Below are 115,343 nucleotides of genomic sequence, written 5' to 3'. Positions count from 1 at the left end.
CCTGATTTTTGGGTACTTCTATAGTAAATGTCTGAGAGCCACCCGGCACTATTGGTCCTGTTTCATTACTTAAGGCTACTGGAATACCAAAATCCTTTAAATAATTGTAAGCTACTGATCTATCTCCATCTTCGGCTATTTCTTCTAAACCATTGGATACTTGCGTTGCTTCTCCTTGATTAAACCAAGGATCACTATCCGTATTAAAGGCATAGATAAAAGCTGGTGAGAAAGGCGTTAGAGATGATGATAAACGTAACGGAGTTCCCTGAGATCCTTCTTCTGTAAACCAACTGTATAAAGCTCCCGGCATACCATCTTCTGCAATTCCTTCTAATCCCACTCCTCTGTCTTCTTCTCCAATAGTAAATAATGGTTCACCTTGCGCATGAAGTACTATAATACCAGGAGTAATTACAAATCCATTATCTGAACTCGGTGCCATATTAGCATTGGGAGTGTTTATTGCTGTAATAGTTAGTGTAAATGTTCCAGCGGAATTTCCATCTCCATTAGCATAATCTAATACAGCAGTCATATAAATATCTCCAGTACCTCTACCATCTACTAAACGAACTAATGGATTTGCGTCTGCAGGACCAACATTAGCGCCAGCTGGTGGAAAAGTAGCCGGATCTTTATCTGCTTCTGTTCCAAGATCATATAATGAAAGTTGACTTGCAATATCTATACCATTTAAAGCTTGACCATTAGGAAACAAATCAATTCCATCAAGATCTGTAGGTGCTAAAAACCAGTCATTACTATTCCCCATCATAGTAACTGGAGTAAATTTAGTACCAGGAACTGCTTTAAAAGAAACTTGATATTGAGCACCATCTGTTGTTAATGGTCCTGGACTTGTAGCTCCAACTGGAGTAGTAAATGTATGTACATTTAAATAATTAATAGTATTAGTAATTGTAATCGAAAAAGTTGTTGTCTCAATAGGCGTGGCATTTCCTAGTCCGAAAGTTGGGTTTATGGTTTCGTTCCAATCAGTTGCAGCATCTCCTTCTCCATCATATGCTATACTGTAGCTAGGTAATCTTACCTCTGGCACAAAATCTCCAGTGGTCCAAATTCCTGCTGCTACTGCTACATTCTCTCTAGCACTTCCTGCAGATCCCCATTGTACAAAGTCCATAATTGCATCAGCACTTGTAAATGAATTGTTTGCATATAATCCCAATCCTTCACTATTAGTTAGTTCATCCCAATTTACAACTACAAATTCTCCTGGATCTAAATTAGCATCTCCGCTAGTAATTGTTGCGTTTTGCATCTGAACATACTGCCCAGGTCCTAAACATAACCAATATGTAGAAATATCTACTGCAACTGTTCCATTGTTCCATAGTTCAATTAGTTTATCTTCCCCATAATTCACTTCATTAATAACTATTGAACGTACACCATTATCTGGCATTGTTAATACGTTTTCTGATCCAAAAGTCACAGTAGTTGTTTCAGCCCAATTTGCTGCTCCGTTTCCTTCTCCATCGAATACAATACTATTATCTGGATTAGTTATCGTAGGTACGAACTCTCCTGCAGTCCATATACCTGCGGCAACGGCAATATTCTCTCTAGCACTTTCTCCTGCTCCATATTGAACAAAATCTACAATAGCATCTGCATCTGTAAAAGCATTAGAAGAATATAACCCTAGACCCCCTGAATTGTCTGGTAAATCATACGATAATACCAAAAATCCTCCTGCAGGAGTCACAATACTTCCACTCTCTGGTGTTAGATCACCTATTCTTTCATATGTTCCTGGTCCTAGGCATAACCAGTAATCACTTAAATCCGCTTCTTGATTTCCTTTGTTGAAGATCTCTATCAAATCCGTTCCTTGATATCTGACTTCATTAAAGACTACCTGATTAATTACTTCATCAGTTTCTCCATCTGGTTGTATTACAATATCATCATCCTCACTACATGAGATAAAAGTAAACAGTCCAATAATTAAATAAATAAAATTGTTTTTCATGATTTATACATTTTTTTTGTTCATCAATATGATGCAAATATATAAGCTCAAAAAGGTGAAAAACGGTGATAAAAGTCACTGTGAAAAGTTAAAAAAATGTTATTTAAATATCTGTAAAACAGTTGATTATATATAAATTTTAAAAAAAAAGAGCAGCAAAGAAACATCGCATATTTGCGATGTTTCTTTGCTGCTCTTTTTTTAATAAAAGCGTGTTAGTTCTGACAATAAACTCCTCTTGTTTTTGTCAGCTCTATATGTCGTTTATGCTGAACTAATATATTTGAAGCTTGTAATTTTTTAGTTATTCTGGAAACAACTTCTCTAGATGTACCTAGATCCGATGCTATTTCTTTATGAGACATCTGGATCATATTACAATTCTGAAGCTTTGCTTTTTCATCCAGATAATTTACGAGTCTTTCCTCTATTTTATAACATACAACTTGTTTCGTTGTATTTAATAAATCTTCATAATTACGTTGAAAATCTTTTAAAATAATTTGTGTAAACGAAGGGTACTTTACAAACCACTCTTTTACTTTGTTTATGGGTAAACACAATACTGTTGTGTCTTCTTCGGTTTTAGCTGAGAAGCGCACCGCTTTCTGATTAAATAAATGATTAAAACTGAGAATACAACAATGATTGGGATGTATGTAATACAATAGAAACTCCACTTCATCTTCTTCTGCATACATTTTTATCAAACCATCCAAAATGATTGGCAAAAAGGTCAAGTAACTCCCTTGTTTTACAACATATTCGCCTTTAGCTATATTTTTAAAATCTCCAAAAGACATCATTTCATCTTTCAGCTCATTTTCAATAAATGGGAAACATTGGGATAAGTCTATTTTTTCCATGGACACTATTAGTTACTTTTATACTAATAGTAAAGTCGATAATTAAGCTTGTCCTTACACCAATGCCATAATAAAAACTTATATAACTATAAGTTATTTACTTTTTATTAAAATTCTTTAATCCCATTTTTAACCATTTTAGATATTCATTTTCATTAGGAGTGTATGCAGTAGTTTTATTTAAAAGCTTCATTTTAGAATCAACTAATACGTAATATGGTTGAGAGTTATTTTCAAAATTTAGTGTTTGAAAAGTAGCCCATTTGTCACCAACAGTTTTAATTGATTTTATAGTACCGGAAGACTTTAGAAATTTAAACTGATCCTCTTCTTTAAGTTTTTCTCGATCATCCACATAAAGTGAGATCAATATATACTCATTTTTAAGAATTTTAGTAATTTCCGGATTACTCCAAACCTGCTCTTCCATCTTTCTACAATTGACACAAGCCCAACCTGTAAAATCGATCATTATTGGTTTACTCTGTTTCTTTGCTGCTTCTACGCCTTTTTCAAAATCAGTATACGCATTTAGGCCTAATGGACCATGTGTTTCCTTCTCATATATACTATAAAATAGCGGCGGTGGAAAACCACTCAACAACTTTAGATTAGCATATACCGTATTGGTAAGACCGGGAATTAAATAGATTACAAAAGCAAGTGTCAGAACTCCTGTTGTGATTCTTACTTTACCTAATTTTTTAATTGGACTATCATGTGGGAAACGAATTTTCCCAAAGAGATACAGCGTTAATCCTATTCCTATAACAATCCAAATTCCAATAAATATTTCACGTTTCAGAATTCCCCAATGCTCCACTAAATCTGCATTAGATAAGAATTTAAACGCCAACGCTAGTTCTATAAATCCTAAAACTACTTTTACCGCGTTAAGCCATCCGCCACTTTTAGGCAAGTTATTCAACCAATTAGGAAATAAAGCGAAAAGCCCGAAAGGTAGTGCAAGTGCTAAACCAAATCCTCCCATTCCAAAACTTAATTGCATTGCTCCTCCATCACTACTTAGCGAACCTCCTAATAAAGAACCTAAAATCGGACCAGTACAAGAAAATGAAACTAGGGCCAAAGTCAATGCCATAAAGAATACTCCTAAAATCCCTCCTACACTTGTCGCCTTACTATCCATTTTATTACTCCAGGATGCTGGCAGGGTAATTTCAAAATATCCAAAAAAGGATATTGCAAATACTATAAACACAACAAAAAAGATTATGTTGAGTGTTACATTAGTCGATATATTGTTAAGAATTTCTGGGTCGAGAGAGTCCAAAAGATGAAATGGAAGACTTAATAATACATAAATAGCGAATATAAATACCCCATAAAGTATAGCATTCATCATTCCTTTTTTACGATCCTTGGCACCTTTTGTAAAAAAAGATACTGTAAGCGGAATCATTGGGAATACACAAGGTGTTAACAACGCTATTAAACCACCTAAAAAGCCAAGTACAAATATTTTTAGATAGCTTTGACTCTGCACATCTTCTTTAGGAAATTCATCCCAACCTTTGATTCCCGCATCCAAAGCTTTAGATTTATTAATATCTTCTGAAGTAATCCCTGAATCAGCTGTTTCATTTACATCCTCTCCAGATAATTTCAAATTGAACTCAACGATATCTGGTGCCAGGCATTTTTCGTCATCACAAACTCCAAAGAACACTTCTGCTTTAATAGTTTCCAAAGAAGTATTCAATCGCTTTACTTTTTGAATAAATACAACATTGTTTTCAAAATATTTAATATCCATTTCGAAAACTTTGTCAAACTTCTGGATACCTTCTGGTTCTTCTGTTTCTCCTATTAGTTCATACGCTTTATCTTCATTATAAAAAGTGAATTCTGTGGCAGTAGGTGCTATTTCATCCGTTTCCACTACTTGCTGAGAATATATATGCCAACCTTTTTCTAAGGTTGCTTCAAAATATAGTGTATACAAATTTTCTGATTCTTCCTTAACACTACTTTTCCATTTTATCGGTTCAAATATTTGTGAAAACAAGGTAGTGGAAAATAACAGTGTTGTTGCTAGTACTAGAATATTCCTCATTAGGTTATCGTTACTTTTAGTAATTGTTTTGTTTTGGGGCTTATTTTAAATCTGTTATCTGCTCTGTAATTTATGATCCAAACAATATCGTCTTCAGAACATAATAACCAGACTCTTTCCTTAGCCAGCAAAGATAGTTTTTCATCTTTAAAATACTTACTCAACTTCTTTTTGCCTTTCATTCCTAAGGGATAAAAATAGTCGCCTTCTTTCCATTTTCTTACAATTAATGGATACTTTAACTTTTCTTTATCTACGTAAATCGTCCTCAGATCAGTGTTTGATAGTTCGGAAACCTCTTTAAGCTTTATCATTCCCGAAGGGATGATAATCATATTTTCTTCTTCAGGAATTTTGTAAACACGATCAGAAACCTCCTCGACTATTGGACAAAGTAATAAATACCATCTATTTTTCACTAACCTATGCGTGGGAGAAAAAACTTGTTTACCAGATTGCGCAGTTAGCATTCGTGCGATATCATCCCAAGCAGTGAATCCATATTCTTTTAATAGAAAATATAAATACGTTTTTGGTTCATTATGTTCCTGTAGCTTATGAATTGGTATTTTTATGGTATCAAGTTCCGAATATTCAAACACATCTTTTTTGACCCTTTTTACTTGATTTTTGACAAATGTTCTGGTCTGTTTTAGATGATCTAAAGTAGTTTCAAAGTTTTGTAAAAATTGAGGATTTATTGCTAAAAGCTCGGGAATCACATCATGTCGCAGTTTATTTCTAACATATTTTGTACTGCTATTACTGCTATCTTCTCTCCAGCTAATAGTATTCTTTTGTGCAAATTCTAAAATTTGATTTCGAGAAAATGGTAATAATGGTCGTACATAAACATCATTTATTTCCGGAATACCTGTAAGTCCATCAATTCCAGTGCCTCGAGAAAGGTTAATTAAAAAAGTTTCTAAATTGTCATCTTTATGATGAGCTGTCAGAACGTAATCATATTGATATTCTAAGATTAGCTCCCGAAACCAATTATACCTCAACTCTCTAGCCGCCATCTGGATAGAGAGCTTATGTTTTTTTGCATATTGTTCTGTTTCGAAGTTTGTAACGTAAAAAGGAACTTTCATCTTATTCGCTACTTCCGAAACAAATTCTTCATCGCCTTCACTTTCTGCTCCTCGTAACTTAAAATTACAATGTGCGATCCCAAAATCTAAACCAAGTAAATGACACATATAAGTTAACACCATACTATCCAATCCTCCACTGCAGGCAATAAGTAATTTCTTTTCTTTAAGAAAAGATAACTTGTCTTCGATATGAGCTTTAAACTTACCTATCAATGCTTTCAAATATTTGTGTTTGCTGGTTTCAAATATACGATTTTGTAGAAGTAGGGCAACCTTTCTATTAGCAGTCTTTATGATTTGATTTTCAGGTTTTTAACATAAAAATCAAATCATTTTTGTTATTTTTAAGCAACTCTTAAAAATTTTGATATTATGAATGTGATAGATGAAAAGCCAAAACACCAAGAAGATGATCATAAAAAAGAGTTTAGCAAAAAACTATTATCCGTAGTTCCTCATCTACACCCTTATGTCAAACATAGAATATATATTGCAGAAAGCACTGGTATTTTACCTAGAAATATGTATTGTTCTAATGGTATTATCGATGATGCTATTGTACAGTTATATAATGAAGATCATCTGGATATAGATATGGACAAGCTATCTCTAGAGTTAAAACTTTTTAGAATTGCTGATCATCTAATTGATGAATTATACATCAATGAAGGTTGGCATCAGCGATGTATAAGCACCAATTATTTCTTAAGTGAAGAGTTAAATAAATTGGAAGAAAACTATACTTCTGAGGCCGATAACGAATTGATTATGAATGAAGAACTAAATGACATATCCTATCATCAAAACTCGGAGAAAAAACAATTATTCATTTATGATGATGCCGATTCGGCTATTCTTAAGGTTATCGAATCCGAAGAATCTTCGGAAAATAAAAAACAAAAACTTTTAGGTAAGTTTTATAGCTGGTTGCCTCTAGAAACTTCTAAAATTATAGACCTCTTTGTTTTTGGAAAATTAAATTTTGAAGAAATAGCAAGAATCAAAGATATCACTCCACAAGAGGTAAAAGCAACTATTATTGACGTTAGAAAGAGTTTTAGAAAGAATCTTATATAAAGTAGTGAAAATTAGCTCTAAGAAAAAGCAAGTAATCATCTTCTATAATTGTTACTTTTAGTGAGGTTATATGTTTTATACCTATTACTTCGGATCTAACATCTACAATCCTTCTAATACCTCTCTCATTGCCTTTGCTTTAATTAAACATTCTTCATATTCCTTATCAGGATCAGATTTAGCAGTGATTGCTCCACCTACTGTATAAGAAATATATTGCTTTCTCTCATTATACAAAATACTTCTGATCACTACGTTAAAATCAAAATCTCCTTCTGGAGTAAAATATCCTACTGCTCCACTATATAGCCCTCTTTTAGATTCCTCTAAATCTTCTATAATTTGCATAGCAGAAATTTTGGGAGCACCAGTCATACTCCCCATGGGAAATGTGGTTCTGATTACATCCACCGGTGAAGTCACTGGATCAATCTCCGAAACTACCGTAGATATCATCTGATGTACCTGTCTAAATGTATATACCTTACATAATTCTTCGACAGTAACAGTACCTTTTAATGCAGTTCTGGAAAGATCATTTCTAACCAAATCAACAATCATTACATTTTCTGATTGTTCTTTTGGGTCTTGTTCCAGATCAGAAACGAGTTTTTTATCATCCTCAATTATAGTTGATCGTTTTGCAGTTCCCTTTATAGGTTGAGAAATAATTTTGCTTCCTTCTTTTCTTAAATATCTTTCGGGAGATGCCGATAACATATACTGATCATTCATTCTAAAAAATGCAGCAAACGGCGGTTTCGAAATTTGATTAAGATGGTGATACGTCTCTAAGGGAGCAATACAGCTATCCTCTGCAAAAAACTCTTGGCAAAAATTTGCTTCATAAATATCTCCTCGATGTATATGAGCAAGTATTTGTTGGATTTTTTCTTTGTATACATCTTTGGTTATTCGCAAACTTATCTTCACCTTACCGCAAGGGGAATCTTCATTAGAAACGGCTATTGAAGATGGAAAAGTTTCAATTAACCGCTGATCTTCGTCCATTTCATCATCTACCATTCTCAAATACTGAACTTCTAGTTTGTCATCCTTAAGAAGAAATATTTTTTTTGGTTGAAAAAAATACAAATCCGGAAAATCAAGGTTATCCTGGTTTTTAGAAACCAATTTTTCTACATCATTTTTAAGATCATAAGAGAGATATCCAAAAATCCAATCGGCAGTTTGTTCCTGATATTCCTTTAATTTATCGAAAGAAGAATAATAGTCTGTCTTTATGGAAGTAAACGCATCAACTGCTAAAATTACATCATAACTGGAATACTTCTGAGAATATGTATTGGAATCAAGCCACAGGATGTCATCAAATTGTTGTGCCCATTGCAATAATCTGATTTTAAATTCTGAAGAATTATCTAAAGTGTATATTTTGGTACTTCGCACGAGCTATTTAATCTGATGGGCAAAAGTACTTAGAACTTCCTTCAATCCCAACAAAAGTGTCTCATCGGTAACTGCTTTATCTTCCGAAGAAAAATTTGAATGAAACGAAGGAAAACTAAAACTTTCTATAATCTCTCCTCCAAATCTTGGTAATACATTTTTTGCAAATTCTAAAGAACTTACTCCTCCTCGCTGACCAGGAGAAGTGCTCATTAACAATATCTTTTTACCTTCCAAAAAATTACGATCCAATCGAGATAACCAATCAATTACATTTTTAAAAAAAGCACTCCAGCTACCATTATGTTCATTAACCGAAATAATCAAAGCATCTGCTTCTGATATTTCTTGTTTTAGACCTAACGTCATCCCTGGAAAACCATTCTCCTTTTCGACATCTTCACTATACATTGGCATTTGATAATTCGCCAATTTCAGAACTTTAATTTTATGATCCTTTATTTCTGAAGCAACATATTCTACAAGTTTATGATTAATTGAAGTACTACTATTAGAACCAGCAAAGGCTAGAATGTTTTTCATTATGAATAATTTTACCCTCAAAAGTAACTAAAATATTCTTCGTAAATAATTTCAAGTCTTACAAACCTTTACCTAACCTACTATTCCCTTAGTTATACTATATCAATAGCATCATAGTGGTTTATAATGGTATCCACCCCTTGTTTTCAACCAAAATATATTCTTAAATAAACATACCTAGATATTGGCATATGAATTGATTTCGATAAAACTTAAAATAATCAAAAATGAAATTGTTTAAAATATATGCGTTCTGCTGCTTTGTAAGCATAACATCTTGCTGTACAATTAATCCTTGCTATTGTGAAAATGATGATTTTTTCTATGATGACTGTGATGATGCTTTTTATGATGATTATGATGATGTTTCAGAAATTTATTTTAATCCTCCAAATTGGATTATCGGAACTTGGAAAAACAAAAACCCCAATCAAAAAATAAAAGCGTTTACCTTTACTCACGATAATATCTTATTAACGGATAATGAAAATAATACGCTATCCCTAAATATAAATGTACGTAGTATTATTGAAGATCATAATGATTATAATTTGTATAAAATTACCTTCTATAGTATTCAAGATATAGATCCTTTCACATATAAGTTCGTGAAGATTTCTAGTTCGATAATGGAATATTCTGATAGTAGTGGTACTTTGTTTAAGTTTTCAAAAGACTAAAATTTGATTTCTTCAAACAATAATTTTAAAACCTAATCGTCACGAGTTAATTTGTCTAAACCTGTAGCTTTTTTCAATTGTTCTATTTGTTTTTTAGTATACCAATCTTTTTCTGTTAAGCTTATCCAATTTGGTGTTTTATTCTTTTGAAACTTTTTTCAACTGAATTTATAGATGTTCCTTTTTAATTGATGCGATCTTTAGTATTGATTGATCAGTCTTTGTGATTTTCACCAAGAGAAATTCCTAAAGCACAGTGAGATTAACTTAGGTAAAAGTGATTCCAAAAACGAACCTTTTTTTAGATTTCTTATAAGTTCGAGAAGTGGTTTTACCTCTTTTTTTGATATCAATCCATATTTCATCAGCAAGTTAATTATCCGTTGACGATAAGCTATAATCCTTTAACTCTTTTCTTCGTTTATTCAAATTATATCGAAGTTACTACTTTTCAAACAAGGTATTTCTGACTTCATCAATTTTGATAGTTCAAGACAAAAGAAAATACTTTGGAGAATCTATTAAGAGTCTTCAAAAAATTATGTCTCAAAACGATTATCAGTGCTTAATAATAACTAAACGTATCACAGTCTACCTTTTTGAATATCAAAAGTGAGTAACTTGTTTAGTGCTATTTTATTTTCTAGAAATAAATTCAAAATAAGACTTAATATACTTTGTCTAGTTTTTGTACAGTTATTTTCTAAGACTATATACTATCAATTTATTACATTTAGAAATCTAAATCTATTAAGTCTTTAACTTAATAAAGAACATCAAAATAAAGAACTATTTATGCTGCAATACCATTTACCCAAAAAAAAATACTTAAGGTTTATATTCTTAATAATCCCTATTCTAGTTCAAGCACAATTGGACCAAACTTATTTTCAGAGATTAAAAACAGAAAGAGTGCCTTCTGAAAATGATATTGAATGGAAACAATTTGGACCAGGTAATGCTGGATTTTCTGATTTCTTAAGATATCATCCTACGCAACCTGATGTAATAGTGATGGGGCCAGACTTATTCGTAGTATGGCAATCTGAAAATAATGGTCAAAGTTGGTTTAATATAAAAGACAAAGATGGTAATGGAGAGTTTTCGAGATTGCGTGATTTATATTATTCAGGTACTAATGAAAGTTTTGGGCTTGCTATAGAAAGTTCACAACTATGGAAAACCATTGATATGGGCAGAAATTGGACTATTGTACAGAATGCCCCATGGTATAATGCTGATACAGATGGGTCTGATGGATTAGGTTTCATTTCAAAAGTATCTTCAATAGCAATAGATCCTAATGATGACAATACTTGGTACGTAGGTACAGGTGGGCATATTAGAGGAGAATCACGTTTTACAACACAGAGCAATGTGAATGCTGCTAATCCAAGAGGTAGAGAAAATATATCTTTTCAAGGGGTTGCTTTTCAAGGTAGTATATACAAAACTATGAACGGAGGAACTAGTTGGACGGAATTAACAAATGGAATTGATTCAAAAGCTCAGTTTTGTAGAATTATTGTAAACCCTTCAAACAATCAAGAAGTCTACGCTGCTTCAATCGATGGACTATATAAATCAGAAAATGGAGGTACTACTTGGACTAATATTGGAGAAGGTAAATTACCTAATAATACCATCGTAGATATGGATTTTTATTATGATGTTACTTCTGATAGATTTGTACTATATTTAATAGATCAAATACGTTATTTTCCATCTGGAAATACAACAACAAATACTGGTGGGATATTTAAAACAGAAGATAATGGAGTTACATTTACGGATATCACCGGAGATCTTTATATAGATGTAAACCAATTAACAGGAGGTGTACCTCAAAATTATGATCAATATATTGCAAATTGGTTTGGTATTAGCGTTGCTGCGGCTCAATCAACCTATCCAGTTAGACCAACTAATGTATTACAATATTTTAATTCTTTAAATGTAGATCCTAGTAGACCTGATGCACTCTATGTTGGGTTCGCAGATGCCCAAATACAAAACTCTATCGTACCAGGACGACTTTGGGGTACAAGTAATGGAGGTCAGAAATGGACAAATTTGGCTAGAGATTTTGGTCCTGCCTGGGAAAATGATAGAACCTATTGGGAATCCAGAGGAAATCCATTTAATGATAATATGGTTATGGGACATGAGCCATTTATTCAACAGTTTGGTCAAAATTATCCTTTGAGATCTTTACGATATTGCTCAGTAAACAGCCGAGGAGATGTTATGATTATAGCAGGACATAACACCTTATTAAGTACTGATAATGGAGTAACCTTTAATCAGGTAGACGAGGATAATACAGCTACCGGTTTAGTAGGAAGAGGTAATAGTAATTTACCAGGAGAAAGTATACATCAAGATAAACGATTAGGACCAGACAGACCATTAATGGGGTCTGGAGAACATAGATTATGGCTTCTTACCGATGATGGAACAAACGATAGACAAGGTGTAAGACAAATAAAAAACTCTAGAGAAACTATAAGTACTTTAGTAACACACCCATTAAATAAAGATATTATTTTCACAACTTCTTATAGACAAGCTGGTAAGGAAAGGATTGAGCGTTCTACAGATGGAGGAGAATCCTTTTCTGATTGGGGACTAGCCACGCCTGCCGAATCCCAAATGCGGACGCAATCTTTAGGGGTCGACCCAAAAAACCCGGATATCATGTTTTTTGGGATTACAGATAAAGAAATTAACGATGTTGATAAAGAAGGTGGCTTTTATTATTCTGATGATGGAGGCAGAACATTTACACCAAGAAATACGGGACTTCCTACAAATGTTCGAATAAGTGATATAAAAATAGATCCTAGAGATCAAACAAATGCCTCTTACTTTGCAGCAGCTCAAAGACTGTCTTTTAGTCAAGGGAGCGGTTCGTCTCCTTTAGCTCAAGGCGGATTATATTTCACAAATAATAGAGGATTGAATTGGACGAGAATTGATATTGCTCCAGGAGTGACTGGTGTTAATAGAATTGAGTTTGATACTACAAATAGAATGTACGTTACCAGCGGACATCGAGGTACTTTTAATGAAAATATAACGGGTGGGGTTTGGTATACAGATGACTTCGGAGTTACTTGGACTCGTATTTTTGATAATGACAGAACTTTTTCAATAGATGTTTCTCCATTTGATAATAACATTCTGGTGGCAACTATTGGTTTTTTACAATTAAATCCAGGTATCTATCTGAGTGAAGATCGTGGATTGACCTGGAAAAAAAATAATATCGATGGTTTGAATACAGAAATCAGAAATGTAGAATTTGATCTTCATGATGCTACGACGTTATGGGCTGTATCTTTGGGTAATGGTTTTAATCGCGGAGCATATTCTAATGGAACTCAAGCAAGAGTATTAAGTGTTTCTCCTTTTGAGGTTGATATGCAATCAGGAGAAACAGAAACAATACAAGCTACAATCCTACGTGGAGGGTTTAATCAATCAGATATCACTTGGAGTTCCAGTAATCCATCAATAGCAACTGTAGATCAAAATGGTAACGTCACAGCCGTCTCTATGGGGCAAGCAAAAATAACAGCTTTAATAGCTAGCAGATACAGTGATTTTGCTATAATTACTGTAGATGCTCCAGAACCTCCTGCTCCATTACTTGCAGATGGAGAATATTTCATAGAATCTCCTGTTAATCAGCAAAGGCTTGTGGCATTAAGTTCTGAAAACTTTAATGCTAGAATGGATAATGGTACCTCTAATGATTTAGACACTTGGACACTTATACATTTAGGAAACGATGTTTATACATTCCAGAATAAGGCAACTTCCCGTTATTTAGAAGTAACTAATGGTAGCTGTGGAAATCAAACAAATGTAACTACTGGGATTGACAATACAGAAACCTACCAAATGTTTAAGATTGAAGAAAATGGAGAAAACTATAGCATCAAACCTCAACATTGTCTTGTACAAGGTGTGGATAGAGATTTTGGAGCAGTGGATGCTAATATTCATACATTCTTCTTTAATCCTACGAATGTAAATCAGCAATGGAATATTACACCTACAGATCCATTAAACATAGCATCTTTTAAATTTGAAAGCGTCCGGTTTGCTCCAAATCCAGCAAATGAACAAATTACATTTACAGGGGTTACAGGTAATATACGAATTAAGATATCAGATCTTAGCGGAAAACTATTAATGACCAAAACATTAAATCCCGGAACAACCATTGTTGATATTTCTGAACTTAGCCGTGGTTTATATATAATTTCATCACAAGATAATAGCTGGAGTAAGAAGTTAATAAAATAACAGGTTAAAATAATTTAAAAGTTATGCTTATTATAAACAAATGAATAAGCATCTTAACATAGAACAACATAAAATCTTGCGGCCCCTTCATCATTTTGAAAGCGTTGTAAGGTTATATGTTTTGTTTATTAATAGTAAATCACTAACTATCTTCTCTGTTTATTTAGATTTTTTTACTCCTTTGGCCACGTGAAATTTTTTCATGTATGAACTAAAACGCATAATTGATTGTTCATCACTGTTATTATACATATGGGATAATCCCCAATCGAAAATTTTTGTTGGATTATTATCCGGCACTTCAATCGTTCTATTTAAACCAATAGCGTGAGGTGGTGTCGTATAAGTCTGTACAGCAGCTCTTATTTCAAAATTAATACCATCGGGAGCCCATTGAATTGTATTTCTTTCCGGTCCATCTGTGGTGATTAATGAAGCTATCCCACCTTGAGTAGGCCATACGCATATTTCATGACCTGAATTAGATATTGGATTGTATTTTGATTTTACGTAAGGACCTTTAGGATTATCCGCAATGGCTACACCATGTCTAATTTGTCTTCCTCCAAATAAAATTTCTTCACCCATTTGCTCTCCTTTATAATAGAGATAGAACTTTCCTTTAAAAGGAAGTATACACGGATCATGTACTTTGTGGGAATCAAAATCTCCTTTTTTGTTTACTAAAAATCTATTCTGCTCCTTACCTTTCCATATCCCATTATCTGCAGGTTTAAGAATAGGTTCCTTACTTTTTTCCCAAGGACCATCTGGAGAACTTGACCAGGCTAAACCTACTTGATTTTTTACTCTTACATTGTATGGTGATTTTACTGTTTGATAGCACAAGTAATACATCGTATCATGCTTCATAATTTCTACCGTAAATACGGAACGATCATCATAAGCTCCTTTTTCCCCTCTTGGTACAGCGATGCCTTCTTCTTTCCAGGTCCATCCATCATCAGAAGTTGCATACCATATATCACAACGATCCCATGGAAAAACCTTATCCTTTTCTATATCTCCCCCAAAACCTTGAGATTTCCCTACACTTTTACTGTACCACACGTAATATTTACCGTTTTCTTTAATGATCGCTGAAGGATCTCTTCTAACTACACCTTTTTCATAAGCTAAATCTCCTTTTAATGGTTGTAATTTATTAAAGAGTCGAAACCAATCATTCTCTACATATGGCCATTGTAGCGCTCTTTTAGAAGCTGCACTTAAGTATTCTTTATTTGTGATTCCAAATCGATCTAACTTTTCTTGCGAAAGATCCAGCAAAGGTTGACAAGGAAATTCTTTTTCCACAGAAAGTTCTTCTTTTCTTATCGTTTCTCCACAAGAAGCTATAATTCCAATTAAGAAGAAGAGTACTATTTTTTTAAATTCTAGTTTCATTGAGTATTATTTTATCTGAATTTCTAATGTGTTACTATGTATTTTTTCTGTTGTAGCAATTATCTTTACTTCTGTTTCTTTTCTTTTGGATTGAATCACAAGCAAGCACCTTCCATTGTTTGTTTTTACTGAGTTTGTTTTATAATCTTGTACACTATAAGCGGATCCATTATCCACACCTAATAGCTTTACATCGCCTTCTATAGAAAAGGTAACTTCTTTGTTTACATTCTTAATTGGATTTCCCTTAATATCTTTTAATTGTGCTATAATATGTGCTACACTATAGCTATCCGGGTTTATTAAAGTTTTATCGACAGAAAGAGATATTTGAGCTACCTGCCCTGTAGTAGGGAGAGTTTTTATTTCTTTTACTTCACCATTTTTCTTACCTATCAGTTTTAATTCTCCTTCTTTAAATGGAACTATCCATTTATAAATTCGATCTTCGAAACTTTCTAGCTTTTTTGTTTGGAAAGATGCTCCGTTTAAATATAGCTCTAACTCAGGATAGTTAGCATATACCTCCACTACTATTGTATCATTTTTGTTATAGTTCCAATGCTCGTTTACATCATGCCATACCCAAAGTGCTTTTTTCCATTTTCCTTTTTTCTTTTCTACAACTTTGCCTGTTTTTTCGTCTTCTTTAAATATTGATTTATCAATGGTTTGTGTGGCAATGTATATATGAGGTTCTTCATTCCAAAGGGTTTTCATCATATGATATGATGGTTTTTCAAAACCAGCAATATCTAACATTCCACTTTCTGTAGCTTTTCTTGGCCATTGTCCATTTGATTCGCCCATATAATCAATCCCTGTCCACAAAAAAGTACCTGAAATAAAAGGTCTCTCTTCAACTGCTTTCCATTCGTGCCATTGTACAAGGTTTTCAGAACCCATTATCGGTTTGTTTGGATAGTTTTTATGTCCATAGTCATACAACACCCTTCGGTAACTATACCCAACAACATCCAATACTTCTGTATATCCAGAAAGATGGCTAGCAGAGGGTAATATACAATTAGCAGTAATATACCTTGTGGTGTCTAGTTCTCTAGTCCAATTCGTTAGCTTTTTAGCAGTTTGCCCTATCGTGTATTTTCCTTTAGGTAGTGTCTTTAATTTTTCTTTTATCTGCTCAATTGTATGTGGTGGCTCTTCCCAGAAATAATTACCACTCCAATTCATATTATTAAAAAAACCCGTCGCATCTGCATTTCTTGGATATGTCCATTCGATTTCGTTCCCAATACTCCATTGAAAAATCGCTGGATGATTCCTATGCGCTAGAACTGTATTTTTAAGATCTTTCTCTGCCCAATCCTGAAAATAACGCGTATACCCTCTGGTTATAGAATCTACTCTTTTTTCATTCATATTAAATCTTTTATCTTTTGGATGATCCCACTCATCAAAAAATTCATCCTGTACCAAAAAACCCATTTCATCGCATAGATCTAAAAAATCTTCTGATCCAGGGTTATGGGATATTCTGATAGCATTACAACCTGCATTTTTAAGTTTTTGTAATCTCCTTCTCCAAACATCTTTTGGTACTGCTGCTCCCACCAAACCTGCATCATGATGAAGACAAACACCCTTTATTGGTGTATTCTTATCGTTAAGAAAAAAACCTTTGTTAGGATCAAATTCAATTTTTCTCGCCCCAAATTTCACTATATTTTTGTCTATTACACAATCACCTTTTAACAATGTAATAATAGCTCTATACAATCTTGGTGAATTAACATCCCATATATAAGGTTTTAGAATTGTAAGCCTATTTTCTAAAATGATTTCTTGATTACTTTTTACTAAGTATTCTTTTTTAGCATCTGATACTAGCTTGTTTCTATCATCATAAATTTCAATACATAATTCAAAACTCTCTTTATGAATATTATTATTTTTGATAGTAGTTTTTATATTAGTTACAACCCATTCCTTTGTAATATTGGGAGTGGTAATAAAGATCCCCCATACAGGTACATGAAGATTATTTTTACGAATCAGTTTTACATTTCTATATATTCCAGAACCCGTATACCATCTACTATCTGCATATCTGCTATGATCTACTTCTACTTTTAAGCTATTAAAAGTGTTATCATCCTTTAAGTAATTACTTATATCAAAATAAAAAGGTGAATATCCATATGGATGAAAACCTACTAACTGATTATTTAAATACACTGTACTATTATTGTAGACACCATCGAATAAAATATATGTAGTATGGCTGTTTCTATTTAATAAAAAATTCTTTTTATAAAATCCAATACCTCCAGGCAGGTATCCTGTAGCTCCTTCTCCCTGTATAGAATCATAAGAAAAATGAACACTCCAATCATGTGGTAATTGTATTGCAGTCCAATTTTTGTATTCTGATTTATCTAAATTCCAAGTATTTCCTTGAAGTTTAAACTCCCAGTCGAAGTTAAAATCGTGCGTACCTATTTCTGAATAATCTTGAGCATTGACAGTTATAAAATTAAAAACTAAAAAAAATTTAAGAAACGTTTTTAATAACATATTAGAAATTTAATTGATAGACTTACACAAATATCAAAACTTCTACACGATCTTATATTGGATACAACTAGACATAAACTGAACATATTTCATGATCTATTAATGGTTGGTATACAAAAAGATTATTTTCACTAATTCCTGTGAAATAAATAGTTTTTCTTTTTTTATTTAGCATTCCTTTATATTAATTTAGAAATTCTGAAAATTACCTCGATATAAGAATTAATGATAAAAACACTATCGCTATTGTTATGGATAATAATCACTGTAATACCATTCAGTGGTAATTTCACATTTTCTCAACAACATTATAAAACCAACCAATATCTTAAGAAAGCAAGAAAGAATAAATTTCTAAATTCCGAAATATCAATTAAAAACTATAAAAAAAGTATTGAATATTTTACCCATAAAAGGGATACGTTTAATTTAATTAATAGTATCAATGAACTATCCGATGTATATGGTCACAATCTAAATTACAGTAAGGCTTATGACGGATACTGGGAAGCGTTACTTTTAGCAGAAAAAAGTAATGACGAATTTTCTAAATCTAGGGTTTACCAATCTCTAGGCTGGTTGTACAGTTTTTATAACCGTAATACAGAAGCCCTTGAGAATTTTAGCAAAGCTTTGGAACTAAGTAAAAAACTTTCTACTCAAAATCGAAGCAAAATAAATAATGTTATAAGTGATTATTATTCTATCGTTGCTTTCTATAGAGATAATAACGATCTTGAAAATGCAAGAATTTACTTGGATAGTTGCTATTCATATTTCACACCCACAAGCAAAGGCGTAAAAAATTATTTCTTAGAATCTGAAAAAGGTTTTTTATTAGCCGCGGATGGTAAATTTGATAGTGCCGAAATGATTCTCGTAAAATCGTATGATCACTTTAAAGAAAACAATGAGTCATATCTAGTTATTATACATTTCTTTTTGGCTAAGTTATACCACAAGAAAAACGAAGTAGAAAAAAGTAAATTTCACTATAATAGATCTTTAGAATTATCCGGCATTTATAACAGTCATAAAAATTATCAAATTATCAACCACAAAGAACTCTCTCAATTATACTATGACTCTAAAGAATATCAAAATGCTTTTTTTCATATAAGACAAGCAATTGATTTAGAAAATAAAATATTTGGTATTAATAGTGATAACAACAAATATCTCTTCGAAATAAAAGATAAGTATAGAATTCAAAAAGAAAAGCAAGAACAGCTATTTAAAGAACAAAAACTACTCGAGTTAGAACAAAAAGAAAAAATATCATTTCTAAGATCAATATTACTTTTTATAACCACATTGTTTATATTAATAATGAGCATTATAGTTTTTAAAAAATTAAAACAAAAACACATAAAAGAAAAAGCCCAGTTAAAAAAGAAACAGCGATTGAAACTAATAGAAAGCAAAGAAGTTATAGAACTTAAGAATAGAGAACTTACAGCATCTGCTCTGCAATTAATTGAAAAAGATGAATTTATTTTAGGATTAAAAAGTACACTCAATGATCAGAAGGAAAATCCGAATCAGAATTCTCTCAATAAAATTATTAAATCTATTAAATCTGATGTTGGAAATAACTGGAAAGAATTCGAAATCAGATTTATAGATATTAATCCGAATTTTTACAAAAACATAAAAACTGATTTTTCTTCGTTAACACAGACAGATCTCAAAATTTGTGCGCTGGTTAAGTTAAATTTTTCTAGTAAGGACATGGCCTCTTTATTAGGTATATCTATAGAAAGCGTGCACACATCAAGATATCGATTACGAAAGAAATTACAATTAGATAGGAATGATAATCTTGTAGAATTTATTTCAAGATATTGAACTGATTCTCGAACTGATGGAAATAATTTGACTGTTTCTCACAAAACCAAGTTTTTTAAACTCTTGTAACTAAAAAATCCAACCACATAATGTGATTGGATTCTTTTTGTCGGGGTGGCAGGATTCGAACCTGCGACCTCCGCGTCCCAAACGCGGCGCGATAACCGGGCTACGCTACACCCCGAAATAGTTATCCTTTTTGCGGGTGCAAATATAAGTAAACTCTTTTGTTAAAACCTATTATTTATTTAAAGATTTTATTTCAATATTCGTTTTAATTGAAGTTCTAATAAATACCCCAACTTATCATAGCATTCTCTTATTCTTTCTATATCTCCAAATTCTCCGTAAGCGTAATTCCCAATTACTTTAGGCGTCTGGGTACTATATACATATGAATCTGGCTGAGCTGTCTTTACAAATTTTAGTGTTGTCTCAAGTTTACCTTCTTCTCTACCCACACTCGCACTACCTCCATATCCTGTATATATCCAATCTGCTTCGATGATCAATGTATAATTCGTTTCTTCTTCTGCAAATACGAATTTTAAATCGCTATAGGCATCTAATTTTTTGCTTACTCCTTGAATAAAAGCATTACGCCAGGTTTCTTTTTTAGCTTTTTCATAAGTCTCCAACCACTTTTCGCCTTTATTCTTATCTATCTTTCCATACTTACTCTTCATATTCTCTATAAATTCCTTTTCAGGGTGAAGACTAAAAAAGATAACATCTTCAGGAAAAGTAAGCTTTACAGCAATCTTTGTTTCATTCTTCAAAAACTCAAGTTTTTTCTTATCGATTTTAATTCTTTGTGCAAAAGAAACTGTACTGGTGGAAACCAGAAAAAGGAAAACTATTTTTCTAAACATTGGATGACAGATATTATTGATTACGATTTTTGATCTGATTACAATTATAAGTTATTTTTAAGAATCGATACATAATTAGTTTACGATATTTGAGCAAAATTTCGCCTTTTGAAAAAAAAAATAATACTCCTCTTCTTTTTTCTCAGTTATGTAACAAATGCACAGTTTAACATTTCTGGATTAGTTATTGACAATACCACGCTAATCCCTATAAAAAATGCAACGATAATAGATGTAAAGACGGGAAATAAAACACTTTCTGATAACAACGGTACTTTTAAACTTGTTAGTAATGGAATTATTGAAATTTCTTTTGCAGGATATGAAACCAAAAAGATCACCGTAACTAATGATCAAAGCATTACCATATCGCTTATCCCAAATATAAATCTATTACAAGAGGTATTTATAAATAGCCAATCCATTCCCCTACAAGAGAAATATGCAACCGACGCAATTGCTATTGTAAGTAAGCAAGAAATCAACCGTGGTAATACTATTGAATTACACCCAATTCTAAATAAAGTTCCGGGAGTTTTTATGCAAAACGGTACGCTCAACACCAATAGGATTACCATAAGAGGAATTGGTGCTCGAAATTTATTTGGTACAGCAAATATTAGAACATATTTCGGAGATATTCCTCTAACGGATGGTAACGGAGAATCATCTATTGAAGATCTTGAACTAGCTTCAATTTCTAGAATTGACATTCATAAAGGACCTTCGTCTAGTAGCTATGGTGTTGGCTTAGGAGGAACTATCTTGTTAAGACCAGAATTTATAGATTACCAAACTACAGAGGCTTTCTTTTCTAGCTCCTTAGGGAGTTACGGATTGAGTAGAAATATTGCAAAAATTGCTATTGGAGGAAAAAAATCAAATCTTAATATCGTTTATAGTAATAATCATTCTAGTGGATACCGAGATAATAACAGCTATAATAGAAATACAGTTACGGTTACTTCTTCTATATACTCTGGAGAGAAAAATAGTTTTTCCATTATTGCAAGTTATGTTGATTTAAAAGCCGGGATACCCAGTTCTTTGGATCAGGAAGATTTTGACAACAATCCAAGACAAGCTGCTTTCACTTGGGGACGATCTCAAGCTTTTGAAGATGTTAGGCATGGAATTCTGGGACTGACCTGGAAACACAACTATAACCCATTATTTTCTCACCATACTAGTATATTTACTTCTTTCAGAAATAATTATGAACCAAGACCATTTAATATATTAAAAGAAGAATCTAATACGATAGGTATAAGAAGTAGAATCATTGGTATTTCTAACCTATTTAATAAAAAGTGGAACTGGACGGCGGGTGGTGAACTTTTTTTAGACTTTTATAATAGTAAAACGTTTGATAATCTCTATGAAGATTTTCCTCCCGGTACTGGCAGTATTTTAGGCGACCAGCTTTCGGATCTTGATGAAAAAAGGAATTATTACAATCTTTTTGCCGAGACTAATTTCAAAGCAAATGATAAACTTCAATTTAATTTTGGGATTCATCTAAATCAAACATTTTTTGATATTGATGATGAGTTTTTAGTTGATAATGATGATAGTTCTGGAAGTTTTGATTTTGATCCAATTTTCTCTCCAAAAGCTGGAGTAAATTACCTATTAAACAATAATTTTATTTTTTTCGGAAACGTAGCTCACGGTTTCTCTACTCCTACTACTTCAGAAACTTTATTACCGGATGGTGAATTCAATCCGGATATAAAACCAGAAATCGGATGGAACTATGAAATTGGTACTCGTTATAATTTTTTCAAAAGCAAATTATATGGTTCTCTTTCTTTATACTCTCTGCGAATTAAAGATTTATTAGTAGCTAGAAGAACTGAAGAAGATAATTTCTTTGCCATTAATGCCGGAAAAACAATTCATAACGGAATAGAAGGAACGATAAATTACAACCTACTTAAGTTTAATCAAAAACAACTCAATTTATTTGCTAACGCATCTATCAATGATTATAAATTTAATGATTTTGTAGATCTTGATTCGGATTTTTCGGGTAATGATGTTACTGGGGTTCCTTCTCATGTTATTAATCTAGGGGTTGACCTAATCTCTAAAAAAGGAATTTACGGAAATCTTAATTTTCAGATAGTTGGTGAAATTCCAGCTAATGATCAAAACACAGTGTTCAATGATCAATATGAATTATTAAATGGTAAAATAGGATATAAAAACAATATTATAAAGCACCTCTCTTACGATCTCTTTTTAGGCGCCAATAACATTTTAGACATAAAATACGCTTCGCAACTACAGATTAATGCCAGCGGTTTTGGAGGTAATGCTCCTAGGTATTTTTATCCAGGGATACCTTTTAATATATATGGAGGCATTAACATAAAATATAGATTATAAATAATTTTTATTTGTAATTTTCAGGAGTAAACTCAATGATTGAAATGAAGAATTTTGTATTTCTAAAAATAGTACTATTAAGTACCCTCTTTTCCTGTGCCCAAGAAAAGAAAAATGATGTCCAGATAGTCGCTGATCCAAAAAACTATACTACAGAAATTGTCGTTCCTGATTTACAAATTCCTTGGGGGATGGTTTGGTTACCAGACGGTAGTATGCTTATTACGGAAAAAAGTGGCGAACTAATTCATTATAAAGGCGGAACCAAGACTCAAATCGGCAATGTCCCTGAAGTATACAACCGTAATCAGGGAGGGTTATTAGACATTGAGCTTCATCCTAAATACAGTGAGAATGGATGGCTATATATCACACATTCCTCCAAAGAAGGGTCAGAAAAAGGAGGACATACTGCATTGATCAGAGCTAAACTCCAAAATAACCAATTAACGTCTATAGAAAAATTATATAAAGGAACTCCTAATACTACTCGCGGACACCATTTTGGATCTAGAATAGAATTTGATAATGAAGGGTATCTTTATTTCAGTATTGGAGATAGAGGAAATAGAGATGAAAACCCACAAGATATAACTAGGGATGGTGGAAAAGTTTATAGACTTAATGATGATGGAAGCATTCCCGATGACAATCCTTTCGTAAATGAAAATGGTGCAAAAAAAGCAATCTTCTCATACGGACATAGAAACCCTCAAGGTATGGCACTAAATCCTTTAGACGGAAAAATATGGGTTCACGAACACGGTCCAAGAGGAGGCGATGAAATTAATATTGTCAAAAAAGAAGTAAACTATGGATGGCCAATCATTACATATGGAATTAATTATAGTGGATCTTCTATCACAGATATAACCAACAAAGAAGGTATGGAACAACCTATATATTACTGGACTCCTTCTATCGCTCCAAGCGGAATGGATTTTGTAACTAGTGACAAATATCCTGACTGGAAAAATGATCTATTAGTAGGCTCTCTAAAATTTCAATATCTGGAATTAGTAGAACTAGATAAGGACCAAGTTATTGGTAGAAAAAAAATAGCCGAAGATATTGGTCGAGTACGCAATGTGCGCCAAGGTCCAGATGGTTATATTTATGTTGCCGTAGAAAATAAAGGAATTATAAAAATCTTACCAAAATCATAGTCGATGTTTGTTAAATTAAAAATAAGAAAACGTTTAAAGCAAATACTAATTCTAGAAGTTATTTCTATTATATTCTGTATCTCTGTATTAGCTAGACAAGGAAATCCAAATACCGAATATGTTGCTAACCATAGATTAGATTCTCAAGAAACTGAACTTTCTAAAAGTATTCTTAGAGGAGAAGAAATTTATACTGATTTCTGTATGCAATGTCATTTACACGACGGCAAAGGAACACCTAAGGTTTTTCCTCCATTAGCGGGATCGGATTGGTTAGTAAACAAACGTGAAGAGAGTATTCATTCTATAAAATACGGATTAAATGGCCCTATCAAAGTTAATGGAGAGTCATATAACAGTGCTATGACTTCATTGGGACTAGAAGATGAAGAAATTGCAGATGTCATGAATTACATTATGAATAGCTGGGGTAATAAACAAAAAAAGATGGTTACACCAGAAGAAGTGACCGCAGTTAAGAAATAAAAATAATTGTCATCTATTTTGAAAATATTTGCTTGAAAAATATTTCATTAAGAAAAACATAACAATCACTATATAATTTACGTTAACATTTTTTATAGCATTTATAAAACATATTCGGAAAGTCTGTAGAAACCAAGATTTATGAAATCCCTTTTATTTTTTGTTACACTTTTCATAAGCCTACATGCTTATAACCAAGAATTAGAAGATATTTCACCCAACAGATATAGATTTAAGTACCGATCCATAGTATACAAAGGGTCAAGAATGGATATAACGGACCAACTTAGAAAAATAAAAAACAGCCCTAAATTTTCCGGAATTCCAGAAGAGATTCAAACTGAACTTAATAAACTTTTTATAGATGCTAAAAAGCAAGCATTTCCTAGAGTATATCGAAAAAAAGCGATCTTATTTCTTGATGCCTTATACAATTATGAAGAGTTTGTGATCATGTATAACGGAGCTCTTTATGATGTTGTGGAAAAGTTAAAAAGAGACATGAAACGTATTGATTTCAAGCTTGAAAGACAATACATCAAAGCAAAAACGATAGTAGACCGTTTAAAAAAGAAAGACCCCACAAATACAAAGGAGATAGATTCTTTAAATCAAGAAAGACAAAAAAGCCTAATCAGATTAGCTAGTCATCGCTGGATGAAGAAAAAATTTGACGGATATAAAGGCATCAATGTTGTAGAAAATCCAGATGAACTTATTACAGAATTCAAAAAAGCAGAAGCTGCATATATATATTCCTTATTCGGAAAAAAAAGTGTCGATGAGATTAAGACATATCTGGAAAATGAGATCATCGATTTTTACTATAAAAAAGCGATAGTAGAAATTGACCCAGAAAAACTTGACCTTCAATACATCAATAAATATAACTAGGTAAAAAGAATATTGTTAAAAATATTTTACTAGTTTGCATTCGTAAATGTCAATTCCTCCTAAAATATATAAAGTAATAGGATTAATGTCCGGAACCTCATTAGATGGTTTGGATATTGCCTATTGTGAAATAGAAAAACAGCAAGATTCCTGGACTTTTTCGATTACTAAAACTAAAGACGTAGATTACAATCCAGAACTTAAAAATAGTTTAAAGAACGCAGTACATCTTGATCCCGTTAGCTTACTTGCCTTTCATAACCAATACGGATTATGGTTAGGCGCCCAAGTGAAACAATTTATTGAAGAAAACAACCTGAAAATAGATTTTGTTTCAAGTCATGGTCACACAGTTTATCATCAACCAGAAATCGGATTAACTTATCAGATTGGTTCTGGTCAACATATTGCTAATTCTTGTAATCAAAAAGTGATTTGTGACTTTAGAACTAATGATGTGGCTCTTGGTGGTCAAGGGGCTCCCTTAGTTCCTATTGGAGATCGATTCCTATTTAGTGATTATGATTTTTGTCTCAACCTAGGTGGTATCAGTAATATTTCTTTTGAACTTAATGACAAAAGAATTGCTTATGATATTTCTCCAGCTAATATGTTATTGAATCTTATTTGCTCTAAAATAAATCTTGAATATGACGATAGAGGAAAACTTGCCAAAACCGGAACATTAAATAAAAAGATATCGGAAGCTTTAAATGAATTGGCGTATTATAAAGAGCCCTATCCCAAATCGCTAGGATACGAATGGTTTTTGGAGAAAGTCGTTCCAATTATCGAAAACGCAAATGATTCGGTCGAAAATTTACTACATACAGCCGTTCATCATATCGCATTACAAATCTCTAACGCTATAAAAGTAACCCATAAAAAAAATTCATCACTTCTGATCACTGGTGGCGGTGCCAAAAATGATTTTTTGATAGAAATTTTACAATATAAACTTCAAAAATTCTCTACAGTTATTATACCCAGTAAAAATATCATTGATTATAAAGAAGCTTTAATTTTTGCATTTATGGGAGTGTTAAGAGATAGAAATGAAACAAATTGTCTGCAGTCTGTTACTGGTGCAAAAAGAGATTCTTCATCAGGAGTTATCTACTATCCCCAATAATATTTCAATTTCTTCTAACCTTTTGTAAAAAACTCTATCGATCAAAAACTCGATAACTCAATAACTATTTCTAAATTTGTCAAAAAATAATTGGGAATGCTTATTATTGGTATAGCTGGAGGAACAGGTTGTGGAAAAACGACTGTCGTAAATCAAATTGTAAACGAATTACCTGAAAATGAAGTATGTGTTATTTCACAGGATTCATATTACAAAGACACTAGTCACCTTAGATACGAGGAAAGAACTAAAATAAACTTTGATCATCCACAATCCATAGATTTTGAACTATTAGGTGAACATCTGAACGCTTTAAGAAAGGGAGAAACTATTGAGCAACCTGTATATTCATTTGTCGAACACAATCGTACTAAGGAAACCATAAAGACCAAACCCAGTAAGGTAATTATTGTAGAAGGAATTTTAATTCTTACGAATCCAAAGATTCGGGATATGTTCGATATCAAAATATATGTCCACACAGATAGTGACGAGCGCTTAATTAGACGATTAAAACGCGATATCGCAGAAAGAGGTCGCGATATGGAAGAAGTTTTACACCGCTACCAGAACACTCTAAAACCGATGCATCAGCAGTTTATTGACCCTACAAAGGAGTTTGCTGATTTGATTATTCCTAATAATAATTACAATAATGTTGCCATTGATATTGTTCGTACCATTGTAAAAGAACGCTTGAATTAACTTTTGTACCTTTATAAACTAAAAATTATTTGATCTAAGTTGAAGCTAAAACGTTATTTCGAAAAGCTAAGGAACACTCCTGCTCTGATACCGGTTTTTGCCATATTTTTTAATAAATATGTGTTGATAATTTTGGTGTTCGTAATATGGATCCTGTTTTTGGATACAAATTCATGGCTTATACATAGAGAATTAGATCAGGAAATCAAAGAATTAAAGAATAACAAAGAATATTATAAAAAGGAAATTGTAAAGGATCAAAAGGATATAAAAATTCTAAAAGATAGCAGTGAACTAGAAAAGTTTGCCAGAGAAGAATATTTTATGAAGAGAGATAATGAAGAAATCTACATTATTGAATACGAAGACAGTATCCCTAAAAAAGAAAAAGATGACTAAAACTTTGTTTGATAGTTTTGATGAAATTTCTGCAAAAGAATGGAAGCAAAAAATTCAGTTCGATTTAAAAGGAGCTGATTATAATGAAGCTCTAATCTATAAATCGTATGAAGGAATTGACGTAAAACCTTTCTATAATGCTGAAGATATTATTGATGTAGATCTTAATACCTCTCACCCTTCTGCTTGGAAAAACTCTTTAAAAATTGAAGTTGAGGATGCTACTACTGGAAATAGCGCTGCCTTAAATGCTATTAAAAAAGGAGCAGAAAGTATTTATTTTATTGTTACCACTGAAAATATAGAACCGGATACACTTTTATCCGATATCTCCCCGGAGATACCTGTTTATATTGAAACTTTATTTTTGTCTTCAGCTTATATCCAAAAGATAAACACCTATGCTGATAAATCGAAGATTTCTATTCATTTACTCACCGATATCATTGGGAATCTGGCAAAAACCGGAAATTGGTTTAAGAATCTAAAAGAAGATCATCAGATAGTAGAAAACATAGTAAAAGAAGGCACTAACATAGACAATATTATTAGTGTAGACCTTGGTATACTTCAAAATGCGGGAGCTACTATGATCCAGCAATTAGCGTATGGATTAGCTCACGCTAATGAATACCTTAATCATTTCGAAAATCAAGAAAACAATCCTTTCCGGGAAAAACCAATAATTTTCAAAGTTGCTATTGGGGGAAATTACTTCTTCGAAATTGCTAAACTAAGAGCTTTAAGGATATTATGGGATTCTTTGGCAGAAGAATATAAAATGTTAAAAAAATGTTATATATTCGCGCATCCTTCACACAGAAACAAAACCATTTTAGATTATAATGTAAATATGCTTCGTACCACCACTGAGTGCATGAGTGCTATACTAGGTGGAGCAGATACGATTCATAATTTGAGATATGATGATGTATATAATCTAGAAAACGATTTCGGAACAAGAATAGCAATCAATCAATTGTTAATTCTAAAAAACGAGAGTGCTTTTGATGTTGTAAACAATCCTGCATCTGGATCTTATTATATCGAAAGCTTAACAAATCAGCTAGCTGAAAAAGCGTTGTCTTTATTTAAAAACATTGAAGAAGGCGGAGGCTATTTAAAACAATTAAAATCTGGAACCATCCAGAAAAAAATAAAAGAAAGTTCAGAGAAAGAACAGGAGCTTTTTGACAAAGAGGCAATTATTTTAACAGGAGCTAATACCTACAGAAATCCTGAAGAAGTATTACCTCCGATGGAGAAAAATCCCTTTCTTGAAAAAAATGTAAGAAAAACTTTAATTAGTCCAATTATCAAAAAAAGATTGTGTGAAAAAATTGAGAAAATTAGTATATAACGGAAATAATTCATAATTTATTGTTAACTTTCCAAAAAAATTAACATTTAACACCAAATAATTAACAAAACTAAATCTTAATCGATGCCCCAAATGATTAGATCTAGAATCGTCATAATAACTTTACTACTTTTAACATCAATATGTTACTCCCAAAACGGTATTAATTGCCTCAGCGTTGATAGCAGTGGACTCTACAGTAAAGCATTCAATTCTTTCGAAAAAGACTTATTCGAATACTACAAATTTGGAAACGATTCCATAAAAACATATCGCACGTTCTTAGCAGAAGTAGCTAGTTTATCATTGGATTTAAGAAAATTACCATCGGACAATTCTATCCAATTAGCGCGACTTTTTAAAAAGAAATCTAATGATCCTAATTCTATTTGGGTAAAACTAAGTGAATACGAGAATCAAGAAGCAAGCAAAAAACCATCACCTTATACTCATCCTAGTAAAAAGGGAGAGGAAGAGATTCTGATTTTTAATTATAGAGGAGGACTTATCCAGTGTTTAAAAAACAATAGTGATAGTGATGACTTCCAAAACATCATTACTACCTTAGAGCAAGATGGAAATGTAAGTACGTCGCTAATCGCACAAAGAATTTATTATATTCCGGACAAGAAATTTCGTTCTTCCGAAATAAAAAAGTTTATCGCTTTTGATATTTATTTCTCTATTCTTATGGTTATCGAAAAAGCATTTGGTTAATTGTTATTGCAATATTCTTATTAACTAGCTAACATAATCTATATTTTCTAAAATAGATCACTAATAAAACCGTAATTTTACATTTTTATTAATGTTTTCTTCAATGAGAATAAGACTATATCTTCTTATTGGTTCTTTGCTGATTTTAATTTCGTGTAATACTGTTTTACAGGAAACCCAAAATTGGATAGAAAAATCAAATGATAACACCATCCAGATATTAGAAGGTAATTACTTCCATCTAGAGAATGGATTGATCAAAACGTTTCTACCTAAAGGATTTAAACAACTTACATTAGAAACTTATAGATCCATACTAGACTCCTCTCTCACAAGATCCCAGTTAACTAATGAAATGAGAAGACTAGAAAGTATGAGAGACATGGAAGGAGATTTTTATTTGTTCTTTGACTCTTATACTAGATCAACCTATACCTTAAACACTCTTCCTTATATGAATTTTAGTAAGCAAGATGCTGCTATGTTGCTGTCCATTATCAAGCAAAAAAACAATCAAGTAAGCCTTGTTACTGACCTCAACTTTAAAAAACTTACCGCTGCTTACGCAAAAAATAAGGATTTCACCATGTTTAGATCTATATTCCAGGTCGATAATGTAGAGGAAGACATTCGAATATTTAGTAATTTTTATATAATTACGGCAGATAAGCAAACATTTATGATCAATCTTACAACTCCGTTTGAAGTAAATTTTGATGGATATATTGAAAAAATGAAATTTTAAAAATGACCAGAAAAAATATTCAACATATTACGTTACGTCCAGAGAGTAAAGCTTCCGATTCATCTTCTGAAAAGGAGATCTTTACTACTTCGGAAGGAATTGAAATAAAATCTGAATATAGCAAAGAAGATATAAAAAATCTTCCCCATCTTAATTTCGTAGCTGGAATACCTCCTTATTTGCGTGGCCCCTACTCTACTATGTATGTAAGAAGACCTTGGACTATTAGACAATATGCCGGATTCTCTACTGCAGAAGAAAGTAATGCTTTTTATCGTAGAAATCTTGCAGCAGGTCAAAAAGGACTCTCTGTGGCTTTTGATCTTGCTACACATCGCGGATATGACAGTGATCATGAGAGAGTATTTGGAGATGTAGGAATGGCTGGAGTAGCCATCGACACAGTAGAAGATATGAAAGTACTCTTCGATCAGATACCACTAGATAAGATGTCTGTCTCTATGACAATGAATGGAGCGGTTTTACCAATAATGGCTTTTTATATTGTAGCAGCAGAAGAACAAGGAGTCGATCAAAAATTGTTATCAGGAACTATTCAGAATGATATCCTGAAGGAATTTATGGTACGTAACACCTATATTTATCCACCTACTCCATCCATGAGGATCATCAGCGATATTTTTAAATATTGCTCTAAAAACATGCCTAAATTTAATCCAATAAGTATTTCCGGATACCATATGCAAGAAGCGGGAGCAACTTGTGATATTGAATTAGCATATACATTAGCGGATGGATTAGAATATATCAGAAAAGGGATTGATGCTGGTTTAGATGTTGATTCTTTCGCTCCTCGTCTATCATTTTTCTGGGCAATAGGAATGAATCATTTCATGGAAATTGCAAAAATGAGAGCAGCACGTATGCTTTGGGCTAAACTGATTAAACAATTCAATCCTAAAAATCCAAAATCCTTAATGCTCAGAACACATTGTCAGACCAGCGGATGGAGTTTAACCGCACAAGATCCCTTTAACAATGTAGCCAGGACCTGTATAGAAGCTAGCGCAGCGGCTTTTGGAGGCACGCAAAGTTTGCATACCAATGCATTAGATGAAGCTATAGCATTACCTACTGATTTTTCTGCCAGAATAGCTAGAAATACACAAATATACCTTCAGGAAGAAACTCAAATAACACGTACTGTTGATCCTTGGGCCGGAAGCTACTATGTAGAATCTTTAACAAATGATATAGCAGAAAAAGCCTGGAAACTTATAGAAGAAGTTAAGGAATTAGGGGGAATGACTAAAGCGATAGAAGCTGGAATTCCTAAAATGCGCATAGAAGAAGCGGCAGCTCGTAAGCAAGCTAGAATCGATAGTCAACAAGATTTAATTATCGGAGTTAATAAATTTCAACTAGAAGAAGAAGAACATATCGCTACCCTGAAAGTAGATAATAATGCTGTAAGAAAACAACAAATTGATGGTCTAAATAAAGTAAAAAACTCTAGAGACGAAAAAGCGGTACAACAAGCACTGCTTAATCTAACAAAAGCGGCTAAAGATGATGAGAAAAACTTATTAGCTTTAGCTGTGGATGCTGCGCGATTAAGAGCTACCTTAGGGGAAATTAGTGATGCTCTCGAAAAAGAATTTGGAAGATATAAAGCAGAAATAAAATCATTTACAGGAGTGTACGCTAAAGAAATAAAAGACGATAAATCATTTAATAAAGCAAGAGAATTAGCTAACAAATATTCAGATCTCGAGGGTCGAAGACCTAGAATAATGATTGCAAAAATGGGACAAGATGGTCATGACCGTGGAGCTAAAGTTGTTGCTACTAGTTATGCTGATGTAGGTTTTGATGTAGATATAGGTCCTTTATTTCAAACTCCGGAGGAAGCCGCAAAACAAGCTGTGGAGAATGATGTACATATTGTAGGTGTTTCCTCATTAGCTGGAGGACACAAAACTTTAGTCCCTCAAATTATTGCCGAATTAAAGAAATATGAAAGAGAAGACATTATGGTTATTGTAGGTGGAGTAATTCCTCCTGATGATTATGAATTTCTATTTCAGGAAGGAGCTGTTGCTATATTTGGTCCTGGAACCAAAATAAGCGATGCGGCGATTACCATTTTGGAAATTTTAATTTCGACCTTAGAATAATTTTAAAATACTATGCGTGCATAGTATTTTAAAATTAAATTGTAACTTTCACAAAAATAACGAACGATATTAATACAAAACATATGAGCTATACTGATAAAATGCTTCGTGATGGGGCCTTGGAAGGAAAAAACATTGTAGTTACCGGTGGTGGTAGCGGATTAGGTAAATCAATGACCAAGTATTTTATGGAACTTGGTGCCAAAGTAGCTATTACCTCACGTAATCTCGAAAAACTACAAGGTACTGTAAAAGAACTTGAAGAAGAAACAGGAGGAACTTGTATACCTGTACAATGTGATGTAAGGCATTATGATCAAGTAGAAGCTATGAGAGATCAGGTTTTAGAAGCATTCGGAACCGTAGATATACTATTAAATAACGCGGCAGGAAATTTTATCTCTCCTACAGAACGTTTATCCGCTAATGCTTTTGATACCATTATTGATATTGTACTAAAAGGAACTAAAAACTGTACTCTTGCTTTTGGAAAACACTGGATTGATACAAAATATCAAAATACTAATGTTTTAAACATAGTGACTACTTATGCTTGGACCGGTTCTGCGTACGTAGTACCAAGTGCAACTGCTAAAGCGGGAGTATTAGCTATGACACGATCACTTGCGGTAGAATGGGCCAAATATGGAATGCGATTTAATGCAATTGCTCCAGGGCCTTTTCCAACTAAAGGTGCTTGGGATAGATTATTACCTGGAGATATGAAGGATAAGTTTGATCTTTCTAAAAAAGTACCACTACAGCGTTTAGGAGAACATCAAGAATTAGCAAACTTAGCAGCATACCTTGTTTCTGATTTTTCTGCATATGTTAATGGTGAAGTAATCACATTAGATGGAGGAGAATGGCTGAAAGGAGCTGGACAATTCAACTTATTGGATCAAGTTCCTGAGCAAATGTGGGATATGCTAGAAGCTGCAATTCGAGCTAAAAAGAGTAAATAAAACACATCATATAAATTGAACATTACTGAATATCGGATTTTTTTCTGGTATTCAGTTTTTTTTTTAAAATACATATGGAGTCTAACAGAAACAAACTAAAGAACACGTATTAGCAAATAATGGTTTATTAAAGTAATATTCAAGAGAATTTTAAAAAGGTTAAATAAAAAATTAATTAGTCACCCCCTATCTCTTACAATATTCTTTAAATCGATTTTTTAACTATTTTAGGCTTCTAGTAAATTCTAGAACGAGTTTATACTAATAATTCATCAATGAAGAGGAAAAAAATTTCTATAGCGCTTATCGGAGCATTTTTATGTAGCATCCCACTTACTATAATTGCACAAACAACTAATAAAGAATCGGGAGTATCTAATAGTATAGAAAATGAGGCAAAAATCCCGGTAGACCCTAATGTAAAAATAGGAAAATTAGATAATGGCCTCACCTATTACATCCGAAACAATGGAAAACCAGAAGATAAAGTAGAACTAAGGCTAGTTGTAAATGCAGGATCCATTTTAGAAAATGAAAATCAATTAGGACTTGCTCATTTTATGGAGCACATGAACTTCAATGGCACGAAGAATTTCAAAAAGAATGATCTGATTGACTACTTACAAACTATTGGAGTAAAATTTGGCGCAGATTTGAATGCATATACCAGCTTTGACCAAACAGTGTATATATTGCCTATCCCTAGTGATGATCCCGAAAAGTTAGAAAAAGGTTTCCAAATAATTGAAGATTGGGCGCACAATGCGGAGCTAACAGAAGAAGGGATTGATGGAGAAAGAGGTGTTGTCCTAGAAGAGTATCGCATAGGTAAAGGTGCTAATGAAAGAATGCTTCAAAAATACTTACCCATAATTGCCTATAATTCTAAATATTCTGAACGTTTGCCTATAGGTACAAAAGAAAATCTCGAAAACTTTAAATATGAAGATGTAAGAAGCTATTATAAAGATTGGTACAGACCTGATTTAATGTCAGTAGTTGCTGTTGGAGATCTCGATGTTACAATTTTAGAACAAAAGATAAAAGATCATTTCAGCGGTATCCAAATGCCAGAGAATCCTAAAAAAAGAGAAACTTATGGCACGCCAAATCACAAGGAAACTCTTATCGCGGTAGTTTCAGACAAAGAAGCATCTAACTCTATTGTAAGACTAATGTATAAGGATAGAGAGATTTCAGAACCAATGACTACGGTAAGTGATTACAGAAAGAATATTGTAGAGGGGGTTTTTACTCAAATGATGAATAACCGTCTTAACGAACTAAGAAACAAACCCAATCCACCTTTCGTATTTGCAGGGAGTAGCCACAGTGGCATTTTCGCAAGAAATAAGAAAGCATATCAGTCGTTCGCTTTGACTTCTGAAACTGGACAACTTAATGCTTTGAAAGTAATTCTACAGGAGAACAAAAGAGTACAACAATACGGATTCAAAAAAGGAGAACTGGATAGAGCAAAAAAAGATATTTCGGCAAGATGGGAAAAATCGTTCAAGGATAAAGATAAAAGAGAATCTAATAGAATCATAGGAGAATATATTAATAACTACCTTGAACAGGAACCTATTCCTGGAATCGAATGGGAATATGAATATACAATATCACAATTACCAACCATTACTCTAGAAGAAGTAAATGAGTTAATTAAGAATTTTTTACACGATGATAACCGTGTCGTAGTAATGACTGGACCAGAAAAAGAAGGACTAAAGCAGGTTACAAAAGAAGAAATCATTTCCTTATTAAATGCAGTAGAGACTTCTGAAATCGAAGATTATAAGGACGAAGAAGTTCGTGAAAACCTGATCGAAAATATGCCGGTTCCTGGAAAAATCGTTTCTTCTAAAACTAATGAAAAATTAGGTTATACAGTTCTAGAATTAAGCAACGGAGCAAGAATCACCTATAAAAAAACTGATTTTAAAAACGATGAAATTTTATTTTCTGCATTTAGTTATGGAGGAAACTCTTTATATACTGATGAAGAATATCTGCAAATTACTTTTGGAAGTGGTAGTGTATCACAAACCGGTTTAGGTGGACTATCACGTAATGACATCAGGAAAGTGATGTCTGGAAAAATTGTCGCATTAAGCCCCTATATAGGTAGCATCTCTGAAGGTTTCAATGGTTTTACAACTCCTAAAGATATGGAAACACTATTCCAACAACTGTATTTATACTTTACGGATGTAAATAAAGATGAGAAAGCATTTAGAACAGAACTAGAAAAACAAAAAGGATTTTTAACAAATTATCTTTCTAATCCACAAAATTATTTTAGTGAAGCGTTTAATAAATTTCAATATGGGGAAAGCCCAAGATATACTGGTTTTCCTACTTCAGAAAAATTAGATGCCGTTAATTATGAACTTGCGTACCAAAAATATAAAGAGAGATTTGCAGGTGTTGGCGGGTTCAATTTCTACCTAGTAGGAAGTATTGAGGAAGTTAAACTGAAAGAATATGTAGAAAAGTATATTGCTAGTTTACCAGACACTGGCAAAGATGAAACCTATAACGTTTCCGATTTTAGGCCAATATCTGGAGCTCATGAAAAAATAGTATACAAAGGTAAAGACCCCAAAAGCTCTGTAAATATAATTTGGAGAGGTGAAACAGAATATAATAAATCCGAAGATTTAGCCATAAAAGTTCTGGGAGAAGTCCTTTCTATTAAGTTAATTGAAAAACTGAGAGAAGAAGAAAGTGGTGTTTATGGTGTCGGTGCTAGAGGAAGACTTAACAAACTACCCTATGGAAGTTATAACTTTAGCATAAGTTTTCCTTGCGGTCCGGAAAACGTAAAAAAATTAACTGATGCCGCTATTGCCGAGTTACAAAAAATCGTAAAAGAAGGACCAACTGATAAGGATCTTTCTAAAATTAAAGAATCTAGATTATTAGACTATAAAGAAAAAAGTAAACAAAACTCATTTTGGCTGAGCAATCTTCAGAATGCGGATTATAATCAAACACCAATAGTGATTGGAGAAACCTATGCTGAAACTATCATAAAGTTATCTAAACAAGATATTCAGAATGTAGCTAAAAAATATGTAGATGCTGGATATATTTTAGGTATACTAATGCCAGAAAAAGAATAATTTAAACTTATTATTCATCCCGAAGGCCATCAGTTTCAGCTGATGGCCTTTTTTATTAAACACTGTTAATATTTTTCATTTTTATAATGTATAATTAATTGTATTTTTATCGCTTAAATCCAAATCTCCCCACATGGGTAAAATAATAGCGATTGCCAATCAAAAAGGTGGTGTTGGTAAAACAACCACTTCTGTAAATTTAGCAGCTTCTCTAGGAGTATTAGAGAAAAAAGTATTACTAATAGATGCAGACCCTCAAGCCAATGCGACTTCGGGACTGGGACTAGACGTGGAAAGTATTGAAAAAGGAACCTATCAGATTCTGGAACATACTATTAAACCTGAAGAGGCAATATTAGAGACTAATTCTCCTAATGTAGATATTATACCAGCGCATATTGATCTGGTGGCTATAGAGATTGAACTAGTAGATAAGGACGAACGAGAATATATGCTAAAAAAGGCTATTGAACATCTTAAATCAGCATATGATTATATTTTGATAGACTGCGCTCCATCACTTGGTTTGTTAACACTTAATGCACTTACAGCATCGGATTCGGTAATTATTCCTATTCAATGTGAATATTTTGCGCTTGAAGGTTTAGGAAAATTACTAAATACAATAAAAAGTGTTCAGAAAATCCACAATCAACATCTGGATATCGAAGGGTTATTGTTAACCATGTATGACTCTAGGTTGCGATTATCTAATCAAGTAGTCGAAGAAGTACAAAAACATTTTAATGAAATGGTTTTTAAAACAATCATTCAGAGAAATATCCGTTTAAGCGAAGCACCTAGTTATGGCGAAAGCATAATAAATTACGATGCTTCTAGTAAAGGTGCCAGCAATTACTTAAGTTTGGCGCACGAGATTATAAAGAAAAATAGTTAAGGATTCATGGCGAAGGCAAAGAAAAAACAAGCTTTAGGCAGAGGGTTATCAGCTTTACTGAAAGACCCGGAAAATGATATCAAATCGGCAGAAGATAAAAATGCCGATAAAGTGGTTGGAAATATTATAGAATTGGATCTCACTAGTATTGAAGTAAATCCTTTTCAGCCGCGTACAAGTTTTAATGATGAAACACTACAAGAACTTGCTACTTCTATAAAAGAAATAGGTGTAATCCAGCCGATTACAGTTCGTAAGTTAGATTTTGACAAGTATCAACTAGTAAGTGGAGAAAGACGTTTTAGAGCGTCTAAATTGGTTGGATTAAAAACCATTCCCGCCTATATTCGTATTGCAGATGACCAAGAGTCATTGACAATGGCACTGGTAGAAAATATTCAACGTCAGGATTTAGACCCTATCGAGATTTCATTATCCTATCAAAGATTAATCGATGAGATTAAACTAACCCAAGAACAATTAAGTGATCGTGTAGGTAAAAAAAGATCTACGATTGCTAATTACTTAAGATTATTAAAATTAGATCCTATTGTACAAACTGGTATTCGAGATGGATTTATCTCTATGGGTCATGGAAGAGCATTGATTAATATCCAAGATCAGCAACAACAGCTTGATATTTATGAAAAAATTATTGGAGATTCATTATCTGTTCGTAACACTGAAAAATTAGTTAGGTCTTTAAATAACAAAGAAGAAAAACCTACTACTGAAAAAACGGAAAGTAAAGCTCCCCAATATATCCTAAAAGGAATCAAAGATTTCTCAGAGTATTTTGGAGCAAAGATTGACGTGAAGGTTTCCAGTAACGGACGTGGGAAATTAATTATCCCGTTTTCTTCAGAAGAAGATTTTAAACGCCTAAAGAAACTCATTGATAGTGAAAACTAAGTCCTTTTATATTATCCTATTCCTGTTTTTTTGTGTTCATTCTATTTTTTCTCAAGAAGAGAATGAAAACGAAGAACTAAAAGTGGTTACTGAAGAAGTAGCCGTAAAAAAGAAGAAGAAAAAGAATCAAAAATTAAGACCTTATGAACCCTTAGCTCCTGCTCGGGCGGCTTTTTATTCAGCTATCTTACCAGGACTCGGACAAGCTCATACCGGAAAGTATTGGAAAATACCGATTGTTTATGGTGCGCTGGGAGCCGGAATATATTATTATAAATTTAATAATGATTTGTATACCGAAGCTCGTGATTTTTATAAAAGTAGATTAGCAGGTGTCCCAGATGATCCGACCAATAGATTATCTGTTCTTACTAATGAACAATTAATAGATCGACAACGACGCTTTAGAAAGGATCAGGAATTATCAATAATGATTACAGTAGGTTTATATGTACTAAATATCATTGATGCCAATGTAACTGCTCATTTACAGCAATTTAATGTTTCTAAAGACCTATCCTTTAAACCAAAAGTAAATTTTAATGAATTAGGTGGTAAACCCAATTATGGTATGTCACTAAATTACAGTTTCTAAATTTTATAACCACCATCACTAAAAATATGAATATTGCGCTACTAGGATATGGCAGAATGGGTAAAACCATAGAAAAAATTGCTACAGAAAGAGGTCATACTATTGTACTCACCGTAGATAAGGATGATAAAGAATATGATGTATCTGTTGCTGATGTAGCTATTGATTTTAGCATTCCATCCGCTGCAGTAAATAACATTACGAACTGCTTTAACGCTGGGGTACCTATTGTTTCAGGAACCACAGGTTGGCTGGATCATTATGATCATATCGTATCTCTTTGTAAGGAAAAAAGAGGTGGTTTTATTTACGCTTCAAATTACAGCTTAGGGGTTAACCTATTTTTTGAATTAAACAAAAAATTAGCTAACATGATGAATCCAATAGATGGATATGACATCCATATGGAAGAAATTCATCATACTCAGAAATTGGATGCTCCTAGCGGAACGGCAATTACATTAGCAGAAGGGATTATAGAAAACACTGATAAGGATGCTTGGCAATTAGACAAGGGAGACGATAACACAATTCCTATTGTAGCAAAAAGAATTGAAAACGTTCCTGGTACACATACGGTTACCTATACATCAGCAGTAGATGATATAGAAATCAAACATACTGCACATAATCGTCAGGGATTCGCACTTGGTGCCGTTGTAGCTGCAGAATGGTTATCTGGTAAAACAGGAGTTTTCGGGATGAAAGACGTTTTAGGTCTATAACTAAAAAAAGAAAAAGTGTAACACTTTTGATGTTACTTACACTTATACTAAAAACATATATAGAATGACACTATCAGAATGGTTTATATTTTTCCTGGCGGTACAAGTAATACATTTCTTAGGAACTTGGAAATTATACGTTAAAGCAGGAAGAAAAGCTTGGGAAGCAGGAGTACCAGTATACAATGCAGTAGTATTAATGAAAATAATTAATCGTCCGTGGTGGTGGGTTATATTATTGTTTATCCCTGTGATCAATGTAATCATGCTTCCTGTAATATGGGTAGAAACCATTAGAAGTTTTGGGAAAAACGCCACAACAGATACTATACTTGTAATCGTAACATTAGGATTCTATATCTACTATGTAAACTATATGCTAGATGTTAAACACATAGAAGATAGAGATCTAAAACCGAAAACTAGTACTGGAGAATGGATAAGCTCTATTCTTTTTGCAGTAGTTGCAGCGACACTAGTGCATACATACTTTATGCAGCCTTATACCATACCTACTGGATCTTTAGAAAGAACACTATTGGTAGGAGACTTCTTGTTTGTGAGTAAGTTTCATTATGGTGCTAGAACACCTATGACATCGGTTTCTTTTCCTATGGTACATGACACTATTCCAGTAATAAAGACTAAATCATATAATAGCGATATACAATATCCATATTTCAGATTACCAGGTTTTCAGAAAATTAAACGCAATGATATTGTTGTATTTAGCTGGCCAGTCGATACGGTACGTTTTTTTAGAGATCCATCTGGGATTCATGTCTATAAACCTATTGATAAAAAGTCTAATTACGTAAAACGGTGTGTAGGTGTCCCTGGTGATTCCTTATCGGTTGTTGATGGATATGTCTATATCAATGGGAAACAAACTGAGTTACCTGATAGAGCTCAACTACAGTTTTCCTACACGGGGACTACGAAAGGTAATCGTTTTAATACCCAAAATCTGTACAATCGTTATGGGATTAAACCAAACGAGTTTGGTTATAATAATGAAATATTTCAATCAGGAGGACTAACAGAAGAAGCTGCTACTAAGTTTAAAAATCATCCTAATGTAACTAGCATAAAAAGAACAATCACTCCTCCTGGAAAGAAAGAGTTTGGTATTTTTCCTAATAGTGGCAAAGTAAACTGGAACCGAGATAATTTTGGTGCCATTTATATCCCGGAAGCTGGAAAAACAGTAAAAATGGACCTTAAAAGTTTTTCTTTATATCGAAGAATCATAGAAGTCTATGAAGGATCTGAAATGGGAATTGACAATAAATTATCTGTTAATAAAACTCAGGTATTATTAAACGGAAATCCTATCGACACATATACTTTTAAACAAGATTATTACTGGATGATGGGTGACAATCGTCATAATAGTGAGGATAGTCGGGCTTGGGGGTATGTACCAGCAAATCATATTGTAGGGAAACCTGTTTTTATCTGGATGAGCTGGGATACCAATGCCAAAGGACTTTTTAATAAAATACGATGGGAGCGTCTATTTACCACAGTAGGTGGTAACGGAAAGCCTGTATCTTATTTCTATTACTTCTTGATCGCGCTGATTGGTTATATAGTTTTTAGCAAGTATCGAAAAAGAAAGAAAGCAGCGTAAGATTATTTCCTAGGTATCGAAAAACAATTCTAACTATTGAAAGCTACCCTACTTCATCCTATGTATTTTGGATCTGTTGAGCAATATGTCGCAATAGCACAATCGGATACAATTGTTTTTGAGCATCAGGACAATTACCAAAAGCAAACGTATCGAAATAGGAGCTATATCTATGGAGCAAATGGGAAACTCTTATTGACCATACCCATAAAACACATAGGTAATGGAACTAAACAATTGTATAAGAATGTACGCGTAGAAAATGAGTTTCCGTGGCAATCCATACATTGGAAATCTATCCAATCCGCTTACAGAACCTCTCCTTTTTTTGAGTATTACGAAGATGAAATGGTTCATCTTTTCGAAAAAAGAAAAGATTTTTTATTAGATTTCAATTACGAATGTATGGAGGTTATTTTTGATTGCCTACAATTAAGCTCTTCATACACCAAAACTAAAGATTATAAAAAAGATCCAGAAGATCTGAATGATATGAGAATCTTAGTGAATTCTAAAAAACAAGAAACGCATAAACTAGAAACATACATTCAGGTATTTTCGGACAAACACGGTTTCATTCCCAATCTTTCTATTTTAGACCTATTGTTTAATGAAGGAACAAATGCGCTTACCTACCTAGAGAATCAATCAATTTTTTGATGTTTCGACTAATTATACATTACGGATTTCATTTTGTAATACCGTTAGCTATTGCTTTACTTTTCTTTCCTAAACAATGGAAAAAAGTATATCTCATTTTTCTCGGAACCATGTTGATTGATATTGATCACTTATTGGCAGATCCAATTTTTGATCCAAATCGATGTAGTATTGGATTTCACATTTTGCACAGTATATACGCTATAATCATATATACTATTTTATTATTTCCTAAAAAAACAAGAGTTGTGGCTATAGGGTTACTCTGGCACATTATAACGGATCAATTAGACTGTTGGATGATGTAAATGCGCTTATTTAGAAAATATTCTTTACATTTAATACAAAACTAGTTGTACATATTTCTTTTTAACCCTGTTTTCCTATGAATAGATTTCTACTTTTTACCGTTTTAATAACCTTTTTCTCTTGCGGAAAACAAACTAAAGAATCAAAGGAAGATTCTAAAAGTCAAATAGAAAACATTGAAGTGTTGCCCATACAAAAACACGCTACCATACCCATGGACACAACACTGGCTAGAAAACTTTCCAAAAAAGAGATGAATACTATTTTCTCTAATAGGAGACAGATTCAATTAGGTATTTCTAACCCATTATACCAAGCATATAATTATAAAGACAAATCAGGTGAATATTATTTGTTACTAACTGACCATAAAAATGTCGTAAACGAAGAAAAAGATACCTTATACGATAATATATATGGGTTAAACTTAAGAGTTGAAAAAAATCAATTTAAGAAAAGATCAACAATTAAAGGTGAGATAGATCAAGAATGGGAAACTTCAATCGGTTTCTGGAATCAATACTCACAATTATCAGATCTTGATGGTGACGGTGAAGTAGACCCTATAATAGTATATGGCACCACTACGCATAGTATGTATGAAGATGGTAGAGTAAAAATTATAGCTTATTATAAAAAAAGCAGAGTAACTATTAAACATCAGAACAGTGAAATTTCTGATGGAAGAATTACTAAAATTAGCAAGAAACTCTATAATTTTCCAATACAAATACAAGAAGCTGTAATAGAAAAAATGAAACTAATGACAAAAAATGGCCACGCTATTTTTGCCGATGATTGGGAGAAAAGTATAAAAAATAAAGCTACTCGTTTAGAAAATAAATAAAGCTTTAAGATCAAGTGTGCTTGCTAATCCCCGTTATATGTTTAAAGCAATCTTTATATTTTATAAGCTATAGTTTGATTCTTGAAAATATAGGATAGTGATCAGAAAGTTCTATATCAAAACTTTTAAAATCTACTACTTCAGTATCTTCTGGAACTAAAATAAAATCGATCCTGGCCGGAAACAGCTCAAAATTAAAGGTTTTCCCGAACCCTTTACCTGCTTCCTTAAAAGTATCCTGAAGGTTTTCCGATTTTATCTTGTCATATATATACGAATATGCTGTATTATTAAAATCACCCATTACGATATTCTTATATGGTGATGATTTCATATGCTCGATAAGCTGTTCTGCTTGGCTTTGTTGTTTTTTGAAGGAAACTTGTATCCGTTTGAACAACTTCTGAGAATCCGCCTTCGCTAAATCATGAGTTTTAGTACTAATTCCGTGAGATTGTAAATGGACATTGTACACTCTAATAGTATCAGACGGCGTCGCAATATCGGCAAAAATCACATTATTGGCAGTCTTCTTAAAACTTAGCGAGCCTTTATTTATAAACGGATATTTAGAAAAAATAACTAATGCCAATTCTTGACTACCGTGATGAAAGTATTCATACTTATGATCGTATTGCTTAAAATCTATATCTGGATTATTATAAAACTCTTGTGCACAAAAAATATCAGGGTTCTCATCTCTTACCAATTTAGAAATATCCTTTGGTATGATGTCCGAATCAATCCATTTAAACCGATTAAAAGCGTGGACATTAAAACTGAACAATGAAAGTGTACTTTCACTAATTTCATCAGATGATTTTCCTCTTAATTTATATAAAGAAGATACATGAGAAATTCCAAGAATTAGCACTATTAATGACAATAACATCTTACGTTTTAAGAGTATTGCCCAATACAACAGAAAAAGAACGTTAATAACAATTAAAATGGGTACAGTAAGACTCAATACAGATAATAACGGAAATGTTTGCGGAGAAATATATGGCAATAAATATGACATCAATAATGCAAAAGCCACTACCGAATTGATAAAAAATATAATCTTATTAACCAGTTTTCTCATGATTAATCTTTGCCCGCTTTAAACAAAAAGTCTTTTTCTTGTTTGGTTAAGCTATCGTAACCACTTTTACTAATTTTATCAAGTATTGCGTCTATCTGAGCTTGATTGGGGTTTTTAGTAGTTGAGGAAGTTGTTGTTTTAGTAGTGTTTCTTGGTTTCTTAGCTTTATGCACTGTTTTTAAAGGACTTTTATTTCTTGGCTTAAAAAGACTTACCACTCCATCCATTAACTTCTCAAACCAACTTCCTATATCATTGCCTTTCTTTAACTGACTAGCATACAAATAACCAAATAATGCTCCTCCGAGATGAGCGATATGACCACCTGCATTGCTAGCAGGTATTTGGATAAGATCCATTATAACAAAAAAAGCCGCTATCCACCAGAACTTAATACTACCTATAAACATTAATCTAATGCTCATGTTAGGTATATACGTTGCTATGGCTATCAATATTGCCATAACCGAAGCAGAAGCTCCTAACAATACTGAATCACCTACTTCCGAAAAAGCCGGAAATAAATTATAAGATAGCATGTAAAGTACTGCTCCAAAAATTGCTCCCAGAAAATAAACAGTTAACACTCTCTTTCCTGTAAGATAAGAGACAAAATATCTTCCTGAAAAATAAAGGATAATCATATTGGATGCAATATGCCAAAGACCACTATGTAAAAAAGCATACGTTATAATGGACCAAGGTTGTGTCAAAAAGCTACTAAACTCTTTTGGAAAGACAAACCAATCCATCAAAAAGCCACTAGAAGCATTAAACAAGAAAGCAAACGTATTTAACAGGTAAAAAGATACGAATACAACAATATTGATTACTATCAATTTCTCAATAATAGTAAATCTCTTAAACTTCAATTTTAAATCGTCTATCTGCGACATTAGTTCCAACGATTTTGATTAAACGAATTCTTTTTCCAGTACCAAACCATCATAAATCCAAACAGAGCTCCTCCTAAGTGAGCTAAATAAGCCGTATTTGATGGGCTAAAAATGGAATATCCTGACAGCATAGAAAATAGATCTAATAAGAGTATAGCAGGAATAAAATATTTTGCTTTTATAGGTATAGGAAGAAATATCAACATTAACGGTGTCTCTGGAAACAAAACACCAAAAGCGACCAGTACTCCCATTAAAGCTCCAGAAGCACCTACCAAAGTACCCATGAAATTTCTTCCAAGACTTTGAAATCCATCATCACCTAGAACTAATGCCCATTTATCATATTCTGGATGAGTCATATGTCCCTCGTTAAGTATCCCCAAAACTGATTCCTTATCAAAACCAGCATTTACTAAGGAAGTAAGTTCTGACTGAAACTGAAAATAATCCCATCCAGCGTGTATTAATAAAGCTCCCAAACCTGCGGAAATATAAAAAAACACAAACTTCTTTGTTCCTAAAAACTTCTCAACTGGCGTTCCAAACATCCAAAGACCGAACATATTAAATAATATATGCTGAAAATAAATTGTCTCTCCACCTCCTGGAGTTGGAACATATCCTGCATGCATAAACATATGCGTAAAAACCTGCCAAGGCTTAAACAAATCACTCATAACAAAATGGTAGGCAAAAAGGTTCTCAAATAAAACTCCTCTTCCTAAAGATATTGTTCCTATCCAAAAAATTACATTAATAATTAATATGTGCTTTACAGCTGGTGAAATTCCCCTCATTTACTTTTAAAATTTTTTATCTATATCATCTACTGTTAACGTGATGAAAGTTGGCTTATTATCTGGTGTTACTGTTGGTTCTGTGCAAGCAAAAAGACTATTTACTATATGCTGTTGTTGCTCTTTGGCTAGATCCACTCCTGTTCTCACAGCTATGCTCCCTGAAATAGATCTTGCCAATAAATCAGTTAAAGAAAATCCACTATCAGGTACTTCCTGTTCTATATCACTAACTAACTTCTCTAAGAGTACAGAAACTTCACTTTCGGTAGTTACGGTAGGTATACCAGAAATAGATATTTCTTCTCCTGCAATATCTCCAAAAACAAAGCCAGTATTTTCTAAATGTTCGCGCACAGACTTTAACAACGCTATTTCTTGTTTAGAAAAAGATAACTTTAGAGGAAATAGTAACTGCTGGCTTACAGCACTAGCCATTGTAATATTGCGCAACACCTCTTCATACAATATCCTCTGATGTGCTCTGTGTTGATTAATAATCACCATACCACTTTTAATAGTAGTCACAATATATTTTCGTCTTAGCTGATATGTCGTATTATGCTCCAATGCGGCTTCCTGATCACTATTAAATAAAGAACCGGTTACCTCAGAACTTTCAAACTGTATGGAAGAAAATTCACTTTCAGTAGGTTTAGACGGTATTTCTGTAGTATCCAGACCAGCATATAAATTTTCCCAACTACCTGTAGATTCTTTCTTAAAACTAGAATAACTTTTGGCAGAAGAAAATGATGAATCTTCTTTCTTTTCCTCTTTAAAAGGATTAAAATTTCGATCAACTTCTATGGTTGGCGTTTTCACCATTTTACTTTTATACTCATACGGAGTATCCATAGATGCATCTCTATTAAAATCTAATATAGGCGCAACATTAAATTGTCCTAAACTATGTTTTATCGTAGATCGCAACATTGCATACAACGCATGTTCATCATCAAACTTAATTTCAGTTTTTGTAGGGTGAATATTAATATCTATTGATATTGGATCTACTGTTAGATAAATAAAATAACTAGGATGTGTTTTCTCTTTCAGTAATCCTTCGAATGCAGAATTCACTCCATGATTCAGGTAAGCACTTTTAATAAACCTATTGTTTACAAAAAAGAACTGCTCTCCTCGAGTACGTTTTGCATACTCAGGCTTGCACACAAATCCTGTAATACTTACTAAATCGGTTTCTTCATCAACCGGAACTAGTTTCTCATTAGTTTTCCCTCCAAAAATATGGACAATTCGTTGTCTGCAATTAGAAATTGGTAAACTAAAAACCTCACTTCCGTTGTGATACATGTCAAATTTAATATCAGCATGTACCATCGCTACTCTATGAAATTCATCAATAATGTGACGTAGCTCTACTGCATTTGATTTCAGAAAATTACGGCGTGCAGGAATGTTATAAAATAAATTCTTAACACTAATAGAAGTTCCTTTTGGTGTAACGCAAACTTCTTGAGAAACGACTTCACTACCTTCTATTTTAATCTCTGTTCCGACCTCATCATCTTCCTGTTTGGTCTTTAACTCCACATGAGCAATCGCTGCAATAGATGCAAGTGCTTCTCCTCTAAACCCTTTGGTATTGAGTTGAAAAAGATCTTCTGCTGTTTTTATTTTGGAAGTTGCGTGTCGTTCGAAACTGAGTCGAGCATCTGTGACACTCATACCTAAACCATCATCAATCACTTGGATAAGTGTTTTTCCAGCTTCTTTAACAATCAATTTTATATGAGTAGCTCTGGCATCAATCGCATTTTCTAATAGTTCTTTAACTACGGAAGCCGGTCTCTGCACCACCTCTCCGGCAGCTATTTGATTGGCTACGTGATCCGGTAATAGTTGGATGATATCTGACATTTATTGTCGGGCAGTAAATATGGATAAATCAAAATCAATTAAATATAAAAAGATAAAGATTAGTACAAATGCAACATAAATAACTCTTCGATTTATTTCTCGATTGCCTCTATTTCTGCTAGCTTTTCGATCTTCACTCCATTGAGATCCGAAGTCAATTGCATTTCTAGTTTCACGATATTTAGTAATTCTATTTTCGAAATCATAAATATTTCCTTTACTCTTTCCTTCGTAATACCTTGGAGTATAGTTATATCTTCGATTTGTTTTTCTCTTAGGGATACTTAATTTCACGTGATGCTCCTTTCTTTTTATATTATCCAAATATACTTAAAATGCATAGTAATCTAAAGCTTTTAGCATTACAATAACATTGAAAATATCAACATCAAGTATAATGCCATTTTTAGGATTCATAAAAAGTTAAGGTAGTATAGAAAGCGTGTAATATCCCTTCCTAGAACTTAGCATCTTTTCGTAATTGTGCCATTTTTATCGCAGCGATAGCAGCCTCTGTACCTTTATTACCGTGTTTACCACCTGATCGATCAATCGATTGCTGCATATTATTATCAGTAAGAACACAAAAGATTACAGGAATATCACTCTGGATATTTAAATCCTTAATTCCCTGAGTGACTCCGTCGCATACAAAATCAAAATGCTTTGTTTCTCCCTGAATAACACTACCAATAGCTATTACCGCATCAAGCATATCGTAGGATTCCTGCATTTTTTTACAACCATAGATTAACTCAAAACTTCCTGGTACATTCCACCTTACAATATTCTCCTTGATAGCTCCGCAGTCTATTAAAGCATCAAAAGCCCCTTGAAAAAGACCTTCAGTAATTGTGTCATTCCATTCTGAAACAACAATCCCAAACCGAAAATTTTTCGAGTTTGGGATTGTTGTTTTATCGTATTGAGATAAATTTTTATTTTCTGTAGCCATATTTGGTTGACCGTTTATTGTTAGTAGTTGATAGTTTCTATGACTTTGTTTTAAAAACTAAGAACTAAAAACCAACAACTGTAAACTACTTAAGCATTCCTTGAGCTCTTCCTAAGTGTACATCAGCTTGATTAGCTTCTACACTTTTAGAAAACTCTTCTTTTATTCTTTCTAGGTATGTAACTGCTATTTCTGGTTTCCCTAATGAAATTGCAGTGATCGCCGCCTTTAATAAAAACTTAGGAGTTGTAAATTCATTGTTCTTAGCTTTTGCCGCTTTTTCATAATAAGATAAAGCTTCACCCATTTGATCTAACTGAGCAAATGCATCACCGATTCCTCCTAATGCCAAAGGACCAAGCATTTCGTCATCACTCTTAAACTTATCAAGATAATCAATAGCTTCTTGATACTTGTTCATATTTAGGTATGAAAACCCTGCATAATAATTGGCCAAGTTAGATGCCTTAGTACCACTATAGTTTTCTATGATTTCTAAAAACCCGTATTTACCTTCTCCTCCATTAAGAGCTAATGTATATAAAGAATCGCTAAGAGTAGTATTACCATTTACTGCATTATCAAAATATTGCTGTGCTTTGAACATCTCATTAGATGCTTCTAATTCTTTTGGCTCCTGAATATATTTCTGATATCCAAGATATCCTAAAACTACAACAGCGATAGCACCAACAATGATAAATATATATTTTTGATTAGCAGCAACCCATTCTTCAGTTCGGGAAGCACCTTCATCTAAAGTATTAAATACCTCAGCAGTTGTAGAATTGTCTTCTAATTGTTCTACCTCTTCTGCTTTATTTTTTGGTTTGTATCCTCGTTTCTTATAAGTTGCCATAAATTATATTTAATGAACGGCAAAAATAAAATTTTTATTCATAATTAAAAGCGAAAATATTTGTTATTTTTCAATATTTTGCACTTCTTATTTGAGAATTTCAAAAAAGTCACTACTCACTGATGATCAGTAATTTATGATTCTAAAATCACTTTCCTTAATCAATTATAAAAATTTTGAATCCGTTAATTTCGAATTTGATGATAAGATTAATTGCCTTGTTGGACACAATGGAGTAGGAAAAACTAATATCCTTGATGCTATTTATCATTTATCTTTTGGGAAAAGCTATTTCAACCCAATTACAGGTCAAAACATAAAACATGACGCTGATTTTTTTGTAGTTGAGGGATTGTATGAAAAATCAGATCGAGAAGAAAAAGTAATTGTTAGTGCAAAAAGGGGACAAAAAAAGGTAATAAAACGAAATGGCAAAGCCTATGACACTTTTAGTGAACATATCGGTTTTCTTCCACTAGTTATTATTTCTCCTGCGGACAGAGACCTTATTACAGATGGAAGTGACACCCGTCGTAAATTTATAGATGGTGTAATCTCTCAGAGTGATACTGCATATCTTTCTACCTTATTAAAATACGCTAAAGTTGTTTCTCAACGTAATTCTCTATTAAAGTATTTTGCTGCTAACAACACATTTGATGCAACTACTTTAGAAATTTACAATCAACAAATGAATGAGCTTGGTAGTATCATTCATGAGAAGAGAACTACTTTCCTAGAAACATTTATACCTATTTTCATAAATCGTTATGAAGCTATTAGCTCTGGCAAAGAATCTGTTGCACTAAGTTATCAAAGTAAATTATCAGAAAATGATTTACTAACGCTTTTGGAACAAAACTTAGCAAAAGATAGGATGTTACAATATACAAGCGTAGGAGTGCATAAGGATGATTTATCTTTTGAAATAGAAGGGCATCCAATAAAAAAGTTCGGAAGTCAAGGACAACAAAAATCATTTTTGATAGCATTAAAGCTTGCCCAATTCGATTTTATCAAAAAACAAAGTAAGGTAAATCCACTACTCCTTTTAGATGACATTTTTGACAAACTTGATGAAAAAAGGGTAGAACATATAATACAGCTTGTGGATGATCAGAATTTTGGTCAACTTTTTATTAGTGATACTCATGCAGATCGTACAGAAAATGTGGTAAAAAAAATATCTCAATCTTATAAGATTATTAAGCTGGGATTAGATTAAAAAATCGAATTTATGTCAAAATATATCGTATATACAATAGCATTACTATTAGTTTCATGTTCAAAACCAAATCCAGAAACATTTATTAAACATATTGACGGGTATTGGGAAATTGAAAAAGTAATTACTTCTGACGGCTTGGAAAAACAATACAATTTTAATCAAAGCATTGACTTCTTTGAAGTAACTAATATGACAGGAATTCGCAAAAAAGTACAACCACGATTAAACGGTAATTTTATCGCGACCAGAGATAGTGAAACATTTACCTTAGTTATCGAAAACGACAGCCTAAGAATGCATTATAAAACTCCATTATCGATCTGGAAAGAAACATTAATTTCTGCAAAAGAAAACCAGATGATCATAAGGAATGATGCAGGAAATCTTTACTTTTACAAACCATATACAAAGATTGAATTATAAATGGCAAGGCGACAAAATGATCTTCAAAGCATAAACAACGTTCTCAAAGATTTTGTGAGCGAAAACAAACTTCAGAAAGGCCTGGACAAGGTAGAGGTACGCGATGTTTGGGAACAAATTATGGGTCCTGCTATTAATAAATACACCAGAAACATTAAACTAGACAGAGAAACCTTATATATAGAACTTACTTCTTCAGTTCTTAGAGAAGAACTAAGCTATGGAAAAGAAAAAATCATTACCAATCTTAATGAAAGCCTCGGAAGAGAGCTGATTAAGAAATTAGTTTTGCGCTAACCTATCCCTTACGAATTCAATTTTAGTTTTACCATGTGGTGCAGGTTTTCCATTCTCATCCAGATTAACCATAGTAATTTTTTCTACTTTAATAATTGCTTTTCGAGTTAGTTTATTTCTAACCTCACAAGTTAAAATTAAAGAGGATCTTCCAAACTTTACTACGTCCATTCCTATTTCTACAATGTCACCCTGAACAGCAGAACTTACAAAATTTATTTCCGACATAAATTTTGTTACAACTCTTTTGCTTTCTAACTGAATAACTGCATAGAGTGCAGCCTCTTCATCAATCCATTCTAACAATCTACCTCCAAATAACGTTTCATTTGGATTTAGATCACCCGGTTTTACAATCTTTCTTGTATGATATCTCATTTCCCTTTACTTTGCTACAAAATTACACAAATAAAGATCTGAACACAGTTCTTTAACACACTACAAAGAAGAATTATCTTTTTCTGAATTTAGGAAGAATGATACTAATAGATCTCAAATTTTAGTCTAATAATTTTATAGCTTTAATAAGACAACACTATTGAATTATTAACTCTTCACAAAATTGCGTTCCTTCAGGACAAGTAGGAGTTTCTGCTCTAATACAAATTTCATAGGTTCCTGGGTCAAATTGGAAAAACAACATATTATCCCCTCCTTGACCACCATCCTGTTCTATAACATCTCCATTTATTTCCCATTCATAGATTATGGTATCGATATTTTCAAAATTTGCTGTAAAATTATAACCTGTTGTATTTCCTTCTTGCTCTATTATAAAGGATAAATCTGGACAGATCGGTTCCACGACAATTTCTTTACAAAACTCCCTTCCATCCGGACAAGAAGGTGTTGTTGTTTTTATACAAACAGTATGAACTCCTGGTGAAAATTCAGAGAAAAACATATTATCGCCATTAACACCTCCATCTTCCTCTATAAGCTCGTTATCAATAAGCCATTGATAGGTTAACTCATCTATTCCTTCAAAATTAGCAACAAAAGAATAGTTCAATGTTCCTGGTTCTTGTTCAGATTCGAAAAACAATTCTGGACAAACGGTTGCTACCTCGATCGTTTCACAAAATTCTATGCCTTCAGGACAGCTATCCGTTTCTGCTTTTATACAAACAATATAAGTACCAGGTGCTTCAAAATCACGTATTAATATATTATCCCCTTGATTATTTGGTCCATCACTCTCAATAAATTGATCATCTACAAACCAATCATAAGTACCTAAAACTATTAAATCAGGAAAATCAGCTGTAAATTGATACCCTAGGTTAAAGCGATCTTCTATTTCAAAAGTAAAATTTAATTCAGGACAACGACGCTCACAAGATTCCGTAATTCTGAAAAAACCAAAATAAGTATCTATAGAGGTACTCTCAAAATTTGGAGCTACTAATACATTTACCGGAAATTTAAATTCAGGTTGATACGTTAGACCTTGATTTTGATAAAAAATCGCAAATTCTTCATCTGAAGTTATATTTGTTTCATTTCCATCTATATTTAATAAAACTACTGGATAATCCAACTTAAAACAGTTGTTAAAAAAGCGATCAAATTCGTCTCTTACAGTGTCAAACTCACATTCTCTCAATATGTTAAGCAAAGCAGCTTCATTAGTTATAGAAACTTCAACATCCGTATTTCTAAAAACAATCTGAACCGGAAATTGTAATCCGGTAACATTAAAATTAACTCCTTGACTAGAAATCACATCTGCCAACCCCTCGTAACTATCAATCCTGATAGTTGAATTCGTATTATATCCCAAGGTAATTGGATATACAAATTTAAAACACTGTTCATTTTCGGAAGGAAAATTAGTAGCATCACCAAAATTATTAAGAACCGTTACTAAGGCGGCACTTGATATCACATTATCTGTATTTTCTTCTGGAAAGAACGAGTCATCATTGACACAACTGCTAAAGAGTATCGAAAAGAGTAATATTGATAATTGTATATATGTATTGAAATTCTTCAAAATAACTTGTCTTTATATAAGTAAAACGTCTGAAAACCAGCCTACCCCACCCCCAGAATAAAATAAATTATCCATCTATTTTAGATCACAATCTAACATATCTTATTGGTAAAACAAAATTCCCTGGAAGAATGGCAATGCTCCCAGGGAATTAACCTAATTAATCTAACCTAACTAAACCTTTTTATTCGATCACTAATGTTTTACAAAATGTAGTTCCATTAGGACAATTCGGTGTTTCTGCAATGATACAGATTTCGTATGTACCTGATCCGAACTGGTAGTATAAATAATCATCTCTATCGTTACTACCTATAATTTCAGAGTTCACAACTTCTCCATTGATTGTCCATTCATATGAAATATCATTCATTCCCTCGAATTCTGCCCAGAAATTATATCCGGGAGTATCTCCTTCTTGTTCAATCTGGAAGTTCAGATTTGGGCAATCCGAAGTTGTTTCTTCAATTTCTATTACTTTACAGAATGTAGTACCATTTGGACATTCCGGAGTTTCAACAGAAAGACACACTTCATAACTTCCTGAATTAAATTGATAGTAAAAAGGATCATCGTGTCCAGAACTAGTTCCTACATATTCTCCATTTATAGACCATTCTAATACTACATCATTGATGCCATCAAAAGCGTTTGGATAAAAATAGTATGCAGGATTGTTACCATCTTGTTCTGCCTCAAAGAATAATTCTGGGCAAACACTAGGGTCACCTTCAATCTCAATAATTTTGCAATATGAAGTTCCTTGTGGACACTCTGGAGTTTCAGTTTTTAAACATACTTCATATCTTCCTGGCTCGAATTGATAGTAGAATCTGTTATTGTCTCCGTTATTAGAATCCTCTACAAACTCTCCATTAATAAACCATCCTAACCACTCGAATTGATCTGCACCTTCAAACTCTACCTGGAAGTAATATGCCGGGTTATCACCATCTTGTTCTGCAATAAAAAACAATTCTGGACAATCTTCTTCTGTATCTCCTTCTTCTACTTCAATCACCTTACAATACGAAGTTCCATTAGGACATTCAGGAGTTTCAGACATAATACATACTTCATAGCTACCAGGCTCATTAAATTCCCAAAACAGATAGTTATCATCATTCTGATTATCATTACTTACTACTTCTCCATTGATAAACCACTCATAACGAGTTTCTTCAATTCCTGGGAAATCTGCAATAAACTTATATTTATTTGGTCTTTCATATTGTCTTGCTTCAAAGAATAAGTCTGGACAAGGATCTGTTTCATCAATGTCTACTTCAATCTCTTTACATACTTCTATAGGACAAGAATCGCTTGCTACTTTTACACAAACAGTATATGTCCCTTCTTCGAATTGATATTCGAAAATTTGATTTGCTATATCATCTAGATTACCGGTATCTATTTCTTCACCATCAATAGACCAAGTAAGTCTTACATCTTCGATACCATCAAATTGAGCAGCAAATCTATATACCGCACTACCAGAAACATTGTCTACATTAATAGTAACATCTGGACAGTTTTCTAATTCTTCAATCTCTTCACAAGAAATAAATCCTAACAGTAATGCAAAGATCATTACATACCAAATACTAAGTTTTTTCATCGTTATAATTTTTAGGGGTTGTCAATAATTAATTGTCCGAACCTTTTTATCGGCTCTACAATAATGAAACGCGGTTAAAAAAGAATACCCCACCCCTTCCTTCAAAAAAAATGTTAAAAAGTAATTTTTGGAATAAATTACCTCGATATGAGTATACGAGATATTCAATAAAAAATAGTTTTTAAAATTCCCAAGCAAGCTTTGCGGTATTGGACCTGAGATCTCTCTGAAATACGAGATTAGTTCAATTAGTAATTTTGAATGCACTGCTATATAATTTTCATTCACCTAGACCGATCACTAATAAAAAAAATGAGGTTGTAATAGGATACAACCTCATCATTCTAAAATTATGATTTACTGAAAATTATTTTTCTATATCCCCTGAAAGTCAACTTGTATACACTCTTGTAAACTTCCACATTCAGAAGATTCTGCTTTGTAACAAATCTCATATCTTCCAGTTTGTGTAAGGTGGTCTTGTAGAATTAAAAAATGTCCAGTTGCTGTTGTTGGCGTAACTTGATTTCCATCGATTTCCCAAACTACAGAATTATTATCTAAACCAAATAGAATTACACCATTCGCGTTTACGAATTCTGCAGTATTAGTTTCAAAATACTCTAGTTTAAAGACAGAGCAATCTACTGGCTCTGGTTCTGGAATTACTATATCTCTACAGAATTCTGTTCCATTTGGACACTCATTAGTCTCTGCTTTGATACAAACAGTATAAGTTCCTGGATTATATGAAGACAAATCTAACTTATCATCTCTATCTTGACTCTGTAAACTTTCTGTTTCTACTAACGTCCCATTAACAAACCATTCATATACATCCAATTGATCAATTCCAGAAAAATTTGCGAACATTAATGTTCCTTCTTCGATAAATGATAAGTCTGGACAAGAACCATTGTTAGTATCTCCAACTTCTATTTCTTTACAGAAAGGTTCTGCTTGGGTACAAGTTGGACTTTCTGAGATAAGACAAACTGTATATTTTCCTGCCTCTAGTGTACTCAGTAGAAATTTATTATCACCTTGAAAATCTAACCCTTCATTCTCTATTAAAGTTTCATTACCTAATACCTCGCCAGTAATCTTCCAAGCATAAAATCCTAAATCCGCTATACCTTCAAAATCCGCTATCAAATATTCTCCTTCTCTTGTAAAAGCTAGATCAGGGCAAGAATCCTGTCCATTACGATCGATAGAAATCTCTTCACAATATTCTGTACTAGTACAAGTTGGACTTTCTGAAATTAAACAAATAGTATACGTTCCTTCTTCTAAATTAACAAGAGAAAACTTGTTATCTCCTTGATTATCGGTTCCCTCGTTCTCTATAATAACTTCATTATCAAGAGTCTCTCCAGTAACTTGCCAAGCATAAAATTCTAGTGTATCAATACCCTCAAAATCAGCTATTAGATAATCCCCATCTCTTGTAAACTTTAATTCTGGGCAACCTTCCATATCTTCTCCTACAACTATTTCCTTACAAAACTCTACACCTGCTGGACAATCAGGGGTTTCTGCTTTGATACAAACAGTATAAGTTCCAGGATTATATTCAGAAATATCTAAGGTATTATCGCGTTGATCCTCTAATCTTTCGGTTTCTATCAATTCATCATTTACAAACCACTCGTAAACATCTAAACTATTTATTTCTTCAAAATTTGCAATTAATTTCCCACCATCTCTTTCAAAAGATAATTCAGGGCATTCTGTTGTTGGATCGGTATCATCGTTTTCTTCACAAGAAGTAAATATTACCATAAGCCCTAATATGAGTAGGCTAAGTATTCTAAGATTTTTCATTTTAATTTTTTAATTAAAGATTAAGTAAAACTCAATTGAGATATTTTGTGTGTTATAACACATATAAAACGCCAAGGAATACAACTACCCCACCCCTTACTTTCATATTTTTTTTGATTTATTTTTTTTCGTATCAGAAAAAAATCTAGTTTTGACAACAAATCAATCCCCAAATGTCTGACAGTAAAAACTCTACTTGTGATGAACAAGCCTTTGACCAATTTTTCAAAAGTCATGCAAAGCTTTTGAGAAGTTACCTATACTATAAATTCGGGGATCTTGATCAAGCAGAAGATATTGTACAAGACTCTTTTATTAAATTATGGAATAATTGTGCAAAGGTTCCTTTAGATAAAGCAAAAAGCTATGTCTATACCATAGCTACTAATCTTGGAATTAGTATCGCACGTCACCAGCAAGTAAAGTTTAAACATCAAAATTACATTACGCAACGAAAAAGTGATGTTACCAATGAATCTCCAGAATTCGTTATGCTCGAAAAAGAATATATGGAGAAACTAAAAAATGCTATAGCTGATTTACCTGATAGACAAAGAGAAGTTTTTCTTTTGAGCAGAATTGATAAAAAAACATATAGAGAAATTGCGGAGTTATCTAATGTATCAGTAAAAGCAATCGAGAAATTAATGCATAAAGCACTAGTAACATTAAGAAAAAAAATTGGAAATATTTAAAACGGAGGTAGGGTAATACCAAACTTAAACGTTTTTATTATATATAAGCAGATTATGTTTGACGATAAAAAAGATGATATATTCTTGTCCAGATGGATAAATGGAGAACTTTCTCCAGAGGAACTTAAGGAGTTCCAATCCCATCCGGAGTACACTCATTACAACAAGATTATGGCTGGTGCTGATGCTTTGGATCTAACAACGTATGATGTAGATAAAGCTTTAAACACTGTAAAATCAAAAAGAAATACTCATTCTCAGAAAGACACAAAACCTGTTATTAAACTTTGGCCATATTTCGCTGCAGCGGCTTCCATTGTAATTATATTTGGATTATTCTTATTCAATTCTAATGATTCCTTTACAACTTCTTTTGGAGAACAATTAACGGTTACGCTTCCTGATGGTTCGGAAATGATACTTAATGCTAAATCTGAAGCCAGTTTTGACAAAAACAATTGGGATACTAACCGAACTGTATCTTTAGACGGGGAAGCTTATTTTAAAGTAAAAAAGGGAAGTACCTTTACGGTAGCAACAATTAATGGAGATGTTTCTGTATTAGGAACTGAGTTTAATGTACAATCACAAGCTTCGTTTTTTGAAGCAGTTTGTTATGAAGGAAGAGTTAGTGTTACAAGTGGACAAGACAATACAGTTCTTACAGCAGGAAAAGGATATAGAAAAATTGCCCGTACCGCTTCAGAGAATTGGACTTTTGACGCACTAGAACCTTCCTGGATTTCTAATACAAGTTCGTTTAGAAGTGTTCCGCTACACTATGTTTTTAAAGAGTTAGAGGATCAGTACAATATCGCTATCGACACAAAAAATATAGATACTGATATAATTTACACCGGAACTTTTCCTAATAATGATATAGATGTTGCCCTTAAAACAGTTTTTAGTACCTTAGGTTTGCAATACCAACTATTGCAAAACGGTAAGACCGTGGTAGTAGAAAATTAAGAGCATGACGAGATTTTTATGTGTATGCATACTTTTGTGGAATATATCTGTTTTTTCGCAAGAAAAAACAAACATCATTGATGCTCAAAATAAACCACTATCTCAAATAATTCCTTCTTTAGAAAAACAATTCGATGTAAAGTTCTCATACATTGATGCAACTATCATTAATAAACTAGTATCTCTACAGACTAATACGGAAACTAACTTAGAAGAGGTTATTGATAGTCTAGAACAACAATCAAAATTAAAGTTTGAAGTCACAGGAGAAAACTTTATAACTATTAGAAAATACGCTAAAAAGGATACTGTTAGTGTCTGCGGTTATATTTATAATGAGAATTCGGAACCCTTAGAAAAAATCAGAGTCTTCTTCAAGGCCTCCAGAATCAATATTAATACAAACGAAAAAGGGTATTTTGAAAATTTAGAAGTTCCTTTTAATTCTGCAATTTTAATCAGCGCACCAGGATTTAGGCAGAAAGTTTTAAATGCTTCAGAATTTGTTAATAAAAACGATTGTATAAAGATTTATCTTATCAATACTATAGAAACACTAGATGAAGTCGTTATCCAAGAATATCTTACTAAAGGAATTACTCTAAATAAAAAAGTGGTAAATATTGATTTGAAGGATATTGAGATATTACCTGGACTTACAGAGCCAGATATTTTGCAAAGTATCCAATTGACCCCAGGTGTTAATAGTCCATTCGAAACTGCATCTGGATTATATGTACGTGGTAGTGCTCCTAATCAAAATTTAGTCCTTTGGAATGGAATCAAAACCTATCATCAAGGACACTTTTTTGGTATGCTATCCGCTTTTAATCCTTATGTAGTAAAAGAAGTTGATTTTTCGAAAAGTGGAGTAAGTGCTAAATATGGAGATAGAATATCTGGAGTAATTGATATCAAAACTGAAAATGAGGTTGCAGAACGTTTTACGGGAGGAGCCGGTTTTAATATGATCAATGCGGATGCTGTTGTTCACGCTCCAATTATAAAAAATAAATTATCATTACAAGTATCCGGAAGACGTTCTTATTCAGATGTTTTGGAAACATTTACCTATAAACAATTTGCGGATCGTGTTTTTCAGAACACAACTATCGCAGAAACTAACCCTCTTAATGAAGCTAAAAATGATTTTTTCTACGCTGACTACAACGCTAATTTAATTGCCAAACTTTCTGATTTCGATAAAATTGAAGCGAATATGCTTTATAGCAAAAATGATCTTGATTTTAAGCGAAGTGATGATCTTATGTCTTTTAATGATAACCTAATAACTGAGAACGAAGGATACAACATAAGCTGGAAACACATTTGGAATAATAAATTAAGTATTAAAAGTAGTGGATATTATACAAGATATCTGCTAAACTATCAATTCATAACCGAAGAATCAGGAACCACAACCGAAATCGAAAGCAAAAAGAATAGTGTAAAGGATTTTGGTGCAGCTTTAGATCTCAATTACTCATTATCTGATAGCCAAAAGATTCTTGGTGGGTACCAATTTTCTAACAATGCGATTAAGTATGCATTTGTAACGACTACTCCACAATATGAACTAATTCTGGATCAAGATGATCGTTTTCTGAATACACATGCAGTCTATGGAGAGTATACATATGAAACCCCTAAAAACTTTTATTTTTCTGCTGGGTTGCGTTTGAACCACTATGCGGAATTGGACAAATCATTTATCGAACCTCGTGTTTTCATACAGAAAAACTTATCTAAATATTGGGAAGTTAATGCCACTGGAGAATATCGTAGTCAAGCTGTTAGTCAGATCAGAGAATCTGTGGTCAGCGATCTATCTTTGGAGAATCAGGTTTGGACATTAGCCAACAAAGAACAGTTCCCTATAATCACCAGTTATCAATTCACTTTAGGAAGCAGCTTTAAGAAAAACAAATGGTACTTTGATATAGACACCTACTATAAGCAAATAGATGATATTACATCACTTACGGCTGGTTTTATCAATCCAATAGATAACACTTACCATACTGGCGAAAGTAGGGTTTATGGAATTGATTTTTTTCTAAAGAAACGTTTTAAAAACTATAAAACTTGGGTTAGTTATTCATACATTAATACCCAAAATAAGTTTGAAGATATCAACAATAACGAATCTTTTCCTGGCAACTGGAATATAGAGCATACTATAAAATGGTCACACTTCTATAAGATCAATAACTTTCAGTTTTCTCTTGGCTGGTTATGGCATACCGGTAAAGCTTTTACTAATGTTTCTGGAATTGATGAAAGCGGAAATCTGGTGCTATTAGACTTTGGAGAAATCAACGGAAATAATCTGCCAGTATATCACAGACTTGATTTTTCTGCTATTTATGATTTCGACATAAGATCTACTCCTAATGTTAGATACCGATTGGGACTGTCTGTATTAAATTTATATGATCGAGAAAACTTACTGAATAGAGAATTTAGAACTACTAATTCTTTAGACAACAGGTTTGTTAATTCGGATATTTTTGCTTTGGGTATTACTCCTAATCTAAGTTTTAGAGTGTTTTGGTAGTATTGAAAAGTATTCCAAACTCCATACTTGATTTAGACTATACTATATAATTTCCTTCCTAGTTTCTTGGACGAGTACACTTAACTTTCATCTAAAAAGGAAACTTTTTCTATTTATTACTGTGCAAAAAAGTATTATTGCACCCGATTTATAAAAATCACGGTAATCTCAAACTTATACATTGCCTTAATTTTTACATTTTTTTTTCGTAAAAAGAAAAAAAAGTAAACTTAGATGGTAACAAATATGGGATTCAAGACACTTAAAATAAACCACAATTCCTTTTTTAATTAAAAACTTATGAAAAATACATTTATAGTATTTGTTTTATCTTTCCTTTTTTTATCCTGCAGTTCTGACGATGATCAAGGTTTTGATCCTGGAGAACCTATCAATTTAGAATATACTCAAGAAGAAAAGGATGCAGAATTGCAATGGATAGAGAACTATCTATTAGAAAACAACCTTTCTGCATTAGCTACTGATTCAGGATTACACTACATCGTTATTAATCAAGGTGACGGATTAATTCCGGTGGACGAAGATACCGTTATATTTCATTTCAAAACCAGTATCGCAGAAACCGGTGAAGTTGTTGGAGAATCCAACAGAGAAAATAATGATTATGGAATTGCCTCCCCAATGAGAGCTCTCTTAGAAGGAGTTAGAGAAGGTTTTAAACAAGTCAATGAAGGCTCTAAAGTTATGATGATCGTACCTTCTTACTTAGCTTATGGAAAACGAGGAAGTTTTGATGGATCCATACCTCCAGAAACTATTATGATGTATGATATGGAACTGAATATTGTACTAAAAAATTAATGCATCAAGAAGATGTGTACTTTAAAATAAAAAAACCATCCGATTTCAAGCGGATGGTTTTGAACACTACTATATTATTTTCTTAAAACTGCTCTCTTCCTGAGAAATGAAAAGCACCTTCAATAGCAGCATTATCATCACTATCACTTCCGTGAACAGCATTTTCGCTGATCGAAGTAGCAAACTTCTTACGGATAGTTCCTTCTGCAGCTTCTTCAGGATTAGTAGCACCAATTAAGGTTCTAAAATCTTCAACAGCATTTTCTTTTTCAAGAATTGCAGCCACGATTGGACCACTAGTCATATACTCTACTAATTCTCCATAAAAAGGACGCTCACTATGCACTGCGTAAAACGCTTTAGCATCATCAGTAGTTAATTGCGTTAATTTCATTGCTACAATTCTAAAACCTGAAGCAGTGATTTGTTCAAGGATCGCACCGATGTAGCCTTTTCTTACCGCATCTGGTTTAAGCATTGTAAAAGTTCTATTTGTTGCCATTTTTAAAATTTAGTTTTTATCTTATTTCCATTTTAAAAGAAAACCTATTCTTTTAAAATTTCTTTTGGCCATTTTGGCCAAATGCAAAATTTTGTGCAAAAGTATAGATAAAAGCGTCAAAAACAAGAAATATCCTCAGAAAGTACTGTCTTCTCCAAAATCAAATCGAAAAATGCTAATTTTTAGGATACTATTCAATTATTTCCTTGAATATGATATTATTTTCGCTAGTAAAAACATCTAGATTTTTTTTGAATCTCTTTTTAAAAAAGACAGAAGATTACCTTTTTATTATAACTTCAAAAGGCAATAATAAAATCAGAAGTTTCGTTTTGTGATACTATTTGACAAAAGGAATAATCGATTGTAAAAAGAATATAAAAATATACTGTTTTAAGTTTTCATTTTTAGAATGTAGTGGCAAAGCATAAAATTAAGAATTCCTTTATTATCATATTATTTATTAATAGTATATTCGCTGATCTATGAATACTAGTGAGATTAAAGAAATAAAGGTGCTTTTGAGCACTCCAAAAAAGATTGTTATTATTCCTCATAAAAACCCAGATGGAGATGCTATTGGTTCTACGCTAGCATTACATCATTATCTGTCTGGATTAGGTCATCATTCTACTGTTATTACACCTAATGATTACCCGAAATTTTTAAAATGGATTCCTGGAGAGAATTCTATTGTAAAGTATGATAATGATAATGATCTTGCAGTATCTAAAATTAAAGAAGCAGATATTATTTTCACCTTAGATTTCAATCATTTCTCTAGAACTGGAAACATGGAAAATGTTTTGATTCAAACTGATACGACATTTATTATGATTGATCATCACCAACAACCAGACGATTACGCTACATACACCTATAGTGATGTTGGTATGAGTTCTACTTGCCAAATGATCTATCATTTTATAGAAAAATTAGGTGATCTTGATAAAATAAATGCCGATATCGCTACTTGTATTTATGTTGGTATTATGACAGATACGGGTTCATTTCGATTTAGATCCACAACCAGTACCACACATAGAGTAATTTCAGATTTAATTGATCGGGGCGCCGATAATACTAGAATTCACGAAAATATTTACGACACCAATTCGTACTCCAGATTGCAATTGCAAGGAGTAGCATTAAAAAACCTAAAAGTACTTCCGGAATATAAAACCGCTTATATCACGTTATCACAAAAAGAATTAGATGATCATAATTTTAAGAAAGGTGATACAGAAGGATTTGTTAATATGGGACTATCTTTAGAGGGAATAATTTTTGCCTTAATTTTTATTGAAAATAAAGGCGAGAATATTATAAAAATTTCTCTCCGTTCTAAGGGTGATTTTTCCGTAAATGAGTTCTCTCGAAATCATTTCGAAGGAGGAGGTCATCACAACGCTGCTGGCGGGAAAAGCAATCTTTCTATTAAGGAAACTGTTGAGAAATTTATTAGTATATTACCTTCTTATAAAAATGCCCTAAATTCATGAGACATTTCCTCCTATTCTTAAGTGTTTTTACACTGTTTTTTTCTTGTAAAGCGCCAGAAGCAAGAAAACCAATTAGTATTTCATCAGGGTCATTCATTAATGAATCTATAAATAGAAGTAAAGAGCTTACTGCTAGAGAAGAAGCGCGAATTCAAAAAATTATTAAAAAGGATTCATTAAATAATTATATTTCATCGGATGGCGGTTTCTGGTATTATTACGAGAAAAAAGATACCATTTCTTCTATTACACCAAAGTTTGGTGATATTGTAAATTTCAATTATGATGTAAAAAATCTAAATGGCAATGTCATTTATAATCAAAAAGAGATAGATACTGTAACCTATTCTATTGACCAAGAAGATCTCTTTTTTGGACTAAGAGAAGGCTTAAAACTAATGAAAGAAGGAGAAATAGTAACATTTTTATTCCCATCTTATCAGGCTTACGGTTATTATGGAGATGATCATAAGATTGGGACAAATATTCCGTTAATATCAAGAGTAACACTTAATAAAATCACAAAACAATCAACAAAAGAAAATTAAACCTTAACAAAAAAATGAAAAAATTAAGTCTTTTATTTTTAGCACTTATCGCATTAACTTTTACTAATTGCGAAGAAAAATACCCTGAACTTGGAGATGGAATCTATGCAGAAATTATTACCAATAAAGGAACTGCTATTGCAAAATTACACCACGATGCAACACCATTGACCGTAGCTAATTTTGTTTCTCTGGCAGAAGGAACCAATACTTTAGTAGACAGTTTATACAAAGGAAAAAAATATTATAATGGGATCATATTTCATAGAGTTATAAAAGATTTTATGATTCAGACCGGAGACCCTCTAGGGACCGGAACTGGAGATCCAGGATATAAATTCCCAGATGAAATTGTAGACTCATTAACTCATAAGTCTAAAGGTATCTTATCCATGGCTAATTCTGGTCCAGCAACAAATGGAAGTCAATTTTTTATCACTCTTAAAGAAACTCCTTGGTTAAATGGTAAGCATACCGTTTTCGGTGAAATCGTTTCTGGACAAGATGTAGTAGATAGTATTGGAGTTATAGAAACAAAGAAACCCGGTGATAAACCAGTTTCTGAAGTAAAAATGCAACAAGTAAATATTATTAGAAAAGGAAAGGACGCTAAAGCATTTGACGCTAATGCAATTTTTGAAAGTAAACTAAAAGCTTTAGAAGAAGAGAAACTAGAAAAAGAAAGAATTTTAAAAGAACAAAATGCTAAAACAGCTGCTAGATTCACTGAATTAAAAGAGAAAGCTACAAAATTAGAAAGTGGTTTAGAAATATATTTCATCAACAAAGGAGATGGAGTACAGCCGAAACAAGGACAAATGGTGAATCTTTACTATCAAGGATATTTCTCTGACGGAAAAATATTTGATACAAATATCGAAGAAGTAGCAAAAGAAAAGGGAACTTGGGATCAACGTAGAGCAAGCGATCCAAGAGGATATGCTCCTATGCAAATGCCTTATTCTCCAGAAGCTCAAATGATTGCTGGCTTTAAAGAAGGGGTTCAACAAATGAAAGTGGGAGATAAAGCTATTTTATTTATTCCTTCTCATTTGGGATATGGAGAAAGAGGTAGAAGACCTATTCCTCCTAATGCAGATTTAGTTTTCGAGCTTGACCTAATTGGTATTCAGGGAGAAAAATAGAATTATATAACTAACTTATAAAAATGCATCTCAATCGGATTGAGATGCATTTTTTTTATAATGTCAACTACCTTGGGGCAAGCCTCGGAGTATTAAACCCTTTGGCGGTGCCAATAAAATCCAGAATTTTATTTCGAAGGAATATTTTGTAAAATTTCTTTTACAAAACCCCAATACTTTTGAGCAGAAGAAATACTAGCGCGCTCATCGGGAGAATGGGCACCTAAAATAGTAGGTCCAAAAGATATCATATCCATATCAGGATAATTTTGACCTAAGATACCACACTCCAATCCTGCATGACAAGCAGCAACATGAGCTTTTTCTCCATTTATTTTTTGATATAATTCATCTAGTACCTTCAATATTGCAGAATTCATATTTGGTGCCCAACCAGGATAATCTCCATCCATTGTAACCTCACATCCTATTAATTCGAAAGTTGCCCTTAGCTTATTAACCAGATCTAATTTTGTAGATTCTACACTACTTCTAGTCAAACATTCGATCTTGACATTACCTCCACCAATAGTCACTTTAGCTATATTATTAGAAGTTTCTACCAAATCAGGAATAGACAAACTCATTGCATACACTCCATTATGGGCTGCATACAAAGATTTCAGAACACCTTCCTGAACTCCTAATTCCATGACTTTATTTGGAGAATCAACGCGATTCAATTCAATTGATAAGTTTGGATCAACTAAAGAGAGTTCCTTCTTTATAGTAGAAATTAATTCTCCAGTTTCAAATTTAAAAGCTTCAGAATGTATGGTATCAACTACTACCGTCGCAAAACTTTCTCTCGGAATCGCATTTCGCAAACTACCTCCTTTAATTTCATGAATTCTAAGTCCAAAATTCTCAAAACCATCAAACAATAATCTATTCATAATTTTATTAGCATTACCTAATCCTTTATGAATATCCATCCCAGAGTGTCCTCCATTTAGACCAGTTACTGATATAGTATACGCCGTTTTCCCGTCTTCAATATCTTCTTCTTTATATGTTCGCTCGGCAGTTACATCCACGCCTCCTGCACAACCTATACCAATTTCATCATCTTCTTCTGTATCTAAATTTAAAAGAATGTCTCCTTGTAACCAGTTTGGTTTTAACCCCATTGCTCCGGTCATTCCAGTTTCTTCGTCAATTGTAAACAAAGCTTCAATAGCTGGGTGAACAATATTGTTGGATTCGAGAATAGCCATAATCGTTGCTACACCCAATCCGTTATCAGCTCCTAAAGTAGTTCCTCTGGCTCTTACCCAATCACCATCGACATACATTTCTATTCCTTGTGTATCAAAATTAAAAACGGTATCTGCATTTTTTTGATGCACCATATCCAGATGAGACTGCATTACCACAGTTTTTCGATCTTCCATTCCAGATGTGGCAGGTTTTTTAATCAAAACATTACCTACGTCATCTACTTCTACCGGTAATCCCAAAGAGTTCCCGAAGTCCTTCATAAAAGCAATTACGCGTTCTTCTTTTTTAGAAGGTCTAGGAACGGCATTAAGATCTGCAAATTTATTCCAGAGTTCTTTAGGCTCCAGATTTCTTATTTCTGAATTCATATGTGTATTGTATTTTAGCAAATGTACATTATGAAAATCTTAATTCAAATGATATATTAATTGTTGTAGCTTTACGTCATATTATATTTCATTATATGCAATCCAAAACAAAACTATACCTAACACTCCTTTTACCCGTACAGTTTATAATCGTTAAAATTCTTTCTTTCTTTCCAGAATTTGTAGATCGTTTTTATAGTAATGGAATTTTTATTTATATATCTAAAGCGTTACGATACACTTTTGGATGGATTCCTTTTTCTTTTGGGGATATAGGATATAGTATTTTGATTATTCTTTTGATCCGTTTTTTATTTAAAAAAGTCTTCAGAAAAAAAGCAGAATGGAAAAACATAGTATTAGATGTCGGCGCTACTTTATCTATAGTATATGCAGCTTTTCATTTGTTATGGGGAATGAACTACTATAGATTACCAATGCACGAAATATTAAAAATCGAAGATCAATATAGTGAGGCAGATCTTTTAATGGTCTCTGAAAAACTTATTAAACGTGCTAATTCTATACACAAAAGCTTAGAACCCGATGACTCTCTATCAATTGTGATGCCTTATGATAAAGAAGAAATATTCGAAAAAACAATCCCCGCTTACGATCAAATTAATGAAGTAATTCCTAACCTTCAATATTCTCCAAAAAGTATTAAGAAATCTTTACTTAGTATTCCCTTAACGTATATGGGGTTTAGTGGATATTTAAATCCTATTACTAATGAAGCACAGGTAAATGGGTTAATTCTTAATTATAAAACTCCAACCACTAGTTGTCATGAAGAAGCACACCAATTAGGATTTGCAAAAGAAAATGAAGCTAATTTTATCGCTGCTTTAACGACTATGAATTTTGATGATCCTTATTTCAATTATAGTGGAACAACTTTTGCCCTTAAATTCTGTCTTAATGACCTCTATCTTAGAGATGAACAAAAAGCATTTTGTTTGATAGAAAAACTAAGACCTGGAATACGAAAAAATTATAAAGAAGTAAATGATTTTTGGATAAGTTATCAAAACCCATTAGAGCCCATCTTTAAAAGTACCTATGACTCCTATCTGAAGGCTAACAATCAGCCAAAAGGTATGGACACGTATAGCTACGTAGTTGCATTATTAGTAAACTATTATAAGGATAAGTTATAATCTATCTATAATTGTAGAATTCTAAATTTCCTGTTCCTTGTTAAAAAATTACTAATTTGTAAGGTCTTTCTGTAGCAAAAGTTATCTTTAAAACCAATTCATCTTTACACTAACTCTTATGAAAAAACTATTATTATCACTCTTAGTGATATTTATGGGATTCAATTTCTATGCTCAAGAATATTTCCCAAAAAATGATGGCGTAAAAACGTCAAATTCCAATTATACCGTTTTTACGAATGCAATAATTCATACATCACCCGAAACGGAGATCAAGAATGGTATATTAATAATCCAAAAAGGAAAAATCACAAAAGTCGGTACTGGGTTATCTATCCCTAAGAATAGTATTGTAATCGATCTTCAAGGAAAACATATATATGCATCCTTTATTGACCCTTTTACTAGCTTCGGAATAAAAAAACCTGAGAGAAAAGGGGGTTCTTTTAGAAGTAATCCTCAATATGATGCTTCTAGAGAAGGTTATTATTGGAATGATCATATTCGTCCAGAAACAAATTCATTAGATGATTTCACTTATGATAAGAAGAAAGCCGATGAATTTATTAAAGCAGGATTTGGAACTTTAAACACCCATATGCCTGATGGAATTATAAGAGGAACTGGTTTACTGGTGGCTCTTAATAACGATGGTACCAAAGGTGATCGATTATTAAGTGATGTATCCTCGCAATTACTTTCTTTTTCTAAAAGTAATAAAAGTAAACAAATGTACCCTACATCACTAATGGGATCTATGGCACTACTAAGACAAGTATATTTGGATGCTAAATGGTATACCACTAATAATACCGATTATAAAGATTTATCTATAGAAGCTTTAAATAAAAACAAAAATTTACCTCAAATTTTTGAAGCAGGAAGTAGAATTAATGGGTTTAGAGCTGACAAAGTAGGTGATGAATTTAATATTCAATACGTCATTGTTGGAGGTGGCGATGAATATGGCAGAATTGATAAGGTAAAAGCTACTAATGCCAAATATATTATCCCGCTTGATTTTCCTGAAGCATATGATGTTTCGGATCCATACATGGCCAACTTAGTAAGTCTTGGTGATATGCGTCATTGGAACCAAGCACCTACCAACCCATCTGTTTTGGCAAAAAATGGAGTGAAATTTTCACTAACCACACATAAATTAAAAAAGATTGCGGATCTCAATACAAGAATTGAAAAAGCAATCAAGCATGGACTGGATAAAAAAACTGCACTAGAGGCATTGACTACAGTTCCTGCTCAGATCTTAGGTAAAAGTGATGTACTAGGAACCCTTAAAAAAGGGGCATATGCCAATTTTTTAATTACCAATCAAGAGTTATTCTCTAAGGATAACATTATTTATGAAAACTGGGTACAGGGACATAAGAACATTGTTAATGATATGAATACCACGGATATCAATGGTGCATATGAACTAACACTTGCTGGAAAAACATATGATGTATCCATATCAGGAAAACCTTCTAAACCAAAGGCAGAAGTAAAACTTGGAGAAACTAAATTAGGAAGTAAAATCACATATACTAATGATTGGGTATCCCTTACTTTTACAGATGCTGACACAACAAAAACCCAGTATACCAGGATCGTTACCGCAATTAATAAAAACCCAAAATTTTGGAGTGGAAAAGCTATTTTGCCAAACGGATCAGAGACTACTTTTACGGCGAAACAAAAGCCAAAAGATGCTGTTAAAAAAGATGAAAAGAAGTCTGAAGACAAAAAAGAGACACCTAAGATACTACCTGTAACCTATCCAAATATTGCCTACGGAAATAGTACACTTCCTAAATCGGAAAATATCCTATTCAAAAATGCTACTGTTTGGACAAACGAGACTGATGGAATCCTTTCTGCAACTGATGTATTAATTAAAAATGGAAAAATTGCAGGAATTGGAAAAAATCTTAATGCTGGAAACGCGAAAGTTATTGATGCTACTGGAAAACATTTAACTAGTGGTATTATTGATGAACATTCTCATATTGCTGCAGCAGCAATTAATGAAGCTGGTCATAATTCTACAGCAGAAGTAACCATAGAAGATGTCGTTTCACCTGATGACATTAACATGTATAGAAATCTTGCTGGTGGAGTAACTTCTATACAGATATTACATGGATCTGCTAACCCAATTGGTGGTAGATCAGCAATCCTAAAATTGAAATGGGGTGAAAGTGCAGAAAATCTTATCTACAAAAACGCTCCTAAGTTTATCAAATTTGCCTTGGGTGAAAATGTAAAACAAAGTAATTGGGGGGATGCAGAAAGAATACGTTTTCCTCAGACCCGTATGGGTGTAGAACAATTATATGTTGATTATTTTACTCGAGCTAAGCGCTATGAACAACTAAAGAATAGTGGAAAACCTTATCGTAAGGATATAGAAATGGAGACATTAGTAGAAATCCTTAATGGTAAGCGTTTTATAAGCTGTCACTCCTATGTCCAAAGTGAGATCAATATGTTGATGAAAGTAGCAGAAAAGTTCAATTTTAGAATAAATACATTCACTCACATTCTAGAAGGATATAAAGTAGCTGATAAAATGGCAACACACGGAGTTGCCGGATCTACTTTTTCTGATTGGTGGGCTTATAAATATGAAGTAAATGATGCCATTCCTTATAATGCCACAATTATGCATAATCAAGGTGTACTTGTTGCGATTAATAGTGATGACGGGGAAATGTCTAGAAGATTAAATCAAGAAGCTGCAAAATCTGTAAAATATGGAGGTATTAGTGAAGAAGAAGCTTGGAAATTTGTAACTCTTAATCCTGCTAAAATGTTACATATTGATGATCGTGTAGGAAGTATTAAAGTAGGAAAAGATGCAGATGTTGTGTTATGGACAGATCATCCTCTTTCTATCTATGCGAAAGCAGAAAAAACTTTAATTGAAGGAGCAACATACTTTGATCTAGAAAAAGATAAAGCTATGAGAAGATCAATTGCGGATGAACGTAATGAATTATCTACGATGCTACTAAAGGCTAAAAACAGTGGTTTAAAAACACAACCGCCTAAGAAAAAGGAAAAACAACATTTTCACTGCGATACTGTAGAACACATCCATTAAACACCAATTAAAAAATGAAAAATTTATCATATATAATGTTGTTGCTAATAGTTGCATTTGGAAATGTAGCAGCACAACAAACCCCTGCAAAACCCCAAACGGAAGTGATTACCATTACAGGAGCAACTGCGCATATAGGTAATGGCGAAGTAATTCCTAATAGCATCATCATTTTCGAAAATGGTAAAATTACTACTGTTGATACCAATGGTAGCGTTGCTAGCAAAGGAAAAGTAATTGATGCCACTGGAAAGCATGTATACCCAGGATTTATAGCACCAAATTCTACCTTAGGATTGGTAGAAATAGGAGCGGTAAGAGCTACTGATGATGATAGTGAGATTGGAGGCTTCAACCCTCATATTAGAAGTATTATAGCCTATAATGCAGAAAGTAAGATTGTAGAAAGTATGCGTCCTAATGGCGTTTTGATTGCTCAAACCACACCTCGTGGTGGGTGGATTTCTGGAACTTCTTCAATTGTACAATTAGACGCCTGGAATTGGGAAGATGCAGCCATCAAAACTGATGATGGAGTTCATGTAAATTGGCCAAGCCCTTTTACCAGAGGCAGATGGTGGCTAGGAGAAGATCCTGGTTTTAAACCAAATAAAAAGTATCAAGAACAGATAACTGCTCTATCAGATTATATGAGTCAAGCTAAAGCTACTGTACAATCGAACACTAGCAGAGAAAATTTGCCTCATTTAGCAATGCAAAAAGTTTTTGATGGCACACAAACCTTATTTATTCACGTAGGTGCAGAGAAAGCTATTTTGGATGTATTAAGTTTTTCTAAAGAACAAGGAATAAAAAAGATAGTTTTAGTAGAAGCAGATGAAGCCTACAAGGTTGCTTCACAATTAAAACAACAAGATATTCCTGTACTAATTACGAGAACACATTCTACCCCAAACTATGAAGATGATGATTACGACTTGCCTTATAAAAATGCGAAGTTACTAATAGATGCCGGGGTATTAGTGGGACTCCAAAATACTGGACAAATGGAACGCGCTAATGCACGTAATCTTCCTTTTCAGGCAGGAACAGTTGCTGCTCATGGATTAGACAAAGAAAAAGCACTGCAATTAATTACAGGCAATACTGCCAAAATATTAGGTATTGACGATATGGTAGGCACATTGGAAGTAGGAAAAGATGCTACCCTGTTTATTAGTATCGGCGATGCTCTAGATATGCGGACAAATCAATTAGAAAAAGCCTTTATACAAGGTAGAGATATTAGTTTAGAAAGTCATCAAACTAAACTATGGAAACGGTATAGCAAGAAATACAGTAAATAATCAAGTATACTGACAGTACTAAATAAAATAAAGGCGCTTTTATCAAGCGCCTTTATTTTATTTAAATTCCTAATTTCCCCATTTGATGTTTGCTTTTATATTTTAGCGCTACTGTAACTCGCACAGATTCATATATTTCTTCTTCTCCTCTTGATCTCCAGAATGCTTTTACACCTTCTTTTATCAACCAAGACATTGATGGAGTATATGTTGGTCTGGGAACTAAATGCATCGCTGCAGAAGCCTCTAATGCTTCTGCGTACATTTCTGCCGCCAAATCCCCCAATTGTTCGGTGACATCGTGCTCAGAGATTGTATTTTTAGGATAAAAAAAGTTTAAGATTTCTACGACCATCTGGTCATTACTAATAGAACTCATTGAATAAGATTTTAAGAGATTAAAAAATGATTAACAATTTTGTGTATACAAATTTTGTAAATTTTAACCTCAAAACCTACCCTGTTTTCAGTGAAATTTCACTCACTCTTTTTGAGTATACTAACTTTTAAATTCTTTCATATCCTGAAGAGCACTAACCAACATATTGACATGATTTGGTGTACAACTTTCTCCCATTATACCTATGCGCCATATCTTACCAGCAAAGTCACCTAATCCTCCTCCTACTTCAATATTATAATCATTCAGCAGCCTTTTTCTTAATAATGCTTCGTCATTTCCGTCTGGTAAAAAAACAGCGTTTAAATTAGGTAATCGATATTGTTCTTCAACTAAATATTTAAATCCTAAATTTTCTAATTTGGTTTTTAAAACCTGATGAACATCTTTATGTCTTTTCCATCTATTTTCTAGTCCTTCTTCTAAAACAATCCTAAGAGATTCTCTTAATGCATAAACAGAGGAAACCGGGGCTGTATGATGATATGCTCGTTTGGCACCACCCCAATAATTTTTCACTAAACTTAAATCCAGAAACCAACTTTGTACTTTTGTTTTTCTGTTTTCCAAAGCTTTTAATGCGTTGTCAGAAAAACTAACTGGAGATAATCCCGGAGGTGCGCTTAGATTTTTTTGTGTACCAGTATATATTGCATCAATATTCCAATCATCCACTCTTAATTCCATTCCACAGTAAGAAGTTACTGCATCCACCATCAATAATCCACCTGCATTATGGACCAAGTCGCTTATCTCTTTTAATGGTTGTAACGCTCCAGTAGATGTTTCTGCATGGACCAATGCTACCAATTTTGGTTTCTTACATATATCTAATGTCTTTTTAATATCTTCAGAAGTAATTACAGTTCCCCACGCTACCTCAACTTTATGAACTTTGGCTCCACACCTTTCTGCTATATCAGCCATTCTGCCTCCAAAAACTCCATTAATACAAATGATAACCTCATCTCCTGGTTCTAATAAATTAACCAAACATGTTTCCATACCCGCACTTCCTGGAGCAGAAACAACAAAAGTCATATTATTTTTAGTCATAAAGGTATCCTGAACCATTGTTTTGACCTCATCCATAATAGTTACAAACTCCGGATCTAGGTGACCTATTAATGGAGTGGACATTGCTTTAAGTACTCTAGGATGTGCATCAGATGGTCCTGGGCCCATTAATATCCTATTACTTGTTGTAAGTTCTTTATACATAAAATTAATTTTTGCGTGTGTTACTATATCGTTTTCGTAATTAGAATTAGATAAAGGATATAAAATTAATTAATTCTGAAAATGTACTTGAACTGGCTTTAAGGTATTCTTATCAAAAAGTGCATTACTGATAATTATTTCGCAATAAACAAACGGTATTCTTTTATAAAATTATGAAATCTTAAAAATTACAACTGTATTTTTATCAAAAAAAGTTTTTGATTTTTCAAAAAAGCAAAGAGCTCCGTTAGTTTTTGACTAACGGAGCTCTTTATACTTTTAAAACCCTATGCTTTATATAAGATCTATTTTACTTCTTTTGGTTTACTAAATATAGATGATTCCATTTTCTCAGAACTTGCAGAAGCATTCACAAAATTTCTTTCACTTTTGACTTCACCAACAACACCTTCTTCATATGCTCTCCATTTTAAAGTTTTAGGAAGTAATAAGCCATTAACATCATTCCAGTCTGTATATTCTATCAAACTTATCTTTTCACTACTTTCTTTACTAAAAAACGTCACCGTGTATCCTAAGTATTTCATCTTATGGGAATCAGCTTCATAATACAAAAAATAATTGTCTTTTGGAGAATCTCCAATCGCTTCTCCATAAGATATTTTATAACCTGGATAAGACACATCACCTACTTTCAAATCATTAACTTTTTCATAAGAAATACCGTCATCTCCCAGCACAAATGGCATTGCATAAAAATAGAACATCAAATTATGGTAGAAACGAGGATTGCCCTTAAAATAAGTAGAATCTTGTTCGATCCATGCTTCCTGCCCATCAAAACCTAACGCAAATTTATCTGTTTCTATACGAGCATGTCTGGTCTTGAGGTCCGTAGTGTGCTTTTCATTACCTTCCGGATTAGACAGTTCAAAAACTAGTGTGTTTTGTTGATCGAAAGCTTTAATTCCGCCATGAGCCTTAAAAACGGCGGCTATATCTGTTGGAAAATCTTTAGAACGATCAGGAATAGTTACTTCCTCTTTCTCTTCTACAACAATTTCTTTTTCTGTTTTAGGAGTCTCTTTACAAGAAAACAAAGCACCTAAAATTAAAGCGGATACAATTATTTTTTTCATTTTGAATGTAAGGTTATAGTTTAAGTGTAAAATAGTCGTATTGTATTCCTAACCTTACAACTAATTATAAATTAGTTCTTTGTTACTTTTCCCTCTTATTGAATATTATTGTTTTAAATGAAAAAACCATTTCAAAATTCTAAAAAGACTAGGTTTTTTGTTTTTTCTTTTTGGCAGCAGGAAACAGTACATTGTTAAGAATCAAACGATACCCAGGAGAATTAGGGTGTAATTCTAATTCTGTTTTTGGATCCCCTACTCTATGTTGATAGTCTTCAGGATCGTGACCACCATAAAAAGTAAAGAAACCTTTTCCTTTAATTCCATGAATGTATCTAGCTTCATTATTAGTTCTGTTTTCTCCTAGAACTAATACATTAGATTTGATTTCGCTAGGATCATATGCAGTAGTTTGTCCCATAAATCCTTTCACCAACGCCGTATGATTTTGACAAAGCATTGTAGGAATTGGATCCCATTTCGCCGAAAAATCCATGAGTGTAAAATAATCGGTGGTTTTAGAAATACGACGTTTCCTAGTCATATCAATAGAAGAAAACTCATAAACATTAGGACTGCGTTCTAATGTGAAATCCTTAAACGCAAAAGTTTTATTATAGTCTATTTTAGACTGGTATCCAGGTTCACTTGGATCTCCATCAAACATTGGTTCACAGATATCTACTCCTTCTGCCGCTAATGCTATCTCAAAACTATCCGTTGCGCTGCACATAGCAAACATAAATCCACCTCCAACAACATAATCTCTAATTTTTAGAGCAACGCCTAATTTTTCTTGAGAAACTTTTTGGTATCCCAAATCATTTGCTAATTTTTCTGCTTGAGCCTTTTCTCTTATGTACCAAGGAGCTGCTCGATATGAAGCATAAAACTTACCATACTGACCTGTAAAATCTTCGTGATGTAAATGTAACCAATCAAAAAGTATCAAATTATCTTCTAACACCTCTTTATCATATACTGTTTCATAAGGAATTTCTGCAAAAGTAAGTACCATAGTTACTGCGTCATCCCAAGGTTGATTTCCTTTTGGAGAATATACCGCTATCTTCGGAGCTTTTTCTAATATAACGGCTTCCATATTTTTAGATGGGCTACTAATTTCTGCTAAAATCTCCTCTGTATTGGAATCACTTAATACTTCATATGAAACTCCCCTGATCGTACATTCTTTTCTGATATCTTCTGTATCAGGTAAAAGAAAGGAGCCTCCTCTGTAATTAAGCAACCATTTTACTTTAAGATCTTTACTCAGTGTCCAATAGGTAATTCCATAAGCTTTTAAATGATTTTGCTGACCTTCAGAATCCATTGGTATTAATACATACGAAGCATATGACTGAAATGAAAAGAAAAACAAAAAAATGTAAATCGAAAACTTATGTATATTTTTAGAAAGGAACGTCATCATCATTATTAGAATCATTTATACTACTACCAAAAGCTTCATCGGCACTAGGAAGATGGTTTGTACTAAAAGGGTCATCTTCTTCTTTACCATCATTCATCTTAGAATGAAACTCGAAAGGAGTACTAAAGTCATCTAAGTTATCAAATTTACCTAAGTGACCAATGAATTTTAACCTAATATTTTCTAAACCACCATTACGGTGTTTTGCAACAATAAATTCTCCTTGTCCCTGAGTAGGTGATCTTTCTTCATCATCCCATTCATCTATTTTATAATATTCTGGTCTAAATATAAATGCTACAATATCCGCATCTTGCTCAATTGCTCCAGATTCCCTTAGATCACTCAATAACGGACGTTTACTTCCCCCACGAGTTTCTACAGCACGTGATAACTGTGATAATGCAATTACTGGAATATTTAATTCTTTTGCTAATGCCTTAAGGTTACGAGAAATTGTTGAGATTTCCTGCTCACGGTTTCCGTTCTTACCACTTCCACCTGCTGTCATCAACTGCAAATAATCTATTACAATCATTCGTATTCCATGTTGAGAAGCTAAACGCCTTGCTTTTGCTCTTAAATCAAATATCGAAAGAGAAGGTGTATCATCAATAAAAAGTGGTGCTTTTTCTAAATCTTTAACTTTTACATTTAGCTGTTCCCATTCGTGTTTTTCTAACTTACCTGTACGTAATTTTTCTGAAGAAAGCCCAGTTTCCGAGGAAATCAAACGTGTAATCAACTGTACGGACGACATCTCTAACGAGAAGAACGCAACAGGAATATTAGCTCCAACCGCCATATTTCTTGCCATAGATAATGTCAAAGCAGTTTTACCCATACCAGGACGTGCTGCCACAATTATCAAGTCACTCGGTTGCCAACCAGAAGTAAGTTTATCTAATTTATCAAAACCAGAAGGCACTCCACTCATTCCTTCTTTATTAGATATTTCCTGAATTTTTTTCTTGGCCTGTATTACTAAATTCTGAGCGGTCTCTGTAGATCTTTTTATATTTCCTTGAGTTACCTCATATAATCTAGATTCTGCCATATCCAAAAGATCAAAAACATCAGCTGTCTCATCATAAGACTCTTCTATGATTTCGTTTGATATTTTGATTAGGCTACGCTGAATATATTTTTGCAAAATTATACGAGCATGAAACTCGATATGTGCAGAAGATGCTACCTTTTGGGTTAATTGTATGAGATAAAATTCCCCACCTGCCAATTCCAGTTTTGCATCCTTCTTAAGTTGACTAGAAACCGTTAATAAGTCTATTGGTTCTGAATTTTCGAAGAGTTTATAGATTGCTTCAAAAATGTATTTATGTGACTCCCGGTAAAATACATCGGGATTAAGAATGTCAATAATTTCATCAACTCCTTTTTTATCGATCATCATTGCCCCAAGTACAACCTCCTCTAAATCAGTTGCTTGTGGAGGTATTTTTCCTTTTTCCAGCGAAATTACGTTCCCCCGACCATAATTAGATTGCTGCGCTTGCTGTACTTTTTCCATAACCACGAATGTAAAAAAATTGTAAAGAGATGGACCCTATACAAAGATAATGAATGTCCACCGGTCTTCAACAAATGAACTGTTGATAACTTAATTATATTGTTAATAAGCATAAAAAAATCCGAAGTCAAAAACTTCAGATTTTTGTGTCAAGTGATTTATTAGGGGTTAGCCTTTGAAGACTCCCATATTTGCATATTTATCCATACGTTTTTCCACCAATTCTTCTGGTGATAAGTTTTTCATCTCATCAAAAGACGATAAAATTTTGTCTCGTACCGCTTTAAATGTTTTTTCGCGATCACTATGTGCTCCACCAAGTGGTTCTCTCACGATTTCGTCCACAACTTTAAGTTTAGCACTATCTTTTGCAGTTAATTTTAAAGCTTCTGCTGCGATTTCTTTTTGCTCCCAGCTTCTCCATAATATAGAAGAACAATTTTCTGGAGAAATTACAGAGTACCAAGAATTCTCTAGCATTAAGACTTTATCTCCTACTCCAATTCCTAATGCTCCACCACTAGCTCCTTCTCCAATAATGATAACAATAATAGGAACTTTAAGACGAGTCATTTCTAGAATATTTCTAGCAATAGCTTCTCCTTGTCCTCTTTCTTCTGCTTCCAGACCTGGATAAGCTCCTGGAGTATCAACAAAACAAACTACAGGAATATTGAATTTCTCAGCACTTTTCATCAAACGAAGCGCTTTTCTATATCCTTCTGGATTAGCCATCCCAAAGTTTCTATATTGCCTTGTCTTTGTATTGTATCCTTTTTGTTGACCAATGAACATAAAGCTTTGATCACCAATCTTACCAAGACCTCCTATCATAGCTTTATCGTCCTTAACATTACGATCTCCGTGCAATTCTAAAAAAGAATCACCACAGATTGCATTAATGTAATCTAAGGTATATGGCCTAGATGGATGTCTGGACAATTGTACTCTCTGCCAAGCAGTAAGGTTTTTATAAATTTCCTTTTTTGTCTCGTTTAACTTCTTTTCGATCTGCTTACAGGTGTCAGTAACATCAACGTCACTTTCCGCTCCTATAGCGCAAGCTTTCTCAAATTGTTCCTCGAGTTCTTTTATGGGGAGTTCAAATTCTAAATATTCCATATCAAGAATATATTTTATTTTTTAACTAGGGTTAGCAGACAAATATAAAACAATACTTGTTAAACTAGTATTAAGACCTTTGTCTTTTTCTTTTTTTAATATTTTTAAATATTCCGTTTAACACGACAGTGCCTAATATAATAAGGGCTCCATAATAAAATCCTGGATTCATTTTTTCTGAATCTCCAAAAATTAAATAAGCCAATACTATTCCATAAACTGGTTCCAAATTGATAGTCAACATTACCGTGTACGGGCTTAAGTATTTCATTACCTGAACAGAACCAATAAAAGCATACGCTGTACAAAAAGATGCTAAAATAATAAGATACACCCAATCCGAAGTTGATAATTGAAAGAAAGCAACTGAAAAACCGTCATTCTCGTTTCCTAAAAAAGAAACTCCAATTAAATAAATAGTCACAAAACCAACACCGCTTAATAATTCGTAAAAAGAAATCATTGATGGAGTATACTGCTGTGCAATCTTTCCGTTAATTAATGAAAAAACAGAAGACAAAAAAGCTGAACATATGGCATATATAATACCTAAATAATAATCTCCTTCTACATTAAAAATAATATAGAGTCCACAAATCACCATAAGGCCAAATACGACTTCATACCATATCAGCTTACGTTTATAGAAAATAGGTTCTAAAATTGAAGTAAAAAACGCTCCAGTAGATAATACGGCTAAGGTTATAGAAACATTAGATGCTTTTATTGCAGCAAAAAATGTAATCCAATGCAGCGCTATGATCGCTCCAGCAATACATAATGTCACTAGAAGTTTTGTAGAAATATTTAGGGATACCTTTCTTATATAGACATAGATATAAATAAATCCCGAAGCCATTAACATTCTATACCATACTAAAGGTAAGGCATCAATAGAAATTAATTCTCCAAGTATTGCTGTAAATCCCCATACAAAGACTATAAAATGAAAATGCAGGTAATTCTGAAGCTTAACGTTTGGCATTATACAATAGATAAATAGCTAAAATTCCAAAAGAAACATTGGGAAACCATACAGCCACCAAAGGCGGAAAATCAGATTGATTAGCCATTGTACCCAGTACTTTATCAAAAAAGATAAAAACAAAGGCTAACGAAATACCGACGGCAAGATTCACTCCCATTCCTCCTCTTCTTTTCATAGAAGAAACAGCAACCCCTATAACCGTTAAAATAAATGCAGAAACCGGAATACTCCATCTTTTGTAAGCTACCACTTTATAACGATTGATATCAGACGAGCCACGTTTACTTTCTTTCTCAATAAACTTACTTAATTCCACATAATTAAGAGTTTCCGCTACATACGTCACTGGTGTAAATTCATCAATATTAAAAGGTAATACCGTGTCTTTTTTTCTAGCTTTCTCAATAATATCTTCATTTTCTAAAACTGTTCGCTTTACAAAATCTCTTAGTTCATAAATACTATCCTTTTCAATAAAAGTTATCGTTCTTGCAGAAATTTTGGTTACCAGTTTATTTCCATCAAAATATTCTAATGTAAAATTCGTCGCCTTCTTCTTAAGTGGCTTAAAATCATTAGCATATAAGAAAATACTATCATTTAATTGTCGGTATACATTTCTGGTTTCTTGTACTTTTTTACCTTTCTTTAAATATGTATATTTAAATTCATTAAATCCTTGACTTGCCTTGGGTGCTAAGAACAAACCCATTGCCAAGGCTCCCACACAAATTAAAATAGCTCCTATCATATAAGGTCTAAGAAATCTCCAAAACGAAACACCAGAACTTAAAAAAGCGATAATCTCTGTTTTATTAGCCAATTTAGAAGTGAACCAAATCACAGAAAGAAAGACAAATAATGGAAATAGCAGGTTTGCGAAATATATTGTAAAATCAAGATAATAAGACGCGACTGCAGCAAATGGCGCTTTATGCTCTAATATATTATCTATTTTTTCTGAAAGGTCTACTATAATACCGATTGGAATAAACATGAGAATCATCGTGAAAAATGTCCCCAAATATCTTTTAAGTATGTACCAGTCTAATATTTTCAAATTATAGTCTTTTATCCATTTGTTTAACCATCATATTTTTCCAGGAATTAAAATCTCCTGCTAAGATATGTTTTCTTGCTTCTCGAGTCAACCATAAATAAAATCCTAAATTATGAATGGTAGCTATTTGTTTTCCTAATAATTCGTTTACAGTAAAAAGATGTTTTAAATAGGCTTTGGAATACTCTGTATCCACATATGTAATTCCCATTTCATCAATGGGTGAAAAATCATCTTCCCACTTTTTGTTCTTTATATTTATAGTTCCATGAGCCGTAAACAACATTCCATTTCTTCCATTACGCGTTGGCATTACACAATCAAACAAGTCTACTCCCAAAGCAATATTTTCTAAAATATTAATAGGCGTCCCTACACCCATCAAATATCTAGGCTTGTCTTCGGGCAAAATTTCGGTAACTACTTCCGTCATTGCATACATTTCTTCAGCAGGTTCACCTACAGACAACCCTCCTATAGCATTTCCTTCAGCACCAGCATTTGCTATGTATTCTGCAGACTGTCTTCTTAGGTCTTTATACGTACTTCCTTGCACGATCGGGAAAAAGGTCTGATCATACCCATATTTAACAGGTATTTTTTCGAGATGTTGCATACATCTATCTAACCACCTGTGTGTCATATGCATACTTCTTTTGGCATATCTATAATCACAAGGATAAGGAGTACATTCATCAAAGGCCATAATAATATCTGCTCCAATTGTACGTTGTATTTCCATCACATTTTCTGGAGTAAAAACGTGATAAGAGCCATCTATATGAGATTTAAATTTAACCCCTTCTTCTTTGATTTTTCGATTTGCTGATAAAGAATACACCTGATAACCTCCACTGTCTGTAAGAATATTTCGATCCCAATTCATGAATTTATGCAATCCTCCTGCTTTCTCTAAAATAGGAGTTTGAGGTCTTAAATATAAATGATACGTGTTTCCTAAAATGATATCTGGATTGATATCATTTTTTAGTTCTCTCTGATGAACCCCCTTAACAGTCCCTACTGTCCCAACAGGCATAAAAATTGGAGTCTCAATAGCCCCGTGATCAGTAGTTATTTTTCCAGCTCTGGCCTTACTTTGAGGATCCTTAGATAATAGGTCGAATTGCATAGTTTTTATTTCGTAGAGCGCAAAGATAACTAACTAAAACTACTTTGATAAATCGAAGTTTCCGAAAACTTTTCGTTATTAACAATGGTATCTTAATTAAAAGGTGTACAGACATTTTGCCACGGTAATCAAAACCTGTATTTTTGCGCCTTAATCATTAAGCCAATTAGCATTACAATGCCAAAAACACAACAATTAGAAGATTTTGTAACTCAGGTTCGTAGAGATATTCTACGACAAGTTCACAAAGTAAACTCAGGACATCCAGGTGGTTCTCTGGGGTGCACAGAATTTTTTGTAGCTCTTTATCAAGAAATTCTAGAAAGAAAAGATGGTTTCGATATGGATGGAAAAGAAGAAGATCTTTTTTTCTTGTCTAATGGACACATTTCTCCAGTTTTTTATAGTGTATTAGCGAGAAGTGGGTATTTTCCGGTGGAAGAGTTAAACACGTTCAGATTAATCAATAGTAGACTTCAGGGACATCCTACTACACATGAAGGTCTTCCGGGTATTCGAATTGCTTCAGGATCTCTTGGACAAGGAATGTCTGTAGCTATTGGAGCCGCGCAAGCAAAAAAGCTGAATAATGACAACCATATTGTATATAGTCTTCACGGAGATGGAGAATTACAAGAAGGACAGATTTGGGAAGCAGCTATGTATGCTTCAGGAAAAAAAGTAGACAATCTTATCTCTACTATCGACCTTAATGGGCAACAAATTGACGGATCAACTGATGACGTATTACCTTTAGGTAGTCTTAGAGCTAAATTTGAGGCTTTTGGTTGGGATGTTATGGAAATTAAAGAAGGAAATAACATTACAGCTGTATTAGAAGGTTTAAATGAAGCAAAAAGCAGAACTGGAAAAGGAAAACCAGTTTGTGTACTAATGCACACTGTTATGGGGCATGGAGTAGATTTTATGATGCACACCCATGCATGGCACGGTAAAGCTCCAAATGACGAACAATTAGAAATAGGTCTAGCACAAAACCCTGAGACTTTAGGAGACTATTAAGGCATACAAAAGAGATTTCTGTTTTACAGAAATGACTTAAAAAAATATTCATGAAAAAATATATAGATACAGGAAAAAATGACACTCGTTCCGGTTTTGGAGCAGGTCTTGAAGTACTTGGAAAAACAAACGAAAATGTTGTAGCACTTTGTGCGGATCTTATTGGTTCTCTAAAAATGGATGCTTTTATAGCAAATAATCCAGATCGTTTTTTTCAGATCGGAATTGCTGAAGCTAACATGATGGGTATCGCTGCAGGATTAACTATTGGTGGTAAAATACCTTTTACAGGGACTTTTGCAAATTTTTCTACAGGTCGTGTTTATGATCAAATACGTCAGTCCATTGCATACAGTGGAAAAAATGTAAAAATATGTGCATCTCACGCAGGTTTAACATTAGGAGAAGATGGTGCTACACATCAGATTTTAGAAGACATTGGATTAATGAAGATGTTACCTGGAATGGTCGTAATCAATCCTTGTGATTACAATCAAACCAAAGCAGCTACTATTGCAATCGCCGATTACGAAGGTCCAGTATACTTACGTTTCGGAAGACCTAAAGTAGCTAACTTCACTCCAGAAGATCAAAAATTTGAAATAGGAAAAGCTGTTCACTTACAAGAGGGTACTGATGTTACAATTGTGGCTACTGGACACTTGGTATGGGAAGCATTACTAGCCGCGGAAACTTTACAAGAAAAGGGTATCAGCGCTGAAGTAATAAATATTCACACCATTAAGCCTCTTGATAACGAAGCGATTTTGAACTCAGTTAAAAAGACAGGCTGCATCGTTACTGCAGAAGAGCACAACTTTTTAGGAGGACTTGGAGAAAGTGTATCTCGAGTATTAGCCCAAAATCATCCTACTCCACAAGAATTTATCGCTACTAATGATACTTTTGGAGAAAGTGGAACTCCTGATCAACTAATGGAAAAATATGGATTAAATGCTGAATCTATAATTAATGCTGCAGAAAAAGTTATAAAGAGAAAATAACATATCCTGCTTGTTAAATTAAACACATATTACAGCCTTCTGTTCTTTTACGGAAGGCTTTTTTTTATGTTCATTAGAATAATCTGAATCCATTTTCGTTATAAAGGAAACACTAACCACCAAAAATATTTAATTATTTATTCATCTTTTAAAACTCATTTAAAATGAAAAACGTATTAGTGTTTTTAATTCTTTTTAACTCCTTCGGACTTATCGCACAAGAAAAAGGAATCAACTTTGGTGTAAAAGCTGGTCTTAATTATGGAGATAATGGTAAAATTGAATTCAATGATGTTACCAACGCTGGTAGTAATTTAGTATCCGAAAATGCTGATGATCGTGTAGGTTATCACATTGGGGTTTTCTTAAGAGGAGATATTACTGACAGTTTTTATCTAAAACCAGAACTACAATATACTCAGAATAGCAGCTCATTTTCGCTTGATAACAGAAAACTAGATTACAATATAAAGAAACTAGATCTACCTATTCTGGCGGGGGTATACCTTTTAGGACCTTTACATATTTTTGGTGGTCCTTCATTACAATACATTGTAGACAATGACTTAGAAGATATAAGACTAAGTGAAGTGAAAAATGAATTTACTGTTGGTTTTCAATTTGGAGTTGGACTACAAATAAGACGTCTTAATATAGACTTAAGGTATGAAAGAGGAATTTCTGAAAATCAAGCTCAAACAATTGATGAAAATACAGGTCAAACAATCAGAGTAGATTCTAGACCAAATCAATTTATAGTAAGTTTAGCTTTAGATTTATAAGTTCTTTCTTAGATTATATGTATAAAAAAACTCCGGTAAATACCGGAGTTTTTTTATTACTAGTCATTCTTAGGATCACTATCGTCGGGGTCTAAATGGTTTGGTATTCCATCACCATCATCGTCATAAAAGATAATCTCACCTAAATCTATATCAATAAAACCATCTTCATTAGCATCATCAACTGTTACTTCATCCATGGTTAGCGTTCCATCACCATCATCATCTATATCAAAAAAATTGGGAACTACACTTCCATCTGTATCATCGTTAGATAAGTTTCTATCACCAATATCATTTGTTGAGTCTCCATCACCATCTCTATCAACATTTAAATCAGAATCAGCCTCTAAATCTTCTAAATAAGAAGGTATACCATCACTATCGTGATCTGTTTGATTCATTCCGTATAACTGAATACTAAATATAAGTGGTGAATATTGAGGAATACCAGTTTGTATTTCATTGAAATAAGCTAGTCCTGAAGGCATAAATACGGTAAAATCACCAAAATCCATATTATAATCGACAGTACCGTTATCTGGATTCTCCATAAAACCCGAAGCGCCACTAACTTCTATTGTTCCTTCTCTAAATCCAGGTACAACACTATTTAAATCAAACCATACCGGAGTAATCGCGCTATCAAAAACTTTTCGATTTGGATTATTATTATCTACCTGATCCTTTTCATCAATTATTCCATCTCCATCACTATCTGGTTCGTCAGGATTATTATCAACATCCGCATCATCTGCAATCCCATCTCCATCACTATCCGTTTTGGTTTCTGAATCACTTATATTATCAGGCTCATTATCGCCATCTGCATCTACATCTGCATTATCAGGAATCCCGTCTCCATCTTGATCCACATTATCATAAAAAATTTCTCCTCTATACGTTACAAATGCTGAATCTGCAAAGGTCGGCTTACGTTCAGATGTGGCTCCATTATTTCTCTTCAAAAAATATAATGTATAATCTATATCATTAAGGGTTACGGTCTTGGATTCCAAAAGTCCAGAATCCCAAATAGAAGTCTGACTGCTATTATCACCAGCAATGGTATCAAATTGTATGATTTGATAGTCAGGGTTCGCACTATTATCTACTAAAGTGAAAAAATGCGTCTTTAAGTAACTCTGTATTATTGGCTCTTCATCTTCTTGCTGTTCTGTAAAATCCCTTGGTGGAATGCTAACAAAACCATCATCATCATCATCATTATTACAAGCATATAAGGCCGAAATAACAACTCCTATGGCAAAAATATATCTTCTTACTTTCATCTGATTGCTTTTTTGAAGGCGCAAGATACAATTTTCTTGTACTTTTGCTGAACTATTATTAGAGATAAAACGCATTTTTTAATCATTTTTTATGCGAGTTGATAAATATTTATGGTGTATCAGATATTTCAAGACACGTAGTATTGCTACAAAAGCTTGTAAGGAAGGTAAAGTTCGTGTAAACGAAGCCATTGTAAAACCTTCTAGAGAAGTATATGCTACCGACAAAATTACCGTCCGTAAAAACCAAGTTAACTATGAACTTGTTGTTTTGGACACACCAAAAAGTCGACTAGGTGCTAAACTAGTCGATATATATCGTAAAGACGTTACTCCTGAGGAAGCGTTGCAAAAATTAGATCTTTTAAACTACTCCAAAGACTATTACAGAAAAAGAGGCACTGGTAGACCAACTAAAAAAGACAGAAGGGATATCGATGATTGGTTTGAAGAACCTACTGATAAGGATAGTGAAGAATGAAATTAGATGCGCATTTCTGGAGTAATAAATACAAACTACATCAAACAGGTTGGGATATTGGATATGCATCCCCTCCGATTATATCATATTTTAATCAATTAGATAACAAAGACCTTAAAATATTAATTCCGGGATGTGGAAATGCTTACGAAGCAATACTTTTATTTGAAATGGGATTTAAAAACCTATACATTCTAGATTTTGTAAAAGAGACACTTAACAAATTTGAAGAAAAGCAACCTAATTTTCCAAAATCTCAAATACTGTATGAAGATTTCTTTAGCGTACAAGACCAATTTGATATCATTATAGAACAAACATTTTTCTGTGCCTTATTACCTGATCAAAGAAAAGCGTATGTTTCTAAAATGAAATCACTACTAAAACCTAACGGAAAACTAGTTGGTTTATTTTTTGAGAATGATTTCGAAAAAACTGGCCCTCCATTTGGCGGAAATAAAAAGGAATATTTAGCGCTATTCTCTTCGTCTTTCAAAATTAAAAAATTAGAAAAATGTTATAATTCCATTCCTCCGCGTATGGATAACGAACTCTTTTTTATCTTTGAGAATAATTAAAAAAAATTAACACTGTTTACATATGCAAGCTAAAGATAATATCATTCTTACTCATGAACAAATTCAGCATAAGATTAAGAGAATAGCTTATCAAATTTATGAAACTAATGTAAACGAAAAAGAGATCGTTATTGCCGGTATTGCAGAAAACGGATACATTTTTGCTCAAAGACTAAAAGAGATTTTAGAAGACATTTCGAGTATTAGTGTAACGCTTTGTAAGGTAACTATGGATAAATCCGCTCCTCAAAACACTGTTCAAACTTCGATCACCTCATCAGTGTATGAAAATAAGTCTCTTATCCTAGCGGATGATGTTCTTAATTCGGGAACTGCTTTAGCTTATGGAGTAAAACATTTTTTAGATGTTCCACTAACAAGATTTAAAACAGCGGTCCTCGTGAATAGAAATCATAAAAAGTATCCTATTAAGGCTGATTTTAAAGGTATTTCATTATCTACTTCTTTACATGAGCATGTAAATGTAACTTTCGGTAAAAATGATCTTGCAGTACTAGAATAAGGTATTCTTTATCTCGGTTGCTATTTCTTCAACAGCTTTATCATCTGTAGAAATTACATACTCTGCCTGATTATAATAAAATGAACGTTCAAAAAGGTGTTTCCGAATAAAATCCTTTAGATCATCTTTAGATGAAACGTGGGCTATTAAGGGTCGTTTTCCTTTTTCTAAAAATAACCTATTCACTAATTCCTGTAATGACGTTTTTAAATAAACGCTTTTAGCATTTTCATTATTTTTTATGATCTCCAGATTTCCTACAAAACAAGGAGTCCCTCCACCTAGAGAGATTATAGTGTTATTTTGTGTTTCTAGTGCCTCTTTTAGATATAAATTTTCTTTTTTTCTGAAATATATTTCTCCTTTATCTTCAAAAATTTGATTTATTGATTTCTTTTCTTGAGTTTCTATATAATCATCCAGATCCAGACATTTCATTTCTAACTTAGAAGCTAAATCCTTGCCAATCGAAGATTTACCACATCCCATATATCCCAATAAAATAATATTCATAAACTAAATTTTAGGTTATTTATGCCGAAAAAAAAGGGCATTTAAAATAAAAAGCAAATTTATATTAAATTCTTCTTGAAAAATAAATTAATGATAGTATATTTGCACCCGCATTCAAGGAAAAAAATTGAATGACCAGTTAGCTCAGTTGGTAGAGCATCTCCCTTTTAAGGAGAGGGTCCTGGGTTCGAGCCCCAGACTGGTCACAAACAAGTGAATAATTATTATAATCTTAGGATTATTTATTCGAAAGTTCTTTAAAAAATATTTGACTATTAATGTATCATGACCAGTTAGCTCAGTTGGTAGAGCATCTCCCTTTTAAGGAGAGGGTCCTGGGTTCGAGCCCCAGACTGGTCACTAAAAAGTATCGTATTTCTTACGGTACTTTTTTAGTTTTACAGTATATTGTAAAATAGGCATCTTCATTTATTTACCCGGATGCTGGAATTGGTAGACAGGCATGGTTGAGGGCCATGTGTCCGTTAGGGCGTGTGGGTTCGACTCCCATTCCGGGTACTTTTTAATTTCTTATACTCTTTATTTATTGTCTTTTAAAATTTAGTGGATAGCTTCACTGATAGTCAATTATATTTTATCCAACTTAAAGATAACAATTAATCAAAACTCTATGTATTGATATTTTTTAAAATTGTTTTCCTTTTTATTACTTCTAAAATAAGATAACTATAACTTGAATTGCCTAAACTGTTTTTCTAAATAAACTAAAATTAGAGTTAATAGATTGCGATAGTAACAAAAGAACTAAAAACAAGTAAAAATACTTTAAAACCACAAAAATACTATGTAAACTACATAGTATTAATTCCCAAAATAAAGTTAACTTTAGAATACTAAACCTACCCCTCTCGTGAATTTAAGATATGTACAAATCAACTTCTGCCTCAGTTTTGTCTGTGGCACCCAAAGAAAACTATTTGAAGAGGGAATTATATTCGTTAATAAAAGAAGACGAGTCAATCTTTAATTTTATACAACAATTTGCTTTAGATGGATTATGGTTTTGGGATTTAAAAAACCCAGAAAATGAATGGATGAACCCAAAATTTTGGACGACACTAGGCTATGACCCTGAAGAAATGCCACACAAGGCTTCTGCTTGGCAAAATATTATAAATCAGTGTGATCTTGAATCAGCACTAAAAAACTTTAAAAAACACTGTAAAAACCCAAACCACCCATATGACCAAGTAGTTAGATATCAGCATAGATTAGGGCATACTATTTGGATTCATTGTAAAGGAATTGTTATTAGAGACTCAGATAACAAACCTTTTCGAATGATCGGCGCACATATTGATGTTACCAAAATTAAGAAGACAGAATTACAGCTCAGAAAACAGATAGAAAAATATCAACACGTTATTGATGGTACTAATTTAGGAATTTGGGAATGGAATGCACAAACAGGTCAAACTGTTTTTAATGAAAGATGGGCGCAAACACTTGGGTATACTTTATTGGAACTAGAACCGGTTTCTATCAAAACATGGGTTCGGTCAATGCATCCTGAAGATTTGGAAAAATCCAATCAATTATTTCAAAAACATTTTAAAGGAGAAACCTCTTCTTATGAATGCGAAGTTCGGATGAGACACAATAACGGATCTTGGATATGGGTTTTGAACAAGGGTAAGATAGTGAGTGTAAATGCTAAAGGCGAACCTGAATGGGTAATAGGGACCCAACAAGAAATCACAAAACAGAAGAATGATTTAGAAAAACACAAAGTATTTATAGAGCAAGCACCAGGAGCAATAGCAATGTTTGATACTAAAATGTGCTACATAGCTCACTCTAAAAAGTGGCTAAAAGATTATAATATCAAAGATGAAAATATTATAGGTAAATCTCATTATGATATTTTTCCAGAAATTGGAGAACGTTGGAAAAAAGATCATAAAGATTGTATTAACGGTAAAATTTTAGAGTCTGATGAAGATCATTTTGAACGAACAGATGGAACCATCCAATGGTTATCTTGGAAATTACACCCCTGGTATAAAAGTAATAATAAAGTTGGTGGGATTATTATGCTCACAGAAGATATTACTAAAGCCAAAAAGATAGAAAATCAACTAAAACTAAGTGAAAAAAAATTTAGAGAAAATTTTGAAAATGCAGCAATAGGAATGGCTGTCGTCGGATTAGATGGAACGTGGTTAGAAGTGAATAATAGCCTATCTACTATGTTAGGATATACACAAAAAGAATTAAAATCACTAAGCTTTCAAGAGATTACCCACAAGGACGACTTAAGAAAGGATCTTGATTTTATTCAAAAAATGATTTCCAACGAAATATCATTTTGTCATATTGAAAAAAGATACATCCATAAAAGTGGAAAAGATGTTTATGTAATCTTATCTGTTTCAATTATGAAAGATGAGAACAATAAACCTCTTCATTTTATTGCTCAGATCTCGGATATTACTCCACGTGTTTATGCTAGAGAAAAATTAAAAAACACATTAACTCAATTAGAAGGAATTCTAGAAGCTAGTTCTCAAGTAAGTATTATTGGGACTGATGTTGATGGCATCATTAGAACTTTTAATAAAGGAGCGGAAAACCTTCTTGGCTACAATAGAGTTAACATTATAGGGAAAGAAAACATTCTAATTCTTCATAATGAAAAAGAGATCTTAAATCGCAGTAAAGAATTAGCTGCAGACTTTAACAAAAATGTTGTCGATTTTGGAGTTTTTACTTTTTTGCCAAACATTCAAAACTATGAAACTAGAGAATGGACTTATGTAAAGAAGAGCGGAATAGAATTTCCCGTACAAGTTACAACAACAGCTATAAAAGAAAACGAAAAGATTATTGGATATTTATCTGTCGCAGCAGATATTAGTAATATTAAAAAAATTGAGAAAGAGATAAAAAATCTACTTGATGTTGCTAATAATCAAAATAGAAGACTTCAAAATTTTGCTCATATTGTATCTCATAATCTAAAATCTCATTCAGGTAATTTTGGGATGTTATTGGATATATATTGTAATGAAAAACCTATCGAATCTAAACATGAAATAATTAGTCTTTTACGATCCGCGTCCAATAATTTAACCGACACGATAAATCACCTTAATCAAGTTGTTATACTTAATAGCAAAAATAAGCTTGATCTAAAATCAATTAATTTACATAAGCGGATAAATAAAATTATCAACGGAATTTGGATAAAAGCAAAGGACTCTGGAGTTGCTATCAATAACAAAGTGGATAAGGATATTATGATTTTAGGAATTGATGCTTATTTAGACAGTATTATACTTAATTTCCTAACAAATGGTATAAAATATTGTTGTGAAAGTAGAGAGAGCTATATCAATGTAAGCACTAGTTTGAACAAAAAATTTGTTATAATATCTTTTGAAGATAATGGTTTAGGAATTGATCTCAAGAAACATAGAGAAAAACTTTTTGGAATGTATAAAACATTTCATAGAAATAAGGATTCTAGAGGTATCGGTTTGTTCATTACTAAGAACCAAGTTGAAGCTTTAGGAGGTAAGATTGAAGTAGAAAGTGAAGTTAATAAAGGTACAATTTTTAAAGTGTATATGAAGTATGAAAAACATTGATTTAGCTTGCATTATTGATGATGATCAAATATTTATCTATGGCATAAAAAGAGCGATGGAATTAGTTGATTTTTGCAAAAGTTTCCTAATTTACAACGATGGTCAGGAAGCATTAGATTCTTTAAAATCTATTATATCTGCAAATGAAAAATTACCTGATATTATTCTATTAGACCTTAATATGCCCATCTTGGATGGATGGCAATTTTTAGATGAATTTATTAATATCCCAGTCTCCAAAAAAGTTCATATATATATCGTTTCTTCATCTGTTGATCCAAAAGATATTTTGAAAGCAAAATCATATGAAGCAGTAAGTAATTATATTGTAAAACCCATTACCATGGATAAATTAAAAGATATATTAGAAAAAGAAGTTGAACCTAATTAATTGAAAAAATTGTATATCGTTCAATTTTAGGATTAAGTTATAGAATTCTTCTTGCTCCTTCAAGAACACCTTACACTATCTTTCCTTCTATTTTATCAATTAACTATGACTTGACATCATATTTTAAATAGCGTTCGAATTCCTTCGAATCAATATTAAAAAAACTTTTACATCAAGGGTTGATTATGAAGAATAAAAAAGATAATTAACAACATAATCAATTTAGAGTTCTGTAATCATTTACATTGTTTTATCCTACGATTAAGTTTATAAACAAAGTACTCTTTCATTTCTTGATCAGTTACAAAAGTAAGACGTATTTTTTTAGAATGTTTTCTATTAACTAATTCTGTATGGACATATAATTCTTTAAAATTAATTACAAAATCATTAATAATAGCTGATAATTCTTGAAGGAACTCAATAATATATTTAATGTCTGTCATTTACAATAATTAGTTTTGATATTTATTTAAAACTTAACCCAACCAAAACACGTTGAAAAACAACAAGTATATCTAACATTTCTAGATTTTTATGTTAAAAGATAATTCCGGATAGTCTAAACTTTGTAAAATGTATTCCAAGTTACTTTCTCTTTTGTTCGAATACAACTCCTTAAGAACGAGTTAAGTTGTTGTTAAAAAAACATTGTAACATAAAACCCTTTATCGTATTAGATTCGGGAAAGCTTACAAAAACTAATCTTCATCATTATCGGTAGAAGGAATGATTACAGATAGAACACTTCTTACATCAACAACCTACACATAAACCTTCTTAATCATATTAAAAAGCTAATAGTTAGGCTATCTACAGCACATTAATTACTACAAGAATAGTTATATTACTATTTTTATAGTTATATTACTAAAAATATAGTTATATTTGCCATATGAAAGATTTAACAAAGGCAGAAGAGCAGATTATGAGATACTTGTGGAAGCTTGAAAAAGCATTTCTAAAAAATATTGTAGAACAATTTCCTGAACCACGACCTGCCTACACCACTATATCAACTGTAATTAGAACTTTGGTCACCAAAAAGTTTATAAGCTTTACTACTTATGGAAGAATAAAAGAGTATTATCCACTTATATCCAAGGAAATCTATTTCAAAAACCATTTTAAAGGAGTTGTCAAAAACTTCTTTAGTGGATCCATAAGTAAGTTTGCCATGTTTTTCACAAATGATGAAGATTTAAATGTGAGTGAATTAGAAAAAATGAAACTGCTTATTCAAGAAAAAATAGATAAACTAAAAAAAGAAGATGAATAATTTTTTCATACACCTTGTACAGGCAAGTATCTGTTTAGCTGTTTTATACAGTTTGTATTATGTTTTCTTTAGAAAATTAACTTTTCACAAAATCAATAGAACATTATTATTGCTTCTATTGCCAATATCACTATGCCTTCCTTTCTTAAATCAGATAGAAATTCAAATTGCAAATCAAGCTCTTATCATACCAGATTTTGATGATATTTTACTCATAAAGAATCCAACTCAAGAAGTCTCTTTGGAACCTTCTGAACCTTCCGAAAAAGATTGGAATCCAATTCGTTTACTATCGTTTGTTTATAGTATCGGTATGTTTGTCTGTCTACTAAAACTACTATTATCCATTACACAACTATACAAGCTAAAGAAAAAATCCGAAACCTTCATTAAAGATGGAGTTTGCTTTATTGCTGCGGACATACAGAGTATATTCTCTTGTTTTCGTTGGATTTTCATTCCAAAAGATAAAATCAATGAAATCCATCCATCGATCTTAGAGCATGAGAAAGTACATATAAAACTTGGTCATACCATCGATCTAATAATAATAGAAATATACCTGGTTGTATTCTGGTTTAATCCATTTTCATATTTATTCAGAAAATCTATCAAGTCAATTCACGAGTATCAAGCAGATCAATATGTAATTAACAGTCAATTCAAAAAATCAAATTATTTAGAACTCCTGGCAAAAAATCTAGGAGCAAAACAAAACATACAATTACATAGTTACTTCAATCATTCATTAATCAAAAAACGAATAGACATGATCACAAAAACAAATTCTAATCAAAAAAATCTTATCCGATACATTTTGCTCATTCCCGTTCTGGCAATACTTTTTATGGCATTTGTAAAACCTACATCTAATAATCATATTCTAGAACAAGTATTGACAGAAGAAATAATCATAGAAACCCCTCCTTCTGTTTTCCCAATCCAAAATGGATCAAAAGATGATATCACAGCTGCTTATGGTAAAAACTTTAACCATCCGGTACGAAAAAAGAAAGAATTCCACGGTGGTATCGATATTAGAGCAAAAATAGGGACTCCAATTATTGCCACTGCAAATGGGACTATTACGCTTGCTGAAAGCCAAGGTGATTGGGGAAACCTAATCGTCATTTCTCACGCCGATGGTTACGAAACTTGGTATGCGCATCTGGAAAATTTCAATATAAAGAAAGATCAACAAGTCCAAAAAGGTCAGGTTATAGGTTTTAGCGGAAATACTGGACTTTCTACTGGACCTCATCTTCATTATGAAGTAAAACATAATGGAAAAAGATTAAATCCTATGGATTATTTTGAATAGTACTATTGGAAAAACGGGCAAAGATGTTTTTTGATCTTTGCCCGTTTTAATATACAAAACTAACTAAACTAAAGGCTAAAATTGACTCTTGCAAATAAAAATCTACCAGAATATCCGAACTGCGAAGTCCTTCTGGAATACACAAACTGATCACCAGCCGTTCCTCCTTCTCTATTCTCATCGGGATACACATCTAACAAATTATTAGCTCCAATAGTTACATTAAGATTTTCTAGCAATTTTGCTGAAAAAGAAAGATCTGTAACGACTTTTCCTCCATACACGGCATCATCACTCACCACAGTCCCATCTACTCTTGGATCTCCATTAAAATCATCAGGATCAGTCACTTCTCCAAAGAATACATTTCTTAATAAAATATCATATCTCCCAAAAGATAAAACATTCGTTAAACTCAGTTTAGTTCTTGGTTGTGCAAGCGTTAGGAATGCCTCTTCCTGTCCATCAAAGAAATTAACACTTTGACCAGCACTAGCAATCCTTTCAGGAACACGAATTTCTTCTACTTCGGTCTTGGCAAATGTTGCAGAAAGGTCATTTTTAAGTACCATATCTTCTCCAAAATTTGCTTTATGAGAAATAACTACATCGATACCCTGAGATTTAGTATCTATAGCATTGACAAAGAATCTAGCACTTGTAGCCCCGGCATCTTCGAATATCTGGGTTAACTCAGGATCTCCTCCATTTCCAAAACTTCCACTATATACAATTCTATCATCAATGCTAATCAAATACGCATCTGCTGTAATTGTAAAATTCTGAATTTTGGCAGTAAGGCCTAAACTAAAGCTACTAGAGGTTTCTTCTTTTAGTTGAGCTATCCCAATTAATGCTGCTGCCCTACTATTATTAGTAAAAGTTCCTTGTTCAAAAGGTTGATTATCTACAAAAACTGTACTGGTTCTGCTAAAGAATTGTTGATGCAATGAAGGCGCTCTAAATCCTGTACTATTTGCTCCACGAACAGAAAATTTTTCAGTCACTTTATAACGTGTTGCCAGTTTGTAATTAAACGTATCTCCAAAATCAGAGAAGTTTTCATATCGCCCCGCAAGACTTACTAACCATTTTTCTGTAAAATCAGCTTCCAGATCAATATATCCTGCAATACTGTTTCTATATTCATCCGTTTCATTATTAGGATCATATCCTCTAAATACCTGTGACCCTCCACCGAGCACGGCTCCTGTAAAATTATTCCGTACTAGATCTGTATCAGGCGTTGTACTAGTCACAATATTGCCATTGATATCATAACTAGTATAAGACGCTTCTTCACCTGCGGTAATTGTATAATTTTCTACTTTATACTCTGCACCCATTGCCACATTCAATCCACTAAAAATATCTTCATAAAATCTACCAATATCCAGATTGGTTGTATTCTGCATAAAACTCAAAGCTCCAGCATCAAAACTTCTGGGTGTTGCCACTCCTAAAGTTCCATTACTAGAATTACCAACGGTAATATCAAAGATGTTAATTCCATATGTATTGGAGAAATCCACATTCCAGTCTTTTACTTTTCCTTTGATTCCCATAGCAATAGATTTATCTACGATATCCGTTCCTATGTTAGGTAAGAATCCGTTTGGAAAAGCTGGTGTATTAGCCCTACCATCTCCTTGTGCTGGTCTTCTATAAAAACCAGAAGCGAGCCCTTCTCTATAGCTAATTCCTCCAAAACTGTAGAATTCTGCATCTTCTCCTAATGGAATTGACATATTAGCAAAGAATTTTCCTTCTCTCAACTTAGCAGTACCGACTTTAAATCTAAAATCTGTACGTGTTAATCCACGTGCAGACAATTCGTCTTCATCTGCATCAAAATCTAATAAACCTCTAAATGTATCTATATCTGCAGGATCTGTAACATCCAAAGCAGCTATCTGATCTCTGGTTACCTGATCTATATATGAAATATTTTGTGAAGCTGTTTGATAATCAGCTAAAGTCATTTCTGCTACATTTCCGCCGCCAGCTGCAAATACTCGTTCTGCTCCATGAAACCCTCTAAAAATATCACCTTGATAATCTCGATTACGCAGTGCAGGTTCTCTCGTGGATAAGGATCCTGTAAAATTGATATATCCACCATTCTCTCCTATTGGTAATCCATAGTTCACATCCAATACTACCTTTTCGCCATCACTTCCTCCATCAAACTGATTAGAATTTTTGCTAAAATTAGCTCCTGTAGTTAATGTAAGATCTAATTTATTTGTTCCCTTTTTCAACACAATGTTGATCACACCAGCAATTGCATCAGAACCATATTGCGCTGCTGCTCCATCTCTTAATACTTCTATCCGCTGGATTGCCGCCGTTGGAATAGCATTTAAATCTGTACCAACACTTCCTGCACCTACCGTTCCGTTTACATTTACTAATGCCGTGTTATGTCTTCTTTTTCCGTTAATCAATACCAATACCTGGTCAGGTCCTAATCCACGTAATGATGCCGGATCTATATGGTCTGTTCCATCAGAAACGGTTTGCGTCTGCGAAGTAAATGAAGGAGCTACATAATTAAGAATTTCATTTACCGAAGTCTGCGGACCTTGTGTAGCTATTTGCGTAATATCAATTACATCAATAGGAACCGCTGTTTCTGTAGCCGTACGACTAGGATTTCTGGATCCTACAATCACCACATCGTCTAACTGTGCAGATGCATCTTTTAAGGTTACCGTAATAAAATCTTTTCCAGTAACATCAACTTCTTTTGTTTCAAAACCAATATAAGAGATAACCAATATATTATTGTCATCTGGCATATTGATTGTAAAATTTCCCTCAAAATCCGTTTGAGCACCAATAGTAGTGCCTTTTACTACAATATTTGCTCCTGGAAGTGGACTTCCATTAGAGTCTTTAACATTCCCTTTTACTTCACGAATAACCTTTAGTTTTTCTTTAGTAAACGGTGCTTTTTTTAGTACAACTTGCTTTCCGATAATTGAATACGAAATATCTGTATTCTCAAAAAGAATTGACAAAACTCTATTTATAGTTTCTTTTTTAACCCTAATCGAGGTCTTTTGATTCAGATTGACCTCATCATTAATATAGAAGAACTTATAGGAAGTTTGACTTTTAATCTCTTCTAATGCTTCAGCAATTGTTGCTTGTTTTAAATTCAGTTCTATTTTACCCTGCGAAAAGCTGGATGTTGCCATCATCTGTAAGATGGAAAAACAAAATAAAACTAGTGTAAGCCTCATTCTTAATACGATTGATTTGTGCGCCAAGTGTGAAAATAGCGTACGGTTACCCTTTTTTTTCATAATTTTGAAAAGTTTGGTTGTTAGTACTCAGTTAAATAATAATCAGACCGTAAGGGGAAGTGTTGCAGCACTTCCTTTTTTTTTACGATTGATATAACATTAATGTCAAAACCAGTCTGCTGAAGACTTTAAATAATTAGGCATTAGCAGTCTTCAGCAAACCAATCTTGACCATTGTCTCTTACTTAGGGGGCGATAACAATTCGTTTATTCTCTATAGTGTAGGTAAAATCTATAGTTTCTGAAAATACGTTTAGAATCTGTCTTACATTTTCTACATCAAATTCTCCGGTAAATCTTGTCTTATTTAATCTATCATTCGTATTTATAATTTCTATATCATAGGTTCTTTCTAATCTTTTTATTACGGAGGCAAAAGATTCATCTTGTATGGTCATTTTTCTATACATCCACGCAGTGTATATTTCCGTATTCACCTTCTTTTGATCTAAACCTTTATTCTGTTTTGTATATACTGCCTGATCATTAGGAACCAATGTTGACAGTTTGTTTTGATCTTCTGAATCAATTATTGCTACAGATCCTTCTACCAAAGTAGTTTTTACAGTAGCATCTTCTTGATAAGAAGAAACATTAAACTGTGTCCCTAATACTTCCACATCTATACTTGCTGTGTTTACTATAAAAGGCTGCGTTTTATTAGTAGTTACATCAAAAAAAGCTTCTCCTTGTAAGTGTACTACTCTATTAGATTCTGATGCTACAAAGTTTTTAGGAAACTTAAGCGTACTAGCTGCGTTTAACCAAACTTTAGTTCCATCAGATAAGCTTAATTGGAATATTTTTCCTTTGGGAATGGATATTTCTAAGTACTCTATTTCTTCACCATTTTTAGTATTGGATACTATTAACTTATCTCTATCTTTTTTTCCGATGAGCTTACCTTTAGCATTGATTATATCCGTCTTATCATCAAAATCAAGATACGTTATTGTACCATCTTCTTGTATTATTTTAATTTTATCTTCTTCTAAAGATTCTGTGGTTACAATATTATTATCATTTGTTATAACTACTGGATTAGATTTGACTGCATAATATGTTATAACTAAAACACCTACAAGTATAGCGGCGTATTGCATCACTCTTTTCCATGATTGCAATGAACGAACTTTACCTTTTTTATGTTCTTCTTTTTGAATGGTGCTTACAAAACGATCATAGGCTTTATGTGAATCTACAGAAATCTCTTTTTTAGCTGCACTCCATTCTGCTACTTCTTTAGTAAAAATATTTTTATGTTCCTCATTCTCTGACACCCAAGACTTTAGTATTTCTCTTTCTTCAGGAGAAATCTTATCCTCTAAATATTTTTCTATGAGCCCTAAGTAACTTTTCATCAATATATTCTTCTTTTTTAATCTTCCCTACTTACATGATGCAGAAAAACTTAAAATCCCTTACTCATATTGAAAAAAAATATCTCATACGTTAATATTTGTTCTTTTATTCTATGGAAGAACTTCATTTTACCACTATTCAAATTGGTTTAGACAAATCAAATTCTTCACTAAATTTATTTTTTTTTACATTAGCAAGAGATTATACGTATGACAAACAAAGTTTTACATATCGACAATGAGCTTATAAAACAACTCTCCATTGGTAATCATACTGCCTACAAAGTTGTGTTTACAAATCACTTTAATGAATTAACCAACTACGTATACAAACTAATTCATGATAGGACGTTAGCTGAGGATTTAGTTCAAAATGTTTTTATGCGATTATGGGAAAAGAAAACCAAGTTCACCATTAATACTTCATTAAGAAGTTATCTTTTTAAAAGCTGTCACAATGAATTTTTGATGTATGTTCGCCAACAAAAAAAAGAAATCGACGCGTTGGATACTTTAAAATGGGAAACCTTGTTGAACATTCATTCTTTAGAAGAAAAAGAACAACTAGAAGCCGATTGGCAAAAAATTGAAAAGGCTATTGAAAAACTACCATCTAAGTGTAAAAAAGTGTTTAAGTTAAGCCGTTTAGAACGAAAAAAGCATAAAGAGATTGCCGAATTACTGGGGATTTCTCCTAAAACAGTGGAGGTACATATCCGTAAGGCAATGCTTTTTTTGAGAACAAATGTTTCTGGTTTCTTCCTATTCTAAAACGCAAAAAAACCTCAATCAGATTTGGGGTCACTGAAAGAGGTTAAAACATAAAGTTTTATTAGAATTGTATTTTATAAGTATTGCGGTGAAACATCATTTTTAAATAGCAAAAACCCATTCCTCGATATCTGCTTTTGTTTCCAGATAGGCGATTTCCATAATATGATTATCCTCATTTAACAAATAGGTTGATGGAGTTGCCTGTACTTTATATTCTGCAAAGGTTTGTTCGTTTCCAGACAACAATTTAAAATTATATCCTTTTTCTTCCATTGTTTGTCTATTCTCATCTATGGTTGTACCATATTTCACCACTATCACTTCGAAATTTTCATATTGTTGTGAAAAGGCATCTAATTCGGGATAAAAATTTTCACAATAATCACAACCTTCGCTAGTAAATACCAATAATTTTTTCTTTTCAGAGGATAAGTTGTTTAACTCTATTTCTTGACCATTATGATCTTGTAGCGTAATTGCCGGAGCAGGTGGTAATAATGTATTCTCCTCAGCAGTTTTAGCTAAACTTGTTGTTTGTTGAGGAATATTTTCTAGTTCATTAATTTTTGTTGCTGCGCTATCTAGTGATTGTTTAAGGCTTAATAATTGAATTATACAAACTACAAGTGCAAAAAACATAATACTAACGACACTGATCGATATTATTTTATTCGTTTTCATAGAATTAAAGGTTTAAATAAAAACTGTTTATTAATTTTAAAGAAAAGAGCTGTTCATCAATTCGTTCTGTTCAAAATCGAGATGACAAAACAGCTCTTTTATATTGTTAATCCTAATCTTATGTTATAAAGGTTTACAATTGAATCTTCTTATACTATATCTAAATTGCGGGTTAGCTACTTCAAATTCTGATGTAATACCATTTCTTTCTTTATCAGGAAATGCGTATTTCGCACCATCCGCTTCATCTCTTACGCGGTAATTTGGTGGTGCATCGGTAAAGGTTTGTTTAAATCTTACAAATGCACGTCCTTTTACCGTAATATTTACTCTATATCGTTGTACAGTTTGGACTGGTTCTGCCATAAGCTGAAAATCACACCTTTGTCCTGCAGGAACAAAATCACCGTCTGTAAAAGGAACAGAAGTTGTTTTATCTTCAGTTGTACCATTTGTGACTGCATTAGCATGGGTCAAATTAATTTCTGAGGTAAACCCTGTAGTTATGCCAAAAAACTCTGCAGAAGCTGTAAAACCAATTTTACTACCTGTAGTAAATGTATTCGTAACACTCTTATTTGTAGAACTTTTGTGTTCAAAAAACTTTACCCCACCTAAATAGACAGCTTGATCTGGTCTCGCTTTTCTTTCCACAATGTCACCTCCTACAGGGTGTCCCAAACTTCGCATAAACGGTTCTCCCACTACATCTCTTTTCATATGCCATTTTGCAGGTTGATCACCACCACTACAAACAACGCTGTTTCCATAAGGTCTACACCCTACTAATAAACCATATATGTTAACATTTGGATAATTTAACCAAGCTTGATTTCTTTTATAGCGATCCATCACTGCCCTTCCATCGGCATGTCTCATCCCTAATTTATCCAAGTCTGATGATGGAATATTATACGAATATACATCTGACGATTTCGCAAATGAATTGCTTTTCTGTTTAAATTGCTTTAAATATTCTTCTTCAGATATTAGTTTGCCATCCTCGCTGATCATAAAACTTTTACTCATTGTATCAGAAGATGTGATATCCGCTTCTAGTTCATTACTTTCTTCGATTGCTACCTGATCAGCAACGTTTTCTTTTTCACACGATCCTAAAAAGACAGTTAATGTGATAGCTATTAAGTAATAGCGTTTTAAATTTTTCATAGTTTTTAAAAATTAGATAATTTGTAATTCCTACTCTAGACAAAGGATTTTCGGATACCTCCTTATGAAAAATAGTATTAGGATTTCTTAGCGCGGCGCACACTTGTTTCTTTAGACAATATGATTCACTTACATTTGTAGCTCGTTGAGTTTTTTGTACATTTTGTCAATGTAAAGCGATATAAACTTTAGTTATCATATCAGTTAATGATCACAAGTACTAGTTAAAAATCTAATACGTTATTCATTTTCTGTATCTATGATGTAGTTATCACAAAAACTACGTACTCTAATTTTATTTTTTTTATAAAAATCTTTTCAGAAGGGTGGCTAGAATTTATGTTAACCCAGATAGAACAAATGGTTGAGAGGTAACGAAAAAGAAAGAAAAAAAAGTAATATTTATAAATCACAACAAAAAAAGTACTCCTACTTATAATTTAAGCACAGGCTTTACCCATTGTTTATTATACAATATTTCACCACAAACTATGAAAACAACTAGGCGACTATTCTTTTTTCATTAGAAATCTGATCCATATAGTTTTTTAAAGAAAGTTCTTTGGGTATTTTCATTTTTCGTTTGATACGACTTCTGGAGTGTTTCACAGTATCCGGAGACACCATTAATATATTGGCAGTTTCTTTTAAGGATAAGTTCAACTTGGTGAGTAAACAATATTTAACCTCTGTTTCGGATAAATCGGGATGTGATTCCTTTAGGTTATAACATATACCTGGATACTGAGTTTGTAACCGATCTGAAACCTCTGCTAACTCTGTTCCAGAAGAAATTAGTGTGTTTACTTTTGTTCTTAATGTATTGACCTCTGGAGTAATCTGTGTTATTTTTTCTATCTCTTCCTTTAATTCTTTTAAAACACTCAATTTATTAGTCACTTTAAGTGCTACCAATTGCAATTCATTTTCTCTTTGAGCAACTAACTCTTCTAAAACTCTAGATTCTCTAAGTCTTAAATCAACAATAGTCTTATCTTTTTTCTTTCCTCTTTTTACAAAAACATAGATAAGTATGGCAATCAAAACTAAAATCAAAGCAATTGTTAACCAAAGTACCTGATTAGTTTTGGTAATATTTTTTTCTTTTAACTGAAGGTTGGTATTCGTTAACACATTCTGTGCTACTTCCAGATCTTTCTTTTGAAGCTCATTGATTAGAAATTTAGAAAACATATTAGAATCCGAAACAGTAATTTGGGATAGTAATTTTAATTTTTCCTGATTTACCTTTTTGGCTAAGCTATGATTACCTATTTTGTATAAAAACCGTACCATCTGATCTCTATAAAATATTTTCTCATAAATAGACAGAGGACTATCACATGCTTTTGTAATATATGAAAGCGCTTTTTCTATATCCCCAAGTTGACTATAGTATAAGAAATAATGATAATACATAAGAGTGAAGTCATTGTCTTGACCAGAAAAAGAATCAAAAGAGTTTGTAGCAGCATTTAATATATCTATAGCCTTGTACACCTCACCTTGTTTATAAAAATAATAACTAAGTAGGTTCTGTGCTTCCCAGTATTTATATCTATCATACCATTCTGGCGATGCATCTATCGCCGATTTACTGTTTAATGTTTTATCTATCCAAATCTTGGCAGAAGTCAAATCATTTTTCGCAAAATACAACTGTGCCAAAGCATTATAAGAGACAAATCTATAAACATTTTTGGGGTAGACTTGTAATGCATTTTCTAAATCTGTAATCACCTCATTTATCTGATCCAGCTTATTATCACCACGAAGGACAATCAACTCGGCTATATGATTTTTTATATAAAAAATATCTTTTTCATCTTGTATAGATAATGCCAAATCATAAGCTTTTCCATAGTAATCAACTACATTGACATTATACCCAAAAAACGCAGCTTCTATAAAACCAATTCTTCGATACATATCTACTCTTTCGGTTATAGACATTGATTTTTCATGAATGGCTACTTGTTGTTTTACCTTTTCTAAATAATATAGACAGCTATCGTTTCTGGTTTCGAGATTATAGTAATGATCTGCCATTATTAGTGCCAAATACTTACATTTTTTTTCCGGGAAGTTCAGTTTTTCGGAAAGCTGTAGTAAAGCGTGAAACTTTTTATTCGCCCCGTTATAACCTCTATCGGGTGCATTTTTAACCAATTCATTAAATCTGGTTAAATCATCAGCCTCTTGGGCTAAGCTAATTATCCCTGTAAAAAAAAGAAATAAGAAGAAAAGTATTTTTTTTATTCTGCTCCCGAAAACATCAATACCTATTATAGTTATAAAACTCATTTGAAAATATTCTTAAGCCCGATCATTAAAAATAAAGAACCAGGCAATTTATTTTATGATAAAATTAAAGAAAAGGTATCACGCACACCTAACTCACTTACAATCAAAAGCGAACACTCTTTTTACACACATCATACCTACCCTATTATACACCTTTTACACACCTCAATTTACTAAAAAAAATCTCATCTCGAAATACATTTGTCCAGCACAAAACAATACCGATAATAACATAATAGTAATTCAAGTTTATAACTAATTAAATGCTATGGGGCAAGAATTTAAAATTACTGAAAAACAACTCATTAAAGGATTAAACACTGGAGATCAACAGTGTTACAAAATTGTATTTCACACATATAATGGTTGGTTATGTAACTATGTATGCAAATTATCTAATGATATGGATTTATCCAAAGATTTAGTTCAAAACGTAATGCTACGTATTTGGGAAAAAAAAGAGAGTTTAAAGATTAAGACTTCCTTAAAAAGTTACCTCTTTAGGGCTTGTCATAATGAGTTTTTGATGCATCTTCGAAAAGAAAAGAAACAATTAGATCTGCTTCAAGACCTAAAGTTCGAAACACTATATCATACATATGTTACTACAGAAGAAGATCAACCGACATCTAATTTTATAAAAATAGAAAAAAACATAGAACTACTTCCTGCAAAATGTAAAGAAGTTTTCAGACTAAGTCGATTCGAACAAAAAAGAAATAAAGAGATTGCACAACTATTAGGAATTTCTTCAAGGACTGTAGAAGTACATATTCGTAAAGCTATTAGGTTTATAAAAAGTAATGTTTCTGATTGTTAATATTGAATATTTAAAAGCAGTAACTCTGTTTACGAATATTTTTTTTACCTTTCTCACTCTTACTTTCTAAATATTTTTAACAATTATCTTTGATATTTTAACAAGTACTAAGCAGCAAACTCTTAGTTTTTGTTTAAATTTGTTTAACTATTATCGAAAAAAAGTGAACAATATTAAACAAAATTTTAGTATTAAGGATCTTGAAAATCTATGTGGAGTAAAAGCACATACTATCAGGATATGGGAAAAAAGATATAATCTATTATCCCCTGATCGTACTGAAACGAATATACGTACTTATAGTCTAAAAAGCCTACAGAAGTTATTGAATGTTACATATCTTGTTAATAGTGGTTATAAAATCTCTAGAGTTTCTAAGCTTAATAACGAAGAGATTGATGAATATGTAAGAAGAATAGTATCTGACAATAGCACTAAAAATCAAGCAATTAACTCACTGAAAATATCCATGCTTAATTACGATTTACAGTTGTTCCTAGGCACATATGAGCAATTGGCAGAAAAAAGGACATTTAGACAAATTTTTACTGATGTCTTTATTCCTCTCCTAACGGAGATAGGATTGTTGTGGCAAACAAATACTATTAGCCCTTCTCACGAACACTTTATAACAAATCTTATCAAACAAAAACTATTAATAAATATAGAAAAACTTCAGTATTCTAAATCTACAAAAACTGATAAAGCATTTATCTTATATTTGCCAGAAAACGAAATACACGAATTAGGTTTGTTATACATAAATTATGAAATCTTATTAAAAGGATATAAAGCAATTTATCTAGGACCAAGTATACCTCTGGATAGTTTACCTAATATGCTATCGTTTCATGAAAATACCGTTTTCCTTTCGTATTTTACTGTAAGACCAGAAAAAGATAAGATAGGTGAATATGTTCAGAAATTTGATGAAATAGTGTGCTCCAAACGAGAAAGTGAATTCTGGATGCTTGGTAAACAAACTATGCATATTACTGGTAACAGTGGACCTAACCATCGTTATTTTTCATCCATAACTGATCTTATCAAAGAATTATAGTAGATTTCTAAATAAACCTTATGTCACATAAAAAAGTAGTAATCATCGGTTCTGGCTTTTCATCCCTTTCTGCCTCTTGTTACCTGGCAAAACTAGGGTATGATGTTAGTATCTATGAAAAAAATGATACTGTTGGTGGTAGAGCGAGACAATTAAAAAAAGAAGGTTTTACATTTGATATTGGTCCATCTTGGTATTGGATGCCAGATGTATTTGAGAAATTTTTTAATGATTTCGATACTTCGGCTTCTGAATTTTATGCATTGGACAAATTAAATCCTGCGTATAAGGTATTCTTTGAAGATAAGGAAAGTATTACTATAGAAGATACCCTAGAAAAAATCTATGCTGCTTTCGAAAAAGAAGAAAAAGGAAGTTCTGATAAATTAAAAAAGTTTATATCCGCTGCTAAAAGTAATTATGATATAGCGATTAAAGAGTTAGTATATCGACCCGGTGTTTCTCCTATAGAATTAGTAACAAAAGAAACTATTAAAAAAATAGGCCAATTTTTTAGTACTATATCCAGAGAAGTAAGAAAAGAGTTTAAGAATAAAAAGTTAATTCAGATTCTGGAATTTCCGGTTTTATTTCTTGGAGCAAAACCAAGCGATACTCCTGCTTTTTATAGTTTTATGAATTATGCAGATTTTGGATTAGGAACTTGGCACCCAAAAGGAGGAATGTATCAAGTTATTTTGGGGATGAAAAAATTAGCCGAATCATTAGGAGTTCAGTTTTTCACGAACGCTCCGGTTGATAAAATTTTAGTTGAGAACGGCATTGCCAAAGGAATTATAGTAGACAATTCTGAAATTAAAGCAGATATTGTTCTGTGCGGTGCAGACTATCATCACGGTGAAACCTTATTAGATCAGAAGTATCGACAGTATTCCGAATCTTATTGGGAACGAAAAACGTTTGCTCCTTCTTCTCTTCTGTTTTATGTAGGATTTGATAAAAAATTAATAAACATACACCATCATAATTTATTCTTTGATACAGATTTTGATTTACACGCAAAAGATATTTATGATGAGCCTAAATGGCCTGATGAGCCTCTTTTTTATGCTAATTTCACTTCTGTTACAGATTCAGGTTCGGCTCCAGAAGGAAAAGAAAATGGTTTTTTCTTAATTCCTTTAGCTCCCGGCATTGAAGACACACCTGAACTAAGAGAGACCTATTTTAATAAAATTATAACTCGGTTTGAGAATTTAACCGAACAAAATGTTCAAAATAGTATTATATTTAAAGAGTCTTTTTGCGTAAAAGACTTTATAAAAGAATATAATTCGTATAAAGGAAATGCTTATGGAATGGCAAACACGTTATTACAGACCGCATTTCTAAGACCTAAGTTAAAAAGCAAAAAAGTACAAAACTTGTTTTTTACAGGTCAACTTACAGTTCCCGGACCAGGAGTACCACCGTCATTAATTTCTGGAAAACTAGTAGCTGGACTAATCGAATCAAAATTTAATCTATCTAGTAAACCAAAATTGCAGACTGTTTGATGTGAGAATATATCTTACTATTTGCATAATAGACCTAACATTAATTTGAAGGATTAAATCCGAAAAATTAAACCTAAACTAAAATCGAACTGATGAAAGCTTTATTTGACTCCGTTTCTTATAGTTGTAGCAAGCTTGTTACCAACTCTTACAGTACTTCATTTTCTTTAGCATCTAAAATGTTATCCGATTCTATCCGTCAGGACATCTACAACATTTATGGCTTCGTAAGATTTGCCGATGAAATTGTAGATAGTTTTCACGACTATGACAAAGAAACATTATTCAACGATTTTGAAACCGAAATGTATAAAGCTATCGAATATAAGATTAGTCTAAATCCTATTCTTAATTCATTCCAGCAAACAGTTCATCAGTATAACATACAACCTGAGTTATATGAAGCGTTTATGAAGAGTATGCGATTAGATCTTCACAAAAAGAACTATTTAACCAATACAGAGTATAAAGAATACATTTATGGTTCTGCAGATGTGGTAGGGCTTATGTGTCTTAAGGTATTTGTAAATGGTGATAATGAAAAGTACGATGAATTGAAGGAAAGTGCTAAACATCTAGGTTCTGCTTTTCAGAAAGTGAATTTTTTACGTGATCTAAAAGCGGACTTTGAAGACCTAAGTCGGACTTATTTCCCTGATACTGATTTAAGACAGTTGGACGAAGCTTCTAAACTTAGAATTATAGAAGAGATTCAAGAAGATTTTGATAAAGGTTTTGAAGGTATTATGAAATTACCTGTAGAAGCAAAATTCGGCGTATATACTGCCTATATTTACTATAAAAAGTTACTTAACAAACTAAAAGCTACTCCTTCTGTAGAAATCAAAAATACAAGAATCAGAGTACCTAATTATCAAAAATTTGGACTATTAGCTAAATCATATTTTGATTATAGATTAAACCTTATTTAGCAATACATTTAATGAAATTAAACTAAGATGGATGTTCTAATTTGGATACTGGTTTTTATAGCTACCTTCTGTTTTATGGAATTCATGGCATGGTTCACTCATAAATATATCATGCACGGTTTTTTATGGTCTCTTCATAAAGATCATCATCATAAAAATCATAATAGCTGGTGGGAGCGTAATGATCTTTTCTTTGTATTCTATGCGGTAGTTAGTATGACTAGCATTTGGTTTCATGATCCAGTGTCCTTTTGGGCAGGAGAAGCGATAGGTTTCGGAATTTTAGCCTATGGTATTGCCTATTTTTTAGTGCACGATATATTTATACATCAACGCTTTAAAATATTCCGAAAAGCCAATCATTGGTATGCAAAAGGTGTTCGAAGAGCTCATAAAATACATCACAAACACTTAGATAAGAATAAAGGAAAATGTTTTGGGATGTTATTTGTTCCTTTTAAATATTTTAGAAGTTAGAAATTTACTCGGCCAATAACTGATCTATAGTTGTTCTCACTTTATCAGTGTTCCAATCCGCTGCACCAACTTTATGAATCACAATATTTCCTTTTTTATCGATAAGATATGTACCAGGAATAGGCTTATGAACAAAAGGCTTAGGATGCTCCGATAGCGCTCTATAAATAGGGTAATTATAACTTTTATCCCTCATAAATTTATTTAGTTCCGGATCATCATCCTCTGTCAAAAAAACAAATACTACTTTATCTTTATAATCATTATACAACTCTTGTAATGATGGCATCTCTGCTATACAAGGAGGACACCAGGTCGCCCAATAGTTTAACAACACCACTTTACCTTCGGCAGTATTAAAATTCATAGATTCTGTATTCACTCCGTGAAGTTTCCAATCATAAGAGGCTACTTGAGCGCGCTCCTCTACATCCACTAAACTAGGACTAAAAGAAAATATTCTCGTAAGAAAAATTTGCATCATTCCTCTAGTATTCGGAATAAAAAAGAGGAGTAAAATAATTACAAAAATCAGGTTAGATATATTCTTTTTATTGAATTTCATAAAAGATTTTCTATTATATAAGTAATTGGATTTGTCAGTAAAAAAATGTTTCCTTACAAAAGTATACATAATCTACGATAAAAGATTATCTAACAATTAGTAAAATATATTTAATAGTTAGTGAAAAGTAGATATCAGAAAATATATCTCACTCTCCGGATTTATATCGAATACTATTACAAATACAAGCTTTTCTAAATAAAGTTTCTTTACTAAATTAATAAAGCGCGACCTCTTAAATCGCGCTTTAAAACTAACAAAAAAACAACAATGAACTATCGTGTTATACTTCCTGTGAGAATGGAAGCAACCTTAAGTTCACATTATCTTGAACAATAATTATTTTCCTTTTTCATTTTCATTTTTAGATAAGCCATTGTTAGTTACTGTCTTGTCACCTGAATAGCATTTGACAAACTGAAACAACCTTTTAGATCATTAGCATTCATATCCATTGCTAGGCCTTCTACTCCATCCTCATATCTTAAGTACCAGATAAAGCATACTCCAGCTCCAGCTGCATTAAAATCAACACCTTCCACCATCGCTAATGTTGGTGGTAAACCTAATATTTTTCCTTGATCATCTGTAATAATCCAGGTACTGTTAGGTCCAGCAGCATTCGAACTGTCTAGCATAATTCCGCTTACCATATCAGGGGTTCCATCTACTGTGAATGTAAAAGGTCCTCCGGATAATACTCCAGGACTTGTGTTACAATTTCTTGTAACTGTAATTGAATTAGAAAGATCAAACATTCCTGTAACATCATTAGCATTCATACCCATTTCTAGTCCAGTAACCATTCCGTTATACCTAGCATACCAAATTAAACACACGCCTGGGCCTGCTGCGTCAAAGTCTACACCCTCTACCATTGCTAATGTTGGTGGTAAACCTAAAATATTTCCTTGGTCATCTGTGATGATCCAAGTACTATTATCACCAAATGCATTAGTGCCATCTAATGTGATTCCTGAAACCATATCTGGGGTTCCATCTACATCAAACTCAAAAGGACCTCCTGAAATAGTTCCTGCATTTACTACTTGGTTACGAACCACTGTTATTGGATTAGAAAGATCAAAATCACCTGTTACATTATTAGCGTTCATACCCATTTCTAACCCCGTTACGGATCCATTATATCGTACATACCAAATCAAACAAGTTCCTGCTCCTGCACCATCAAAATCAACTCCTTCTACCATTGCTAATGTTGGTGGCAAACCTAAAATATTTCCTAGGTCGTCTGTGATAATCCAAGTACTATTATCACCAAATGCATTAGCATCATCTAATGTGATTCCTGAAACCATATCTGGGGTTCCATCTACATCAAATTCAAATGGACCTCCTGAAATAGTTCCTGCATTTACAACTTGGTTACGAACCACTGTTATTGGATTAGAAAGATCAAAATCACCCGTTACATTATTAGCGTTCATACCCATTTCTAATCCTGTTACGGATCCATTATATCGTGCATACCAAATCAAACAAGTTCCAGCTCCTGCACCATCAAAGTCAACTCCTTCTACCATTGCTAATGTTGGTGGCAAACCTAAAATATTTCCTTGGTCATCTGTGATAATCCAAGTACTATTATCACCAAACGCATTGGTATCATCTAAAGTAATTCCTGAAACCATATCCGCTTCTCCGTCTACATCAAATTCAAATGGACCTCCAGAGATAGTTCCTGCATTTACAACTTGGTTACGCACTACAGTTATTGCATTAGAAAGATCAAAATCACCACTTACATCATTGGCATTCATACCCATTTCCAATCCTGATATAGTACCTTCATAACGAGCATACCAAATTAGACAAACTCCAGCTCCTGCACCATCGAAGTCAACTCCTTCTAGTGCAGTCAATGTTGGTGGTAACCCTAAAATATTTCCTTGATCATCGGTTACAATCCAAGTACTACCAGAACCAAATGCATTGGTATCATCTAATGTAATTCCTGAAACCATATCCGCTTCTCCATCTACATCAAATTCAAAAGGTCCACCAACGATAACTCCTGAATTAGCTACTTGATTTCTTACTACTGTAATAGAATTGGAAAGATCAAAATCACCAGTTACATCATTGGCATTCATACCCATTTCTAAACCAGTAATTGTTCCATTATATCTGGCATACCAAATCAAACACGTCCCCGCGCCTGCGCCATCAAAATCAACTCCTTCTAGTGCAGTCAATGTTGGCGGTAACCCTAAAATGTTTCCTTGATCATCGGTTACAATCCAAGTACTACTAGAACCAGATGCATTAGCATCATCTAGTGTAATTCCTGAAACCATATCTGCTTCTCCATCCACATCAAACTCAAATGGACCACCAGAAATCTCTCCAGCGTTTGCGACAACAACATTATCATCGTCGTCATTACAGGAAACTGCGATCAATCCTATCGCTAGTATTCCTATTATTAATTTTTTAAACATTGCCTTTTGTTTTATGATTATTATTACTGTAAAAGTAAATTCATAAAACTTTTTAAAATGTTAGATAGCTAACACTAAGCGACATTTTTTAAACGAATCTCTTTTCTATTAAAATCAATTTGTTTTGATTCCTTTAGTTCATTAAGAATGATATTTAGGGTAGGACGTGATGTACCAATAAGATTTGCTATATCTCTTTGTGTATATGGATGTTGTATTACAGTATCTCCTGTATTAGGACAGCAATATCCAAAATCTTCTTTGAGTTCATCAAAGAATTCTAATAATCTAGTTTTAGTATCTTTAAACAAAAGTAGCTGTAACCTTCTTTCGAGGCGTTTAAATCGTAAGCCTATAAATTTATATACTTTAAGACTAAAAGTTTGATTATCACGCATAAGATCGTGCATGGTTTGCACTCCAATCGGGCAAATAGAAGTGGTATTATCAACAGATTGAGCAAATTCAGTTCTTCTATCCTCACCCAGAATTGCCTTTTCTCCAAAAAGTTCTCCACGAGTCAAGATAGCTTTTACTACTTCTTTACCATCTTCAGAATAATATCCTATTTTTACCTTTCCTTTTTCAATAAGATATACTTTATTAGCCGAGTCTTCCTCAAAATAGATATAATCACTTTTTTTATAAGCGTCAAAATCGTGACTCCTTTTATACTTTTTAAACTTATGAGGACATAAAACCTTAAAGAGATTAGCATCCTCAAAAAACCAGATTGCACTCATGATGTTTGTGTTTTTATAAAGTTAGTTAGATATTAAATTAATAATATCATTCAGAATGTCGTAATCTACGTACAATCCTTACAAAAAAATTGGCAATATTTCGTATGGATAATAGAATACAACGTCTATGCATTATAATAACAGCTTTTGGAAAGAAAACCCGATTTATATATACAAAAAACTCCCAAAAGTGACCTTTTGGGAGTTTTCATAAATATACTTATAATTTACGTCAAGATTCGCTTTCGAATATCAGACAAACTTTCATCAATAATCAATTTTCCATCTTTAAAAACTGTCTTAAACAATCCTTGTGTTTCTTCTTTAATAGTACATTGATCTTTCAACATAATCTCTCCTTTTGATTTATAAAGTTGCATTAATCCTTTAGCTGATTTCTTAGTTCCGTCATCGGTTATTGGATCTTTAAAAATTTCTCTACCTTCTCCATTTACCTCTACATATGTTGCTTTCATGGCAAAACCAAAAGTATCTCTGGTATTGTATTGATAGGTAAAACTTCCAATTCCTAATACTACATTAGTAGATGCAAACCCTTTTTGTTTTAGCCGCTCACAAATCTCTGTTGCTCTATCGATGGTAATACTATCTCCATAAATTGCTCCAATTTTTGGATTTAATACTTTATATCCTTGCTCATTAATGGTACCTCCGAATTCATCCCAAAGCAATTCAATGACTCCTTTAGCAATGATTGGATCCTTATGTTCGCAACCGCAAATGATATCTACAGGATCACCAGAATCTGGTCTGATCACTAGTTTACCATCACGATCTAAAATTTCATTTTTCAACTTAGGAAGATATTCTGTTAGTACTTTCCAAAGATCCCAAGTATCAGACACAACGGATAAAATTCCTGTTGGGTATGTTTCTAATAACCTTCTGAAGGTACCTATCTCATCATCTTTACTACCAGCACACATTACACTATGCTCTGTAGCATTCACGCTACCAATTACTAATTCCTTAGTAACATCAGCATTATAATACATCTCATATGCTTTGGCCACTGGCAACGTATCACTACCTGAAAAAGAAAGCGCGTGTCCCATA

General features: G+C 32.8%; 97 protein-coding genes and 4 tRNA genes (2 of these 101 running past the window's edge). 57 read left to right on the top strand and 44 right to left on the bottom strand.

All coding sequences use genetic code 11. The features are described from left to right. The 4 genes from D1818_RS22875 to tilS form a co-directional block, all read right to left on the bottom strand. On the bottom strand, positions 1-1,999 hold the 5' portion of the coding sequence (locus tag D1818_RS22875; protein WP_118462216.1) for a spondin domain-containing protein. 374 nt of this gene lie to the left of the window's left edge; only the first 1,999 of its 2,373 coding nucleotides appear in the window; its start codon is at positions 1,997-1,999; the stop codon falls past the left edge of the window. A gap of 215 nt (positions 2,000-2,214) precedes the next feature. Then, positions 2,215-2,865 carry a Crp/Fnr family transcriptional regulator gene (locus tag D1818_RS22870; RefSeq protein WP_118462214.1) on the bottom strand — a complete coding sequence of 217 codons (651 nt, stop codon included), beginning with the start codon at positions 2,863-2,865 and terminating at the stop codon, positions 2,215-2,217. A 97-nt stretch (positions 2,866-2,962) separates the two neighbouring features. After that, positions 2,963-4,942, bottom strand: coding sequence for a thioredoxin family protein (locus D1818_RS22865; protein ID WP_118462212.1), 1,980 nt, complete (start codon positions 4,940-4,942; stop codon positions 2,963-2,965). Further along, on the bottom strand, positions 4,942-6,264 hold the full coding sequence (tilS, locus tag D1818_RS22860) for a tRNA lysidine(34) synthetase TilS (RefSeq protein WP_370449432.1): 1,323 nt from the start codon (positions 6,262-6,264) through the stop codon (positions 4,942-4,944). Before tilS ends, D1818_RS22865 begins: the two co-directional genes overlap by 1 nt. Positions 6,265-6,414: 150 nt before the next feature. Here tilS and D1818_RS22855 point away from each other — a divergent pair, with 150 nt between their 5' ends. Beyond that, on the top strand, positions 6,415-7,119 hold the full coding sequence (locus D1818_RS22855) for a hypothetical protein (RefSeq protein ID WP_118462209.1): 705 nt from the start codon (positions 6,415-6,417) through the stop codon (positions 7,117-7,119). A gap of 102 nt (positions 7,120-7,221) precedes the next feature. Here the strand turns inward: D1818_RS22855 and pabB are convergent, their stop codons facing one another. Continuing rightward, complete coding sequence (gene pabB, locus D1818_RS22850; protein ID WP_118462207.1) at positions 7,222-8,529, bottom strand: aminodeoxychorismate synthase component I; 1,308 nt, start codon at positions 8,527-8,529, stop codon at positions 7,222-7,224. Positions 8,530-8,532: 3 nt separating this feature from the next. Then, positions 8,533-9,072: an NADPH-dependent FMN reductase gene (locus D1818_RS22845; RefSeq protein ID WP_118462204.1), complete on the bottom strand. Its 540-nt coding sequence runs from the start codon at positions 9,070-9,072 to the stop codon at positions 8,533-8,535. Between the two features lie 227 nt (positions 9,073-9,299). Here D1818_RS22845 and D1818_RS22840 point away from each other — a divergent pair, with 227 nt between their 5' ends. Together D1818_RS22840 and D1818_RS22835 are read left to right on the top strand one after the other, a co-directional pair. Then, positions 9,300-9,752, top strand: a complete 453-nt coding sequence (locus D1818_RS22840; RefSeq protein WP_118462202.1) for a hypothetical protein — start codon at positions 9,300-9,302, stop codon at positions 9,750-9,752. A 795-nt stretch (positions 9,753-10,547) separates the two neighbouring features. Then, a complete protein-coding gene (locus tag D1818_RS22835) occupies positions 10,548-14,066 on the top strand; it encodes an Ig-like domain-containing protein (RefSeq protein WP_118462200.1) in 3,519 nt (1,172 codons plus the stop codon). A gap of 159 nt (positions 14,067-14,225) precedes the next feature. On the opposite strand, the gene D1818_RS22830 is transcribed toward D1818_RS22835, so the two are convergent. Continuing rightward, positions 14,226-15,473, bottom strand: a complete 1,248-nt coding sequence (locus tag D1818_RS22830; RefSeq protein ID WP_118462197.1) for a family 43 glycosylhydrolase — start codon at positions 15,471-15,473, stop codon at positions 14,226-14,228. A gap of 6 nt (positions 15,474-15,479) precedes the next feature. Next, positions 15,480-18,011, bottom strand: a complete 2,532-nt coding sequence (locus tag D1818_RS22825) for a glycoside hydrolase family 2 TIM barrel-domain containing protein (RefSeq protein ID WP_118462195.1) — start codon at positions 18,009-18,011, stop codon at positions 15,480-15,482. 225 nt (positions 18,012-18,236) lie between these two features. Here D1818_RS22825 and D1818_RS22820 point away from each other — a divergent pair, with 225 nt between their 5' ends. Beyond that, entirely contained in the window at positions 18,237-19,859 is a 1,623-nt protein-coding gene (locus tag D1818_RS22820) for a hypothetical protein (RefSeq protein WP_118462193.1), read from the top strand. A gap of 109 nt (positions 19,860-19,968) precedes the next feature. Here D1818_RS22820 and D1818_RS22815 read toward each other — a convergent pair. Then, positions 19,969-20,043, bottom strand: a tRNA-Pro gene (locus D1818_RS22815). A gap of 73 nt (positions 20,044-20,116) precedes the next feature. Next, positions 20,117-20,638, bottom strand: coding sequence for a hypothetical protein (locus tag D1818_RS22810; RefSeq protein ID WP_147406112.1), 522 nt, complete (start codon positions 20,636-20,638; stop codon positions 20,117-20,119). A gap of 201 nt (positions 20,639-20,839) precedes the next feature. Between D1818_RS22810 and D1818_RS22805 the strand changes: the two genes are divergently transcribed. From D1818_RS22805 to D1818_RS22705, 21 genes are all read left to right on the top strand, one after another. Further along, positions 20,840-23,122, top strand: a complete 2,283-nt coding sequence (locus tag D1818_RS22805) for a TonB-dependent receptor (RefSeq protein ID WP_233558522.1) — start codon at positions 20,840-20,842, stop codon at positions 23,120-23,122. Positions 23,123-23,166: 44 nt separating this feature from the next. Then, positions 23,167-24,288 carry a PQQ-dependent sugar dehydrogenase gene (locus D1818_RS22800; RefSeq protein WP_118464045.1) on the top strand — a complete coding sequence of 374 codons (1,122 nt, stop codon included), beginning with the start codon at positions 23,167-23,169 and terminating at the stop codon, positions 24,286-24,288. Between the two features lie 3 nt (positions 24,289-24,291). Beyond that, positions 24,292-24,774 (top strand): cytochrome c, encoded by a 483-nt coding sequence (locus tag D1818_RS22795; RefSeq protein ID WP_118462189.1) that lies wholly within the window; start codon positions 24,292-24,294, stop codon positions 24,772-24,774. Between the two features lie 141 nt (positions 24,775-24,915). Continuing rightward, positions 24,916-25,668, top strand: a complete 753-nt coding sequence (locus D1818_RS22790; RefSeq protein ID WP_118462187.1) for a hypothetical protein — start codon at positions 24,916-24,918, stop codon at positions 25,666-25,668. 46 nt (positions 25,669-25,714) lie between these two features. After that, a complete protein-coding gene (locus tag D1818_RS22785) occupies positions 25,715-26,800 on the top strand; it encodes an anhydro-N-acetylmuramic acid kinase (RefSeq protein WP_118462185.1) in 1,086 nt (361 codons plus the stop codon). A gap of 96 nt (positions 26,801-26,896) precedes the next feature. Next, a complete protein-coding gene (gene udk / locus D1818_RS22780) occupies positions 26,897-27,505 on the top strand; it encodes a uridine kinase (protein ID WP_118462183.1) in 609 nt (202 codons plus the stop codon). A gap of 120 nt (positions 27,506-27,625) precedes the next feature. Then, on the top strand, positions 27,626-27,904 hold the full coding sequence (locus D1818_RS22775) for a septum formation initiator family protein (protein ID WP_371682610.1): 279 nt from the start codon (positions 27,626-27,628) through the stop codon (positions 27,902-27,904). Then, positions 27,897-29,264, top strand: coding sequence for a methylmalonyl-CoA mutase subunit beta (locus tag D1818_RS22770; protein ID WP_118462181.1), 1,368 nt, complete (start codon positions 27,897-27,899; stop codon positions 29,262-29,264). The genes D1818_RS22775 and D1818_RS22770 overlap by 8 nt, the downstream gene beginning before the upstream one ends. A 93-nt stretch (positions 29,265-29,357) precedes the next feature. Continuing rightward, positions 29,358-29,981: a hypothetical protein gene (locus D1818_RS22765; protein WP_118462178.1), complete on the top strand. Its 624-nt coding sequence runs from the start codon at positions 29,358-29,360 to the stop codon at positions 29,979-29,981. A 103-nt stretch (positions 29,982-30,084) separates the two neighbouring features. Beyond that, entirely contained in the window at positions 30,085-30,726 is a 642-nt protein-coding gene (locus tag D1818_RS22760; protein ID WP_118462176.1) for a hypothetical protein, read from the top strand. Between the two features lie 2 nt (positions 30,727-30,728). Then, a complete protein-coding gene (scpA, locus tag D1818_RS22755; protein ID WP_118462174.1) occupies positions 30,729-32,864 on the top strand; it encodes a methylmalonyl-CoA mutase in 2,136 nt (711 codons plus the stop codon). Between the two features lie 83 nt (positions 32,865-32,947). Next, positions 32,948-33,829, top strand: a complete 882-nt coding sequence (locus D1818_RS22750) for an SDR family oxidoreductase (RefSeq protein WP_118462172.1) — start codon at positions 32,948-32,950, stop codon at positions 33,827-33,829. Positions 33,830-34,104: 275 nt separating this feature from the next. After that, complete coding sequence (locus D1818_RS22745) at positions 34,105-36,957, top strand: pitrilysin family protein (protein ID WP_118462170.1); 2,853 nt, start codon at positions 34,105-34,107, stop codon at positions 36,955-36,957. A gap of 133 nt (positions 36,958-37,090) precedes the next feature. Next, entirely contained in the window at positions 37,091-37,855 is a 765-nt protein-coding gene (locus D1818_RS22740) for a ParA family protein (RefSeq protein ID WP_118462167.1), read from the top strand. A 6-nt stretch (positions 37,856-37,861) separates the two neighbouring features. Continuing rightward, a complete protein-coding gene (locus D1818_RS22735) occupies positions 37,862-38,767 on the top strand; it encodes a ParB/RepB/Spo0J family partition protein (RefSeq protein WP_118462165.1) in 906 nt (301 codons plus the stop codon). Beyond that, the gene (locus D1818_RS22730) at positions 38,757-39,362 is read left to right on the top strand and encodes a DUF5683 domain-containing protein (RefSeq protein WP_233558523.1); all 606 of its coding nucleotides are present in this window, start codon (positions 38,757-38,759) and stop codon (positions 39,360-39,362) included. Before D1818_RS22735 ends, D1818_RS22730 begins: the two co-directional genes overlap by 11 nt. Positions 39,363-39,388: 26 nt before the next feature. Next, complete coding sequence (gene dapB / locus D1818_RS22725; protein ID WP_118462163.1) at positions 39,389-40,087, top strand: 4-hydroxy-tetrahydrodipicolinate reductase; 699 nt, start codon at positions 39,389-39,391, stop codon at positions 40,085-40,087. A gap of 64 nt (positions 40,088-40,151) precedes the next feature. Then, a complete protein-coding gene (gene lepB, locus D1818_RS22720) occupies positions 40,152-41,720 on the top strand; it encodes a signal peptidase I (protein WP_118462160.1) in 1,569 nt (522 codons plus the stop codon). Between the two features lie 36 nt (positions 41,721-41,756). Next, positions 41,757-42,380, top strand: coding sequence for a WbqC family protein (locus D1818_RS22715; RefSeq protein ID WP_118462158.1), 624 nt, complete (start codon positions 41,757-41,759; stop codon positions 42,378-42,380). Further along, complete coding sequence (locus D1818_RS22710) at positions 42,380-42,688, top strand: DUF6122 family protein (RefSeq protein ID WP_118462156.1); 309 nt, start codon at positions 42,380-42,382, stop codon at positions 42,686-42,688. The genes D1818_RS22715 and D1818_RS22710 overlap by 1 nt, the downstream gene beginning before the upstream one ends. Before the next feature lie 77 nt (positions 42,689-42,765). Continuing rightward, positions 42,766-43,536 (top strand): M949_RS01915 family surface polysaccharide biosynthesis protein, encoded by a 771-nt coding sequence (locus D1818_RS22705; protein ID WP_118462154.1) that lies wholly within the window; start codon positions 42,766-42,768, stop codon positions 43,534-43,536. A 67-nt stretch (positions 43,537-43,603) separates the two neighbouring features. Here D1818_RS22705 and D1818_RS22700 read toward each other — a convergent pair whose 3' ends face one another. From D1818_RS22700 to D1818_RS22670, 7 genes are all read right to left on the bottom strand, one after another. After that, positions 43,604-44,623: an endonuclease/exonuclease/phosphatase family protein gene (locus D1818_RS22700; protein ID WP_118462152.1), complete on the bottom strand. Its 1,020-nt coding sequence runs from the start codon at positions 44,621-44,623 to the stop codon at positions 43,604-43,606. Between the two features lie 2 nt (positions 44,624-44,625). Further along, positions 44,626-45,519 carry a rhomboid family intramembrane serine protease gene (locus tag D1818_RS22695; RefSeq protein ID WP_118462150.1) on the bottom strand — a complete coding sequence of 298 codons (894 nt, stop codon included), beginning with the start codon at positions 45,517-45,519 and terminating at the stop codon, positions 44,626-44,628. Continuing rightward, complete coding sequence (locus D1818_RS22690; protein ID WP_118462148.1) at positions 45,519-46,319, bottom strand: rhomboid family intramembrane serine protease; 801 nt, start codon at positions 46,317-46,319, stop codon at positions 45,519-45,521. Before D1818_RS22690 ends, D1818_RS22695 begins: the two co-directional genes overlap by 1 nt. A gap of 6 nt (positions 46,320-46,325) precedes the next feature. After that, positions 46,326-48,203: a DNA mismatch repair endonuclease MutL gene (mutL, locus tag D1818_RS22685; protein ID WP_118462146.1), complete on the bottom strand. Its 1,878-nt coding sequence runs from the start codon at positions 48,201-48,203 to the stop codon at positions 46,326-46,328. Next, a complete protein-coding gene (locus D1818_RS22680) occupies positions 48,204-48,497 on the bottom strand; it encodes a hypothetical protein (RefSeq protein ID WP_118462144.1) in 294 nt (97 codons plus the stop codon). 163 nt (positions 48,498-48,660) lie between these two features. Beyond that, on the bottom strand, positions 48,661-49,158 hold the full coding sequence (gene ribH / locus D1818_RS22675) for a 6,7-dimethyl-8-ribityllumazine synthase (RefSeq protein WP_118462142.1): 498 nt from the start codon (positions 49,156-49,158) through the stop codon (positions 48,661-48,663). Between the two features lie 85 nt (positions 49,159-49,243). Then, on the bottom strand, positions 49,244-50,017 hold the full coding sequence (locus D1818_RS22670; protein ID WP_118462140.1) for a tetratricopeptide repeat protein: 774 nt from the start codon (positions 50,015-50,017) through the stop codon (positions 49,244-49,246). Positions 50,018-50,153: 136 nt separating this feature from the next. Here D1818_RS22670 and D1818_RS22665 point away from each other — a divergent pair, with 136 nt between their 5' ends. The 3 genes from D1818_RS22665 to D1818_RS22655 are packed head-to-tail and all read left to right on the top strand — an operon-like array spanning position 50,154 to position 51,965. Then, positions 50,154-51,242: a DNA replication/repair protein RecF gene (locus D1818_RS22665; protein ID WP_118462138.1), complete on the top strand. Its 1,089-nt coding sequence runs from the start codon at positions 50,154-50,156 to the stop codon at positions 51,240-51,242. Positions 51,243-51,254: 12 nt separating this feature from the next. Next, positions 51,255-51,668 (top strand): lipocalin family protein, encoded by a 414-nt coding sequence (locus tag D1818_RS22660; protein WP_118462136.1) that lies wholly within the window; start codon positions 51,255-51,257, stop codon positions 51,666-51,668. Beyond that, entirely contained in the window at positions 51,669-51,965 is a 297-nt protein-coding gene (locus D1818_RS22655) for a DUF721 domain-containing protein (protein ID WP_118462133.1), read from the top strand. Here D1818_RS22655 and D1818_RS22650 read toward each other — a convergent pair. The 4 genes from D1818_RS22650 to D1818_RS22635 form a co-directional block, all read right to left on the bottom strand. Beyond that, a complete protein-coding gene (locus tag D1818_RS22650; protein ID WP_118462131.1) occupies positions 51,951-52,343 on the bottom strand; it encodes an acyl-CoA thioesterase in 393 nt (130 codons plus the stop codon). The two genes, D1818_RS22655 and D1818_RS22650, sit on opposite strands and share 15 nt — an antisense overlap. Before the next feature lie 157 nt (positions 52,344-52,500). Continuing rightward, positions 52,501-53,961, bottom strand: a complete 1,461-nt coding sequence (locus tag D1818_RS22645) for a hypothetical protein (protein ID WP_120752410.1) — start codon at positions 53,959-53,961, stop codon at positions 52,501-52,503. Positions 53,962-54,145: 184 nt separating this feature from the next. After that, a complete protein-coding gene (locus D1818_RS22640) occupies positions 54,146-55,579 on the bottom strand; it encodes a hypothetical protein (RefSeq protein WP_118462127.1) in 1,434 nt (477 codons plus the stop codon). Positions 55,580-55,954: 375 nt separating this feature from the next. Further along, positions 55,955-57,406, bottom strand: coding sequence for a hypothetical protein (locus tag D1818_RS22635; protein ID WP_147406113.1), 1,452 nt, complete (start codon positions 57,404-57,406; stop codon positions 55,955-55,957). 173 nt (positions 57,407-57,579) lie between these two features. Between D1818_RS22635 and D1818_RS22630 the strand changes: the two genes are divergently transcribed. The 4 genes from D1818_RS22630 to D1818_RS22615 all read left to right on the top strand — a co-directional run bounded on the left by D1818_RS22630 (position 57,580) and on the right by D1818_RS22615 (position 62,449). After that, entirely contained in the window at positions 57,580-58,101 is a 522-nt protein-coding gene (locus D1818_RS22630; protein WP_118462123.1) for an RNA polymerase sigma factor, read from the top strand. A 54-nt stretch (positions 58,102-58,155) separates the two neighbouring features. Further along, positions 58,156-59,070, top strand: coding sequence for a FecR family protein (locus tag D1818_RS22625; protein WP_118462121.1), 915 nt, complete (start codon positions 58,156-58,158; stop codon positions 59,068-59,070). Between the two features lie 4 nt (positions 59,071-59,074). Beyond that, positions 59,075-61,627, top strand: coding sequence for a TonB-dependent receptor domain-containing protein (locus tag D1818_RS22620; protein WP_118462119.1), 2,553 nt, complete (start codon positions 59,075-59,077; stop codon positions 61,625-61,627). Between the two features lie 300 nt (positions 61,628-61,927). After that, a complete protein-coding gene (locus D1818_RS22615) occupies positions 61,928-62,449 on the top strand; it encodes an FKBP-type peptidyl-prolyl cis-trans isomerase (RefSeq protein WP_118462117.1) in 522 nt (173 codons plus the stop codon). An 82-nt stretch (positions 62,450-62,531) separates the two neighbouring features. On the opposite strand, the gene D1818_RS22610 is transcribed toward D1818_RS22615, so the two are convergent. After that, on the bottom strand, positions 62,532-62,951 hold the full coding sequence (locus D1818_RS22610) for a nucleoside-diphosphate kinase (protein ID WP_027395629.1): 420 nt from the start codon (positions 62,949-62,951) through the stop codon (positions 62,532-62,534). A 485-nt stretch (positions 62,952-63,436) separates the two neighbouring features. Between D1818_RS22610 and D1818_RS22605 the strand changes: the two genes are divergently transcribed. From D1818_RS22605 to D1818_RS22595, 3 genes are read left to right on the top strand one after another with little or no spacing between them, the layout of a single operon-like run. After that, a complete protein-coding gene (locus D1818_RS22605; protein ID WP_118462115.1) occupies positions 63,437-64,453 on the top strand; it encodes a bifunctional oligoribonuclease/PAP phosphatase NrnA in 1,017 nt (338 codons plus the stop codon). Beyond that, positions 64,450-65,001: a gliding motility-associated peptidyl-prolyl isomerase GldI gene (gldI, locus tag D1818_RS22600; RefSeq protein ID WP_118462113.1), complete on the top strand. Its 552-nt coding sequence runs from the start codon at positions 64,450-64,452 to the stop codon at positions 64,999-65,001. The genes D1818_RS22605 and gldI overlap by 4 nt, the downstream gene beginning before the upstream one ends. Before the next feature lie 14 nt (positions 65,002-65,015). After that, entirely contained in the window at positions 65,016-66,146 is a 1,131-nt protein-coding gene (locus tag D1818_RS22595) for a peptidylprolyl isomerase (RefSeq protein ID WP_118462111.1), read from the top strand. A 128-nt stretch (positions 66,147-66,274) separates the two neighbouring features. On the opposite strand, the gene D1818_RS22590 is transcribed toward D1818_RS22595, so the two are convergent. Continuing rightward, a complete protein-coding gene (locus D1818_RS22590; protein WP_118462109.1) occupies positions 66,275-67,735 on the bottom strand; it encodes an aminoacyl-histidine dipeptidase in 1,461 nt (486 codons plus the stop codon). A gap of 95 nt (positions 67,736-67,830) precedes the next feature. Here D1818_RS22590 and D1818_RS22585 point away from each other — a divergent pair, with 95 nt between their 5' ends. The 3 genes from D1818_RS22585 (at position 67,831) to D1818_RS22575 (ending at position 73,308) form a co-directional block, all read left to right on the top strand. Beyond that, complete coding sequence (locus D1818_RS22585; RefSeq protein ID WP_118464036.1) at positions 67,831-68,895, top strand: DUF3810 domain-containing protein; 1,065 nt, start codon at positions 67,831-67,833, stop codon at positions 68,893-68,895. Between the two features lie 118 nt (positions 68,896-69,013). Next, a complete protein-coding gene (locus D1818_RS22580) occupies positions 69,014-72,001 on the top strand; it encodes an amidohydrolase family protein (protein WP_118462107.1) in 2,988 nt (995 codons plus the stop codon). Between the two features lie 14 nt (positions 72,002-72,015). After that, positions 72,016-73,308 carry an amidohydrolase family protein gene (locus tag D1818_RS22575; RefSeq protein WP_118462105.1) on the top strand — a complete coding sequence of 431 codons (1,293 nt, stop codon included), beginning with the start codon at positions 72,016-72,018 and terminating at the stop codon, positions 73,306-73,308. A 61-nt stretch (positions 73,309-73,369) separates the two neighbouring features. On the opposite strand, the gene D1818_RS22570 is transcribed toward D1818_RS22575, so the two are convergent. The 9 genes from D1818_RS22570 to tgt all read right to left on the bottom strand — a co-directional run bounded on the left by D1818_RS22570 (position 73,370) and on the right by tgt (position 83,291). Next, complete coding sequence (locus D1818_RS22570; RefSeq protein ID WP_118462103.1) at positions 73,370-73,687, bottom strand: hypothetical protein; 318 nt, start codon at positions 73,685-73,687, stop codon at positions 73,370-73,372. A gap of 120 nt (positions 73,688-73,807) precedes the next feature. Beyond that, positions 73,808-74,929, bottom strand: a complete 1,122-nt coding sequence (locus D1818_RS22565; RefSeq protein WP_118462101.1) for an alanine--glyoxylate aminotransferase family protein — start codon at positions 74,927-74,929, stop codon at positions 73,808-73,810. 305 nt (positions 74,930-75,234) lie between these two features. Then, positions 75,235-76,029, bottom strand: coding sequence for a DUF6503 family protein (locus tag D1818_RS22560; protein ID WP_118462099.1), 795 nt, complete (start codon positions 76,027-76,029; stop codon positions 75,235-75,237). 148 nt (positions 76,030-76,177) lie between these two features. Next, entirely contained in the window at positions 76,178-77,458 is a 1,281-nt protein-coding gene (locus D1818_RS22555) for an asparagine synthetase B (protein ID WP_370449445.1), read from the bottom strand. After that, positions 77,442-78,989 (bottom strand): replicative DNA helicase, encoded by a 1,548-nt coding sequence (dnaB, locus tag D1818_RS22550; RefSeq protein WP_118462097.1) that lies wholly within the window; start codon positions 78,987-78,989, stop codon positions 77,442-77,444. The genes D1818_RS22555 and dnaB overlap by 17 nt, the downstream gene beginning before the upstream one ends. Positions 78,990-79,157: 168 nt before the next feature. Next, complete coding sequence (locus tag D1818_RS22545) at positions 79,158-80,111, bottom strand: acetyl-CoA carboxylase carboxyltransferase subunit alpha (RefSeq protein ID WP_118462095.1); 954 nt, start codon at positions 80,109-80,111, stop codon at positions 79,158-79,160. Between the two features lie 70 nt (positions 80,112-80,181). Continuing rightward, a complete protein-coding gene (locus tag D1818_RS22540) occupies positions 80,182-81,096 on the bottom strand; it encodes a DMT family transporter (protein WP_118462092.1) in 915 nt (304 codons plus the stop codon). Continuing rightward, complete coding sequence (locus D1818_RS22535; protein ID WP_118462090.1) at positions 81,083-82,159, bottom strand: LptF/LptG family permease; 1,077 nt, start codon at positions 82,157-82,159, stop codon at positions 81,083-81,085. Before D1818_RS22535 ends, D1818_RS22540 begins: the two co-directional genes overlap by 14 nt. 1 nt (position 82,160) lies before the next feature. Further along, on the bottom strand, positions 82,161-83,291 hold the full coding sequence (gene tgt / locus D1818_RS22530) for a tRNA guanosine(34) transglycosylase Tgt (RefSeq protein ID WP_118462088.1): 1,131 nt from the start codon (positions 83,289-83,291) through the stop codon (positions 82,161-82,163). 177 nt (positions 83,292-83,468) lie between these two features. On the opposite strand from tgt, the gene D1818_RS22525 reads away from it, so the two are divergent. The 3 genes from D1818_RS22525 (at position 83,469) to D1818_RS22515 (ending at position 86,100) form a co-directional block, all read left to right on the top strand. Further along, on the top strand, positions 83,469-84,314 hold the full coding sequence (locus tag D1818_RS22525; protein ID WP_118462086.1) for a transketolase: 846 nt from the start codon (positions 83,469-83,471) through the stop codon (positions 84,312-84,314). Between the two features lie 50 nt (positions 84,315-84,364). Next, complete coding sequence (locus D1818_RS22520) at positions 84,365-85,318, top strand: transketolase family protein (protein WP_118462084.1); 954 nt, start codon at positions 84,365-84,367, stop codon at positions 85,316-85,318. Between the two features lie 164 nt (positions 85,319-85,482). Further along, positions 85,483-86,100, top strand: coding sequence for an outer membrane beta-barrel protein (locus D1818_RS22515; protein ID WP_118462082.1), 618 nt, complete (start codon positions 85,483-85,485; stop codon positions 86,098-86,100). Between the two features lie 59 nt (positions 86,101-86,159). Here the strand turns inward: D1818_RS22515 and D1818_RS22510 are convergent, their stop codons facing one another. After that, positions 86,160-87,392 carry an FKBP-type peptidyl-prolyl cis-trans isomerase gene (locus D1818_RS22510; RefSeq protein ID WP_147406185.1) on the bottom strand — a complete coding sequence of 411 codons (1,233 nt, stop codon included), beginning with the start codon at positions 87,390-87,392 and terminating at the stop codon, positions 86,160-86,162. 91 nt (positions 87,393-87,483) lie between these two features. On the opposite strand from D1818_RS22510, the gene D1818_RS22505 reads away from it, so the two are divergent. From D1818_RS22505 to D1818_RS22495, 3 genes are read left to right on the top strand one after another with little or no spacing between them, the layout of a single operon-like run. Further along, positions 87,484-87,873, top strand: a complete 390-nt coding sequence (locus D1818_RS22505) for an RNA-binding S4 domain-containing protein (protein ID WP_118462079.1) — start codon at positions 87,484-87,486, stop codon at positions 87,871-87,873. After that, positions 87,870-88,451, top strand: coding sequence for a methyltransferase domain-containing protein (locus D1818_RS22500; protein WP_118462077.1), 582 nt, complete (start codon positions 87,870-87,872; stop codon positions 88,449-88,451). Before D1818_RS22505 ends, D1818_RS22500 begins: the two co-directional genes overlap by 4 nt. 22 nt (positions 88,452-88,473) lie before the next feature. Further along, the gene (locus D1818_RS22495) at positions 88,474-88,974 is read left to right on the top strand and encodes a phosphoribosyltransferase family protein (RefSeq protein WP_118462075.1); all 501 of its coding nucleotides are present in this window, start codon (positions 88,474-88,476) and stop codon (positions 88,972-88,974) included. Here the strand turns inward: D1818_RS22495 and D1818_RS22490 are convergent. Then, positions 88,966-89,487, bottom strand: coding sequence for a shikimate kinase (locus D1818_RS22490; RefSeq protein ID WP_118462072.1), 522 nt, complete (start codon positions 89,485-89,487; stop codon positions 88,966-88,968). The two genes, D1818_RS22495 and D1818_RS22490, sit on opposite strands and share 9 nt — an antisense overlap. A gap of 133 nt (positions 89,488-89,620) precedes the next feature. Here D1818_RS22490 and D1818_RS22485 point away from each other — a divergent pair. From D1818_RS22485 to D1818_RS22465, 5 genes are all read left to right on the top strand, one after another. Beyond that, positions 89,621-89,693: transfer RNA gene (locus D1818_RS22485), tRNA-Lys, on the top strand. Between the two features lie 81 nt (positions 89,694-89,774). Further along, a tRNA-Lys gene (locus D1818_RS22480) sits at positions 89,775-89,847 on the top strand. Positions 89,848-89,922: 75 nt separating this feature from the next. Then, a tRNA-Leu gene (locus D1818_RS22475) sits at positions 89,923-90,006 on the top strand. Positions 90,007-90,425: 419 nt separating this feature from the next. Then, the gene (locus D1818_RS22470) at positions 90,426-93,098 is read left to right on the top strand and encodes a PAS domain S-box protein (RefSeq protein ID WP_162897301.1); all 2,673 of its coding nucleotides are present in this window, start codon (positions 90,426-90,428) and stop codon (positions 93,096-93,098) included. After that, positions 93,085-93,489: a response regulator gene (locus D1818_RS22465; RefSeq protein WP_118462068.1), complete on the top strand. Its 405-nt coding sequence runs from the start codon at positions 93,085-93,087 to the stop codon at positions 93,487-93,489. Before D1818_RS22470 ends, D1818_RS22465 begins: the two co-directional genes overlap by 14 nt. A 236-nt stretch (positions 93,490-93,725) precedes the next feature. Here the strand turns inward: D1818_RS22465 and D1818_RS22460 are convergent, their stop codons facing one another. Then, positions 93,726-93,935 (bottom strand): hypothetical protein, encoded by a 210-nt coding sequence (locus tag D1818_RS22460; RefSeq protein WP_118462066.1) that lies wholly within the window; start codon positions 93,933-93,935, stop codon positions 93,726-93,728. A gap of 449 nt (positions 93,936-94,384) precedes the next feature. On the opposite strand from D1818_RS22460, the gene D1818_RS22455 reads away from it, so the two are divergent. Together D1818_RS22455 and D1818_RS22450 are read left to right on the top strand one after the other, a co-directional pair. Then, complete coding sequence (locus D1818_RS22455) at positions 94,385-94,768, top strand: BlaI/MecI/CopY family transcriptional regulator (protein ID WP_118462064.1); 384 nt, start codon at positions 94,385-94,387, stop codon at positions 94,766-94,768. Next, entirely contained in the window at positions 94,761-96,089 is a 1,329-nt protein-coding gene (locus D1818_RS22450) for a M23/M56 family metallopeptidase (RefSeq protein WP_118462062.1), read from the top strand. Before D1818_RS22455 ends, D1818_RS22450 begins: the two co-directional genes overlap by 8 nt. Positions 96,090-96,157: 68 nt before the next feature. On the opposite strand, the gene D1818_RS22445 is transcribed toward D1818_RS22450, so the two are convergent. Continuing rightward, the gene (locus D1818_RS22445; RefSeq protein WP_158597047.1) at positions 96,158-99,337 is read right to left on the bottom strand and encodes a TonB-dependent receptor; all 3,180 of its coding nucleotides are present in this window, start codon (positions 99,335-99,337) and stop codon (positions 96,158-96,160) included. 248 nt (positions 99,338-99,585) lie between these two features. Next, positions 99,586-100,761, bottom strand: a complete 1,176-nt coding sequence (locus D1818_RS22440; RefSeq protein WP_118462058.1) for a FecR family protein — start codon at positions 100,759-100,761, stop codon at positions 99,586-99,588. Between the two features lie 210 nt (positions 100,762-100,971). On the opposite strand from D1818_RS22440, the gene D1818_RS22435 reads away from it, so the two are divergent. Further along, the gene (locus tag D1818_RS22435; RefSeq protein WP_118462056.1) at positions 100,972-101,532 is read left to right on the top strand and encodes an RNA polymerase sigma factor; all 561 of its coding nucleotides are present in this window, start codon (positions 100,972-100,974) and stop codon (positions 101,530-101,532) included. Between the two features lie 102 nt (positions 101,533-101,634). Here D1818_RS22435 and D1818_RS22430 read toward each other — a convergent pair whose 3' ends face one another. From D1818_RS22430 to D1818_RS22420, 3 genes are all read right to left on the bottom strand, one after another. Continuing rightward, complete coding sequence (locus D1818_RS22430; protein WP_118462054.1) at positions 101,635-102,216, bottom strand: redoxin domain-containing protein; 582 nt, start codon at positions 102,214-102,216, stop codon at positions 101,635-101,637. 123 nt (positions 102,217-102,339) lie between these two features. Further along, positions 102,340-103,386 carry a hypothetical protein gene (locus D1818_RS22425; protein WP_118462051.1) on the bottom strand — a complete coding sequence of 349 codons (1,047 nt, stop codon included), beginning with the start codon at positions 103,384-103,386 and terminating at the stop codon, positions 102,340-102,342. Between the two features lie 501 nt (positions 103,387-103,887). Then, positions 103,888-105,690: a hypothetical protein gene (locus D1818_RS22420; RefSeq protein ID WP_118462048.1), complete on the bottom strand. Its 1,803-nt coding sequence runs from the start codon at positions 105,688-105,690 to the stop codon at positions 103,888-103,890. Positions 105,691-105,958: 268 nt separating this feature from the next. Here D1818_RS22420 and D1818_RS22415 point away from each other — a divergent pair, with 268 nt between their 5' ends. From D1818_RS22415 to D1818_RS22395, 5 genes are all read left to right on the top strand, one after another. Further along, the gene (locus D1818_RS22415; protein WP_118462046.1) at positions 105,959-106,510 is read left to right on the top strand and encodes an RNA polymerase sigma factor; all 552 of its coding nucleotides are present in this window, start codon (positions 105,959-105,961) and stop codon (positions 106,508-106,510) included. Between the two features lie 163 nt (positions 106,511-106,673). Beyond that, a complete protein-coding gene (locus D1818_RS22410) occupies positions 106,674-107,570 on the top strand; it encodes a MerR family transcriptional regulator (RefSeq protein ID WP_118462044.1) in 897 nt (298 codons plus the stop codon). 20 nt (positions 107,571-107,590) lie between these two features. Then, positions 107,591-109,087 carry an NAD(P)/FAD-dependent oxidoreductase gene (locus tag D1818_RS22405; protein WP_118462041.1) on the top strand — a complete coding sequence of 499 codons (1,497 nt, stop codon included), beginning with the start codon at positions 107,591-107,593 and terminating at the stop codon, positions 109,085-109,087. Positions 109,088-109,179: 92 nt separating this feature from the next. Beyond that, complete coding sequence (locus D1818_RS22400; protein ID WP_118462039.1) at positions 109,180-110,019, top strand: phytoene/squalene synthase family protein; 840 nt, start codon at positions 109,180-109,182, stop codon at positions 110,017-110,019. 27 nt (positions 110,020-110,046) lie between these two features. Beyond that, a complete protein-coding gene (locus tag D1818_RS22395; protein ID WP_118462037.1) occupies positions 110,047-110,496 on the top strand; it encodes a sterol desaturase family protein in 450 nt (149 codons plus the stop codon). A 4-nt stretch (positions 110,497-110,500) separates the two neighbouring features. Here D1818_RS22395 and D1818_RS22390 read toward each other — a convergent pair whose 3' ends face one another. From D1818_RS22390 to D1818_RS22375, 4 genes are all read right to left on the bottom strand, one after another. After that, a complete protein-coding gene (locus D1818_RS22390) occupies positions 110,501-111,061 on the bottom strand; it encodes a TlpA disulfide reductase family protein (protein ID WP_118462035.1) in 561 nt (186 codons plus the stop codon). A 383-nt stretch (positions 111,062-111,444) separates the two neighbouring features. Then, positions 111,445-113,523, bottom strand: a complete 2,079-nt coding sequence (locus tag D1818_RS22385) for a hypothetical protein (protein ID WP_233558508.1) — start codon at positions 113,521-113,523, stop codon at positions 111,445-111,447. Between the two features lie 74 nt (positions 113,524-113,597). After that, positions 113,598-114,266 carry a Crp/Fnr family transcriptional regulator gene (locus D1818_RS22380; protein WP_118462033.1) on the bottom strand — a complete coding sequence of 223 codons (669 nt, stop codon included), beginning with the start codon at positions 114,264-114,266 and terminating at the stop codon, positions 113,598-113,600. Positions 114,267-114,493: 227 nt separating this feature from the next. Further along, on the bottom strand, positions 114,494-115,343 hold the 3' portion of the coding sequence (locus D1818_RS22375; protein ID WP_118462031.1) for a nicotinate phosphoribosyltransferase. 596 nt of this gene lie beyond the right edge of the window; only the last 850 of its 1,446 coding nucleotides appear in the window; its start codon lies off the right edge, out of view; it ends in the stop codon at positions 114,494-114,496.

Origin of the sequence: Aquimarina sp. BL5 (genome assembly GCF_003443675.1) — a bacterium.
Taxonomy (GTDB): domain Bacteria; phylum Bacteroidota; class Bacteroidia; order Flavobacteriales; family Flavobacteriaceae; genus Aquimarina.
The sequence above is the reverse complement of the archived record's forward strand: the minus strand, read 5'-3'. Positions and strand labels throughout refer to the sequence as shown.

Coding starts and splice junctions, on each gene's coding strand:
- D1818_RS22870 (WP_118462214.1), bottom strand. CDS start 2,865: ATGGAAAAAATAGACTTATCCCAATGTTTCCCATTTATTGAAAATGAG.
- D1818_RS22865 (WP_118462212.1), bottom strand. CDS start 4,942: ATGAGGAATATTCTAGTACTAGCAACAACACTGTTATTTTCCACTACC.
- D1818_RS22855 (WP_118462209.1), top strand. CDS start 6,415: ATGAATGTGATAGATGAAAAGCCAAAACACCAAGAAGATGATCATAAA.
- D1818_RS22845 (WP_118462204.1), bottom strand. CDS start 9,072: ATGAAAAACATTCTAGCCTTTGCTGGTTCTAATAGTAGTACTTCAATT.
- D1818_RS22840 (WP_118462202.1), top strand. CDS start 9,300: ATGAAATTGTTTAAAATATATGCGTTCTGCTGCTTTGTAAGCATAACA.
- D1818_RS22835 (WP_118462200.1), top strand. CDS start 10,548: ATGCTGCAATACCATTTACCCAAAAAAAAATACTTAAGGTTTATATTC.
- D1818_RS22830 (WP_118462197.1), bottom strand. CDS start 15,473: ATGAAACTAGAATTTAAAAAAATAGTACTCTTCTTCTTAATTGGAATT.
- D1818_RS22825 (WP_118462195.1), bottom strand. CDS start 18,011: ATGTTATTAAAAACGTTTCTTAAATTTTTTTTAGTTTTTAATTTTATA.
- D1818_RS22820 (WP_118462193.1), top strand. CDS start 18,237: ATGATAAAAACACTATCGCTATTGTTATGGATAATAATCACTGTAATA.
- D1818_RS22800 (WP_118464045.1), top strand. CDS start 23,167: ATGAAGAATTTTGTATTTCTAAAAATAGTACTATTAAGTACCCTCTTT.
- D1818_RS22795 (WP_118462189.1), top strand. CDS start 24,292: ATGTTTGTTAAATTAAAAATAAGAAAACGTTTAAAGCAAATACTAATT.
- D1818_RS22790 (WP_118462187.1), top strand. CDS start 24,916: ATGAAATCCCTTTTATTTTTTGTTACACTTTTCATAAGCCTACATGCT.
- D1818_RS22785 (WP_118462185.1), top strand. CDS start 25,715: ATGTCAATTCCTCCTAAAATATATAAAGTAATAGGATTAATGTCCGGA.
- udk (WP_118462183.1), top strand. CDS start 26,897: ATGCTTATTATTGGTATAGCTGGAGGAACAGGTTGTGGAAAAACGACT.
- D1818_RS22770 (WP_118462181.1), top strand. CDS start 27,897: ATGACTAAAACTTTGTTTGATAGTTTTGATGAAATTTCTGCAAAAGAA.
- D1818_RS22765 (WP_118462178.1), top strand. CDS start 29,358: ATGATTAGATCTAGAATCGTCATAATAACTTTACTACTTTTAACATCA.
- D1818_RS22760 (WP_118462176.1), top strand. CDS start 30,085: ATGAGAATAAGACTATATCTTCTTATTGGTTCTTTGCTGATTTTAATT.
- scpA (WP_118462174.1), top strand. CDS start 30,729: ATGACCAGAAAAAATATTCAACATATTACGTTACGTCCAGAGAGTAAA.
- D1818_RS22750 (WP_118462172.1), top strand. CDS start 32,948: ATGAGCTATACTGATAAAATGCTTCGTGATGGGGCCTTGGAAGGAAAA.
- D1818_RS22745 (WP_118462170.1), top strand. CDS start 34,105: ATGAAGAGGAAAAAAATTTCTATAGCGCTTATCGGAGCATTTTTATGT.
- D1818_RS22740 (WP_118462167.1), top strand. CDS start 37,091: ATGGGTAAAATAATAGCGATTGCCAATCAAAAAGGTGGTGTTGGTAAA.
- D1818_RS22735 (WP_118462165.1), top strand. CDS start 37,862: ATGGCGAAGGCAAAGAAAAAACAAGCTTTAGGCAGAGGGTTATCAGCT.
- dapB (WP_118462163.1), top strand. CDS start 39,389: ATGAATATTGCGCTACTAGGATATGGCAGAATGGGTAAAACCATAGAA.
- lepB (WP_118462160.1), top strand. CDS start 40,152: ATGACACTATCAGAATGGTTTATATTTTTCCTGGCGGTACAAGTAATA.
- D1818_RS22710 (WP_118462156.1), top strand. CDS start 42,380: ATGTTTCGACTAATTATACATTACGGATTTCATTTTGTAATACCGTTA.
- D1818_RS22705 (WP_118462154.1), top strand. CDS start 42,766: ATGAATAGATTTCTACTTTTTACCGTTTTAATAACCTTTTTCTCTTGC.
- D1818_RS22700 (WP_118462152.1), bottom strand. CDS start 44,623: ATGAGAAAACTGGTTAATAAGATTATATTTTTTATCAATTCGGTAGTG.
- D1818_RS22695 (WP_118462150.1), bottom strand. CDS start 45,519: ATGTCGCAGATAGACGATTTAAAATTGAAGTTTAAGAGATTTACTATT.
- D1818_RS22690 (WP_118462148.1), bottom strand. CDS start 46,319: ATGAGGGGAATTTCACCAGCTGTAAAGCACATATTAATTATTAATGTA.
- mutL (WP_118462146.1), bottom strand. CDS start 48,203: ATGTCAGATATCATCCAACTATTACCGGATCACGTAGCCAATCAAATA.
- ribH (WP_118462142.1), bottom strand. CDS start 49,158: ATGGCTACAGAAAATAAAAATTTATCTCAATACGATAAAACAACAATC.
- D1818_RS22670 (WP_118462140.1), bottom strand. CDS start 50,017: ATGGCAACTTATAAGAAACGAGGATACAAACCAAAAAATAAAGCAGAA.
- D1818_RS22665 (WP_118462138.1), top strand. CDS start 50,154: ATGATTCTAAAATCACTTTCCTTAATCAATTATAAAAATTTTGAATCC.
- D1818_RS22660 (WP_118462136.1), top strand. CDS start 51,255: ATGTCAAAATATATCGTATATACAATAGCATTACTATTAGTTTCATGT.
- D1818_RS22655 (WP_118462133.1), top strand. CDS start 51,669: ATGGCAAGGCGACAAAATGATCTTCAAAGCATAAACAACGTTCTCAAA.
- D1818_RS22650 (WP_118462131.1), bottom strand. CDS start 52,343: ATGAGATATCATACAAGAAAGATTGTAAAACCGGGTGATCTAAATCCA.
- D1818_RS22640 (WP_118462127.1), bottom strand. CDS start 55,579: ATGAAAAAACTTAGTATTTGGTATGTAATGATCTTTGCATTACTGTTA.
- D1818_RS22635 (WP_147406113.1), bottom strand. CDS start 57,406: ATGAAAAATCTTAGAATACTTAGCCTACTCATATTAGGGCTTATGGTA.
- D1818_RS22630 (WP_118462123.1), top strand. CDS start 57,580: ATGTCTGACAGTAAAAACTCTACTTGTGATGAACAAGCCTTTGACCAA.
- D1818_RS22625 (WP_118462121.1), top strand. CDS start 58,156: ATGTTTGACGATAAAAAAGATGATATATTCTTGTCCAGATGGATAAAT.
- D1818_RS22620 (WP_118462119.1), top strand. CDS start 59,075: ATGACGAGATTTTTATGTGTATGCATACTTTTGTGGAATATATCTGTT.
- D1818_RS22615 (WP_118462117.1), top strand. CDS start 61,928: ATGAAAAATACATTTATAGTATTTGTTTTATCTTTCCTTTTTTTATCC.
- D1818_RS22610 (WP_027395629.1), bottom strand. CDS start 62,951: ATGGCAACAAATAGAACTTTTACAATGCTTAAACCAGATGCGGTAAGA.
- D1818_RS22605 (WP_118462115.1), top strand. CDS start 63,437: ATGAATACTAGTGAGATTAAAGAAATAAAGGTGCTTTTGAGCACTCCA.
- gldI (WP_118462113.1), top strand. CDS start 64,450: ATGAGACATTTCCTCCTATTCTTAAGTGTTTTTACACTGTTTTTTTCT.
- D1818_RS22595 (WP_118462111.1), top strand. CDS start 65,016: ATGAAAAAATTAAGTCTTTTATTTTTAGCACTTATCGCATTAACTTTT.
- D1818_RS22590 (WP_118462109.1), bottom strand. CDS start 67,735: ATGAATTCAGAAATAAGAAATCTGGAGCCTAAAGAACTCTGGAATAAA.
- D1818_RS22585 (WP_118464036.1), top strand. CDS start 67,831: ATGCAATCCAAAACAAAACTATACCTAACACTCCTTTTACCCGTACAG.
- D1818_RS22580 (WP_118462107.1), top strand. CDS start 69,014: ATGAAAAAACTATTATTATCACTCTTAGTGATATTTATGGGATTCAAT.
- D1818_RS22575 (WP_118462105.1), top strand. CDS start 72,016: ATGAAAAATTTATCATATATAATGTTGTTGCTAATAGTTGCATTTGGA.
- D1818_RS22570 (WP_118462103.1), bottom strand. CDS start 73,687: ATGAGTTCTATTAGTAATGACCAGATGGTCGTAGAAATCTTAAACTTT.
- D1818_RS22565 (WP_118462101.1), bottom strand. CDS start 74,929: ATGTATAAAGAACTTACAACAAGTAATAGGATATTAATGGGCCCAGGA.
- D1818_RS22560 (WP_118462099.1), bottom strand. CDS start 76,029: ATGAAAAAAATAATTGTATCCGCTTTAATTTTAGGTGCTTTGTTTTCT.
- D1818_RS22555 (WP_370449445.1), bottom strand. CDS start 77,458: ATGACGTTCCTTTCTAAAAATATACATAAGTTTTCGATTTACATTTTT.
- dnaB (WP_118462097.1), bottom strand. CDS start 78,989: ATGGAAAAAGTACAGCAAGCGCAGCAATCTAATTATGGTCGGGGGAAC.
- D1818_RS22545 (WP_118462095.1), bottom strand. CDS start 80,111: ATGGAATATTTAGAATTTGAACTCCCCATAAAAGAACTCGAGGAACAA.
- D1818_RS22540 (WP_118462092.1), bottom strand. CDS start 81,096: ATGCCAAACGTTAAGCTTCAGAATTACCTGCATTTTCATTTTATAGTC.
- tgt (WP_118462088.1), bottom strand. CDS start 83,291: ATGCAATTCGACCTATTATCTAAGGATCCTCAAAGTAAGGCCAGAGCT.
- D1818_RS22525 (WP_118462086.1), top strand. CDS start 83,469: ATGCCAAAAACACAACAATTAGAAGATTTTGTAACTCAGGTTCGTAGA.
- D1818_RS22520 (WP_118462084.1), top strand. CDS start 84,365: ATGAAAAAATATATAGATACAGGAAAAAATGACACTCGTTCCGGTTTT.
- D1818_RS22515 (WP_118462082.1), top strand. CDS start 85,483: ATGAAAAACGTATTAGTGTTTTTAATTCTTTTTAACTCCTTCGGACTT.
- D1818_RS22510 (WP_147406185.1), bottom strand. CDS start 87,392: ATGAAAGTAAGAAGATATATTTTTGCCATAGGAGTTGTTATTTCGGCC.
- D1818_RS22505 (WP_118462079.1), top strand. CDS start 87,484: ATGCGAGTTGATAAATATTTATGGTGTATCAGATATTTCAAGACACGT.
- D1818_RS22500 (WP_118462077.1), top strand. CDS start 87,870: ATGAAATTAGATGCGCATTTCTGGAGTAATAAATACAAACTACATCAA.
- D1818_RS22495 (WP_118462075.1), top strand. CDS start 88,474: ATGCAAGCTAAAGATAATATCATTCTTACTCATGAACAAATTCAGCAT.
- D1818_RS22490 (WP_118462072.1), bottom strand. CDS start 89,487: ATGAATATTATTTTATTGGGATATATGGGATGTGGTAAATCTTCGATT.
- D1818_RS22465 (WP_118462068.1), top strand. CDS start 93,085: ATGAAAAACATTGATTTAGCTTGCATTATTGATGATGATCAAATATTT.
- D1818_RS22460 (WP_118462066.1), bottom strand. CDS start 93,935: ATGACAGACATTAAATATATTATTGAGTTCCTTCAAGAATTATCAGCT.
- D1818_RS22455 (WP_118462064.1), top strand. CDS start 94,385: ATGAAAGATTTAACAAAGGCAGAAGAGCAGATTATGAGATACTTGTGG.
- D1818_RS22450 (WP_118462062.1), top strand. CDS start 94,761: ATGAATAATTTTTTCATACACCTTGTACAGGCAAGTATCTGTTTAGCT.
- D1818_RS22445 (WP_158597047.1), bottom strand. CDS start 99,337: ATGAGGCTTACACTAGTTTTATTTTGTTTTTCCATCTTACAGATGATG.
- D1818_RS22440 (WP_118462058.1), bottom strand. CDS start 100,761: ATGAAAAGTTACTTAGGGCTCATAGAAAAATATTTAGAGGATAAGATT.
- D1818_RS22435 (WP_118462056.1), top strand. CDS start 100,972: ATGACAAACAAAGTTTTACATATCGACAATGAGCTTATAAAACAACTC.
- D1818_RS22430 (WP_118462054.1), bottom strand. CDS start 102,216: ATGAAAACGAATAAAATAATATCGATCAGTGTCGTTAGTATTATGTTT.
- D1818_RS22425 (WP_118462051.1), bottom strand. CDS start 103,386: ATGAAAAATTTAAAACGCTATTACTTAATAGCTATCACATTAACTGTC.
- D1818_RS22420 (WP_118462048.1), bottom strand. CDS start 105,690: ATGAGTTTTATAACTATAATAGGTATTGATGTTTTCGGGAGCAGAATA.
- D1818_RS22415 (WP_118462046.1), top strand. CDS start 105,959: ATGGGGCAAGAATTTAAAATTACTGAAAAACAACTCATTAAAGGATTA.
- D1818_RS22405 (WP_118462041.1), top strand. CDS start 107,591: ATGTCACATAAAAAAGTAGTAATCATCGGTTCTGGCTTTTCATCCCTT.
- D1818_RS22400 (WP_118462039.1), top strand. CDS start 109,180: ATGAAAGCTTTATTTGACTCCGTTTCTTATAGTTGTAGCAAGCTTGTT.
- D1818_RS22395 (WP_118462037.1), top strand. CDS start 110,047: ATGGATGTTCTAATTTGGATACTGGTTTTTATAGCTACCTTCTGTTTT.
- D1818_RS22390 (WP_118462035.1), bottom strand. CDS start 111,061: ATGAAATTCAATAAAAAGAATATATCTAACCTGATTTTTGTAATTATT.
- D1818_RS22385 (WP_233558508.1), bottom strand. CDS start 113,523: ATGTTTAAAAAATTAATAATAGGAATACTAGCGATAGGATTGATCGCA.
- D1818_RS22380 (WP_118462033.1), bottom strand. CDS start 114,266: ATGAGTGCAATCTGGTTTTTTGAGGATGCTAATCTCTTTAAGGTTTTA.